Below are 90,983 nucleotides of genomic sequence, written 5' to 3' on the forward strand. Positions count from 1 at the left end.
CCAGGCGGGAACCCAGATGGGAACCCAGATGGGAAGCCAGATGGAAACCCAAGGGCTTTCTGCCCCAAAAAAGCTCCAATCGGCCGATGACGGCAAAAAGCCCGGAAACCCGGCATTCGGAATCCCAACTGGGAACCCACCTGGGAACCCAGAGGGTCTGGTCCATAGAGGAGAAGGATCTGTTCCCCCAGAACTGCGAACGGGGATAGACACCCTCGACCCGGACATGTGGCCCACCGATGACGTTGGCATCCAGTATCGGGAAAAGTGCGAGGAGTCGAATGCGATGACGGTTGAGGCGTTAGTCGCAGTGTCGAAGATGACGCCGGATCGTGCGCGGCGCGTGCTGGTGGCCGCATACCCGGGGAGGCGGTTCTAGTGGCTCCGGGCTGGGAGGAGTTGCCGTTGCCGTGTTCGGTCCCGGATTGTCCAGGGTTCACGAACGCCGCTGGCGTCTATTGCGAACGGTGTGACACGGGGGGCATCGCGGGCTGGTCACGGACGCGGGACGATGCCTGGCTGGCATACGTCGATTGCTACGGTATCCGGCTTATCCCGTTGCCGCAGGGCATGAACTACGACGGCGCACGCGGATTGTTCGCGGGGGCGAAAGCCATTGCGGACGGGGGATCAACATGAAGAACCGACGGCCGTCCCTTGCGTCGCGGGCCGCTCACTCCTTGACACGGGCACCCGAGCGGCGTTGCCCTTGGCTGACCTCGCCGTCAACGGCGCACCGCTCGGCAAATGCAAGGCAGCAACGATGAATCCGAAATCGATGCAGAACGGGCGTCTGACGGCACAAGAAACCCCGAACGGGGTCGGCCCGGCACTGACAGACCAGCCCGGGACAAAGCGGGCCGCAGAACGCGACGGGACATCCGGAGCGTTCCGTACCCGCCGGGCGCACCGGGCACGCACCCACCGATGGTCCCCGGCCGAGGACATCGACCACGGCGACCGCTAGAGAACCAAACCGCAACACCAACGAAAGGAGCGCAGGACAAATGAAGACCAAGCATGTGATCGAGGACCTAATCGAGTTGACCCGTATGGCGGGCGGCCCGGTAGCCGACCCGATCATGTTCGAGGCACGTTTGCCCCAGAGCTTGCCCGAGGCCCAGGCGTACGTCACCGTCGCCTGCGCCATCATTCAGTTCCTCACATCCGGGCCGAACCAAGACGCTGTTCTCCGCGCGATCGTGGAACAGGCAAACGGGATCACCACGACCATCCCCGACGCCCCGCCCGACGACGGGCAGTTCCCGGAACGCTAAGGCACACATCGGCACGGCCACCGGTTTTTTAAGGTGGCACCCGGGCCTAATGACCGCGCCCTCTACGGAAATTTCCGTCCGGGGGAATCAGGAGCAAACTACGCGTTTGGAGGTTACGCGATGGCACCTATAGAGCCGGACAAGCCGGTGATCATCGTACGGACGCACGGGCCGTCCGGTTATCGGCAGGGTTGCCGGTGTGCGGTGTGTGTGGACGGCGAACGGGCGCGGCACGGGCGGGGCGCCCCGCCGTCGCCGGTCCCGGAGCCGGGATCGAAGAAGGGACCGGTGGGGACGATGCTGCGGCAGACCCGGAAGCTGATCCGGTCCATGGATCTGCCTGGCACCCCGGCGGTAGAACTGCTCAAGTCCCAGGCGGTTGAGGGGGCGCGGGCGTTGGACGCGGCGCTCGCTGCCGGGCGGCCGCTGTCTGCGGCCCTCCGGATGCATGGGGAGGCGGTGAAGGCGTTGAAGGCTTCGGAGGTGCCGCCACCGCCGCCGGAGCCGGAAGACCCGGTCGGGCCGGTCGCGGACGCGGACGACATGGACCTCTGGTTGGCGGCGATCCACGGGCCGTCTGTGACGTGCCAGCCGGGCTTCCCGGCGGTCCGGCCGGGGAGGTGTGACCGGTGCGACGCGGCGCCGATGGCGCGGGCCATGTACGGGCGCCGCCACCCGGAGCGGCCGGGGCACGAGTTTGGTATGAGCCGGGAGGAATGCGCTTGCGCGCGGTGTGCCGCCGAGTTGGCAATCGTGCGGGAGTCGATGGGCAAGATCTGAAACCGGTTCATTGCTTAGGTGTTTCCGCCGACGTACGTTTGAGCGAGCGAGCACCACAGACCGCGAAGGGCCGGGCGAAACCCACCTGACGCGAAGGAGTGGGCGAGCGTGAGCGGCCGGGCGAAACCCACCGCCGAATGCAGTAGGGACGGGGAAACCTCCGCCGCCGGGCCGTGAAGAGCACCCGGCAATATAGCGTCACTGGGCGCGGCGTCGAGGCGTGTACCGACCAGCACCCCAATCAGATTCCGCACGGGCGGTTTAGGCGCCGTGCGGCTATTCCAAAGAGAGGCCGTGGACATCATGGCAAGCGAGATGAAGAAGATGCTCTGGGAGGAGCTGGACAACAACCGGGCGGCGTATTCGCGAATCCTGGACCGGGCCGAGGCCGAGAAGCGGGAACACCTCACGGACGAGGAGACGCGGGAGCTCGACGAATTGCGGGACGTGGCGAAGGTCATCGAGGCGCAGATGCGGAAGGCCGACAAGTTCGAGGAGGAGTCGGCGGCGGCGGAGGCGGCGATGGGCCGGCTTCATCGCGGCGCCGGGGCCGATGCCCGTGGCGGCGACTTCGTGTATGAGGCGACGGGGGAGCGGGCGGCGCTCCGTGCGGGTGAGTCGTTCCGGTCCCACCCGATGGTTTCCGGGCACCGGGAGCCGAATGAGGACCACGCGGTCAGCCAGTACGGGAATCTGGGAAACATGGTCCGGGCGCTGACGACCTCGGGTGGCGCGGCCGTCGTGCCGACCATCTGGTCCGCGCAGCTGATCGATCTGGCCCGGAACAAGTCGGCGGTCATGCAGGCCGGGGCCTCCGTCATTCCGATGGACGCGGGCGTGGTGAAGATCGGGCGCCTGGCAGGCGATCCTACGGCGGCGTTCCGCGCCGAAGGTTCCGCGATCACCCCGTCCGATCCGACGTTCGACAACGTGACGCTGACGGCGACAACCCAAAGCGTCCTGGTCATTGGATCGATGGAATGGTTCCAGGACGCGAACAACGCTGATCAGATCGTGAAGGACGCGATCAGCAAGGCAATGGCCCAGCGGCTCGACCTCGCGGCCCTGTACGGCGGCATCACTACCGGCGCCGGTTCAATCAACCTGCCCACCCCGCCGAACCCGCGCGGCGTCCTTGCGGCGCTGAACGCGGTCCTGCCCGCCAACGTGCTAGGCGCCGCCGCGAACGGCACCACGCAAACGGCGGCCACCTACTTCGGGGAAGTCCTGGACACCATCTACAAGGTTCGGTACGGCAATGAGGAACCTACCGGGCTGATCTGGAACGCGAAGCTGAGCCGCCAGTACGCGGGCGCGAACGACACCACGGGGCAGCCGTTGCGGCTCCCGGCCGACGTTGAGGCGTTGCCTCGTTTGATGAGCAACCAGGTTCCGTCCTACACCCAGGGCACGATGACCGGCCGGGCCACGGATCTTTTCGCGGGCGACTGGTCCCAGCTCCTGATTGGCCAGCGGCTTCCGATCACCATTCAGGTGTTGACCGAGAAGTACGCGGACACGGGCCAGATCGGCATCGTCGCGCACTGGCGCGGCGACGTTCAGCCGGCCCGTCCGGCGGCGTTCGCGGTCTACCGCGCGATCCAGGGGGCCGTGTGATGAGCCGGGGGAGCGAGGAACTAGAGGGCATGGGAATGGACCGGGACGAGGCCGAGTCGGTCGCGGTCCGCGAGTACGGGTCGGGTCTGACGACGGGCGGCGGCGCCGACCGCATCTCTGCCGGGTTCCTCCACACGGTCCACCCGGACACCGGAAACGACGTTGTCTTCGTGCCGGGCGAGGCCCTGCCGGATTGGGCCGTCGCGGTGCAGACCGAGCAGGTTGCCGCGCGCATGCGCCCACGCGCGGCAACCGAACAGCAAGAGGCCGCCAAGGGGCGGAAGTCCATCAAGTCCGCCGAAGCCGGGGCGCCCTCGTAAGAGGCATGGCGTAAACGTCACCGCCTCCCGGCTTTTCCCTGACGGACGGCGGATCGATGGTAGCGACGCTTTTCCACTTCTTTCTCGCCGCCACCAGCGCCACGAAAGGAAGTCCCACACCGCTCGTTTGAAGTGGCGTGGGACTTCCTCCGTCCGGAGCTAACTAAGGTCAAGCCCACCGACGCGGCTATGCAGCGCGACTCAATTACCCGCTCGGGGTCGGAACGATCAGGAGGGCTGGCCAGTTTGGGCAAGCGCATCAAGCCGTTCGTAGACTCGCATTTGAGAGGGCACCGCGACATCTTCGGTCCATGCGTGCTCGGGCTCATCTCTCACCAACAGCCGCGAGCCGTCCCGCGCAAAAAACCGGAGATCGCCATTAAACACGTAGGTGTCCTGAACATTCATGCCGAGGTCTCGAACCCAGAAACTGAAGTTAAACAGCCACGATCGAACGTCGTTTATCTCTTCCTCTGTCGCGAGCTCCGCCTGCGGCGACCAGCGCCGTTCCCAAATGAACTTTTCAGTCTCGTGGGGTGCCACAATAATCTCTCGTCCTTGGGGGTGGTTCTCAAGCTCCCCGGAGGCAAGATCAATGATACTCAGCCGAGCGATTTGATCCGAGACATTCCTGAAACTAATTGCTAGTCTCTGCCGGAAGTGAATTTCCCGTTGTTCCTCCTCGCTATAGCTTTCGCTTAGGGTGGCATACGCATAGGCGCCCGAGGGCATCAATTTGTAAACGGTCAGGGGAGACATCCGACTCAGCTTGGCGGTCGCTAAAATGACGGGAGCGAGCCGGTCCAATTTAGCCTCGGCGAAGTTCCTGTAAGCTTCGTCCGCTTCTTGTCGTTGCCTTGCAGCCACACTCTGGGCAAGCAGAGCTTCACCATGTGCGAGGTCCAGGGAAGTTCTGCCAATGGCCACTTGCTCGTCCGAAGCCTCAGCTTGCTTCTTGGTCCACTTTGCGGCTTGGCCTGCAAAGTATCCGGCGGTGATCGCTGCTAGAAGAGTCAGAACCGACGTAACCGCCACTATCCAGTTGGGAACTCCCTGCCACCAAATGTCTGTCATTTTTTGACCGTACTTTATGCGTATACCAGTGCCCGTGCGGGACACGCGGGGCCATCCCCATCTCCGGCCACCCAGTAATCGGACGTAGTTGCCACAAATCACAGGGGTTATGCCGGTAGATTTTGACCCATGATTGATCTTGATGCGCTGGCGGCGTACCTGCAGGGGTTCTGGCTTTGGCTGATAGACAGCAGTCCCGCCTTGGGTGTCCTGGTGGCCGCTGGCTCCGCGATTATTGCGCTCCGCGCAATCCTCCAAGCAGCCAAGGATAGCGACCATCGCACCCGGCCCGTAGTAGCTGCCGAATTTCAGTTGAGCCGCGAGAGCGACAGCAGCATGGATCTGGTTATCCGGAACTACGGATTGTCCATGGCTAGGGATCTGAGCGTCACGTTTGACCGACCGGTCACCAGCACTTCCGGCGACGGCGAAGACAAAGGCGGGGGCATTGCGATCAGGAATCGCTACGAGGGCCGTACCTTCTCAGTGTTGAGTCCCGGGCAAGAGTTTAGGAACACATGGTGGTTGGGGACGTCCCGCGCCGGTCACGACAGACTCGTCAACCATCACGATACTCCCGACGAGGTGATCGTCACCGTTGCCTATTCAGACCTCAAAGGCAAGCGGTACAGCGATCCATTCACCCTTCACGTGGACTCTTTTCTTTTTGCTTCTTCAGCGGTTTCCAGCACGTCCGTTAGGGGGCGTCTTGGGCAAATAAGCAGTGCGCTTCTGGGTGTGAAGGACAATAGCAAGCGCATGGCGGATCTTGCCGCCGAACACCTGAGGGAGGACCGCCATCCGTCGTTTCCCACCGGCGAGACAATAACGAATGGACCGGCCACCATGACGAGTGCAAGCATTCCACAGATTCCGATCTTCGCAGACACGAAGCCGAACCTGCCCAGAAGGAGCGACAAGGAGCTAGATAAGTGAGTCGAAAACCACCGACAGAAATGGACCGACTCATTCTTTTCGTGGAGTTAGCCGACCATTATCTCAAGGCGTGTGATGAATTGCCGCTCGAGACCGGTGTGAGTATCTCCATGTCCGAAGAGGTTCCTCTGGCTTTGGAGTTGCGCCTGATGCTACTGCGCAAGTTCGTTGAACAGGATCGTGACGGCGACGGTAACGTACACCTTCGCCGCGTTGCTTCCGCCTTCGGGGAATGCTTCGTCGGGAGCTCCCCGGTTTACCAGGAAAATTTGACCCTGTACGCCGCCGAAGTGGGCAGAGTGCTAGAGGGGAAAACCGGCATGGTGGCCAATGGCGTCCAAGATGAAAAGTATGGCATCTTCTACGACGCCTTATACGGCCGGCTGATGCACGCCGACTGGGGCCGCAATAGTGCAAATTTGGGCCGTGCTGGGTTCATCATGAGAGCGGCACTAACGGACATATACCTGCACCTGGACGGGCTCGTTCGTGAGGCTCACTTCTCGATAACTTCAGCTCTGGAGCAGGGGCAGTTGCGGCCGAGGCGCTAACGTCTCAGTCAGCGGCCTGAAAACAGCGCCAACCTTTGGAGTTCGCCCGTCCGTCGGGATGATCTTCTCATCCGGCGGCGGAACACACCGGGAGACGGTCTCGGTAGGAAATCAGTGATTGGCTGGACTCCCGCACATTGTGAGGAGCCCGCTGTACGCGGCATAGAAATTGTTCCACTCGGAGTCCGGTAGCTTCCCGTTGGGCGAGTCGATGGTGGCTTGGTCGCTTCTGACCATGCCCTTGAAAGCGTCGCCCAGCCGCCCGTCGATTCGCGTGCTGAAATCTCGGTAGTAGTTGATGGTGTACTTAGCCGTCACCAACTCGTTGTCTTTGGGGCTGTTGAAGACCATTTCTCGCCAGGCTTTGCACGCCTGACTGGTAGTCATGGGTTCGGGGACACACGACACTAACGTCCCAGCAAGGGCCGTCGAGCTAATGAGTGCCGCCAAAAACCGTTTCATATTGCCAACCGTTCCGCTTTTTGCCCCGATCCTACCTGCAGGCCCTCGTAATGGTGCAGAGGCAGCAGTAGGCGGCCTCCGAGAGCAACGTATTTCCCGCAAACGTGCAGAAACGGTAGTGCTGCACGAGCGGGGTGCCGCTAGTCTTCGGCGTGCTGCCGCTGACGGTGGTGTTCGCCGTCTTCCCGGGCCTGGCGGCCGTCAGCCTGGGGCTTTGAGCCGGGCGCAGTGATCAAAGTAGAGACAAAGGGGTAGCTATGAAGACGATGGGTATTCGCACGCTGTTGTTGGTCCGCCTGGCGGGCGTGCTGTTGTGGCGCCCCGGCGCCGCCGGGACGCCTGGCCGGCCGCACCCTGCCAGAGCGCGGAGCGTGGACCCGCGCGAGCGAGGGGACGTGCCCGGCTGGGTGATGATCACCCTGATGTCTGCCGTGCTCGTCGCCGCGCTGCTGGCGCTCGCCGGCCCGGCGCTGGAGGGGCTCTTCAACCAGGCGATGCAAAAAGTCGGGCAGTAGGCGGTGGAGGCAGGTGGCCAACGCGGCTCGGCGGTGGTGGACTTCGTCCTGGTCGGGGCCCTGCTCACGCTGTTCTTCCTCGCGATCGTGCAGCTTGCCCTCGTGCTCCACGTCCGGAACACGCTGATCGACGCCGCCGCCTCGGGGGCCCGGTACGGCACCCTGGCCGACCGCACAGCGGTCGACGCACGGGACCGCACCACCGAGCTGATCGGCGTCGCCCTCACCCCGGAGTTTGCCCGGGATGTCAGCACCGCGGAGACCAGTTACGCCGGCATCCGCACCCTGGAGGTGACCATCCGGGCCCCGCTGCCCGTGATCGGCCTGATCGGCCCCCGCGAGCTGCTGGAGGTGAAGGGCCATGCCGCCATCCAGCCCTGACGGCGGCGACCCCGAGCGGGGGAGCGCCGTCATCGAATTCACCTTCCTCTGCCTCCTGCTGATGGTGCCGGTGGTCTACTTCATCATCACAGTGGGCCAGCTCCAGGGCGGCTCCTTCGCCGTGGTGGGCGCCGCGGACCAGGCGGCGAAGGTCTTTGTCGCCCAGCCCGACGCGGCGAGCGGCCGGGCCGCCGCCGAGCAGGCCGTGCAGTTGGCGCTCGCCGACTATGGCCACCCGGCCGAAAATGCCAGCCTGGAAACCAGCTGCGACCCGGCCGGCTGCACGGCACCCGGGTCCGCGGTCACCGTCACCGTCCGCCTCACCGTGCGGCTGCCCTTCGTGCCGTTCAGCGATGTGCTCAAGCTCGACGCCGGGCAGCTGAGCGCCTCGGCAACCCAGCTCGTCGGGCGGTTCCGGTGACCCCGCCGCCGGCCCGGGTCAGCGGGGACCTCCGCCGCGGCGAGGACGGCCAGCTGATGGTGCTGATCATCGGTTACGTGCTGCTGGCCCTGCTCGTCACCTCCGCGGTCGCGGGGGCCTCCAGCGTCTATATCGAACACAAGAAACTGCTGTCCCTCGCGGATGGGGCGTCCGTGGCCGCCGCGGACAGCTTCACCCTGGGCCAGCTGGAAAGCTCCACCGGCAGCCCCACCGCTGTCCTCAGCGCCGCCAGGGTCCGCAGCACCGCCGCCGACTACCTGAACCGTACCGGAGCCTTCGGCCGGTTCAGCGGCCTCGAAGTCGGCCCGGCCACAGGCAGCCCGGACGGGTCCACCGCCGTCGTGGTCCTCAGCGCCGCCGTGCACCCGCCGATCGTCAACTTCCTGGTCCCGGACGGGGTCCGGATCGAGGCGACGTCGACGGCGCGATCCCGGCTGACGCGCTGACGCGCAACCGGGGTAGGCTTGAAAAACCATGGCAAACATTGATTTTCCCGCAGAAATCCGCGCGCTCCGCGCCACCTACGCCTCCATCGAGAACGTTTCGAATGTCGAGGCGCTGAAGGAAGACATCGCTGAACTGAGCGAGCGCGCCGGCGAACCGAACCTCTGGGACGACCCCGCGGCCGCGCAGGTCATCACCTCCAAGCTCTCGCACAAACAGTCGGAACTGGAACGGCTGAACAAACTGGCCGCCCGGATCGATGACCTGGAAGTCCTCGTGGAACTCGGCCAGGACGAAGACGACGCCGACTCGATGGGCGAGGCTGCCGCGGAACTGGAATCCATCCGCAAGGCGTTGAAGGAGCTTGAGGTCGTTACGCTGCTCTCCGGCGAGTTCGACGAGCGCGAAGCGGTGGTTACCATCCGCGCGGGCGCCGGCGGCGTGGACGCGGCGGACTTCGCCGAGATGTTGCTGCGCATGTACCTGCGCTGGGCCGAACGCCACGGTTACCCGACCACCATCATGGACACCTCCTACGCCGAAGAGGCCGGCCTGAAGTCCGCCACCTTCGAGGTCAAGGCCCCCTACGCCTTCGGCACGCTCAGCGTCGAGGCCGGCACGCACCGGCTGGTCCGGATCAGCCCTTTCGACAACCAGGGCCGCCGCCAGACCTCGTTCGCCGCCGTCGAGGTCATCCCGCTGATCGAGCAGACCGACTCCGTTGAGATCCCGGACAACGAAATCCGCGTCGACGTCTTCCGCTCCTCCGGCCCGGGCGGGCAGTCGGTCAACACCACCGACTCCGCCGTGCGCCTGACCCACCTGCCCACCGGAACGGTGGTGTCGATGCAGAACGAAAAGTCCCAGCTGCAGAACCGCGCCGCCGCCATGCGCGTGCTGCAGTCCCGCCTGCTGTTGCTCAAGAAAGAGCAGGAGGATGCCGAAAAGAAGGCGTTCGCCGGCGACGTCAAAGCGTCCTGGGGCGACCAGATGCGCTCTTACGTGCTCAACCCGTACCAGATGGTCAAGGACCTCCGCACCGAACACGAGGTGGGCAACACCTCGGCCGTGTTCGACGGCGAGATCGACGACTTCATCGATGCGGGCATCCGCTGGCGGACCGACAACCGCAACGCCGAGAAGTAGCCCGCACAGCGCAGCCAAAATCCCGCGACACACCCCCGCGTTCCGGCCCCGGCGCCGTTACCCGTGCGTATAGTCGAGGGGCCGGTGCCCTACTTCCCCCAAAAGAAAGCCCGCGCCCCGGCAGCAGAACTGGTCTGAAAAACGCCCGGCTCCTGCAGGGTACTTAGGGCCATGATCCGTTTCGAAAATGTCACCAAGGTCTACGACCAGAAGGCGCGACCGGCGCTGGATTCGATCAACCTTGAGATTGACCGCGGCGAATTCGCCTTCCTGGTGGGAGCCTCCGGCTCCGGCAAGTCGACCTTCCTGCGCCTCGTGCTCAAGGAGGACCGCGCCTCCTCGGGCGCCGTCTACGTTGCCGGCCAGAACGTCGCCAAGATTTCCAGCTGGCGGGTGCCGCGGCTGCGCCGGGGGATCGGCGTCGTGTTCCAGGACTTCCGCCTGCTGCCGCAGAAAACCGTGTTCGCCAACGTCGCCTTCGCCATGCAGGTCATCGGCCGGAGCCGCAGCGTCATCCGCGAGACCGTCCCCGAAGTCCTCAAGACCGTGGGCCTGGAAGGCAAGGAGAACCGGCTGCCGCACGAGCTCTCCGGCGGCGAGCAGCAGCGCGTGGCGATCGCCCGCGCCGTCGTCAACCGTCCCGGCATCCTGCTTGCCGACGAGCCCACCGGCAACCTGGACCCCACCACCTCGATGGGCATCATGGGTGTCCTCGACAAGATCAACCAGAACGGCACCACCGTGGTGATGGCCACGCACGACGACGACATCGTCAACGAGATGCGCAAGCGCGTGGTGGAACTGCGCAACGGCGTGGTGATCCGTGACGAGGCCCGGGCCCTGTACACCTCGATGGTGCCGGTGGTCGGCTCGTCCCGCCGGCTGCGGGACGCGAGCGGGGAGGACCGGCTGTGAGGCTCGCCTTCGTCCTCGCCGAGATCGGCAGCGGCCTGCGCCGCAACTTGTCCATGGTGGTCTCGGTCATCCTGGTCACTTTCGTTTCCCTGACCTTCGTGGGCGCGGCCGGCATGCTGCAACTGCAGATCAACCAGATGAAGGGCTACTGGTACGACAAGGTCCAGGTCGCCGTCTTCCTCTGCAGCGACGGTTCGACGGCGCCCGGCTGCGCCACCGGCCCGGCGACCCCGGAGCAGCAGGACACCCTGCGCAAGCTGCTGCAGTCCCCGTCCGTGGCCCAGTACGTCAACGACTTCCAGTACGAATCCAAAGACGACGCCTACCGGCACTTCAAGGAGCAGTTCTCCAACTCGCCGATCGTGGACTCGGTCACCCCTGACCAGCTCCCCGCCTCCTTCCGGATCAACCTGAAGGACCCGGAAAAGTACCAGGTGATCAGCGAAAACTTCTCCTCCCAGCCGGGGGTGGAGTCGGTCATCGACCAGCGCCAGCTGCTCGAGCGGCTCTTCTCCGCGATGAACGCCGCCTCCCTCGTGGCGGTCAGCGTGGCCGGGGTGATGATCGTCTGTGCCATCCTGCTGATCGCAACCACCATCCGGCTCTCCGCGTTCAGCCGCCGCAGGGAAACCGGGATCATGCGGCTGGTGGGCGCGTCCAAGACCGTGATCCAGCTGCCCTTCATCCTGGAGGGCGTGATCGCGGCCGTGATCGGCGCCGCCCTCGCGTCCGGCACACTCTGGGCGGTGGCCCACTTCTTCCTGGGCGAGTTCCTGTCCAAGCAGTATCCGGACACGGCATTCATCTCCCCGGCCCAGACCCTGATCCTGGCTCCGGCCCTGATCGGCCTGGGCGTCCTGCTTGCCGGGATATCATCACTCCTGACCCTCCGCCGCTACTTGAAGGTTTAGCCTTGCGCAACGAAGAGGAATGCTCATGACACCGATGGCCCGACGCACCGCCCCGGCCCGCCTCGCTGTCCGCCGCAGCCGCCTGATCAGTGCGGCGGTAGTGCTGGTCCTGGCCGCCAACCTCGGCGCCTCGACCCCGGTGGCCTTCGCCGACACCCTTGAGGACCAGCAGGCTGCCCTCAACGCCGAGGCCGCGCGCGTCCAGCAGTCGCTCGAATTCGTGGATGCACGGATCGCCAAGGCCGCCGGCGACCTGGTGGTCTACCAGGGCCAGCTACCGGGCGCCCAGCAGTCGCTGCTCGAGGCCCAGGGCCGGGTGGCCGGTGCCGTCAAGGAGGTGGAGGCCCTCGCCGCGCGCGTGGACCTCGCCCAGCAGAACAAAGCCAAGATCACCCAGCAGCTCGAGAACGACAAGCAGAAGATCGCCGACACCAGGAAACTGATCGGGCAGATCGCCACGCAGGCCTACAAGTCCGGGGGTGTGCCGTCCAACCTCTCTCTCTTCTTCGGCTCGAACAAAAGCGGAAGCCTGACCGACACCATCGACCTGGCGGACCAGGCGCTGCGCAGCCAGAACTCCGCGATGGACAAGCTCACCCAGCAGAACGCCACCAACGTGAACTCGCAGGCCCGGCTGCAGGCCGTCGAAGCCGAGATCAAGGACCTCAAGGCCAAGGCCGACGCCGCGCTGGCCCGCGAGAAGGCGGCCCGCGACGAGGCCGAAGCCAAAAAGGCCGAGGTGGACAAGCTGATCGCGGACACCACGCGCCTCAACGGCGAACTGCAGGCGGCCAAGCCAGGCATCCAGAGCCAGCTCGCCCAAGTCAAGGCCCAGCAGGACGCCGTCGCAGCCGAAATCGTCGAACGCGACCGGAAGCTGCGCGAGGCGTGGGAAGCCGAGCAGCGGCGCATCGCGGAGGCGGCCGCCGCGGCCGCCCGTGCGCAGGGGCAGGCCACCCAGCCGTACGTTCCCGCGCCCCCCGGCCCGCTGTCCGCTTTCGGCCTCCGCAGCCCGTTCAACGGCGTCCCGATCACCTCGGGCTTCGGCTGGCGCGCGACGCCGCCGGGCACCATCGACTTCTACGGCCAGGGCGGCTACATGCACACCGGGATCGACTTCGGTGCCGCCTGCGGAACCCCGGTCTTCGCGCCGGCGGCGGGCACCGTCTACTCGGCGGGCTGGGGGAACGACGGCGGCGGCAACCACGTGAAGATCTCCCACGGCGTTGTGCAGGGCAACTCGCTGACCACGATCTTCTACCACAACACCTCCGTGGTGGTCTCCTCGGGCCAGCAGGTCAGCCAGGGGCAGCTGATCGCCTACTCCGGAACCACCGGCAACTCCACCGGCTGCCACTCGCACTTCGAGACCTGGGTCAACGGCCGGGCCGTTGACCCGATGGGCCTGCTCTAAACTGGAAGTGACCCGTTCCATCGACTGAGGAGTTTGACCGTGCCTAAAGAAAGTGGCCGGAAGGTAGTGGCCACCAACCGCAAGGCCCGGCACGACTACCACATTATGGACACCTATGAGGCCGGCATCGCGCTCATGGGCACCGAAGTGAAGTCCCTGCGCGAGGGCCACGCCTCCATGGTGGACGGGTTCTGCACCTTCTACAACGACGAGCTGTGGATGGAGGGCATCCACATCCCCGAATACCACCAGGGGAGCTGGACCAACCATGCCGCCCGCCGGCGTCGGAAGCTGCTCCTGCACCGCGACGAGCTGACCAAAATCTCGCACAAAATCCGCGAATCGGGCTTCACAATCGTGCCGCTGCAGCTGTACTTTGTGGACGGCCGGGCGAAGGTGGAGATCGGCGTCGCGCGCGGTAAGAAGGAATACGACAAGCGCCAGACGCTGCGCGAGCAGCAGGACAAGCGCGAGGCCCTGCGCGTGATGCGGGAGCGGAACCGGGCCTGACGCCCTGGTCCGGCCAGCGGAGCGGCCGGGAATGAAACCGGCGGACGTTGCGTTATGATGGGTAGTCCGGGAAGGATCCGCAGGGATCGCAACCGGATTGAAGAAGATAGTTTGATAACAAAATACGGGGATGATCGGTTTCGACGATGTTAGTCGCGACAGGTGAAGCGGGCCGAGGATGCAGAATTATCTCGTAAACGCTGTCTGCAAACCAATAAGTGCCGAATCAAAACGCACTGACTTCGCTCTCGCTGCCTAAGCAGTAAGACAGTCCGTCAGCCCGAGGTTGCTATTGCCCCGGATCCTGGCGTCATTTAGATAGCCACTGCTGTTTACCTCCGTCATCGGGGTGAACGGGACTCTTTGATGACTGGGCCCGGATCAGCCAGCTGTTTGCAGCATGGCTGGGGCCGAGAAAATCCGACGCAAACTGCGCCCGGAGAAGCCCTGACAACACGACATCGGACGGGGGTTCAATTCCCCCCATCTCCACAGCAGGAGCTCCGGCAACGGAGCTCCACCCCGTAGCAAAAGGCCGGAAGCATCAGCTTCCGGCCTTTTTGTTGTGCTGGACGGCATCGTCCGTAGTCGCGGGACGGCCGCGGTCAGCGCTTCTTGATGTGCGCCACCGGGTCGGTGTGCTCGTCCACGATGTGCTTGGCCTTCTTCTCGGCCCGTTTTTCCTTGATGGTTTTGACCGGCTTTTTGGTGAGGTGCCGGTGCGGCGACTTGTCAGGCATTTTGCGCGCTCCCTAAAAGGTGGGGGCCCGGGATGAGCCCGTGCTTTTAAGGCTACGCCTCGGGTACGGCGACGTCCACGATGCCGATGAACCGGCTCCCGACGCCTTCGTACTCGCTGCGGACCAGGCCGGCCTCGAGCGGGGGCAGTTCGTAGGGCGCGTGATCTGCGCAGCAGACGTAGCTGAAGTCCGGCCACCACTTCTTTGGCCGGGCCGTTTCGGCGAACCCGCAGACGGCGCAGGTCAGCTGGACCCAGACGGGCCGCTTGCCGGTCCGGTTGGCACGGGACTGGAGCAGCCACGCCGGCGGGCTGTCCAGCAGTTCGCCGAGTTCGGCCTCGGACAGCCGGGACGGGATGCCGTGACGGTTGGCCATTTCCAGCGGAATATCAAGGGCCTGGGCAGCTTCACGTCTCGTAACCATCATGCAATTTTACCGGATCCGGGGGCTCCGGCCGTCTCCGGGCAGCCGGTGCTAGGCTCATGGCAAACCCGGTGTCCGCTCTAAGGCGGACAGTGAGGAAGGCAGCAGCCATGTCCGGCACCCCCGCCGCAGCCACGTCCGGCGTCGAGAAGCGCGTGCTGTACGTGGCAATCGTCGCGTCCTTTATCGCCTTTCTGGACGGCTCGGTGGTCAACCTTGCCCTGCCGGCCATCGGGCGCGAGCTTGGCGGCGGTCTGGTGGTCCAGCAGTGGGTTGTCGATGCCTACCTGCTGACCCTGGGCGCGCTGATCCTGGTGGCCGGGTCCCTCTCGGACCAGTTCGGCCGGGTACGGGTCCTGCAGTGGGGCCTCGCGGGTTTCACCGCCACCTCGGTGCTGTGCGGCCTGGCCTGGAGCGGGGAGTCGCTCATTGTGGCCCGCGGCCTGCAGGGTGTCGCCGGAGCCCTGCTGGTGCCCAGTTCGCTGGCCCTGATCGTGACCGTGTTCAGCGGCCCGGCGCAGTCCGCGGCGATCGGCAAGTGGTCCGCCTGGACGTCCGGCGCCATCGTCGCCGCCCCGCTGCTCGGGGGCATCTCCGTGGACGTGTTCACCTGGCGGCTGATCTTCTTCCTCAACATCGTTCCCGCGGTGGCGGTCTGGCCGGCGCTCCGCCGCCTGCGCGAACTGGACCTGGGCCGTCCGCCCGGCAGCACCATCGACGTCAGGGGGACCGTGCTGGCGGTGATCGGCCTCGGCGGCATCGTGTACGCCTTCATCGAACGCGGCAGCCTCGGCTGGGGCGCCCCGCAGGTCTGGCTGCCGCTGGTCGTCGGCCTCGCCGGCCTCGCCGGGTTCCTGCTGCACGAACGGAGCACCCCGGCGCCGATGATGCCGCTGCGGCTCTTCGCCATCCGCAACTTCGGCTGGGGCAACATCGCCACCACGGTGATCTACGGTGCGCTGAACCTGGGCTTCTTCGTCCTGGGGCTCTTCCTGCAGCAGGTCGCCGGGCTTGGTGCCACCGCCGCCGGGTTCGCCCTGCTGCCCTCCACCCTGATCCTGCTCCTGCTCTCCGCCCGGGTCGGGGCGCTGTCCGGCCGTTTCGGCCCGCGCTGGTTCATGACGGCGGGGCCGCTGTTGTGTGCTGCGGGCTTTGTGATGCTGCTGGGCGTCGGCCTGCCGCTGGACTATTTTGGCCAGGTCTTCCCGGGGATGGTGGTGTTCGGGATCGGCCTGGCAGTGACCGTGGCGCCGCTGACCGCGGCGATCCTGGGCGCGGTGGATCCGGAGGAGGCCGGGATCGGCTCGGCCGTGAACAACGCCGTCGCCCGCATCGCGGGCCTGGTCACCATCGCGTTCGCCGGCTTGATCACGGGGCCGGTGATCACGACGTCGGGCCTGCACGGCACGGCGATGGTCACCGCCGGTCTCTTCATCGCCGGCGCCGCGGCGTCCGCCGTCGGGATCCGGAACCCGCCACGGGAAACCGTGGACAGCGCCGGCGCCGACCCGGCCTAAGCGGCGAGGACGACGCCGAGGGCGGCAGCGGCGAGCCCGGCGGCCAGGTTGGTGCCCACGTTGAGCACTGCCGCCCGGTACCGGGCCTCGCTGACCAGCCGGATCGTGGCGGTGGTCCAGGAGCTGAACGTGGTCAGGCCGCCGGCCAGGCCGCTGGCGAGGGCTGCCTGCCACTCGGGGCCGAGGCCCAGCCGCGGCGTCACGCCGAGGGAGAGCCCGATGATGAATGATCCGGCGACGTTTACCGTCAGGGTCGCCCAGGGCCAGTGTGGATGCGGGCCGGGCCGGTGGGCAAACCAGGAGTCGACGGCGAACCTCAGCAGGGTCCCGGCCACCCCGAAGGCCCCGACGAGCAGTGCGGCGGTCACTGTGCCCCGCCGCTCAGGTCCGCCAGCGCCTTGCCGGATTTCCAGCCGGCCGCGGCCGCACCCAGTCCGAGGACCAACGACAGCGCGAGGTAGGCCAGCCACACGGCGTGGAAGCCGCCGCGGATCAGCTGGTCCACGGCGAGGGCAAGCGCCGAGAAAGTCGTGAAGGAACCGAGCAGGCCCGGGCCGAGGCCAGCCCTGAGCCAGAACGCCGTCCGGGGCCGTGCGATCCAGAGGGTGGTCAGGGCGGCGAGGACGAAGCTCCCGGCGACGTTGATCGCCAGGGTGGTCCAGGGCACGGCGCCGGCCGTCTCGGGGAAGGCCAGGCCAGCGCCGTAGCGCAGCTCGGTGCCGATCAGGCCGCCGACCGCAACTGCCGCCCACGCCCGCCAGCCGGGGAGCGCGGCGGCGGCGACCGGCCGTTCCCCGGGAAGCGCCCTCACGCAGCGCCCATTCAGCGTCCCGCCATGCTGCAACCGGCGTGGGCCGCGTCGCTGTGCACCCAGAGCGCCGCAGCCACCTCGTCGGCGAGGTCGATTTCGCGGGCCTCGCCACGCCCGCCGATCCTGACCACGAGGGGGCCGCCGAAGGGCTTCCGGCCGCGAACCTCCACCTCGGCGTCAAGATCGATTTGTTCGGCGGCGAGGTAGCGCAGCAGCTCGGGGTTCTCGTCGCTGATCCGGGTAATGCGACCGGTGTGGCCGTCGTCGAGCTCGCTCATCCGGTGCGCCGGCGGCATCAGGACCGAGCCGTCCGAGGCCGGAATCGGATCCCCGTGCGGATCCCGGACCGGGTTCCCCAGTTTGGCCGCCATCCGCTCGATGAAGGTGTCCGAGACGGCATGTTCCAGGAGTTCAGCCTCATCGTGCACCTCGTCCCAGCGGTAGCCGAGCTCCTGGACGAGGAAAGTCTCGATCAGCCGGTGCCTGCGGACCATCGAGAGGGCCAGGCGGACGCCGTCCCCGGTCAGGGTGACGGCACTGTAGGGCTTGTGGTCCACCAGGCCCTGGTCCTTGAGTTTGCGGACCATCTCGGAAACCGAGGAATTGGCGACGCCGAGGCGCTGGGCCAGCTGCGTGGAGGTGATGGGTTTGTCCTGCCACTCCGTAAAGGAGTAGATGACCTTGACGTAATCCTCGATCGAGGAGGAGGGCGGACTGGTCTTCACAGCCCCAAGCCTACCGTCCGGCGGCGCCGCTGAAGGTGAGCCACAGCAGCACCAGGTTCAGCACCACCACCAGGACCACACTGACGATGGCGGCCACGCGCAGCGCCATCCCGTCCGCGAACTGTCCCATCAGGGTCTTGCTGCTGGTCAGCACAACGAGCGGGACCAGGACGAACGGGATCCCGAAGCTGAGCACCACCTGGCTCAGCACCAGGCCCCAGGTGGGGTCAAAGCCCACACTCAGCAGCACAACAGCCGGGATCAGGGTCAGCACCCGGCGTGTCATCAACGGGATCCGGATCTTGAGTAGTCCCTGCATGATGGACCCGCCGGCGTAGCAGCCAACGGAGGTGGAGGCCAGGCCGGAGGCGAGCAGTCCGATGGCGAAGACCACCCCGACCACGGGTCCGAGGTTGGCGGTGATGGCGGCGTGCGCGCCCTCGATGGTGTCCGTTCCCTCCTCGCCGCCGAGGGTCGAGGCGGCCAGCAGCAGCATGCCGATATTGACGATGCCGGCGACGGCCAGCGCCGCGACGACGTCCCACCGGGTGGCCTTGACCAGCCGCGCGACGGCGTGGGGCGGGACGTGGAGGTGCGGGTTGGGGCGGTGCCGGTCGCGGGAGAGCGCCGAGTGCACATAGATGGCGTGCGGCATCACGGTGGCGCCGAGCATGCTGGCGGCCAACAGCACGGTGTCGGGACCCTGGAAGCGGGGCACCAGCCCGGCCACCACACCGCCGGCGTCAGGCGGGCTAATGACGAGGCCGGCCAGGAATCCCACGGTGATGATGCCGAGGAGAAAGATGATCACGAATTCAAAGGGCCGCTGCTGGTTGCGGCTCTGCACGGCGAGCAGGGCCATCGAAATGACGCCGACAATCACCGCGCCGAGGGGGAGCGGGAGGCCAAAGAGCAGGTACAGGGCGATGGCCCCGCCCACCACTTCGGCGAGGTCGGTGGCGGCCGCCACGATTTCGGCCTGGACCCAGAAAGCGCGGCGCCAGAGCGGCCGGAGCCGTTCGCCCAGGACTTCCGGCAGGCTCTTGCCCGTGACGATGCCAAGCTTGGCGGATTGGTACTGCACCAGCACCGCCATAACGTTGGCGACGACGAGGACCCAGACCAGGAGGTAGCCGTACTGCGCGCCGGCAGTGAGGTTGGCGGCCACGTTCCCGGGATCGACATAGGCGATGGCCGCCACGAAGGCCGGTCCCAGCAGCCCGAGCAGGGCGCGGCGCCCGCCCCGGCCCTTGCCGGCGGGCGGCGGACCCCCGGCCTGGGGTTTGGGTCCGGTGACGTCCAGCACTGCGTTCTCCCTTGAAGTTCTTGGTGCCTGCACTTAAAAGTTAGGCACACCGAAATCATAGGCGGGGCGGGCGTGCGGTGCAATGCGGCGTCAGGCCTTGGTGGCGCGCCAGCTTTGGGTCAGATACGGGAGCGGCAGGACCTCGCTGTCGGTGTGCCCGAGGTGTTCGTGGAGGTACCAGTCGAGGTTGCCGAGCACCTTGGCCCGCGTAGCATCGCCGGCCCGCAGGTAGTAGCTGCGGGACTTGGCCAGTTCCATGATGTCCTGCGTGCCCACAGGATCTTCCCAGCGGGTGAGGTGGCTCTCCAGGCCGGTGAATTCAGGCCCCAGCGGCGGTGTGAAGTGGGGCTTGTGGACGTCTCCGGCGTGCATGATCCGGGAGAGCCGATGCACCCAGGGCACCGAGGTGTCCAGCTGGTTCCAGATCAGCCCCAGCACCCCGTGCGGGCGCAGGATCCGTGCCACCTCGGTGCTGGCCAGCAGCGGATCGCACCAGTGCCAGGCCTGCGCCACCGTGACCAGGTCGAAGGCCTCCGGTGCCAGGGACGTGTGTTCGGCGGTCCCCTCGACGGCGGCCACGCCCGGCAGGGCCCGGCGCAGCTGTTCGAGCATGTCCGGGGACGGATCCACGGCCACGGTCCGCAGCCCCCGTTCGACCAGCAGCGCGGTGAACTTTCCGGTGCCGGCGCCAAGGTCCGCCGCGTCGCGGGCTCCGGCGGGGATCAGCCAGTCGGCGGAGTCCGCCGGGTAACCGGGCCGGACCCGGTCATAGTGCTCGCCGCCGTCCTGGAAGCTCTCCCCGAGCTCCCGCCGGCGGTCATGCTGCAGTTTGGGTCCCCCGTGCAGGTTGGGGCCGCCGCGTGCCACGTGCGATCTCCTTCGGCAGCTTTTGGTGCGTACCTACAGAATTTACCGCACGGGGCCGCGGCGGGCCGCCCGGCTGGCCCTCGATGACGACCCGGACGCTAGTCCAGGGTGCAGGGGGCGGCGCCGGCGGTGCCCGGCGTGTTGGGCGCCCAGTGCGGATAGCTGCGGGTGTCGTTGGCCGGGACCCAGCGGCCGGCGTCCACAACGTAGTCCCAGCCCAGGCCGTTGCGCCGCAGCGCCTCGAGTCCGGCCAGCAGCCGCTGCGCGTCGTCGAGCCGGGAGCCGAGGCCGAAGCTGGCGCGGAGGGAGCCGGCGGGCAGGCCGAGGCGCTTGAGCAGCGGGTGCGCGCAGAACCGGCCGTCGCGCAGGCCGATGCCGTGCTCGGCGGACAGGTACGCGGCGACCAGGCCGGCGTCGTAGCCCTCAACCGAGAAGTTCACGACGCCGATCGTGCCCGGGTTCCCCGCGTGGCCGGTGTCCTCGAAGATGTGGTGGACGCTCACGCCGTCGATCCGCTCAAGTCCCTCGACGAGGAAGGACCGGATGGCGTCCTCGTGGGCATGCCACTGCTGCTCGTCGAGGGCGGCAATGACTTCGGTGGCGCGGGCCAGCGCGGCGGCGCCCAGGACGTTGGGGGAGCCGCCCTCGTGGCGGGCCGGTCCGGTGGTCCAGCTGACGGCGTCGAGCCGGGCGTCCCGCACGGCGCCGCCCCCGGCGAGGTGGGGTGTGCCGGCGTCGAGCCAGTCCGGGCGGCCGACCAGCACGCCGGCACCGAACGGGGCGTAGAGCTTGTGCCCGGAGAAGGCGAGGTAGTCGACGTCGTCCGCGGTGATGTCGATGCGGCGGTGCGGGGCCAGTTGGGCGGCGTCGACGGCGATCCGGGCCCCGTATTCGTGCGCCAGCGCGGCGAGTTCACGGATCGGCAGGATTTCTCCGGTGACGTTGGAGGCGCCGGTGACGGCGAGCAGGCTCACGCCGCCGTGGGCAAGTTCCTCCCGCAGCCGCGCCAGCGTGCCGGCCAGGGTGCCTGCGGCGACGACGCTGCGGTGCGGGACGTTCTGCCAGGGCAGCAGGTTGGCGTGGTGCTCGATGTCGAGGTACAGCACCTCGCCGGTGTGCCGGCCCCCGGCGACGGGCAGGCAGCCGGCCAGCAGGTTCAGCGAGTCGGTCGTGTTCCGGGTGAAGATCACCGAGTCGTCCGGGCGGCCGCCGACGAAGCCGCGGACGATGTTCCGGGCGTTCTCGTACACCGAGGTGCTGAGCTGGGAGGCGTAGCCGGCGCCGCGGTGGACGCTGGCGTAGTACGGCAGGATCTCGTTCAGGTAGGCGGAAACCACGGACAGTGCCGGGGCGGAGGCGCCGTAGTCCAGGTTGGCGTAGCGGACATGGCCGCCCTGGATCAGCGGGGCCTGGATTTCGGCGCCGGAGACCGCGGACAGCGGGCGGCTGGCGGCGTCGAACCGGGCATCGGGGTGCGCCGGTGCGCCGGCGGAGGGGTGGCTGGGGATGGTGGCAGTCGTCATGGGACCTCGCTCGGAAAGGACCCCGCTCACAGGGGATCCGCGCTTGCCGGGTCCGCTCCGGACCGGCCAGGTCGTCACCCGGGGCACCCCGCCGCGAATGGAGGGTTGCCGGCCAGCAAACCGGGGTTTCGCGCTGGCACTCGTGACCTGCTTCGAGCCTAGGACATGGCACTCCGCACGGAAAAGGAAGGCCGGAATATGAAGCCCAGTGTTACGGCCGGCCTGGAGCGGGACCGCCTAGAGCAGGTCGTCGAGGTCCGGGTTGAGGCGCTTGAGGACTTCCGAGTGCAGGATCGAGTTGGTGGCCAGGGCGTTGCCGCCGAAGGGGCCGTCCTCACCCTCGAGGGAGGTGAAGCGGCCGCCGGCTTCGGTGACAATCGGGACCAGTGCGGCCATGTCGTAGAGGTTGAGTTCCGGCTCGCAGGCGATGTCGACGGCGCCCTCGGCCACGAGGCAGTAGGACCAGAAGTCGCCGTAGGCGCGGGTGCGCCAGACTTCCTCGGTGAGCCCGAGGAACTCGTCCAGGTTGCCGCGCTGCTTCCAGCCGCCCAGGGAAGAGTACGACAGCGAAGCGTCCGAGAGCTGGGAAACGTTGGAGACCTTCAGCCGGGTGGCCGCGGCCAGCGACCGGCCCATGTAGGCCCCGGCGCCCTTGGCCGCCCACCAGCGCTTGCCCAGGGCGGGGGCACTGACGACGCCGACCACGGGTTCGCCCTCGTCGACGAGGGCGATCAGGGTGGCCCAGACGGGGACGCCGCGGACGAAGTTCTTGGTGCCATCGATCGGGTCGATGATCCAGCGGCGCGAGCCGTGGCCGGAGCTGCCGAATTCCTCGCCGAGGACAGCGTCGCGCGGGCGGGAGCGGGACAGCTGCCCGCGGATGGATTCCTCGGCGGCCTTGTCGGCGTCGGTGACGGGGGTCAGGTCCGGCTTCGTCTCGATCCGAAGGTCGAGCGCCTTGAAGCGGCTCATGGTCTGGGAATCTACGGAATCTGCCAGTACATGGGCAAGGCGCAGGTCATCGTTGTAGCTCGAAGCGGGTTGGCTCATGGTTCCAAGCTACCGTCTAAACCCGCCGCTGACCGGGAGGCGACCGCTAGGAGACGCTGCCGAGTTCCTTGGTTTCCTGCGCCTCAAGACGGGGGTCCGTGCCGAGCAGCCGGCGCAGCGACGCGAGCCGGGCCGGGCCGGACGGGCCTGCGTGGCCGCCCTGCACCCAGGCGTCCACCCCGCAGTTCACGGCGGCGGCGTCGTGTTTGCAGCCGCGGTCGCAGTCCTCGGTACCGGGGGCCAGGTCCGGGAAGGACCGCAGGATCCGGTCCGGGTCCACGTGGGCCAGGCCGAAGGACCGGATCCCGGGGGTGTCGATGATCCAGCTGCCGGCGGGCGCGTCGTTGACCTTCAGCGCCAGCGCGGAGGACGAGGTGTGGCGGCCGCGCCCGGTGACGGCGTTCACCCCGCCGGTGGCGCGCTCCGCCCCGGTCAGGGCGTTGACCATGGTGGATTTTCCGACGCCGGAATGGCCGAGCATCACGGTGACTCTGCCGTCGAGGTGGGCCCGCAGCTCGGAGACGGCGGCCTTGTCCAGCCGGGCGGAGAGCCCGTCATCGGACCGGGCGTCGATGCCGGAGGCTGCCGAATCCGCGGTCTTGGAGATGATCACCGGGAAGTCGAGGTGCTGGTAGTTGGCGAGGAGCTCGGCGGGATCCTTGACGTCGGCCTTGGTGACGAGCAGGAGCGGCTCGATGCCGGCGTCGTACGCGGCCACGAGCGCGCGGTCGATGAACCCGGTGCGCGGTTCCGGGTTGGCGGCGGCCACCACGACGACGAGCTGGTCGGCGTTGGCGACGACGGCGCGTTCGATCGGGTCGGTGTCGTCCGCGCTGCGGCGCAGCAGCGTACGGCGGTCCTGGATCCTGACCAGCCGGGCCAGGGTGTCGGGTTCGCCGCTGACGTTGCCGACCAGGGAGACGAAGTCGCCGGCTACCACGGGGTTGCGGCGCAGTTCCCGGGCCCGCGCCGCGATGATCTTGCGTTCGTCCGCGGTGCCTTCGCCGACGACGGCGGTGTACCGCCCGCGGTCAACGGTGATGATCCGCCCGGTGACGGCGTCGTCGTGGCTGGGCCGGTCCTTGGTGCGGGGCCGGGTGCCCTTTTTGTTGGGGCGGATCCGGACGTCAGACTCGTCCCAGGAGTCAGTGCTGCGTGCCACCGGCGGCGTCCTTCTCTGTGGTTCCCTGCGCCAGCATGTCTTCCCAGAGCTGCGGGAAGTCGGGCATGGTCTTGGCCGTGGTGCCGATGTCCTCGACCTCGACGCCGGGCACGGCCAGGCCCAGGATGGCGCCCGCGGTGGCCATCCGGTGGTCCGCGTAGCTGTGCACCACGCCGCCATGCAGGGCGGCGGGGCGGATGATGAGGCCGTCGGCGGTCTCTTCGGCGTCGCCGCCGAGCCGGGTGATTTCGGCGACGAGGGCAGCGAGCCGGTCCGTTTCGTGGCCGCGGAGGTGGGCGATGCCGCTCAGCCGGGACGGGCCGGTGGCCAGGGCGCAGAGCGCCGCCACGGTGGGCGCGAGCTCGCTCGTCTCGTCGAAGTCGCCGCCCTTGATCTCCGGGCCGCCGCTGACGTTCAGGGTGCCGCCGTCCAGCGTCACGGTCGCGCCCATGGCGGTCAGGATGCCGCGCCAGAGGTCACCGACCTGGGTGGTTTCCGCGGGCCAGTTCGGGATCCGCACGGTTCCGCGGGTGGCCAGTGCGGCCGCCAGGAACGGCCCGGCATTGGAGAGGTCCTGCTCGATCCGCTGGTCAAAGGCGCGGATCGGGCCGGGGGCGACCACCCAGTGGTTCGGCACCGAGTCATCGACCGCCACGCCCACGCCGCGCAGCACGGCCACGGTCATGTTGATGTGGTCCAGGCTCGGTACGGGCTTACCGGCGTGTTCGAGATGGAGGCCCTCGGTGAAGCGGGCGCCGGCCAGCAGCAGGGCGGAGACGAACTGGGACGATTCGCTGGCGTCGATGATGAGGTGGCCGCCGCGTACTTGGCCGGTTCCGCGGACGGTGAAGGGCAATGACGCCGCCGGACCGCCGTCGGGCGCGTTGACTGCCACGCCCAAAGCGGCCAGGGCCTCGATGATGGTGCCCATCGGGCGCTTGCGGGCGTGCGGGTCGCCGTCGAAACGCGATTCGCCGTGCCGCAGGGCTGCCAGCGGCGGCACAAAGCGCATGACCGTTCCGGCCAGGCCGCAGTCAATTGCGGCGTCTGTTGCCACGGCGCCGCCGGCGATCGGGCTGATCTCCAGATCCGGGCCGAAGGCGCCGTCGCCGGGCACCTCGGTGATGGTGGCCCCGAGTTGCCGCAGGGCCTCGACCATCAGGGCGGAGTCCCGCGAGTGCAACGGGGCCCGCAGCCGGGAGGGGCCGTCTGCGAGGGCGGCCAGGACCAGGTACCGGTTGGTCAGGGACTTGGAGCCCGGCACGGTGACGGTGGCGTCAACGGGGCGCCCCGCAAAGGGCGCACGCCAGTGCGGACCGCCGCCGGCCGGAAGGGATGAGGCTGCCGCGGTGGGGGTGGTGCCAGTCATTGACGCTCTAGGCTCCGACGGCGTGGTCGACGGCCTTACGGACAGCCTTATCGGCCTTCTTCAGCTTTTTGCCGGTGGTCTTCCGGGCGTCCGCGGCGAGATGGGCGGTGGTCTTCCGCGCGTCGGCGGCGAGGTGCTCGGCGCGCCAGGCCAGGCTCGGCTTGCCGGCGGTGTCCACGGAGGCGAGCAGCACTCCGCCGGTCAGTGTGACGTTCTTCAGCAGCTGCTTGCGCCGGGCGTCGCGGGCCTCCTTGGAGGAGATGTCCGCACTGCGCCATTCCACGTACGCGTTGAGCGCCGAGATGGCGGCCAGTACGGTCGCGGCGAGGCGGGCGGACTTGCCGAGGGCGAAGAGGACGCCGGCGCCCACCTGGGTGCCGCCGATCACGCGGGCCAGGACCTTTTCATTTGTCTGGAACGGCAGCGACTCGGCCGCGCGGCGCAGCAGGGGGGAGAGCTGCGTCGCAGTGTCATCCGCATTCCGTAGCTTGTCCATGCCTGCGAGCACGAAACTGGAGGCGAGCATGGGCCGGGCAAGAAAGCGGACAAAGGACATGAATTTCCTCCTGGATGGACGAACCGCGGACGCTGTGCGGGAGAACCGGTTCTAGTCTTGCACTTTTGCGGAATATTTGCCCGTTGTGCGGGGTTGTGCAAAGAGTCTAGAGGCGAGTCGAGGAAGGCGGAATTTTGGTCCTGGTAAAGGAATCCGGGCTGCTGGAAGCAGCCGACGCTGACCCTTGGGCGCTGGCCCTGGCAGGGGCTATCAGCACGCCCCGGAAGGTGACAGTAGACTTGAACGCAATGAGCACCATGGATCCGGCCGTTGCGGCCATGCACGAGGTTGCCGGAAACGACGACGCCCAGCCCGCCAAAACTTCTCCCGCCGAACCTTCCGCGGATGGGGCAACTGCCGCCCGTGCGGCAGCGGAGTCCGCAGCCGCTGAAGCCGCCGCCGTGGAAACCGTCGCGGCGGACGGCAGCGGCCAGCCGCTGGACACCGCGGCCGAGACCGACGACGAGCGGCGCGTCCGCTTCGAGCGCGATGCCATGCAGTACGTGGACCAGCTGTATTCCGCGGCCATGCGGATGGCGCGGAATCCGGCGGACGCCGAAGACCTGGTCCAGGAGGCCTACACCAAGGCGTTCTCGGCCTTCCACCAGTACAAGCCGGGGACAAACCTCAAAGCGTGGCTGTACCGGATCCTCACCAACACCTATATCAACCTTTACCGCAAGCGCCAGCGCGAACCGCTGCAGTCCAACTCGGACACCATCGAGGACTGGCAGCTGGCACGGGCCGAGTCGCATACCTCCACCGGGCTGCGTTCGGCCGAGGCGGAGGCACTGGACCATCTGCCGGATTCCGACGTCAAGCGGGCCCTGCAGGCGATCCCGGAAGAGTTCCGGCTGGCCGTCTACTTCGCCGACGTCGAGGGGTTCGCGTACAAGGAAATTTCAGACATTATGAACACCCCGATCGGAACCGTAATGTCCCGGCTGCACCGCGGCCGGCGCATGCTGCGGGACATGCTGGCCGACTACGCGGCCGAGCGGGGATTCAGGGCCGCGGGCGATCCCGCCGCGGCGGCCGAAAGCAAGAATCAGGAGAACGGGAAATGAGCGACTGCCAGGGACTGGGCGACTGCGACGACACCAGGATGCAGCGCATCTACGAGTACCTCGACGGTGCCCTGACACACGAGGACATCGCCGAGATCAAGGAGCACCTGGACGAGTGCCCGGAGTGCCACGAGCAGTACGACCTTGAATGCGTCATCCGGGTCATGGTGAAGCGCTCCTGCACCGAGGCCGCGCCGGAGAACCTCAAGAACTCCATCCTGGACCGGATCCACTCGATCCGCCCGGTTGAGGCCGACGCCGGGGCCTGAGCGCCGCCGCCGCGCCGAAACAGCGAACACCCAGCACAGCGAAAGACCCCGGGAACCGTGAGGTTTCCGGGGTCTTTTGCTTAAAGCTTCAAATCCAAGCCGTGGCTTAGGTGTTGGGGCGCTTACCGTGGTTCGCGCCGCCACGCTTACGGTCACGACGTTTACGTGCACGCTTGCTCATAGCTGGCCTCCTTAATCTTGGTACTCAAAAGAGCTGCCCTCAAGTCTCCCACATCAGCGGACCCGCCGCGAACCGAAAGCCGGCCCGGCGGGGCCTCAGCCGTCCAGCGAGTTCCTGATCGAGATCCGGGCCTGGTCCAGGACCGTCTTGACCGTTTCGAGCGTGACCGGAGTGACGGGGCTGGCGCCGGCGTGCCGGCGCAGCTCCACCCGGATGTCGTCCCGGAAGGACTGCACCAGCATCTCGGCTTCCCGCAGCCGGCGGTCGCCTTCCTTGGAGTACCGGGCCGCCGCGGGGGAGGCGCCGCTGCGGGCCGTGGAGCGGGCGGCCTCGGCCGTGGCGGCCAGGTCGGCGCGGAGCCCCTGCATGTTGACCCGGATGTCCTGGCGCAGCTGGTCCGCCAGCCGCCGGACCGAGGCGGAGATGTCGTTTTCGACCCCGGCCAGTTCCTCGCGGCGCCGGTTGAGCTCCACGAGTCCTGCCGGGGTGATGCTGTAGTTGGTCCGCCGGCCCTCCGTGTGGGTGGCCACCAGCCCTTCCTCCTCCAGCTTGGCCAGCCGCGGATAGATTGTTCCGGCGCTGGGGGAGTAGGTCCCGCCGAAGCGCTCGCTCAGTGCCTTGATGAGCTCGTAGCCGTGCTTGGGTCCGGGCTCCAGCAGGGCCAGCAGGTACAGCCGCAGGGCGCCGTGGGCAAAGACCGGCGGCATTACAGCCCCGCTTCGGTGTCCGTGCCGGGCCCGCGGTGGAAGATCGAGGTCTTCCCTGATACTGAGTTGGTCCGGACCAGCATGAGCTTGGCGTCCGGGCCGGCGATGGTCTGGACGGACCCGCCGGGTTGGGCGTACTTCAGCTCGTCGATCACCACCGCGCCGCTGGCCGACTTGGCGATGATGTCTACGCCGACGTCGTGCGGCAGCCGGATGGTGACGTCGCCGGAGACCGAGTTGGCGCCGAAGTCCTGGGTGAAGCCGTGCAGGTCGAAGCTCAGGTCGCCGCTGACGGTGTTGGCGCGGATGTTGCTGAATTCGCCGGAGGCGGTGACCTCCCCGGAGACGCTCTTGGCGGTCAGGACGCCGTGGTGGTTGCGGGCAATCACCTCGCCGCTGACGGTGCTGACGGCCAGCTCGCCGGCGGTGCCGTCGGCCAGGACCGAGCCGGAGACGGTGTTCAGCCGGGTGTGGCCGGTGAGGCCGGAGACCATGCCGTCGCCGCTGACGGTGCCGGCCTCCACGTCCACGCCGGCGGGCAGGGCGATGCTGATGACCACACTGTTGCTGGAGTTGTTGTTGACCGTGCCCATGAGGTTCTTGAACCAGCCTTGCGGGCCGTGCAGCTGGTGCCGCACTTCGAGGCGGCCCTCGGTCAGGCTGACCGCGAGCGGATCGCCGTCGACCTCGGAGACCTCGATCCGGGCCACGGACTCATCGTGCGTGACGATGTCGAAGCGGCCGCGGACAATGCCGAGCTTGAGCGAGCGGACGCCGTCGACGTCGATGGTCTGGGGACCGGTAACGGTCCAGGAGTTCTGTTCCATGCTTCCTCCGGATGCGGACGGGTGCGATCAGGCGAGCCTCTTTGCTTGCGATATATCGCGACTATGGAAACACGATATATCGCACCTCGGGAGCGGTCAAGATATATCGCGAAAGAACTTTTCCCGCGCCCGGCGGGACCGGGAGGGCTACTCCGGGGCGTCCATGCCCAGCCACTGGAACCAGCCGCGGTGCAGGACCAGCCAGGCCATCAGCCCGTAGCCGGCCTGGCCCGGCGTCCCGCCGTTGGCTGCGAGGTCCTGGCGCCACTGCTCGTGGTTCAGCAGCGGGGAGAAGGTGTCCACGTAGAGATGCTTGCGGCGGGTGGTGACGTCGGCGAAGGCGGTGTTGAGCTCGCCGAGCCGGCGGTTCTGCGCCGGATCCAGCGTCGGCGGCGGCCCGACGACGAACACCTCGATCTTGTTCTGCGACGCGGAATCGAGGATGTTGGCGAGGTTGAGCCGGCTGCGGGCGGTGGAAAGCCCGAATTCGATGTCGCGGCCGGACAGTCCGATCACGAGGCGGTTCTCGTGCTGTGGGCCGAAGCGCCGGCCGGCCTCCTCGAGCCAGCGCTCGGCGAGGCCCTCGGTGCCTTCCTGCGGGCAGGGCAGGGAGTAGCTTTCCAGGCTCAGGCCGTCCTGCGGCGTGCGGGCCAGCACCCGTCCCAGCCAGCCGAGGGCCCGGGGGTCGCCCAGGCCGGCCAGCAGCTCATCTCCAACGGCCGCGATCCGCAGCTTCCGATCTTCCACGACTACCTCTTCATTCCCAATGCCGGATCCGGTCCGTGTGCCGGCGGTGCCCGGTGCGCCCGATGGATGCGTTAAACGAAGCTGCCCGGCCGGAGTCGTGGTGGTCCACTTCCGGCCGGGCAGCCTGGCCCTACTTACGTGCGAAAGCCTGCTTGAGCAGGGTATCCTGTTCGGCTGCGTGGCGCTTCATCGACCCGGCCGCGGTGGAGGCCGAGGCGGGGCGGGAGACGAGGCGCAAGCGGCGGTCCAGCGCCTCCGGCAGGTTCAGCCCGATGAACGGCCACGGGCCCTGGTTGGCAGGCTCGTCCTGCGCCCAGACCACGTCGGCGTTCGGGTACTTGGCCAGCTCGGCGGCAATCTCCTCGGCGGGCAGCGGGTAAAGCTGCTCGACGCGGACGATCGCCGTCGTGGTGTCGCCGGTCTTCTGGCGGGTGGACAGCAGGTCGTAGTACAGCCGGCCGGAGACCAGCAGTACGCGTTCGACGGCGTCGGCCTGCAACTGCTCGTGCTCCGGGATGACCGGGCGGAAGGTCCCGGTGGTGAAGTCCTCCACCGAGGACGCGGCGGCCTTGAGGCGCAGCAGCTGCTTCGGGGTGAAGATGATCAGCGGCTTGCGCGGCCGGCTGTACGCCTGGCGGCGGAGCAGGTGGAAGTGCGAGGCCGGCGTCGTGGGGTTGGCCACGATCATGTTTTCCTCGGCGCACAGCTGCAGGAAGCGCTCGATGCGTGCCGAGGAGTGGTCCGGGCCCTGGCCCTCGTAGCCGTGCGGCAGCATCAGCACCAGCGAGGAACGCTGGCCCCACTTCTGCTCGGCGGAGGAGATGAACTCGTCAATGATGGTCTGTGCGCCGTTGACGAAGTCGCCGAACTGCGCCTCCCAAAGCACCAGGGCATCGGGACGCTCCACCGAGTAGCCGTATTCGAAGCCCATGGCCGCGTATTCGGAGAGCAGCGAGTCGTAGATCCACAGCTTGGCCTGGTCCTCGGAGAGGTTGCCCAGCGGCATCCACTCGTCGCCGTTGGCGCGGTCGTGGAACACGGCGTGGCGCTGCACGAAGGTGCCGCGGCGCGAGTCCTGGCCGGCGAGCCGGACCGGGACGCCCTCCATGGTGAGCGAGCCAAAGGCCGCGAGTTCGCCGAAGCCCCAGTCGATGCCGCCTTCGCGGGACATCAGTTCACGCTTCTCCAGCAGCTGCTTGAGCTTGGCGTGGACCGTGAAGCCGTCGGGGAACTCGACGTGCGCCTTGCCGATCCGGGCCAGCATCTCGGCGGAAATCGCGGTGGATTCCGGGGCGCTGACGCCCGAGTCGGACTGCTGGGCGGACGGCCGCTCGAGATCGGACACCGCGGCGGAATCGGCGGTGACGATCGGGATCGGCGAGGTCTGCGCGGCGTGGGTCTCGGCGAAGACGCGCTCGAGGCGTTCCTGGTAGTCGCGGAGCAGCTGCTCGGCTTCTTCCTCGGTGATGTCCCCGCGGCCGATCAGCGACTCGGTGTAGAGCTTGCGGACCGACCGCTTGGCCTCGATCAGGTTGTACATCAGCGGCTGCGTCATCGAGGGGTCGTCGCCCTCGTTGTGGCCGCGGCGGCGGTAGCAGACCATGTCGATGACAACGTCCTTGTGGAACCGCTGGCGGAACTCGTAGGCGAGCTGGCCGATGCGGACCACGGCCTCCGGGTCATCGCCGTTGACGTGGAACACCGGCGCCTGGATCATCTTGGCGACGTCCGTGGAGTAGGTGGAGGAACGCGAGGACGACGGCGCCGTGGTGAAGCCGACCTGGTTGTTGACGACGACGTGGATGGTGCCGCCGGTGCGGTAGCCGCGCAGCTGCGAGAGGTTCAGGGTTTCCGCCACAACGCCCTGGCCGGCGAAGGCCGCGTCGCCGTGGACCATGATCGGGAGCACGGGGAAGGACTCGCCCTGGTCGAGGCGGTCCTGCTTGGCGCGGACGATGCCCTCGAGCACGGAGTCCACGGCCTCGAGGTGCGAGGGGTTGGCGGCGAGGTAGACCTTGGTCTCCTTGCCGTTGTCGGAGGTGAAGGTGCCCTCGGTGCCGAGGTGGTACTTCACGTCGCCGGAACCCTGGACGGAGCGCGGATCCTGGGTGCCCTCGAATTCGCGGAAGACCTGCGCGTAGGTCTTGCCGGCGATGTTGGTGAGCACGTTGAGCCGGCCGCGGTGGGCCATGCCGATGGCCACCTCGTCGAGTCCGTCGTCGGCCGCGTCGGAGATGATGGCGTCCAGCAGCGGGATCAGCGACTCGCCGCCCTCGAGCGAAAAGCGCTTCTGGCCGACGAACTTCGTCTGCAGGAAGGTTTCGAAGGCCTCGGCAGCGTTGAGCTTGGAGACGATCCGGAGCTGCTCGTCGCGGCTCGGCTTGGAGTAGGGGTGCTCCAGCTGGTCCTGGAACCACTTGCGCTCGGCCGGGTCCTGGATGTGCATGTATTCGATGCCGGTGGTGCGGCAGTAGGCATCACGCAGGACGCCGAGGATGTCGCGGAACTTCAGCATCGGCTTGCCGCCGAAGCCGCCGGTGGGCCATTCGCGGTCCAGGTCCCACAGCGTCAGGCCATAGGTCAGGACGTCCAGGTCCGGGTGCTTGCGCTGGACGTACTCCAGCGGATCGGTGTCCGCCATGAGGTGGCCGCGGACGCGGTAGGAGTGGATCAGCTGCTGGATCCGGGCGACCTTGTTGATCTCGTCCGCCGGGTCCACCTGCAGGTCCGGGCTCCAGCGCACGGGCTCGTACGGGATGCGCAGGGACTCGAAGATCTCGTCGTAGAAGTTCTGCGCGCCGAGCAGGAGCTGGTGCACAAGCTTGAGGAACTCGCCGCTGCCGGCACCCTGGATGACGCGGTGGTCATAGGTGGAGGTCAGCGTGAGGACCTTGCTGATGGCGTTGTGCGCGATGATCTTCTCGCTGGCGCCCTGGAACTCGGCCGGGTAGTCGAGTGCGCCGACGCCGATGATGGCGGCCTGGCCCTTGGACAGGCGGGGGACCGAGTGCACGGTGCCGATGCCGCCGGGGTTGGTCAGCGAGACTGTGGTGCCGGAGTGGTCGTCGGCGGTCAGCTTGCCGTTGCGGGCGCGCTTGATCAGGTCCTCGTAGGTGTGCCAGAACTCGGAGAAGTTGAGGGTCTCCGCCTTCTTGATGTTCGGGACCATCAGCAGGCGGGTGCCGTCCGGCTTGGGCATGTCGATGGCGATGCCGAAGTTCACGTGGGCGGGCTGGACGGCGACGGGCTTGCCGTCGACCTCGTCGTAGTACACGTTCATCGAGGGGAACTGGGCCAGTGCCCGGATGACGGCGTAGCCGATCAGGTGCGTGAAGGAGACCTTGCCGCCGCGGGCGCGGGCCAGGTTGGAGTTGATGACCACGCGGTTGTCGATCAGCAGCTTGGCCGGAATGGCCCGGACGCTCGTCGCGGTGGGCACCTCCAGGCTGGTCACCATGTTGGCGGCAATGGCCTTCGCCGGTCCGCGCAGCACGGAGACGACGTCTTCCTCCGGGGCGGTGGGGGCCTTGATGTTCTTGGGCAGCTGGGCCGGGATGGGCGCGGTGCCGGCGCCGGTGTCGGCGGACCTGGCGCCGTCGCGGGCAACGGTGGCCGGGGCCTTTTGGGCGGCGGCGGGGGCGGCGGGAGCCGCAGCGGTAGCGGCCGGGGCGGCCGGAGCGGGTGCTGCCGGTGCGGCAGCAGCGGGCGCAGCTGCCTTTGCGGCGGCCGGGGCTACGACCGGAATCTCACGGGTGGACGGGTTCGCGACGGCCGTTGCCGAGGCGCCGTTGGTCGAAGAACCGTCACTGGCATCGAAGGATTTGAAGAGCGGCCACCACTTGGCATCCACCGTGTTCTTATCCTGCTGGTACCGCTCGTACAGTTCGTCAACGAGCCACTCGTTTCCGCCAAATTCCTCGGGTAGACGGTGGCTTGGCTGCTCTGGCACTTGAAATACGCCTCTTCCATGAGTTTGATTCCCGCTGGTTTCCACGGTGCCGCAGCACGTCAATCGAACCAGTTCTCCGCGTCCAGTGAACCCAGACCCATGCCAGTCTAGTGACGATTCCGGCCAAACCGCCAATAAGGGTGACTCAAATCATCCGGCAGCCGTGAAGCTGTCCGGCCGGCCCCGCCGGAGCCGCTGCCGGGCCGCAACCGGGCTCGCCTAGAATCACAACAGAGAACCCCTTTTCAGCGAGGAGCAAACGTGCGTTTCCTGAGTGAGCCGACCACCGACCTGACCTATTCCGACCTGTTCCTGGTGCCGTCCCGCTCGGACGTCACCTCGCGGCTCGATGTGGACCTGGCGGCGGACGACGGCACCGGCTCCACCATCCCGCTGGTCGTGGCGAACATGACGGCGGTGACCGGGAAGCGGATGGCCGAGACGATGGCGCGCCGCGGCGGCCTGGCCGTGCTGCCCCAGGACGTGCCGCTGGACGTGCTCCGGAGCGTGACCGCCTGGGTCAAGGCACGCCACGCCGTGTTCGAAACGCCGGTAAGCCTGCGCGCCTCGAACACCGTGATCGACGCCCTCCACCTGATGGGCAAGCGGCCGCACGGGGCGGCGGTGGTGGTCGACGACGCCGGCGCCGTTGCCGGTGTGGTCCGGGCCGCCGACTTCGAGGGCCAGGACCGCTTCGCGTCGCTGGGCTCCGTGATGCGCCACCAGCCACTGGTGCTGGATGCCGCGGAGTTCGACGACGCCGCCGGCCCCGGTGCTGCCGCGCCGGCCCTGCGCCGGGCGTTTGACGCCATGGATGCCGCCGGAACCGACTTCGTTCCGGTGCAGCAGGACGGGGCCCTGGCCGGCGTCCTGACGCGCAAGGGTGCCCTGCGTTCCACCCTGTTCCGGCCGTCCCTGGACGGCGACGGCGCGCTCAAGGTGGCCGCCGCCGTCGGGATCAACGGCGACGTCGCCGGCCGCGCCGCCGAACTGCTCGCCGCCGGCGTCAATGTACTGGTGCTGGACACCGCCCACGGCCACCAGCAGAAGATGTTCGATGCCCTGGCCGCGGTCCGGAGCCTGGACCCGGGCGTCCCGGTGGTGGCAGGCAACGTCGTCACCGCAGAGGCCACGCGGGAGCTGATCCAGGCGGGCGCGGACATTGTTAAGGTCGGCGTCGGGCCCGGCGCCATGTGCACCACCCGGATGATGACGGCCGTGGGCCGGCCCCAGTTCTCCGCGGTGCTGGAATGTTCGGCGGCTGCGCGCGCGGCCGGCGGCCGGGTCTGGGCCGACGGCGGGGTCCGGTACCCCCGCGATGTGGCGCTGGCGCTCGCCGCCGGCGCAAGCCAGGTCATGATCGGCTCCTGGTTCGCCGGGACGCATGAGAGCCCGGGGGACCTGCAGCTCGACGCTGGCGGCCGCCAGTACAAGGAGAGCTTCGGGATGGCCTCGGCGCGGGCCGTGCAGAACCGCATCCAGCGCGAGGGCGCGTTCGAAAAGGACCGCAAAGCCCTCTTCGAAGAGGGTATCTCCACCTCCCGGATGTACCTCGACGCGGCCCGCCCGGGCGTGGAGGATCTGCTGGACATGATCACCGCGGGACTGCGCAGCTCCATGAGCTACGCCGGCGCGGCCGACCTGGCCGCGTTCCGGGAGCGCGCCGTGGCCGGCATCCAGTCCGCGGCCGGCTACGAGGAGGGGCGCCCGGTCCCGCAGAGCTGGTGACCCGCAGGCTGTAGACTGAAATTCTTATGGACAGTAAATCTAGGTGCCGGCCTGGGGGCTGTCAGCGCGGAACGGAATCCGTTCCCGCCCAGTCCACCCGCAGAGCCGGCAAACCCCGTTCACGTGCCCATCATTCCGCTGCGCGACACCGGACTGTGTCCGGACGCAGCGCCTTACCGGAAACCGGGTCGGCCGCAGCCGACCATCCTCCGCCGGGACGTTTCCCCCGGCCCTCACTCCGGCCCTTCGAAGCGGGCCGCTAAATGGAGTGGCTACTTCTCGGAGCGGGAGTGCTCCTTATCCTCGGCACCGGCTTCTTCGTCGCCGTCGAATTCTCCTTGGTCGCGCTCGACCAGGCCACCGTGCAGCGGGCCGTCGACAACGGCGACACCGGCGCCGCCCCGCTGCTCAAATGCCTCAAATCCCTCTCCACCCAGCTCTCCAGCTGCCAGCTCGGGATCACCCTGACCACGCTGCTCACCGGCTACGTGATGGAACCGTCGGTGGGGAAGCTGCTGGAAGGCCCGCTGACCGCCCTCGGCCTGCCGGAAGCGGGCGCCACGTCGGTCTCGCTGGTGCTCGCGATGGTGCTGGCCACGCTGCTGTCCATGCTGATCGGCGAACTGGTCCCGAAGAACATGGCCATCGCGCTCTCGTTCCAGGTCGGCAAGGCCCTGGCCCGGCCCCAGCTGGTGTTCACGGCGAACTTCAAGCCGGCCATCGTGGTGCTCAACGGCTTCTCCAACAAGGTCCTGAACGTCTTTGGCCTCGAAGCCAAGGAGGAGATTTCCGGTGCCCGCACCCCGGCGGAGCTTGCCTCGCTGGTGCGCCGCTCGGCCGCGATGGGAACCCTGGACGAACGGACCGCCAACTTCATCTCCCGGACCCTGAAGTTCTCAGGACGGACGGCGGCGGACGTGATGACCCCCCGGATCCGGGTGGAAACCATCGACAGCCACCAGCCGGTCTCGGACATCGTGGAGGCCGCCAAACGCACCGGCTACTCACGCTTCCCCGTGATCGGTGAATCCTCGGACGACATCCGCGGCGTGGTCCACATTAAGAAGGCCATCGCGGTCCCGGTGGACCGCCGGGCCAACCTGGAAGCCGGCGCCATTATGACCGAGGTGCTGCGTGTGCCCGAAACCATCCACCTGGACGGCCTGCTCGCCGAACTGCGCGAAGGGAACCTGCAGCTCGCGGTGGTGCTCGACGAATACGGCGGAACCGCCGGGATCGCCACGCTGGAGGACCTCGTGGAGGAAATCGTCGGGGAAGTGGCCGACGAACACGACAAGGTCCGCCCCGGCTTGCTGCAGAGCGCCTCGGGGGACTGGTACTTCCCGGGCCTGCTGCGCCCGGACGAACTCTCCGAACAGATTCCGGGCCTGACCGTGCCGGACGAGGCGACCTACGAAACCGTCGGCGGCTACGTGATGAGCCAGCTCGGCCGGATCGCGGCCGTGGGCGACACGGTCGACGTCGGCGGCGGAAAACTGAGCGTGACCCGGATGGACGGGCGCCGGATCGACCGTATTTGTTTCAAGCCGGCTCCGCCCGAGCCCGAGCGGCACACCGGGCGCAACGGGCGCATTGACGCTGCCGGAAAGGCCGGTGCCTCATGAGCGACTGGCTGGGAATCCTGTGGCTCGCGGTGCTGCTGCTGGGCAATGCCTTCTTCGTTGGGGCCGAATTCGCCGTGATGTCCGCCCGGCGCAGCCAGATTGAGCCTCTCGCCGAGTCCGGGTCCAAACGGGCCCAGACCACGCTGCGGGCGATGGAAAACGTCTCGCTCATGTTGGCCTGCGCCCAGCTGGGCATCACGGTCTGCTCCCTGCTGATCCTGCAGGTGGCAGAGCCGGCCATCCACCACCTGATGGCGGTCCCGCTGGGGGCGGTCGGCGTGCCGACCGAGATGGCCGACGTCGTGGCGTTCGCGATTGCCCTGCTAGCGGTCACGTTCCTGCATGTGACCTTCGGCGAGATGGTGCCGAAGAACATTTCGGTGTCGGTCGCGGACAAGGCGGCCCTGCTGCTCGCGCCGCCGCTGATGTTCATTGCCCGCGCGGTCCGGCCCGTCATCGTGGCCCTGAACTGGTCGGCGAACCACATCCTGAAACTGATGCGGATCGAACCGAAGGACGAGGTCACCTCCTCCTTCACGCTTGAGGAAGTCCAGTCGATCGTGCAGGAGTCGACCCGCCACGGCCTCGTGGACGACGACGCCGGCCTGATCACCGGTGCGCTGGAGTTCTCCGAGCACACGGCTTCCCAGGTCATGGTGCCGCTGGAGAAGCTCGTAATGCTCAAGGCCGCCACGACGCCGGAAGAGTTCGAGAAATCGGTGAGCCGGACCGGGTTCTCCCGGTTCCCGATGCTCGACGACGACGGCATGCTCTCCGGCTACCTCCACATCAAGGACGTGCTCTCGATCCCGGAAGCCGGCTACCAGCACCCGATTGCCGAAAGTCGCATCCGTTCGCTGGCCAACCTGGCCATGGACGATGAGATTGAAAAGGCGATGTCGGTCATGCAGCGCACGGGCTCGCACCTTGCCCGGGTGATCGGCCCGGACGGGCACACCCAGGGCGTGCTGTTCCTCGAGGACGTCATCGAGGAACTGGTCGGCGAGATCCGGGACGCCACCCAGGCCACCGGTTACCGCCGGCTCGGGCAGGAATAGGGGAGCCGGCAACACGGGTCTGACCCTAAATAGGAATGATTCCCATTTAGGGTTAGACTCGTTGTATTGCTAATGCTTCTCAATAACAGATCCGAGGTATCCCCGTGCGCCGTTCCGCCGCCGCAGTTGTCCTAGCCGGCCTCAGCAGCCTTCTGCTGACCGCATGCGGCCCGACGTCGGGCGGCGACCGGCCCGGTGCCGGCGACGGTGTGGTGGAGGTGGTCGCCTCCACGAGTGTGTACGGCGACATTGTCCGCAGCGTCGGCGGCGAAAAAGTCCGGGTGACTTCGATCATCAACCGGACCAGCCAGGATCCGCACTCCTACGAGGCCACCACGCAGGACAAGCTCGCCGTCTCCAAAGCCGAACTGGTCGTGGAGAACGGCGGGGGCTATGACGACTTCCTGCACAAGCTGGCCGAGGACAGCGGGCTGCAGGACAAGAACCTGCTCAACGCCGTGGACGCCTCCGGGCTGGCCTCCGCTGAAGCCTCCTCCAGCCCGGCCTCGCACGACGCCGACGGCCACAGCCATGCCCCCGCGGGATTCAACGAACACGTCTGGTACAGCACGGCCGGGATGAGCAAGGTGGCGGACGCGCTGGCCGAGAAACTGGCCGCGCTGGAGCCATCCTCCGCAGCCGACTTCCGGAACAACGCCACGGCCCTGAAGCAGAAACTCGCTGGCCTGGACACCCGCCTCGCGGACCTCAAGGCCACCTCGGCACACGGCGGGGTCGCCGTCACGGAGCCCGTCCCGCTCTACCTGCTGGAAGCAGCGGGCCTGGAGAACCGGACGCCCCCTGAATTCAGCGCCGCCATTGAGTCCGGCTCGGACGTTCCGCCCGCCGTGCTGCGCTCCGCCGTCGACGTCGTGAAGTCCGGCGGGATCCGCCTGCTGGCCTACAACCCGCAGACGGAAGGCCCGCAGACGCTGGCGCTCAAGGACGCGGCCGTGGCCGCGGGCGTTCCGGTAGTGGACTTCGGCGAGACCCTGCCGGAGGGCAAAGGATACCTGCAGTGGATGTCCGACAATGTGGACGAGCTGGCCAAGGCCCTCGGCCGGGCCTAGCCGGGCCTAAGATAGTCGCAACGGCGTGGCCCTCCGGCCTGCGCAGAAATCGAGGAAAACCCAGTTGACACCCGTAGTAAGCCTGCGCGGAGCCTCCCTGAAGTTCGGCACGAGGACCCTGTGGGAGAACCTGGACCTGGACATCAATCCGGGGGAATTCTTCGCCGTCCTCGGCCCGAACGGCAGCGGCAAGACCACTTTCCTCAAGGTCCTGCTGGGGCTGCAGGAACTGACTTCCGGCACCGCCGTCCTGGCCGGAGCGCCGATTGCCCGGGGCAACCCGCGGATCGGCTACATCCCGCAGCAGGAATCCCTTGACCCGGACACGCCCCTGCGTGCCCGGGACCTCGTCGGCCTCGGGGTGGACGGCCACCGCTGGGGGATCCGGCTCGGCGGGGCGAAGGTGAACCGCAAGATCGACGGGCTTCTCGAACAGGTTGGCGCCCTCGACTACGCAAAGGTCCCGGTGGGCCAGCTCTCCGGCGGCGAGCAGCAGCGGCTTCGAGTGGCGCAGGCCCTCGCGACGGACCCCAGCGTCCTGCTCTGCGACGAGCCGCTCCTCTCGCTCGACCTGCAGCACCAGCAGGCGGTCAGCGCGCTGATCAACGAGCAGTGCCACGAGCAGAAGAGTGCCGTGGTGTTTGTGACGCACGAGATCAACCCGATCATGGACTACGTGGACCGTGTCCTCTACCTCGCCGGCGGCCGTTTCAAGGTGGGCACCCCCGGGGAAGTCATGACCACCGAGGTGCTCTCCAAGCTTTACGGCAGCCGTGTGGAAGTGATCCACGCCAACGGCCGGATGATCGTGGCAGGCATTCCGGACGGCGCCACCCACCACCACGAGGACGCCCACGCGATCGCAGGGGAGGTCGGCTAGATGGACCTGGACAGCCTGCTGCACTCAATTTTCAACTTCGAGAACTACGGCGAACTGCTCGTGCTGGTGCAGAACTCCATCTGGGCCGGCGCGGTGCTCGGTCTGCTCGGCGGCCTGGTGGGCACCTTCGTGATGAAGCGCGATCTGGCCTTCGCGGTGCACGGCATCTCCGAGCTCTCCTTCGCCGGGGCCGCCTTTGCCCTGCTGGTCGGTGCCGACGTGGTGCTCGGCTCCCTCGCCGGATCCGTGGTGGCGGCGCTGCTGCTGGGCCTGATGGGTGTCCGGGCCCGCGACAAGAACTCGACCATCGGCGTGCTGATGCCCTTCGGCCTGGGCCTGGGCATCCTCTTCCTCTCGCTCTATGAAGGCCGGGCGGCGAACAAGTTCGGCCTGCTGACCGGCCAGATCGTGTCCGTCGGCACGGTGCAGCTGCAGGTGCTCGCCGGCGCCGCCGTCGTCGTGATGCTGGCGCTGGTGGCCATCTGGCGGCCGCTGACTTTCGCGAGCGTGGACCCCGCCGTCGCCGCCGCGCGCGGCGTCCCGGTCCGGGCCCTGGCGCTCGGGTTCATGCTGCTGCTGGGCGTGAGCGTTGCCCTGTCCATCCAGATTGTGGGCGCCCTGCTCGTGCTGGCGCTGCTGATCACCCCGGCCGCCGCGGCCCTGCGGGTGACTTCATCGCCGCGGCTGGTGGTGCTCCTGAGCATCGTCTTTGCCGTGACGGCGACGGTGGGCGGCATCCTGCTGGCCCTCGGGGGAAGACTTCCCATCAGCCCGTACGTGACGACGCTGTCCTTTGTGATCTACGTGGTGTGCCGCGTGATCGGCGGCATCCGGGCGAAGCGCGGTCTGAACGGCCGGGTGGTTCGGCCCGTCCCGGTGCCGGCTTAGTTTCCGCCGCCGGGTGCGGAGCCTGGTGGCCGGCCGTGGCCGCGCCGCGCGTTAGCTGCCGGCGCGCAGGGCGGTGCACTCGGGGCACAACCCGAAGATCTCCACCGTGTGCTCCACCGCGGTGAAGCCGTGCTCGCTGGCGATCCGCGCGGCCCAGGCTTCGACGGCGGGCGCCTCGACCTCGACGGCCTTGCCGCAGTTGCGGCAGAGCAAGTGGTGGTGGTGGCCGGTGACGGCGCACCGACGGTAGACCACCTCGCCGTCGGCGTTCCGCAGCACGTCCACGAGGCCGTCGTCGGCGAGGGACTGCAGGATTCGGTAGGAGGTGGCGAGGGAGACCGAGGTGCCGCGCTCCTGCAGGATGCGGTGCAGTTCCTGGGTGCTGACGAAGTCGTCCAGTTCGTCCAGGGCTGCGCTGACGGCCAGCCGCTGCTTCGTGACGCGCTGTTCTTTGCCCGGTTCCTTGCCGGCGGGCTGTTCCTTGGCTCCGGCCACGGCTGGTGCTTCGGCCGGTGCCTGGCTGCCGCCGGTGGTGGCGCGCTGGGACATGGGGAAACTCGCTTCGCTGTGGGTCATGCTGCGGGTAAGAGCAGGGTCCCAGATTACCAGCCGGGCACCGTGGACACCGCTTCGGAGGGCACCATAGGCTGGCCGGATGAAGCTGACGAAATTCACCCATGCCTGTGTCCGGATCGAAAAGGAAGGGCGGGTGCTGGTGCTGGATCCGGGAACCTTCTCCGAAACGGACCAGGCCCTCGACGGCGCGGCCGCCGTGCTGATCACCCATGAACACGCGGACCACATCGACGTCGACGCTGTCTCGGGTGCATTGTTGGCCAGCCCGGAACTGCAGCTGTTCGCGCCCGCCGGCGTGGCCGCGGAGCTCAAAGGCAAGGCGCCCGAGGCAGCCGGGCGGATCCACACGGTGGGAGCCGGGGAGTCCTTCGAGGCGGCCGGCTTCGCCGTTCGGAGTTTTGGCGGTCAGCACGCCCTCATCCATCCGCAGATCCCGGTGGTCGCGAACATCGGCTATCTGGTGGACGCCAACGTCTACCACCCGGGGGATTCCTTCGCCATCCCGGACGGCATCGAGGTACAGACCCTGCTGGTGCCGATCCACGCGCCGTGGAACAAGGTGGGCGAGGTCGTGGACTTCGTCATCGGCGTCCGCGCGCCGCGGGCTTTCCCGATCCACGATGCCCTGCTGAACGACGCCGGACGCGGTCTGATCGAGGGACACGTGACCAGGATCGGCGCCCGGTACGGCACCGAATACCGCCACCTCGCCAGCGGCGAATCCGTGGAGCTTTAGCCCGCCGGCCAGGTTCCGCTAGCGAAAAATTCCCGGATGGTGGCCTCGTGGGGTGCCGGGTCCATGCCCTGGGTCTGCAGCCACCCGGCGCTGTAATAGTTGCCGGTGTAGCGGTCGCCGGCGTCGCACATCAGCGAAACGACGCTCCCGCGGCTGCCTTCGGCGATCATATGGGCGATGAGCTGCCACACGCCCCAGAGGTTGGTGCCGGTGGACGGGCCGGCGTGCAGGCCCGCGTGTTCGCGCAGGTGGCGCATGGCGGCCACGGAGGCGGCATCCGGCACCTGGATCATGTGGTCGATGACGGCGGGCACAAAGCTCGGCTCCAGCCGCGGCCGTCCGATGCCCTCGATTCGGGAGGGCATGCCGGCGGCGTCCGAGGCCGCGTCGCCGTCGCGGTCGGCCAGCCAGCCGGGAAAGAACGCGGAATTCTCGGGATCGACGACGGCGAGGCGGGTGTCGTGCCGCTGGTAGCGCAGGTAGCGGCCGATCGTGGCGCTGGTTCCGCCGGTGCCGGCTCCCACGACGATCCAGCGGGGGACCGGGTGCTCCTCGAGTGCCAGCTGGCCGAAGATCGACTCGGCGATGTTGTTGTTCCCCCGCCAGTCCGTGGCGCGCTCGGCGTAGGTGAACTGGTCCATGTAGTGGCCGCCGGTGCGGCGGGCCAGGTCCTCGGCGGCCGCGTACACCTCGGAGGCGTGGTCCACTAGGTGGCAGGAGCCGCCGAACTGTTCGATCAGCGCGATCTTTTCGCGACTCGTGGTCCGGGTCATCACCGCGATGAACGGCAGCCCGAGCAGCTGGGCGAAATAAGCCTCGGAGACGGCCGTGCTGCCGCTGGAGGCCTCGACGATGGTGGTGTCTTCGCGGATCCAGCCGTTGACCAGCCCGAACAGGAACAGTGAGCGGGCCAGACGGTGCTTGAGGCTGCCCGTGCGGTGGGTTGATTCGTCCTTGAGATACAGCTGGACGCCCCAGTGCTCGGGCAGCGGCACCGAGTAGAGGTGCGTGTCGGCGGATCTGTTGTTCTCGGCATTGATCCGGCGGATGGCTTCGTCGGCCCAAACCCGGTCCTGCTGGCGCACTCTTGTCACCGCACCAGCCTACCCGCGGCGCCCGCTGCCGATCGCCCGGGCGGCTCACGGTTAGAGTGGGCGGATGGACACCCTTATGACTGTGGGCGAGCTCAAGGGCCGGCTGGACTCCGGCGCGCGGACGGTGCTGCTGGACGTCCGCTGGGCGCTCGGCGACCCGCACGGCCGGGAACATTATCTTCAAGCGCATCTCCCCGGCGCGGTCTTTGTGGACCTCGCCATCGAGCTGGCCGGCCCCGCCGATCTGAGCCGGGGCCGCCACCCTTTGCCGCCGCTGGACCAGTTTCAGCAGTCCGCGCGCTCCTGGGGCATCCGGGACGGTGACGTGGTGGTGGCTTACGACGACACCGGGAACCTTGCCGCTGCCAGGGTTTGGTGGATGCTGCGCAACGCAGGCTTCCCCTCCGTGTGCCTGCTCGACGGCGGCCTGGCCGCCTGGCGCGCGAAGGGGCTCGACGTCGAGAGCGGTGAACCCGGCGTGGAGGCCGGCGACGTCGTGCTGTCCGACGGCGCCATGCCGGTGATCGACGCTGCGGAGGCGGACGGCTGGTCGCGCGAGGGTCTGCTGCTCGATGCCCGTGCCGGTGAGCGGTACCGGGGCGAGATCGAACCCGTGGACCCCCGTGCCGGACACATTCCCGGCGCCGTGAGTGCGCCCACCACCGCGAACCTGGCGGCGGACGGCCGCTTCCTGCCATCTGCCGCGCTGCGCGAACGCTTTGCCGCGTTGGGCGTGCACGCCGGAGAGCCCATCGCCGTGTACTGCGGCTCCGGAGTGACCGCGGCCCACGAGATCGCGGCGCTGGAAATCGCCGGCTTTTCCGCAGCCCTGTATCCGGGATCATTCTCGGAGTGGTCCAACAACCCGTCGAACAGCGTAGTCACCGGCGCTACTCCCGACGGCGACTAGCTCCTGCTGCGCGGCAGAACGGCGCAGGCTACGCCGCCGGCTGCACTACCGGGTGGGAACGCACCACTGCTTTCGTCCGGTGCGTGCGCTTTGCCTTGTGCCTGAGTTTCCTTGTCCTGAGCGGCCTTGGAGGTTCAGCGGTGTCGCCGTCGTCCCTGGTTCGGCGAGGCCGCTGGGTGGCAGGCGTTCCCGGCAGCGGTGGTGCGGTGGAGTGGTAGCTGTGGCCGGTCGGCGTCGTGAGTTGGAGTGTGTGGCGGGGTCCCGGCATTGTCTGGGCGCTCCAGCCGGGGGTTTCTTTGGTGTGGTTGCAGGCTTCGCAGAGTCCGGCGCCGTTGCTGAGGTTGGTGGTGCCGCCGTTGTGCCAGGGGATGATGTGGTCCAGGTGGCGGATGGGGGCGTCGCAGTACGGGGTGCGGCAGGTGTGGTCGCGGGCCTGGATTAAGCGGCGGAGTCCGGGCGGGAAGAGACGGGCGCGGGAGTCCATGGCGACGAGGTCGCCGGTGGCTGGGGCGGTGTAGAGCCTGCGGAGCCAGATCCGCATTGCGTGGTCCTCGTCCTGGGTCTGCTCCAAATCCGGGACGGCCAGTGTGCGGGCCCATCCGGCGGGGACGATGCCGTAGCCGGGGAGCCGGGCGGGTTCGCTGTCGCCTTGGAAGAGGGTGTGGTCGGTCATGACAAGGTGGATTTCGATGCCGCTGATTCCGCCGGCCTTGCCGGTGGTGCGTTCGACGAGTGTGTCGGCCATCAGTTGGCCGCGGGTGCGGGGGTCGCCGTCGGAGCGGGCGGCATCGGCCTGCCGGGTCAGGGCGGCGTGGACGGCGACCCCTGCCGCGACGGGGAGCAGGGCGGTGAGGTAGCACATGGTGTCCGGGGCCGGGCGGAGACTGACGTGGCGTTCGGCCTCGGCGTGTGCGGCACGTTGCGTGACGGAGCGTGGGTCGCGCCGGTAGGCGGCCGCCTTCGCCGCGGCGACGATGGCCCGGTCGCCCGCCCCGCTGAAAGTCCCGGTGTCGGGGGAGAGTTCCTCGTCCACGGCGGCGCGGTCGGCGGCGGACAGGCACGCGGTTTCCCGTACCAGCAGGGTGGCGCGCCATTCGTTCAGCTGGCCGGTTTCGAGGGCGGCGAGGGTGTGCGGCATTTCGGTGACGAGGGCCTTGGCCAGGCCGAGGAGCCGGCTGCCCTTGGCGGGGGATTCGCGCCGGGCGAGGGCGATCTGCGCGCCCACACCGGCTCCGAGCTGCTCGGCGGGCAAACCGGCGTCGGCTTGTGCGCGGCGCTGGAGCAAATCGAACGCGACGGATAGACGGGCCTGGCGGGCGGCCAAGGCAGACTTCTGGTCCTCCAGCTTGCGTATTTCGTCGATGAGGCCCGCTGCAGTGGCCCGAGCGGGCCCCGCGGCCAGGATCCGGGCGAGGTCTGTGACCGTCACGCCGCCAATAGGTGGCGGGTCTGCCAGAACCTTGTGGAGCTCCTCTTTGCCTTCCATAGACTCCAGTTTTCCAGCTACCTCTGACAGAAAAGGCTCCCATGGAAGTGACGCCGGACCCGGTTGCAGAAATCTTTTTGAGCCCGGTCGTTACACTTTCGGTGATGCCGGACATTAACGGGGTATGAGCTTGCAAGCAGTCCGGAGGGAACCCGGGAAATTGGAACGGGAAAAGCGCTTTTTGGCGGCGCACGCAGCCGGCCATGACCGTATCTACCGCTACTTTCGACGAAGAACAGCGGACGCCGCCACCGCAGAGGACCTGTGTTCCGACGTTTTCAGGATCGCGTGGGAAAGGCTCGCCGGCAGCGGCGAATTGTCTGTCATGGTTCTTTTTGGCGTAGCCAAGAATGTCCTGCGGAACCACGAGCGCTCTGCCTCCCGGTCCGCAAACCTCCTTGGCGCGCTCCAGGCTGAACGGCGGGACGAAGCCCTCAACCACGATTCCCCGGTTCGGGATGCCCTGGACCGGCTCAGTCCGGACGACCGGGAAGTCCTGCTCTTGAGCTACTGGGACGGCTTCACGTCCAAGGAGATTTCCGACCTGCTCAACACCAGTGCCACGGCGGTCAGGATGCGCCTGCACAGGGCACGCAAGGCCCTGAGCCACATCATTCACGCACAGCCACCGGCAGAAGGTGCAGAACTATGAACACAAAGACAAGCGCTGACAAGGTTCGACGTCGGTTGGCTTCCGTTGATCCGGCAGCACACGTCACCGAGGATGAATTGAACCGGAGCCGTGAGCGCTCCCTGGCCGCCATGCAGGTCGAAGCGCCTCAAGAGGGCGAAGCGGCCCCGTACCCCGCGGTGACAGATCTCTCCGCCCGGCGTTCGAGCCCTGCGCGCTGGCTAACGTCGGCCGCCGCCGCTGCGGTGGTCGCAGCGCTGATCGCGGGAGACGTCGTCGGCCTTGCCGGCTGGCGCGGCGGAGCCACCGCGCAGGCCGCCGAGGTCCTCAACAACGCCGCACAGATGACGATCAAAACGACTGATCCGGTGGTGGGGCCGGGCCAGTACCTGCGGATCAAGAGCACCAACGTCTGGGGCACGAATACCTACGAGCAGGACGGATCCCAGTACCGGTGGCTGGATACGGAAAAATCGGACCTGTACATTCCCGCTGACCGCTCTGCTGAATGGGTGTGGCAACGAGGGGGACGCGTGCCTACGACCTTCTTCGATGCCGAATCCAAGGACTTCGCTCTCAAACAGAACATACAGCCGTCGCCGGAGCTACTGCGCGCGCGCAATGGAGCCTTCTACGGAAGCCCGGGCGGGTGGATGTCCACGGACCTGGCCAGGTTGCCCCGCGATCCCTACCGGCTGCTGAATAGCATCTACAAACAGACCCTGGGGCACGGACAGTCCGTCGACGGTGAAGCGCTGGTGTTTATCGCGGACCTCTTGAGGACCGGCGTCGTCCCTGCCGACCTGCGGGCCGCCCTCTACAAGGCCGCGGCCATGATTCCTGGGGTGACAGTCACCGAAGGGCAAGCCAACTTGGACGGCCGCAAGGGTGTCGCCATCGGACGCCTCGAGGATGGGCCCGCCAAATCACGGCAGGAGATCATCATTGACCCCCAGACCGGACTGATGATCGGAGAACGGTCGGTTCTTACCCAGGCCCAGGAGGGCTTTCCTGCGGGAACCGCATCGACCTGGACCGCCATCGAAACGTCCGTCAGCAATACGGCGCCCTAGCCAGGGCCAGCCGCAGAAGGCGTGGCCTGGACTAGTGGCCCGGCTCTAGCGCGAGCTTCAGCCCGAAACCAACCAGGACCGTTCCCGTGATCCTGTCGATCACCCGGATACTCCGGGCACTCTTGAGCCACTTGGAGGCGAAACCGGTTGCGAAGATCAGCAACGCGAACCAGAGCATGGAGAGGACACAGTGGACGCCGGCCAGCAACATACCCATCAACAAGGGAGCGGACCCGGACGGAATGAACTGGGGGATGGTGGCGATGTAGAACACCCCGACTTTGGGGTTCAGTAGATTGGTGCCCGCGCCCGTGAGCCAACCCCTCCAGAGCTGGCCCCCCTCGACCGCAGGCTCGGACGTTGCGGTGGCCGCCGCCGTCCCCTCACCTTTGCGCCAGCTCTTCCAAAACAACGAAAGGCCCAGCCACACCATGTAGGCCGCGCCGGCGAGCGTCAGGAGGCGGTACGCGACCTCGGAGGCCGCCAGCAGGGCCGAAACCCCCACCGCCGCCGCCATGCCCCACACCATGGCGCCCGTACCGATGCCCAGGGCGGTGGCAAAAGCGAAGCTTCGGGACCGGGAAATCGAGGAGCGCAGCACCAGCGCGGTGTCGATGCCGGGCACCAGGGTCAGCAGTCCGGCGACAACGGCGAATGAGAGTACGGCCTGATAGACGGTCACGATCCTAGGATAGAGCGGCGCACGGCAAGTTCTCGCGAAGTCGTCCGCGCGGGCCCGGCGCCGTGGCAGTCCGCGCGGCCCAAAGTGGCACGGAAACCGCTCCCGGGGGTAGCGTCAAACCATGACTCCCGGACGCCCCGTACCGCCGCCCCTCGCCAAGCCGCTTCCCGACCTGAACGACAGCAACGACGCCGACGCCGGCAACGGATCCACCCTCGCCGCCGCCTACGGTGCCACGTCCAGCGTCAGCGGCCTGGTGCCGCTGACGGTGGCCCGGCGTGCGCCCAAGGAGGACGACGTCGAGATCGCCGTCGAGTTCTGCGGACTCTGCCACTCGGACGTGCACGCCACCCGAGGGGAATGGGGCACCCAGCACTACCCCCTCGTCCCGGGGCACGAAATCGTGGGCCGCGTCAGCCGGGTCGGCTCCGCTGTCGACGACTTCGCCGTCGGTGAGCGCGTCGGCGTCGGCTGCCTGGTTGACTCCTGCCGCGAATGCGACAGCTGCCTCGACGGCCTCGAGCAGTACTGCGAAAACGGCATGACCGGAACCTACGGTGCCAAGGACCGGCGCAACGGCGATGCCATTACCCAGGGCGGCTACTCCACGTCGATCGTGGTGGACCGCAACTACGTGCTGCGGGTCCCGGAGGGCATGGACCCGGCCGCGGCGGCTCCGCTGCTCTGCGCCGGCATCACCACCTATTCGCCGCTGAACCACTTCGAGGTCGAGGAGGGCGACGCCGTCGGCGTCGTCGGACTCGGCGGCCTCGGCCATATGGCCGTCAAGATCGCCAAGGCGATGGGCGCGGAGGTGACCGTCTTCACGACGTCGGAGGCGAAGTTTGCGGCGGCCCGCGAGCTGGGCGCCGACCACGTGGTCCTGTCCACGGACCCGGCCGCCATGGAGGCCGCGGACCGCAGCCTCGACGTCATCATCGACACCGTCGCCGCGCCCCACGACCTCAACCCCTACTTCAAGACCCTCCGCGTCGACGGGGCGCTTTTCCAGCTGGGCCTGCCCTCCGAGGCGATGCCGCCGGTCAATCCCGGCGCGCTCATCCGGCGCCGGATCGCGTACGCGGGCTCGCTGATCGGCGGCATCGCCGAGACCCAGGAGATGCTGGACTTCTGCGCCGAACACGGTGTGCTGTCCGAGATCGAGCTGGTCCGCGCGGACCAGCTCAACGAGGCCTACGACCGCATGGTGGCAGGCGACGTGAAGTACCGGTTTGTCCTGGACGCCAGCACCCTGGGGTCCCCGGCGGAAAAGGCGGATGCATGAGCACCCTGTTCACCAAGATCATCAACGGCGAGATCCCGGGCCGTTTCGTCTGGCGCGAGGATGACGTCGTCGCGTTCCTGACCGTGGGCCCGCTGGCCGACGGGCACACTCTCGTGGTGCCCGCCCAGGAAGTGGACCGCTGGACCGATGCCCCGCCCGAAGTCCTGGCCCGGGTGATGGAGGTGGCCCGCAAGATCGGCGCCGTCCAGGTGGACGTGTTCGACGCCGCCCGGGCCGGCCTGATCGTCGCCGGCTACGAGATCAACCACCTGCACGTGCACGTGTGGCCATCCAACTCGATGGCGGACTTCGACTTCGGCTCCGTGGACCAGCACCCGGACCCCGCGCGGCTGGACGCCAACGCCGAGAAGCTGCGCGAGGGCCTGCGCAAAGCCGGCCACGCGGAGCACGTCCCGGAGGTGTAGGCGGAAACTACGCCGGCGCCAGCGCCTTGTTCAGCACGGTGCGGATCCGCTTCTCGGAGACCGAATAGGCGGTCCCGAGCTCGACGGCGAAGAGGCTCACCCGCAGCTCCTCGATCATCCAGCGGACCTGGGTTAACTCGGTCCCCACCCGGCGCCCGGGCAGCAGCGCGGAAACGGCGTCGTCATAGTCGTCCTCGAGGGCCTGGACCACCGCCATGTGCTGCGCATCCCGCTGGACGTTCCCGGGGAGCTTCTCGAGGCGCTTTTCGATGGCCGCGAGGTACCGCGGCAGCTGGCTGAGCTGGGCGTAGCCCGTCCGTGCCACGAACCCGGGATAGATGAGTTGCTCCAGCTGGGCCTTGACGTCATTGAGGGCGCTGATCAGGGCCAGGCTCGTGGTGCCCTTGAGCTGCTTCTCGATCCGCCGGGTGCTGGCGAGGATGCGTTCGACGACGGCGGTCACCGTAAAGACCGTGTCGATCAGCTCGGCCCGGACCTGCTCGTAGAGGGCCTTGAAGGAGGGTTCGTCCCACGGCAGGTCGGCCGGGGTGAGCTTGTCGATCGCGGCCAAGGCGCAGTCCGCGATCAGCGCCGACACCGAGCCGTGCGGGTTCTGGCTGAAGGTCAGCTTTTCGGTGTTGTTCAGGTGCTCCAGGACGTAGCGGTCCGGCGGCGGCACTTTCAGGGCGAGCAGCCGGATAACCCCGCCGCGCATGGCCTGCTCCTGCTCGGAGGTGGTCTGGAACAGCCGTAGCGCTACGGAGGTGCTTTCGTCGACCAGGGCGGGGTAGCCGGTGACGGTGTGGCCCTTGACGGTGCCCTGGACTTGGCGCTGCACGGTGCCGAAGGTCCAGTCCTTGAGGCCGGACAGCTCGGTGAAACCGGGCGCTGCCGTCGCCGCCGGCGCAGCGGCGGCGGGTGTTTTCCCGTTCGCCCGGCCGGCGGCCGTGCCGCCGGACTTCGGCGCCGTCGTACACGGGGTGGCGCCGAGGGACTCGGCGATGGCGCGGCGGGTGGCCGGGGCAAGCCTTTCCTGCAGCGCCGCGAGGTCCTTGCCCTCGTCGAGGACTTTGCCGCGGGGATCGACCACACGGAAACTGACGCGCAGGTGCGACGGGACGGCGTCCCAGTTCCAGGACCCCGGTGGGATGACCTGGCCGCGGATCCGGCGCAGCACGAGTTCCAGCGAGGGCTCCAGCTCGTCCGTGGCGGGATCGAAATCGGCCTCCAGCGCCGCCACGGCCTGTCGGGCGACGTCGGGTGCGGGAACGAAATTCTTGCGGACCTGCTTCGGCAGCGACTTGATCAGGGCGGTCACCAGTTCCACCCGCTGGCCCGGGATCAGCCAGCGGAACGCGGCGTCGTCGAGCTGGTTCAGGAACAGGACCGGGACCTCGGCGGTGACGCCGTCGGAAGGATTCGGCGGAGAGCCGGGGGCGACCGGGTGGAACTCGTAGCTCAGCGGCAGTTCGAAGCCCTTGTGCTGCCAGGTCTTCGGGTACGCGGAATCGTCAAGTGCGTCGGCGTCCTCGCTGATCAGCAGCGCCTGGTCAAAGTCCAGCAGGGTGGGGTCCTGCTGGCGCGCATCCTTCCACCACTTGTCGAAGTGGCGTTCGGAGACCACGTCCTTGCCGATCCGGGCGTCGTAGAACTCGAACAGGGTTTCGTCGTCGACCAGGATGTCGCGGCGCCGCATCCGGGCCTCGAGCTCCTCGACCTCCTGGAGCAGGGCGCGGTTGCGGTGGAAGAACTTGTGGTGGGTCTGCCAGTCGCCCTCCACCAGCGCGTGCCGGATGAACAGCTCCCGGCAGAGTTCCGGGTCCACCTTGCCGTAATTGATCCGGCGGCTCGGAATAATGGGCACGCCGTAGAGCGTGACCTTCTCATGCGCCATCACCGAGCCCATCTTCTTGGACCAGTGCGGTTCGCTGTAGCTGCGCTTGACCAGGTCCGGTGCCACCTGCTCGGCCCAGAGCGGATCGAACTTCGCCGCGACGCGCGCCCAGAGCCGGCTGGTTTCGACCAGCTCGGCGGCCATCACGAAGGTGGGGGACTTCTTGAACAGGGCCGAGCCGGGGAAGATCGCGAAGCGGCTGCCGCGGGCACCGGCGTACTCGCGCTTGCGTTCGTCCAGGATGCCGATGTGGCTCAGCAGCCCGGAAAGCAGGCTGATGTGGATGCCGTCGTGGTGGCCCACCGGATCCGTGAGCCTTTTGTTGTCCAGGCTGATGCCCAGCGGCCGGGCGAGCTGGCGCAGCTGGGCGAAGAGGTCCTGCCACTCCCGGACGCGCAGGTAGTTGATGAACTCATTGCGGCAGAGCCGGCGGAACGCCGTCGAGGAGAGCTCCTGCTGCTTCTCCTGCAGGTAGTTCCAGAGGTTCAGGTAGCCGGTGAAGTCCGAGTTCTCGTCCCGGAAGCGGGCGTGTTTCTCCGCGGCAAGCTGCTGCTTGTCCGTTGGGCGCTCGCGCGGGTCCTGAATCGTGAGGGCCGCCGCCAGGATCATCACCTCACGGACGCAGCCGCGTTTGCCCGATTCGACGATCATCCGGCCGAGCCTCGGGTCCACCGGCAGCTGGGCCAGCTGCTGCCCGACGGCGGTAAGCCCGCCGCCGCGGCCGCCGGCTGCGCCGGCCGCGCTGAGGGCACCGAGTTCGCGCAGCAGCGTGACGCCGTCGTTGATGGCGCGGGAGTCCGGCGGTTCAACGAACGGGAAGTTCTCCACGTCCTTCGGCCCGCGGGCGACGCCCATGGCGGTCATCTGCAGGATGACGGCGGCGAGGTTGGTGCGCAGGATCTCCGGGTCGGTGAACAGCGGCCGGGACTCGAAGTCCTCCTCCGAGTACAGCCTGATCGCGATGCCGTCGGACACACGCCCACAGCGGCCGGAGCGCTGGTTGGCCGAGGCCTGGGAGACCCGCTCGATCGGCAGGCGCTGGACCTTGGTCCGGTGCGAGTAGCGCGAGATGCGGGCGGTGCCGGTGTCGATGACGTACTTGATGCCTGGGACGGTGAGCGAGGTTTCGGCGACGTTGGTGGCCAGCACGATCCGGCGTTTGCTGCCGGGGTGGAAGACCTTGTGCTGTTCCTGCAGGCTGAGCCGGGCGAAGAGCGGCAGGACCTCGGTGCCGGCCAGCCGCCGGTTCGTCTGGATCCGCGCGTTGAGCGCCTCGGCGGCGTCGCGGATCTCGCGCTCGCCGGAGAAGAAGATCAGGATGTCGCCGGGGGCCTCGAGGGCGAGTTCGTCGACGGCGTCGCAGACCGCGTCCAGCGGGTCGCGGTCCTCTTCGAGTTCGTCGTCGGAAGAGTCGGCTGCATCGTCACCGGCGGCGGGGCCGCCGGCCGGCGCCGAGAGCGGGCGGTAGCGGATCTCCACCGGGTAGGTGCGGCCGGAGACCTCGACGATCGGGGACGGGGCTTCCTCGCTGCCGAAGTGCTTGGCGAAACGCTCCGGGTCGATGGTGGCCGAGGTTATGATGATCTTCAGGTCCGGGCGCGCAGGGAGGATGCGTTTGAGGTAGCCGAGGATGAAGTCGATGTTGAGGCTGCGTTCGTGCGCCTCGTCGATGATGATCGCGTTGTATTTGCGCAGCAGCTTGTCGCGCTGGATCTCGGCCAGCAGGATGCCGTCGGTCATCAGCTTGACCTTGGTGGAGCGGCTGACCTCGCCGGTGAAGCGGACCTGGAAACCGACTTCCTGGCCGATCTCGACGCCGAGTTCCTCGGCGATACGCTCGGCGACCGTGCGGGCGGCGAGCCGGCGTGGCTGGGTGTGGCCGATCAGGCCGTTCTCGCCCAGGCCAAGCTCCAGGCACATTTTGGGGATCTGGGTGGTCTTACCGGAGCCGGTCTCGCCGGCGATGATGGTCACCTGGTTCGCGGCGATGGCGGCCATCAGGTCCTCGCGGCGCTCGGAGACCGGCAGCTCGGCGGGGTAGGAGATATGCAGTGTCATGGCTGCACACAGTCTACTGGCCCGGCTTGCTGTCCCGGCGCCGGCGGCGCCGGACATAGGGTTGCCCGGTCCCTGGGCGGGGCCGGGCAGCGGGTGCAGGGATAGGTTTAGAAGAACCGCAGCGTGTAGCTGGTGCTGGGGAGGTCGTGGGCCATCCAGTAGTCCTCCGAGCGGACGGGCGGGTTGTGGCCAAGGCCGTCTTTCCGGAGGGCCCGGAGGGTGGCGGCGACGGCGGCGAGGATCAGGACGATGAGGGCGATTCCGATGAGTTCCATACCTCCATAGTTCTCCGGAGCACAGGGTAAAAAAAGTGGCAGAAATGCCCAAAAAGCTCAAATTTCTGCCACACTGGATTCATGATCAATTCAGTGGCGATGATCGTGGTTCCGCACTTCTCGATCTTCGAGTTCGGAACCGCGTTTGAAGTGTTCGGCGTCGACCGCTCAGACCGGGGCGCCGGTGTGCCCGCCTTCGATTTCCGGGTCTGCACGCCGGTGCCGGGGGACATTCCGATGAAATCCGGGCTGTCGATGCACGTGGGGCTCGGGCTGGAGGCGGCCGCGGATGCCGACCTCGTCATCATGACCCCGTACGGCCGGGACGAGGACGTTCCCGAATCCGTCCTCGAGGCACTGCGGGCGGCGCATGCCCGGGGAGCCTGGGTTATGTCGATCTGTTCCGGGGCCTTCGCGCTGGCACGGGCCGGGTTGCTCGACGGCCGCCGCTGCACCACACACTGGCACTACTCCCAGGAGCTGGCCAGCCGCTATCCGGCCGCGCTCGTGGACGAGAACGTGCTCTACGTCGAGGACGACCAGATCATCACGAGCGCCGGGACCGCCGCCGGCATCGACGCCTGCCTGCACCTGGTCCGGGTGGAGCTGGGTGCGAACGTGGCGGCCAGTATCGCCCGGGACATGGTGGTGCCGCCGCACCGCGACGGCGGCCAGGCCCAGTTCATCGACCGGCCGATGCCGCGGTGCGGTTCGCAGCCGATGGAAGAGCTGCTCCGGTGGATGGTCGCGAACCTGGAGGACGACCACTCGGTCAACGAGCTGGCCGCCCGCGTGCACATGTCGCCGCGGACCTTTGCCCGCCGGTTCCGGGCCGAAACCGGCGCAACCCCGGCAGCCTGGCTCAATTCGCAGCGGGTGCTGCGCGCGCAGGAGCTGCTGGAGACGACCGACCTCAACATCGACGAGATCGCCCGGGAGGCCGGGTTCGGCCACTCGGTCCTGCTGCGCCACCACTTTGCCAAGGTGCTGGACACCAGCCCGCAGTCCTACCGGCGGACGTTCCGCGGGCACCTCGCAGCCGTCTAACCTCGCAGCCGTCTAACCTGGCTGGCCGTCCCGCCCGGGCGCCTCCGCGGCGGCGCGGGCGCACTCGACGAGGGTCCGCCACGGACCCGTCAGCTCGCGCTCCGGCAGGACCGCCCGGCGCTGGCCGGCCCGGATGCTGTACATAAACCGGTCAGGCTGGCCGGCGGATCCGCTGGCCGCTCCGACGGCGTCCCAGGGGCACGCTTCGATGAGCGGTTGCCACCGGTCGGTGTCCTCCGGCGGCTGGGGACTGACGGTCCACGTCCGCTTCATTCCGGCTACGCCGCCGCTGCGCTGGACAGTTATCTTCATCGGACTCGGATCTCGATTGGACTCGGATCTGCTGGAACTCGGCTAGCGCTTCGCTCCCTGGAGCTTTACCTTCACAGTTTCCCATGCCTGCACAACGGCGTCATGCTCCGGGGAACCGGTGCCGTAGAGCTCCGTGGCGGACGCCGCGGTGGCCTTGGCGAAGGCACTGAAAGTTGCGGACGCGGGCAGCGTCCCGCCCGTCAGGGTGTCGTACCAGATGCGTCCGGGGGCCTCCCACGCGTTGCCGCCCAGCGTGGTCGCGACCAGGCAGAAGGCCCGGTTGGGGATGCCCGAATTCAGGTGCACTCCGCCGTTGTCGGCACTGGTGTGCACATAGCCGTCCATCGAGTCCGGCTGCGGGTCTTTGCCCAGCACGTCGTCGTCGTACGCCGTTCCCGGAGCCTTCATGGAGCGCAGCGCCGTGCCCTGCACCTGGTCCGTGAAGAGCCCCTCGCCGATCAGCCAGCTGGCCTGCGCCGCGGACTGCTGCCTCACGTACTGTTCCACGAGGGCGCCGAAAACGTCCGAGAGGGATTCGTTGAGGGCGCCGGCCTGGTTACGGTAGGCAAGCCCGGCGGAGTGCTGGGTGACACCGTGGGCCAGCTCGTGGCCGATCACGCTGAGGGAGGCGGTGAAGCGGGTGAAGACCTGGCCGTCGCCGTCGCCGAACACCATCTGTTTCCCGTCCCAGAACGCGTTGTCGTAGAGATGACCGAAGTGCACCGTGGCGTCCAGCGGCAGGCCGTTGCCGTCGATCGAGTTCCGGCCGAACGCCTCCGCATAGAGCCGGTGCGTGTGGCCCAGGCCGTCGTAGGCCTCATCCGCGGCCGGATCGCCGGTGGCTGGTTCGCCTTCCTTGCGCACCAGCACACCGGGCAGGTCCTCGGAGGCTTTCGCGTCGTACACGGTGCGCTGGGGCGGCCCCGGCGTAAGCTGCCGCAACCCCGGCGGCGCGGCGGGCGCCGGAGCCGCACGGGACGCCTGGAAACTCTTGACGTGCTGCAGCGCTTCCTTCGCGGCGCGGGCCGCCATTTGCAGCCGCGGCTCGTGGTGTTGCGCTGCCAGCCGGCGCAACAGGTAGGGCGGGATGATGGAGCAGTACATGTGAGACCCCTTTGCTTCTGCCGATGCCAACAGACTACGAGGGGGCGCCGACATTTGGCAGAGGCCGGCTGGAGCGGGCACGCTGAGCCCGCCGGTTGGATACGGTAGGCCAATGGCGCAAACGGAGAAGCGGAAAAAGCCCGGCTCGACCCTGCTGACGGTGATCATCGCGTTCGCGGCGAATTTCCTCGTGGCCGCGGCAAAAACGGTGGCTGCGCTCCTGACCGGATCGGCCTCGATGACGGCCGAAGCGGCCCACTCCTGGGCGGACACCGGAAACCAGGTGTTCCTGTTCTTCGCCGAACGCAGGTCCGCCCGGCCGCGGGACAAGAGCCACCCCATGGGCTACGGCCGGGAAGCGTACGTGTGGTCGATGTTTGCGGCGTTCGGCCTCTTCACCGCCGGCGCCGTGGTCTCGATCATGCACGGCATCCAGCAGCTCATCACACCGGAGCCCGCCGCCGATTTCGCGGTGGCCTACGTGGTCCTGGGCGCCGCTTTCGTCTTCGAGGGAATCTCCTTCACCCAGGCGTTCCGCCAGACCCGGAAGGCGGCGCACCAGCTGGACCGGCATACCCTGGAACAGGTCCTGATCAGCTCCGATCCCACCCTGCGCGCCGTGTTCGCGGAGGACGCCGCGGCCCTGATCGGCCTGGTCGTGGCGTTTGCCGGGGTCTTCCTGCACCAGGTCACCGGTTCGCCGCTGCCGGACGCGGTGGGCTCGATCGTCGTCGGCGTGCTGCTGGCCGTCGTCGCCGTTGTGCTGATCGACCGCAACCGACGCTTCCTGGTGGGCCAGGGCGTCACCCCGGACATCGAACGCTCCATGGCGCGCCGGGTCCTCGAGCACCGGGAGATTGCCCGGCTCACATACCTGCACCTGGAGTTCGTCGGACCGCGCAAGCTCTACCTCGTCGCTGCCGTCGATCTGCAGGGCGACCACCCCGAACACGAAGTGGCAGTGGCGCTGCGCCGGATTGAACGCGAACTCGAGGACCACGCGACGGTCGAGGAAGCCGTACTGACCCTTGCCACCCCGGACGAAGCGGGGCTGGACTTCGACGCTGACCGGAGCCACGCCGGCTCCTGAGGGCAAACGCAAAAACCCCGCCGTGTCGTTAAAACGGCGGGGTTTTTCGATGGTGCCCTCGATAGGATTCGAACCTACGACCTTCTGCTCCGGAGGCAGACGCTCTATCCCCTGAGCTACGAGGGCAATCAGGGATCCTGCCGTTACCGGCGGGACGTCCTAGAGCTTAGCAGGAAGGTGGGCTCCAAAGGAAAACCGCCCACGGCCGAAGATGAAGGCCGGAAAATTCCGCGGGACTGCGGGCCCCCGGTAGGCTGGAACCGTGACCCCAGAAGAACTCTCCCTCGCCATATCCGCCTGCCTGAAGGACGCCGTCGCCGCCGGTGAAATCGCCCTTGCCGCCGCCGACGTACCGGACGCGGTGCGCGTGGAGCGGCCCAAGAACAGGGAGCACGGCGACTGGGCCACCAACATCGCCCTCCAGCTCGCGAAGCCGGCCGGGACCAACCCGCGCCAGCTCGCCGGACTGCTCAGTGAGCGGCTGGCGGCCATCGAGGGAGTCTCCGCCGTCGACATCGCAGGACCGGGCTTCCTGAACATCACCGTCGACGCGGCGGCCGCCGGCGCGCTCGCCAAGGCCATCGTCGAGGCGGGCTCCGCCTACGGGACCAACACCGCGCTCGCAGGCCGCACGGTCAACATGGAGTTCGTCTCGGCCAACCCCACCGGCCCCCTGCACATCGGCCACACCCGCTGGGCTGCCCTCGGCGACTCGATCGCGCGCGTGCTCCGGGCCTCCGGCGCGGACGTCACGGCGGAGTACTACATCAACGACGCCGGCTCGCAGATGGACGTCTTCGCGCACTCGGTGCTGTCCCGGCTGCACGGCCGCGGCGTCCCGGAGGGCGGCTACCCGGGCGAATACATCGCCGACCTCGGCCACGAGGTGCTGACCCAGCACCCGGACATCCGCGAACTCACCGACGTCGCGGCGCTGCCGGTGATCCGAGGGGCGGCCTACAAGGCCCAGCTAAAGGACATCCAGCAGACGCTCGCGGAGTTCGGCGTCGAGTTCGACGTCTACTTCTCCGAGCAAGAACTGCACGACGCCGGCGCTATCGCGGACGCCGTCGCCCGGCTCCGGGAACAGGGCCACGTGTACGACGACGGCGGCGCGGTCTGGCTGCGCACCACCGACTTCGGCGACGACAAGGACCGCGTGATGATCCGCGCGAACGGCGAACCGACCTACTTCGCCGCCGACGCGGCCTACTACCTGTCCAAGAAGGACCGCGGCTTCACCGAGAAGATTTACCTGCTCGGCGCCGACCACCACGGCTACATCAACCGGCTCAAGGCGATCGCGGCCGCCGCAGGGGACGACCCGGAGGCCAACATCGAGGTCTTGATCGGCCAGCTCGTCTCCGTCAACGGCGCCAAGCTCTCCAAGCGGGCCGGCAACATCATCGAGCTCAAGGACCTGATCTCCTGGCTGGGCAAGGACGCCGTCCGGTACTCCCTGGCCCGCTTCCCGGCCGACTCGCCGCTGACCCTCGACCCGGAACTGCTCAAGAAGCACAGCAACGAGAACCCGGTGTTCTACGTCCAGTACGCGCATGCCCGCTCCCGCGGCGCCGCGCGCAACGCCGTGGCCGCCGGGGTGGAGCGCCGGGTGGACGGCCAGGACAGCTTCGACGCCGCGCTGCTGGACCACGCGACCGAAAACGAGCTGCTCTCGCACTTGGGCAGCTACCCCTCGATTGTGGCCAAGGCCGCCGAGCTGCGCGAGCCGCACCGCGTCGCCCGCCACCTGGAGGTCATTGCCGGCGCCTACCACCGCTGGTACGACGCCTGCCGTGTCGCCCCGCTGGGCGAGGAAGCCATCACCGACCTGAACCGCACCCGGCTCTGGCTCAACGACGCCACCAGCCAGGTGCTGGCCAACGGACTGGAACTGCTGGGCGTTTCGGCGCCGGAACGGATGTGACCGCCATGACCGCGAACCCCAACGACTCCTCGACGGCTTCCCCGCTCGCCCCGGACTGGCTGGCCGTGCCGGCGGACCTCAACGCGCTGCACCCGCCGATGTGGGCCGCCGGCGTGGAACGCAACGACGGCGGCGAGCTCGCCATCGACGGCATCCCGGTCAGCGAACTGCAGCGGCAGTTCGGCACCCCGCTGTTCGTGATGAGCGAGACCGACTTCCGCGCCCGCGCCCGGGCCTTCCAGGATGCCTTCAACGAGGCGTTCGCGGACATCTGCGGGGGAGTGGACGTCTACTACGCCGGCAAATCGTTCCTGTGCACCGCCGTCGTCCGCTGGGTGGAGGAGGAAGGCCTCCGGCTGGACACCGCGTCCGGCGGGGAGCTGGCCGTCGCCGCCGCCGCCGGGATTCCCGGTGCCGCCGTGGCGCTGCACGGAAACAACAAGTCCGACGGCGAGATCCACCGCGCCCTGGACATGGGGCTGGGCCGGATCGTGGTGGACAGCCTCGCCGAGCTGGAGCGGGTGGCCGCAATTGCCGCCAACCGCGGCGAAACGGCGAAGGTCATGCTGCGGCTGACCCCCGGCGTGCACGCGCACACCCACGAATTCATCGCCACCGCGCACGAGGACCAGAAGTTCGGCCTCTCGATGGCCGGCGACTCGACCGAGCAGGCCGGGCTGTCCGCCGCCGAGGAGGCCGTGGCCGCCGCCGCCGCGCACGAGAGCATCGAACTGCTGGGCCTGCACTGCCACATCGGCTCGCAGATCTTCGAACCCGACGGCTTCGCGCTCGCAGCGGAGAAGCTGCTCGACTTCCTCGCAGCGATGCAGGCCAAGTACTCCATCGTGCTGCCTGAACTGGACCTGGGCGGCGGCTACGGCATCGCCTACACCCCGGTGGACACCCCCCGCCCGCCCGCGGAAATCGCGCAGGCGATGGCCGCCGTCGTCCGGGACAAGGTGGCCGAACTGGGCATCACCGCGCCGCGGATCTCGATCGAACCGGGCCGCGCGATCGTGGGCACCAGCACCTTCACGCTCTACGAGGTGGGCACCTTGAAGACCGTCCGGGTCGATGCCCCGGCCGAAAACGCGGCGGAAAACGTTACGTACCCCCGGCGGTATGTGTCGGTGGACGGCGGCATGAGCGACAACGCCCGCCCGGTGCTGTACGACGCGGATTATTCCGCGATTCTGGCCTCCCGCGCGTCCGGCGCCGCCCCGCAGCTGTCCCGAGTGGTGGGCAAACATTGCGAGAGCGGCGACATAGTTGTTAGAGATGTATATCTGCCCGAGGACGTGGCAGCCGGTGATCTGCTCGCTGTACCGGGGACCGGCGCCTACTGCTGGGCCCTCTCAAGCAACTACAACTATCTGGCCCGGCCGGGCGTTGTCGCGGTACGCGATGGATCAGTCCGGCTCATTGTCCGCGGCGAAACCGAACAAGATCTGCTGAACCGCGACATGGGAGTCTGAATGACGGAAATGCGAACCCTGAAAGTGGCCTTGCTGGGCTGTGGCAACGTTGGGGCCCAGGTTGCGCGGATTCTCATTGACGACGCCGGGATGCTGGCCTCGCGGGCCGGTGCCCGCCTGGAACTGGCCGGCATCGCCGTGCGCGACGTCGACGCCCCCCGCGACGTCGACCTGCCGCGTGAGCTGTTCACCACCGACGCCGACGCCCTGGTTAGGGACGCGGACCTGGTGATCGAACTGATGGGCGGGATCGAACCGGCCCGCACCCTGATCGTGGCCGCCATGCGCAATGGCGCCTGCGTCATCACCGGCAATAAGGCGCTCGTGGCCAAGGACGGCCCGACGCTGCACGAGGAAGCGGACAAGGCCGGTGTGCAGCTGTCCTACGAGGCCGCCGTCGCCGGCGCGATCCCCATCCTGCGGCCCATCCGGGACAGCCTCTCCGGTGATCGGATCACCCGGGTGCTTGGCATCGTCAACGGCACCACCAACTTCATCCTGGACCAGATGGACACCACCGGCGCGCAGTTCGCCGACGCCCTGGCCGAGGCCCAGCGGCTCGGCTACGCGGAAGCCGACCCGACCGCCGACGTCGAGGGCCACGACGCCGCCTCCAAGGCCGCGATCCTCGCCTCGCTGTCGTTCCACACCCGCTTCGCCCTCGAAGACGTCTACTGCGAGGGGATCAGCTCCGTCACCGCAGCGGACATCGCCGCGGCCAAGGACGCCGGCTTTGTCATCAAGCTGCTGGCGATCGCGGAGAAGCTGGGGGCCGAAGGCACAAAGACAGGCACAAAAACAGACGCCGGGGTCTCCGTGCGCGTGCATCCAACGCTGCTGCCGCGCGAACACCCGCTGGCCGCGGTCCATGGGGCGTTCAACGCCGTTTTCATCGAGGCGGAAAACGCCGGCGAACTGATGTTCTACGGCCAGGGGGCCGGCGGGAAGCCGACGGCGTCGGCCGTGATGGGCGACCTCGTCTCCGCCGCCCGCAGCCTTGTCCTGGACGGCCCCGGCCGCGCCGAAACCACCACCGGCCAGGTCCCCGCGGCGCCCATCAGCGCGGCGGTCACCAGCTACTACATCGGCCTCGACGTCGCGGACCAGCCCGGCGTCCTGGCCCGGATCGCGCAGCTCTTCGCCGAACACGGCGTGTCCATCGAAACCATGCGGCAGACCATCCACCGCGACTCGGACTCCCAGACGGAGTCTGCGGAGCTAAGGATCGTCACGCACCGCGCGAGCGAAGCCGCACTGGCAGCAACCGTCCAGGCCGTGAAGGGCCTGGACGTCATCAACACCGTCACATCCGTACTGCGGGTAGAAGGGGTCTAAGTGGCTCACCAATGGCGCGGGGTCATCCGCGAATACGCTGAACGCCTGCCGGTCACCGAGGCCACCAAGGTCATCACCCTGGGCGAGGGCGGCACCCCGCTCGTGCACGCGCAGAAGCTCTCCGAGCTCACCGGCTGCACCGTCTACCTCAAGGTCGAGGGCATGAACCCGACCGGATCCTTCAAGGACCGCGGGATGACCATGGCCATGACGGCCGCCGTCGCCTCCGGCGCCAAGGCCGTGGTGTGCGCCTCCACCGGCAACACCTCCGCCTCGGCGGCGGCCTACGCCACCTCGGCCGGGCTGCAGTGCGCCGTGCTGGTGCCCGAGGGCAAGATCTCGATGGGCAAGCTCAGCCAGGCGATTGCACACGGGGCCACCCTGCTGCAGGTGGACGGCAACTTCGACGACTGCCTCGACATTGCGCGCAAGCTGGGGGAGTCCTACCCGGTGTTCCTGGTCAACTCGGTCAACCCGGCCCGGATCGAGGGCCAGAAGACCGGCGCGTTCGAGGTTGTTGACGCCCTCGGTGACGCCCCGGACATCCACGTCCTTCCGGTTGGCAACGCCGGCAACATCAGCGCGTACTGGAAGGGCTACAAGGAATACGCTGCGCCCTACGAATCCGCCACGGCCGGGACCCTGGCCGCCGTCGCAACGAAGACCCCGGTGATGTGGGGCTTTCAGGCCGCCGGGGCCGCCCCGTTCGTCGCCGGCCACCCGATCACCGAGCCGGACACCATCGCCACCGCCATCCGGATCGGCAACCCCGCCTCCTGGGACACCGCGGTTGCCGCCCGTGACGAATCCGGCGGCGTGATCGAGGCCGTTACCGACGAGGAAATCCTCGCCGCGCACCGCTGGCTCTCCGCCCGCGAAGGTGTGTTCGTCGAACCCGGCTCCGCCGCCGGGGTCGCCGGGCTGATCAAGAAGCACGGCGCGGGCGAGGTGCCGTCCGGCAAGACCATCGTCATCACGGTCACCGGCCACGGGCTCAAGGACCCGCAGTGGGCCCTGCGCACCGAGGACGGCACTGAGGTGCAGCCGGTCAAGGTCGCCAACGACGTCGTCACGGTGGCCGCCGAACTGGGACTGGAAGAAAAATAGCCGTGGAAACCACCCTCACCGTCCCGGCCGAATCGCCCGCCGAAACGCCGGCGGTTCCGGCGGGGCAGGCGGTCACCGTCCGGGTTCCGGCCACCAGCGCCAACCTGGGCCCTGGCTACGACAGCCTCGGGCTGGCGCTCTCGCTGCACGACACGCTGACGGTGGAGACCCTCGCCAGCGGCGAACTGGAGTTCGAGCTCAGCGGCGAGGGCGCGGACACGCTGCCCCGCGACGCGAGCCACCTGGTGGCCAGGGCCCTCACCGAGGCGCTGCACCTGCTGGGCTACCGCCACGAGGGACTGCGGATCACGGCGGACAACGTCAACCCGCACGGCCGCGGACTCGGGTCCTCGGCGGCCGCCGTGGTGGCCGCCGCCACCGCCGCGAACGCCCTGGTTCCCGCGGAGTCCCGGCGCGGCAAGGACTGGATCCTGCAGTTCACCTCAAAGCTTGAGGGCCACCCGGACAACGTGGCACCGGCCATTTTCGGCGGCCTGGCGCTGTCCTGGCAGGACAGTGACCAGTACAGCAGCACCTGCGCCACCGTCGACCCCGCAATCATTCCGGTGGTCGCCGTTCCGGACTTTGAGCTCTCCACCGAGGCCGCCCGGGCGCTGCTGCCGGCCTCCGTGGGGCACCACGCCGCGGCCATGAACTCGGGACGCGCTGCCCTGCTGATCCACGCGCTGACGCAGAAGCCCGAATTCCTGCTGCCCGGCACCGAGGACTACCTGCACCAGAGCTACCGCGCCCAGGCCATGCGGCCCAGCGCCGAACTGATTTCCGCGTTGCGGCGCGCCGGCCACGCCGCCGTCGTCTCCGGCGCGGGACCCACCGTGCTGGTCCTGGCCGCCGGCGAAAAGGAAGCGGCCGACGTCGTCGAGGCCATCGGCACTTTCACCGCCGCCAACACGCCGGAGGTTGCCTGGCGTGTGATGAAGCTGGCTGTGGACACTGAAGGTGCTAAAGTGGAAGTGCACCGGCGGTAATCACGCAAGCTTTTTCTAAGACCGCGATGTTGGCCAAGTTGCCTCTCTCATCTTTCACTGCGCAATATTTTCCGGTGCCACCTGCTTTCGGTCTGACGCAGGAACCTGCAGAATTCCTCTGTTCCCCCTGAAATGTCAGCCGGCCGTTCCATAATTCCGGAGCGTGACCTGGTGTAGCAGTATCCGGCCCTGCCGGCCGAAATCCAACCGGCAAGGCCGAAATCCCGGCTGCAGATCTGAACTGCAGCCCAGATCAAATCACCGCGTCCAGCTCCTAGCCTGGACGCCGTCGAGGGGGAAGGATCCTTCGTGACCGAAACCACTGAGCTGTCTTCAGCTGTGGAAACATCATCTTCTGCTGCCGCATCGGCAGCACCCGCCAAGAGCAGCGGCCTCGCAGGCCTCAAGCTCGCCCAGCTCCAGGCCCTGGCCAGCCAGCTGGGAATCTCCGGGGGCTCCCGGATGCGCAAGGGCGATCTGGTGACCGCCATTTCCGCCCACCGTGCCGGTACCCCCGTCAGCAAGGCACCCGCCCGCGCCGCCGAAAAGGCGAGCGACAACGGCACCGTGGCGCACGCATCGGCTCCGGCCGTCGTGCCGGCAGCCGCCGCGACCGAGGCACCGGCCCAGGAAAACCCGCGTGCCCGGACCCGTGGCCGGAGCCGCCGCGCGGGCAGCGACGGCGTCGTCACCACCCCCGCCGCCGAAGCACCCGCCGCGCCGGTCGAGGCACCGTCCGCCCCCGCCGAAGCGGCTCCGGCCGAGCAGGGCGCCGAGTCCAGCGACCGCACCCGCCAGCCGCGGACCCGCAACCGCCGCCGCGGCGAGGCCGCAGGCCAGACCGAAGCCCCCGCCGAGGCCCCGGCCGAGCAGGGATCCGGCGAACAGCGCCAGGAGCGCCAGCCCGAACAGCGCCAGTCCGAGCAGGGCAGCGATGCGGGCCAGCGTCGCGAGAACACCCGCGGCCGGGACAACAGCCGCGACAACACCTCCGGCAACCGCGACAACACCCGCGACAACGATGATTCCGACGGCGGCAGCCGCCGCAACCGCCGCAACCGCCGGGACCGCAACGACCGCAATGACCGCTCCGGTGGCCAGGACAACCGCGACAACAGCTCGCGCAACGACCGCTTCCGCGACCGCAACGAACGCCGCCGCGGCCGCTCCCAAGGTCCCGACGTCGACGACGTCGAGGTCACCGAGGACGACGTCCTGCTGCCGGTCGCCGGCATCCTGGACGTGCTGGAGAACTACGCGTTCATCCGCACCTCCGGCTACCTGCCGGGCCCGAACGACGTCTACGTCTCCCTCGCCCAGGTCAAGAAGTACAACCTGCGCAAGGGCGACGCCGTCGTCGGCGCCATCCGCGCACCGCGTGAGGGCGAGTCCCAGCAGAGCAACCAGCAGCAGTCCGCGCGCCAGAAGTTCAACGCGCTGGTGCGCGTCACCTCGGTCAACGGCAAGACCCCCGAGGAGCTCAAGGACCGCGTCGAGTTCGCGAAGCTCGTCCCGCTGTACCCCTCCGAGCGACTGCGCCTCGAGACGGACCCCAAGAAGATCGGCCCCCGCGTCATCGACCTGGTGGCCCCGATCGGCAAGGGCCAGCGCGGCCTGATCGTTTCCCCGCCGAAGGCCGGCAAGACGCTCATCCTGCAGTCCATCGCCAACGCGATCACCACGAACAATCCTGAGGTCCACCTCATGATGGTGCTCGTTGACGAACGTCCCGAAGAGGTCACGGACATGCAGCGCACAGTGAAGGGCGAGGTCATTGCCTCCACCTTCGACCGTCCCGCCGACGACCACACCACCGTGGCCGAGCTTTCCATCGAACGCGCCAAGCGCCTCGTGGAAATGGGCATGGACGTTGTGGTGCTCCTGGACTCGATGACCCGCCTGGGCCGTGCCTACAACCTGGCGGCTCCGGCCTCCGGCCGCATCCTGTCCGGCGGCGTCGACTCCGCTGCGCTGTACCCGCCGAAGCGCTTCTTCGGAGCAGCCCGCAACATCGAAAACGGCGGCTCGCTGACCATCCTGGCCACCGCGCTCGTCGAGACCGGCTCCAAGATGGACGAGGTCATCTTCGAAGAGTTCAAGGGCACCGGCAACATGGAACTGCGACTGTCCCGCCAGCTCGCGGACAAGCGCATCTTCCCGGCCGTGGACGTCAACGCGTCCGGTACCCGCCGCGAGGAGAACCTGCTTTCCCCCGAGGAAGTCAAGATCATGTGGAAGCTGCGCCGCGTCCTCTCCGGACTCGAAACGCAGCAGAGCCTTGAGCTGCTGACCAACAAGATCCGGGAGACCCAGAGCAACGTCGAGTTCCTCATGCAGGTGCAGAAGACGACGCTTGGTGCGAAGTCCGATAACGACAAGTAGCTGAGCAGGGGGTGGGGCCGTCGCGTATGTTCGCGGGCCCCACCCTTTGTCGTTCGATTTTTGCCGCCCCCGCCCCTACGCTGGGAGGCTTGCGATCTTCGATCGCCAGCCTCCCAGCTCCGGCAGGCCCGATGCCACTCCCGGGGCGGCAAAAAATCGAACGCCATGCTCTCGTCTCACCTATCGCCGCCGCATAACTAGACTTGGTATCAAGTCGAAAGAGGTTTTGAAATGTTTGAGTCCGTACAGGGCCTGTTGGATGAGCATGACTCCATTCAGGCGCAGTTGGGGGATCCTGCTGTTTATGCTGACCAGAAGCTGGCCCGGAAGCTGGGGCGGCGTTCGGCGCAGTTGAACGGCATTGTGGAGGCCTACCACCGCTGGGAGGGCATCCGCGACGACCTGGCGGCGGCCAAGGAAATGGCCGGCGAGGATCCCGAGTTCGCGGCCGAGGTGCCCGAGCTCGAGGCTGCCCTGGAGACGGCGGCGGCTAAGCTGCGCCGGCTGCTGATCCCGCGCGACCCGGACGATGCCCGCAACGTGATCCTCGAGGTCAAGGGCGGCGAGGGCGGCGACGAGGCGGCCCTGTTCGCCGGCGACCTGCTGCGCATGTACACCCGGTACGCGGAATCCCGTGGCTGGAAGACCGAACTCATCTCGGCCACCGAATCGGACCTGGGCGGTTACAAGGACGTCCAGATGGCCGTCAAGGGCACCTCCAACGACCCCGCCGAGGGTGTCTACGCGCGGCTCAAGTTCGAAGGCGGCGTGCACCGCGTCCAGCGCGTTCCCGTCACCGAGTCGCAGGGCCGCATCCACACCTCGGCCGCCGGCGTGCTGGTGTTGCCCGAGGTGGACGAGCCCGAGGAACTCGAGATCAACCAGAACGACCTCAAGATCGACGTTTACCGTTCTTCCGGCCCCGGCGGCCAGTCGGTCAACACCACCGACTCGGCCGTGCGCATCACCCACCTTCCCACCGGGATCGTCGTCGCGATGCAGAACGAGAAGTCCCAGCTGCAGAACCGCGAAGCCGGCATGCGTGTGCTGCGCGCCCGCATCCTGGCCCACCAGCAGGAGCAGATCGACGCCGAGAACTCGGCCCAGCGCAAGTCGCAGATCCGCACCATGGACCGCTCGGAGCGCATCCGCACCTATAACTACCCGGAAAACCGGATCGCTGACCACCGCACCGGCTACAAGGCGTACAACCTGGACCAGGTCATGAACGGCGACCTTGAGCCGGTCATCCAGTCCGCCATCGAGATGGACGAACAGGCCCGCCTCGACGCCATCGGCGACTAACGCGGGCCCTGCGCCCCGATGACACCTGAGCCTGATGATTCCTGATTCCGCTCCCAGCCTCGCGGACGCCGTCCGCGAGGCCACGGCCGTACTCGCCGCCGCCGGCGTGCCCAGCCCGAAGGTGGACGCCGAACTGCTCGCCGGACACCTGCTGGGCGTGGGTCCGGGCCGGCTCCGTGCCATGGTGCTCGGCGACACGCCGGCGCCGGCCGGCTATGCCGAACTGGTGGCCGAGCGCGCTCAGCGGATCCCGCTGCAGCACATCACCGGCGTGGCGCACTTCCGCTACCTGGAACTCGCGGTCGGCCCCGGGGTGTTCATCCCGCGGCCCGAAACGGAGTCCGTGGTCCAGCTGGTGATCGACTGGCTCAAGGACCGGGCGGGATCGGCGCACCCCAAGGTGGTGGACCTGGGCACCGGCTCCGGCGCGATTGCCGGCTCGATCGCGCACGAGGTGCCCGGCGCCGAGGTCCACGCCGTGGAGTTCAGCGAGTTCGCGCACGCCTGGGCGGCGAAGAACCTCCTGCCGCTGGGCGTCCGCCTGGTGCGCGGCGACCTGCGGGACGCGTTGCCCGAACACAACGGAACGTTCGACGTCGTCGTGTCCAATCCGCCGTACATCCCCGCCGAAGCGGTTCCCAACGAGCCCGAAGTGGCGCTGCACGACCCGCCCGAGGCGCTTTACGGCGGGGGAGCGGACGGCATGGAACTTCCCGCGGCGGCCGCCGCGTCCGCGGCCAGGCTGCTGGTCCCCGGCGGTTACTTTGTGATGGAACACGCCGAGGTCCAGGCCGGCTGGATTTCCGCGATGCTGGAGCGCTCAGGTCTCTGGTCCGGTGTGACAACCCATCTTGACCTCAACGGCCGGGAACGCGCCACCAGCGCCGTCCGCAAACCGGCCCCCACCCGCAGTGATGAAAGGATGTCCCAGTGACGACCAGCTACGATTGCGCCGATGCGGACCAGCGAGCCGCAGGACTTGAACACGCCCAGCGGGCCATCCGGGAAAACAAGTGCGTGGTGCTGCCCACCGACACGGTGTACGGAATTGCCGCGGATGCCTTCTCCCCGCTGGCTGTGACGCTGCTGCTCGCCGCCAAGGGCCGCGGCCGGAGCATGCCGCCGCCGGTGCTCATCCCGCGGCTGAACGCCCTGGACGGCCTCGCCACCGACGTCCCGGCCGAGGCGCGCCAACTGGCCGAGGCATTCTGGCCCGGCGGGCTGACCCTGATCCTGCACGCCCAGCCCTCGCTGGACTGGGACCTGGGCGAGACCAAGGGCACCGTGGCCCTGCGGCTCCCGGCCGACGACGTCGCCCAGGACCTGCTCACCCTCACCGGGCCGCTGGCGGTGTCCTCCGCCAACCGGACAGGCCAAGCCGCCGCCCAGAGCGCGGCCGACGCCGAGGCGCAGCTGGCGGAATCGGTGGAGGTGTACCTGGAGGGCGGCCACCGGCCGGTCGAGGGCGACGGCGCCGAACCCTCCACCATTATTGACGCGACGGCCCTGCCGTTGCGCGTGGTCCGCCAGGGTGCCATCAGCCTGGAGCGCCTGCGCGAAGTCGTGCCGGGCGTCCTGGGCGCCGGCGAAGAGCCGCCTGCCGAAGCCCCCGCCGAGACGCCCGCCGAGACTCCGGCCGAAGCGCCGGCTGGGGCGCCTGCCGATCCTGCCGAGGCCGGCCTGCCCGCCGACTCGGCCCCCGACCATTCCGCGAGGAACTGACATGCAGCCCAAAGTCGCCGTCGCGGCCGTAACCTTTGACCGTCACGAGGAACTTGCCCTGCTGCTGAAGGGCCTGGCGGATCAGACCGCCCCGATCCACTCGATCGCTCTCGTGGACTCCGGCACCGTGCCGGCCACCGGCGTCGTCGAGGCCCAGGGGGCGGCGAACATCAACTACCTGCGCTCCGAGGCGAACCTCGGCGGCGCCGGCGGCTTTGCCTACGCGATCATGGCCGCGATGGCCAGCGGCGCCGAGTGGATCTGGATGATGGACGACGACGGCCATCCCGAGGACGCCAGCTGCCTCGCCGAGCTGCTCAAGACCGCCGAGGAACACCGGCTCGACATCGTGAGCCCGCTGGTCGCCGCCACCGCCGACCCCAACCGGCTCTCCTTCAACTTCCGGATCAACGGGCTGCTGACCAACGACCGCTCGCGGCTGGCCCCGATGGGCTACCTCCCGGACATGGTTCACTTCTTCAACGGCGCCCTGATCCGCACCGAGGTCTTCTACAAGATCGGCATCCCCGACGTGAAGTTCTTCATCCGCGGGGACGAAGTCGACTTCCTCTCGCGGGTGAAAAAGGCCGGCCTGAAGTACGGCACGCTGGCCACCGTGGCGGTGCAGCACCCCGCCACCTGGACCGAGATGAAGCCCATCTTCGGCGGCTTCATCACCCCCGTCATCCCGGAGGGCGAGTTCAAGCGCTACTGCTACTTCCGCAACCGGGGCTTCCTCACCCGCAAGTACCGTAACCTGCGCTGGTTCGGCGCGGACATCATCGGCTTCCCGTACTACTTCCTCAAAACCGGGGACTTCAAGGGCCTCGCGCACTGGTTCCGCGCCTACTCCACCGGGTTCCGCGGCAAGGGCTTCGGCTCGCCCGCGCAACTGATGTCCAGCAACAGCTAGGCCGCCGTGGAGAACCTGTACGCCGTCGTCGTCACCTACAACCGGGCCGACTACCTGCGCAACCTGCTCGATTCCTTCGCCCGCCTCGGCACCGGTCCGGCGCGGATCATCGTGGTGGACAACGCCAGCAGCGACCACACGGCCGACGTCGTCGCCGCGGCGCTGGCGGGCGGGCTGCCGATCGACTACGCGCGATTGGACGAGAATATCGGCGGCGCCGGCGGGTTCTCCCGCGGCGTCGAGCTTGCGCTCGGCCGCGGCGCGGACTGGCTGTGGCTGATGGACGACGACGTCGAGGTGCTCCCCGGCGCGGTGGAGGCGCTGGCGAGGTTCACGCCGGACTACTCCTGCCTGATCGGCCGCCGCTACGACGCCGACGGCAAACCCTTCTTCTGGCAGCACCATTTTGTCGAGGCACTCGGGGTCTTCCTGCCGGTGTCCCGCGACGTGTTCGCGCACTCCGAGGTGTTCCGCACCAACGTCGGAAACTTCGAAGGCATGCTGATCAAGGCCTCGGTGGCGCGCAGCATCGGGCTGCCGGACCCGCGATTCTTCATCACCTGGGATGACCTGATCTACGGCTGGCTCGCCGCGCAACAGACTCCGGTGGTCTACGTCAACGCCTTCGTGATCAAAAAGGTCCGGGCGCAGCGCCAGGTGGACCTCGGCCTGCGCCACCTCAACGATTCCTCCGACCTGAGCCGCCGCTATGTGATGCGCAACCGCGGCCACGTCGCGCAGTACCTCCGGGCCCACGGCAGGTTCAACCGGCTCGGCTTCGGGGCCGGGACGGCGCTGACCTTCCTAAAGGAAATCGCCCGCCTCGTGCTCGTCGAACGGACGCTGAAGGGGACCGGGGCGCTCTGGGGCGGCTGGCGGGAATCCCGCGCCATCCTCGCCGACCGCGCCTGGAAACCCATGCCGCCGCTGCCCGCGGAGCCGGGCAGCTGACGCGAAAGAGATTAGTATCGTTTTAGGCCCCGACGCCGTCCGACAGTTGCGGCGGGGTATTTTTTGAAACAGGCGCCTGGCCGCCGTGGTAGTGGAAGTCGGTTGCAATCTCTGTTGACTACGAAATCTGAAGCGCGCGAAACAGCCGCACAACGGGACGAGAAGCCCGCCCTCTGGATCTGGATCCAGCTGTTCCTCGACTCCATGTCGTGGATCGTGGCGATCGTCCTCGCCCTGCTGCTGCGCTACGAGATGGGCATCCGCGCGGAGCAATTCGCCGGCGCCTTCGTCATTGCCGCCATCGCCGTCGTCGCCCAGATACTGGCCGGCTATGCCCTTGCCCTGTACCGGGGACGCTATCCCTTCGGCAGCTTCCAGGAGGCCAGGGCCCTCGTCTTCGTCACCGTGATTGTGGCCGCCTCGATCACCGTGAGCCTGCTAGTGCTGTACGAGGCCATCAACATCGGCCGCAGCGTGGGCCTGATCGCCTTCCCCTTCGCCTGCCTCTTTATGGGCGCGGCCCGCTACGCGAAACGGCTCTACGTCGAGGGCAAAACGCGGCCCGGCGACGAGGCGCAGAACACCCTGATCTACGGCGCGGGATTCCTCGGCAACTCGCTGCTGACCCGGATGCTGCAGGACTCGGATTCCCCGTACTTCCCGGTGGGCCTGATCGACGACGATCCGGCGAAGAAGCACCTGCGCCTCTCCGGAGTCCAGGTCCTCGGCCGGGGCGATGACCTCCCGGCGATCATCCGCCGGACCCGCGCGAGGGTGCTGGTGCTGGCCTTCGCCAACGTCGAGGCGCCGGTGGTACGCCGCATCTCCGACGCCGTCGCGGGCCTGAACATCCGCGTGCTGGTGCTGCCCCCGCTGCGGGACATGCTCGGCGGCGGGGCACCGGACGGCTTCTCCGACTTCCGCGACGTGGCGGTCGAGGACCTGATCGGCCGCCGGCCCGTCGACATCAAGGTCGACGAAATCGCCGGCTACATCAAGGACAAACGCGTGCTCGTGACCGGCGCCGGCGGCTCGATTGGCTCGGAGCTCTGCCGCCAGATCGTGCAGTTCTCCCCGGCGGAACTGATCATGCTCGACCACGACGAGACCGGCTTGCAGCACACCCAGATCTCCATCACCGGCCGGGGCCTGCTGGCCGGCCGCGATACCGTGCTGGCCAACATCCGCGACGGCGAGGCGCTCCAGGACATCTTCGAGGACCGGCGACCCGAAGTGGTGTTCCACGCGGCCGCGCTCAAGCATGCGCCGCTGCTCCAGCAGTACCCGGTCGAGGCCTGGAAGACCAACGTCTGCGGCACCCTGAACGTCCTGCGCGCCGCCCAGCGGGCCGGCGTCTCGCACTTCGTGAACATCTCCACCGACAAGGCCGCCAATCCCACCACCGCCCTGGGCCACTCCAAGCGGGTCGCGGAAAAGCTGACGGCCTGGATGGCCGGCCAGACCGGCGGCAAGTTCGTCTCGGTCCGCTTCGGCAACGTGATGGGCAGCCGCGGCTCGATGCTGCCCCTCTTCACCGAACAGATCCGGGTGGGCGGCCCCGTCACGGTCACCGATCCCGACGTCACCCGTTTCTTTATGACAATCCCGGAGGCCTGCCAGCTGGTGATCCAGGCCGGCGCAATCGGCGCGGGCGGCGACGTGATGATCCTGGACATGGGCGAGCCGGTGCGGATCCTGGACGTCGCCCAGCGCATGATCGCCATGTCCGGCAAGAAGGTCGAGATCATCTACACCGGACTGCGGCCGGGGGAGAAGCTGCATGAGGAGCTGGTCGGCACCGGCGAGCTGGACCAGCGGCCCCTGCACCCGAAGATTTCCCACACCAAGGCATCGCAGCAGGACCCGGACAAGCTTGACCTCAATGTCTGGCTGGCCCGCTGCGAAGCGGAGCAGGGTGCCAGCATCGCTGACATCCCCGACGACGAGGCCGACGAAGCGGGCGAGATCCGGGTGGCCTCGTGNTGGCTGGCCCGCTGCGAAGCGGAGCAGGGTGCCAGCATCGCTGACATCCCCGACGACGAGGCCGACGAAGCGGGCGAGATCCGGGTGGCCTCGTGATGCCGCTGGCCGTGGCGGCCGGGATCACGCTGCTGGCCAGCCTGCTGCTGCCCTTTGCGGTGAAGCCGTGGCTGGTCCGGATGGGCGTGGTGGACGTGCCCTCCGCCCGGTCCTCCCACCACAAGGCAACGATCCGCGGGATGGGTGTTGCCACAGCCCTGGCCACCGCCACGGGTTACCTGGCCGCAGTCATGCTCGGCGTCGTCACGGTGGACCGCTCGGTGTTCGCCGTGGTGCTGGCGATCATCGCCGCATGTTCGGCCGTGGGCTGGATCGAGGACCTGCGGGGACTGTCCATCCGGGGCCGCGCCGCCGCGCAGCTCGGCATCGGGGCCGCCGGCTCCGCGGCGCTGATCGCGCTGACCGGCCAGTCCTTCTGGTGGCTTCCGCTGGCCGCCGTCGCGATAGCGGCCTACGTCAACATTGCCAACTTCATGGACGGCATCAACGGGATCTCCGGCCTGCACGGGGTCACCGCCGGCAGCGCCTACGCGGTGGCCGGCCTGCTCGCCGACCAGCCCTGGCTGACCGCCGGCGGCGCGGTGCTCTCCATGTCCTTCCTCGGCTTCCTGCCGTGGAACCTTAGCCGCGGAGCGGTCTTCCTCGGCGACGTCGGCAGCTACCTGCTGGGCGCCTCGATCGCCGCCCTTGCCGTGGCCGGATTCCTCTCCGGCGTCTACGTCGAGTACCTGCTCACGCCGATCCTGGTCTACGCCGCGGACACAGGCTACACCCTGCTGCGCCGGATCAAGGCGGGGGAACGCTGGTACGCGTCCCACCGCGAGCACGTCTACCAGCGGCTCAACGACGTCGGATTCACGCACCTGCAATCGGCCGCCCTGGTCACCGTGTGCACCGCGGCCGTGATCGTGCTCGGATTCATCGCCGCCACCGCGCCGCTGCCCGCCGTCGCCCTCTGTGTGGCCGGCAGCCTGCTGATCCTGGTCCTGTATCTGGCGTCCCCGGACCTGATCCGCCGGTTCCGGCGCCGTTCCAAGGTCACCCGCCTCCCGGTGGCCTAGCCGTGTTCTATCTCGTGTAGAATTCAGGGGCGGCTTGTCGCCGCCCCCGCCCTTACCACCACCGACGATTGGGATCCCATGAGCTCCAACGCCGAGTCCGGACGTACGTCCGGCAGCGGACCCGTTGGCGCTTCCGGCCCCACCCCGTCGCTGTGGCTGCGGCTGCTGGCCATCAGCGCGGCGGCCGCCGGGGGAGCCCTCCTGGTCACCGCAGCCCTCGCCTTCGTCTTCAACGGCGGCTTCGGCGCCCTGTCGAGCCTCTTCGGCGGCGCGCTGGTGATGGCCTTCTTCGCGATCAGCCTGGCGATCGGCCACTTCGTCGGCCGCAACAACCCCTCCGGTGCGATCGGATTGTTCGTCGCCACCTACTTCGTGAAGGTCGTGGGCTTCGCGGTGGTGCTGTTTGTCATTGGCGCCCCCGGCTGGCTGCACGAACGCTGGTTCCTGATCGGCGCCGTCGTCAGCGTTGTCGCCTGGCAGGCAGCCGAAGTCATCGGCTTCCGCAAGGCCCGGCTGCAGATCTACAACGACCCCGACTCCACGGAAGGCGGCACCCATGCCTAGCCGCAACGAGCGCGAGAAGAACACCCCCAAAACGCCCCGCAGCACGGGCGGCGCCCCCGGCGTGTCGCAGGACGGCAACGACGGCGGATACAACGCCGGGATCGCCGTCTTCAGCTACATTGTTGGCGGAATCATCGTCTGGAGTTTGATAGGGTGGGGTCTGGATAATCTGTGGGGAACCCGCTGGATTGTGCTCGCAGGCGCCCTGCTTGGAGCTGCGGGAGGGTTCTATCTTTCTCATATGCACGGCCTCACCAGCCACCGAAATCCGGCCGGTGGAGACGGCGCTGCAGGTGGCCCGTCCAAGGACGCGGAACAGTAATGCCAAAAAATTTCAGAGGGGGAATGGCTGACAGGAATGTCGCCGCTCCCCGCCCAACGCCCAATGATGGACACTGCAGAGAGGAAACGCGTTGATCGCGCTTGCGCTCCCGGCCCAAGATTCAGGAGAGTTCACTCCTCCTGGAATTGAACAAATGCACCTGCCGGCTATCCTGCCTTGGGGTGCGGCCGAAGGATTCTCCAAGCAGATGCTGCTGGTGATCCTCTCGGTCGTCATTATCGCCACATTCTTTGTGCTGGCTGCGCGTAAGCAGCAGCTCGTTCCCGGCAAGCTGCAGTTCGCAGGCGAGGCCGCCTACGGCTTCGTCCGCAACGGCATCGCCAAGGACATCATCGGCGGCAAAGACTTCATCAAGTACGTTCCGCTGCTGTTCAGCCTGTTCTTCTTCATCCTGGTGAACAACATTTACGGCGCGATCCCCGTGATCCAGCTCCCGAGCTTCTCGCACGTCGGCGGCGCCTACGTCCTCGCCGCGATCGTGTACGTCACCTGGATCGCGATCGGCATCAAGAAGAACGGCCTGAAGTACTTCAAGCTGGCCACCGTGCCGAGCGGCGTGCCGGTCTACATCCTCCCGATCGTCATCCCGATCGAGATCATCTCCAACTTCCTGGTCCGGCCCGTGACGCACAGCCTCCGTCTGTTCGCCACCATGCTGGCCGGTCACCTGATCGTGATGATCGCCGGTTCCGGCATCGAGTTCCTGGTCATGCAGGAGAATGTCCTGCTCAAGGGCGCCTCGGTCCTGGTCCTGGCCGGTTCGCTGGCGATGTACATGCTGGAGGCGCTGATCATGGCGCTGCAGGCGTACGTCTTCACGCTGCTGACCGCGATCTACATCGAAGGCGCACTGCACGCCGACAGCCACTAAGGCTCCCACAAACTTCCCCCCAGGGGGATGAAGCAACCCAAACAACCTGCCACACGGGTGGCATCTTGAAAGGAAGAAAAATGGAAGGCTCCATCAACGGCTCCCTCAACCTCATCGGCTACGGCCTCTCCGCCATCGGCGGTGGTATCGGTGTGGGTCTCGTGTTCGCTGCTTACATCAACGGCGTCGCACGTCAGCCGGAAGCTCAGCGCGTGCTGCAGCCGATCGCATTCCTCGGCCTTGCGCTGACTGAAGCCCTCGCCATCCTCGGCCTGGTCTTCGCATTCGTTCTCAAGTAAACCTTCAGAACCCAGCGAACATCCAGAACCGAGTAGATAAGGACGGGTGAAATATGAAGCAGCTGATCATCTCAGCCGCCACCGAGGGGGCAACCAACCCCCTCGTTCCCAACCCTTGGGAAATGTTTGTCGTCTTTGCAGGCTTTGCTGTCCTCCTGTTCATCGTGACGAAGTACGTAGTCCCGATGTTCGAGAAGAACTTCGCAGAGCGTGCCGAGGCGATTGAAGGCGGCATTGCCAAAGCCGAAAAGGCGCAGGCAGAAGCTTCTGCAGCACTCGAAGAGTACAAGCAGCAGCTCACGGACGCCCGCACCGAGGCCAACCGCATCCGCGAGGAAGCCCGTGCCGAAGGCGCCCAGATCCTGGCGGATCTGAAGGAGAAGGCAGCTGCCGAGTCTGCCCGCATCACCGCCCAGGCACACGCGCAGATCGAATCCGAGCGCCAGGCGGCCGTCGTGTCGCTCCGCGCAGAGGTCGGCACGCTGGCCACCACGCTGGCCGGCCGCATCGTTGGCGAAGCACTCACCGACGATGCACGTTCAGCCCGCGTGGTTGACCGCTTCCTGGCAGATCTGGAGAACCAGAACGCAGGTGCAGCTAAGTAATGGCAGGTGTATCGAGCGAATCGCTGACCGCGGCACTCGTCGCGTTGGAGGCCAAGCTTCCCAACGCCTCGCTGCAGTTGGCTAAGGAACTCTTCGGAATCCTGGGAACGGTGGACAGCTCGGCTGGCTTGCGCCGTGCCCTGACCGACCCGTCCCGCAGCGGTGACGAAAAGTCGGCGCTGGTCAAGCAGCTCTTCGGCGGAAAAGTCTCCGCCGATGCTGTGGAGATCGCGAGCAGGCTGGCCGGCTCACGCTGGGCGTCGGCGCGTGACATCGGCGATGCACTCGAGACTCTTGCCGCTTCGGTGGTAATTGCCGTTGCTGAAAACAAGTCGGCAGTCTCTGCCTCGGGCATCACCGGACTGGAAGCGCTGGAGAACGATCTGTTCGCCTTCAACCAGGCCGTCGATGCCAGCCACGAGGTTCAGCGTTCCCTGTCCGAGCCGCAGGCGAGCCAGGCAGCCAAGGTTGCTCTCGCCGAGAAGCTCGTGCCCAGTGCAAGCGAGGAGGCGAAGGTCCTTATTGGACAGGCAGTCTCGCAGCCGCGCGGGCTCAAGGCCACCAAGCTCGTCAGCCGTTTCGCCGAGCTTGCCGCCAAGCGCCAGCAGCGCTGGATCGCCACGGTCAGCGTCACCCGTCCGCTGACGGAGGCCCAGGCCAGCCGTCTGCAGGCAGGGCTCAATGCCCTGTACGGCCGCGAGCTCAAGATCAACATGAACGTTGACCCGGCACTGATCGGTGGCATCCGGATCCAGATTGGCGACGAAGTGGTTGACGCTTCGGTCCTCGCCCGCCTGGGCCAGCTCCACCGCCAGCTTGCTGGTTAGCCGGACAAGCACAACTTACCGACAAGAAACCCCGGTCATCGTGAGCAACGATGATCACGAAAACAGGAGAGCAGGGACTGCAGATGGCCGAATTGACCATCAACGCCGACGACGTCCGTAATGCGTTGAACGAGTTCGCGGCGTCCTACGAACCCGGAAACGCAGAGCGCGTAGAGGTTGGCCGTGTAACAACCGCAGGTGACGGCATCGCCCGTGTTGAGGGCCTTCCCTCGGTCATGGCGAACGAGTTGCTTCGTTTCGAAGACGGCACGCTGGGCCTGGCCCAGAACCTCGACGTCCGCGAGATCGGCGTGATCGTGCTCGGTGACTTCACCGGCATCGAAGAGGGCCAGGAAGTCCACCGCACCGGACAGGTTCTGTCCGTCCCGGTCGGCGACGCCTTCCTCGGCCGCGTGGTTGACCCGCTGGGCCAGCCGATCGACGACCTCGGCGAGATCAAGGCCGAGACCACCCGTGCGCTGGAACTCCAGGCGCCCGGCGTGACCCAGCGTAAGTCGGTCCACGAGCCGATGCAGACCGGACTCAAGGCTATTGACGCCATGATCCCGATCGGCCGCGGCCAGCGTCAGCTGATCATCGGCGACCGCCAGACCGGCAAGTCCGCCATCGCCATCGACACGATCATCAACCAGAAGGCCAACTGGGCTTCGGGCGACGTGAAGAAGCAGGTCCGCTGCATCTACGTGGCAATCGGCCAGAAGGCCTCGACGATCGCCGCCGTGCGCCAGACCCTCGAGGACAACGGCGCGCTGGAATACACGACCATCGTGGCTTCCCCCGCCTCCGACCCCGCAGGCTTCAAGTACCTGGCACCGTACGCCGGCTCGGCCATCGGCCAGCACTGGATGTACGGTGGCAAGCACGTCCTCATCGTCTTCGATGACCTCTCCAAGCAGGCCGAAGCCTACCGCGCCGTGTCGCTGCTGCTCCGCCGCCCGCCGGGACGCGAAGCCTACCCTGGCGACGTCTTCTACTTGCACTCCCGCCTGCTGGAGCGTTGTGCAAAGCTCTCCGACGAACTCGGTGCTGGCTCCATGACCGGCCTGCCGCTGATCGAGACCAAGGCGAACGACGTGTCCGCCTACATCCCGACCAACGTCATCTCGATCACCGACGGCCAGATCTTCCTGCAGTCGGACCTCTTCAACGCCAACCAGCGTCCCGCCGTCGACGTCGGCGTGTCCGTCTCCCGTGTTGGTGGCGCCGCACAGGTCAAGTCCATGAAGAAGGTCTCCGGTACCTTGAAGCTGGAACTGGCCCAGTACCGGGACATGCAGGCATTCGCCATGTTCGCCTCGGACCTCGACGCCGCATCGCGCCAGCAGCTGACCCGCGGCGCACGCCTGATGGAACTGCTCAAGCAGGGCCAGTACTCGCCGTTCCCGGTCGAGGACCAGGTTGTCTCCATCTGGGCCGGCACCAACGGTTACCTCGACGACGTTCCGGTTGAAGACATCAACCGCTTCGAGACCGAGTTCCTGGAGCACCTCAAGCACAAGTCCTCCATCCTGACCACGCTGGCGCAGACCAACGTTATGGACGATGACACCGCTGAAGCGCTGAAGACCGCGATCGTGGACTTCAAGAAGGGCTTCTTCGGCGAGGGCGACAGCTACCTGGTCGGTGCGGGGCACGAGGAGTACGCCCCGATCGACGAGGACCAGGTCGACCAGGAAAAAATCGTCAAGCAGAAGCGCTAGTTTCGCTGGCAGGGACTGCCGGAACCCCCGCGGGTTCCGGCAGTCCCGGCCACCGGGATCTTAGGAAAGGATAAGTATGGGAGCCCAGATTCGGGTCTACCGCCAGAAGATCAGCTCGACGACGTCGATGCGCAAGATCTTCAAGGCGATGGAACTGATCGCTACCTCGCGCATCGGCAAGGCCCGCGCACGCGTAGCGGCTTCACTGCCTTACGCAAACGCGATTACGCGCGCCGTTTCTGCTGTCGCAACTCAGAGCGAAATCGACCACCCGCTGGTTACCGAGCCGGAGCAGATCCGCCGCGCCGCCGTCCTGGTCATCACCTCCGACCGCGGCCTCGCAGGGTCCTACTCGGCGACGGTGCTCAAGCAGGCGGAAGGCCTCACCGAGCTGCTCCACGAAGAGGGCAAGGAAGTCAAGACGTACGTCATGGGCCGCAAGGCACAGGCTTACTTCGAGTTCCGCAACCGCCCCTACGAGCGGGTGTGGACCGGCAACACCGACGCACCGCTGTTCGAGACGGCGCGGGAGGTCGGCGAAGCACTGCTGGCTGACTTCGCCACGGCCTATGAAGAGGGCGGTGTCGACGAGATCCACGTTGTCTATACCCGCTTCAAGTCCATGGTGACCCAGGAGCCGACGGTTATCCGCCTGCTCCCGCTCGAGGTCGTCGAAGAGCAGGCTGCCTCCGAGTCGGAGCTCCTGCCGCTCTACGAATTCGAGCCGGAAACGGAGCAGGTACTCGATGCCCTGCTGCCGCGCTACATCGAGTCACGCATCTTCGCCGCCATGTTGCAGGCAGCAGCTTCCGAGCTCGCCGCCCGCCAGCGTGCGATGAAGTCCGCCGGCGACAACGCCACGGAACTCATCAAGAAGTACACGCGTCTGCGCAACACTGCCCGCCAGGCTGAAATTACGCAGGAGCTTTCCGAAATCGTGGCAGGCGCCGAGGCGTTGAACGCGTCCTAGCCTGCCCGCTACGGACCCAGCTGTACCTGCACCAAAGAACAAACTTAACCGCCCACGCCATCTACTGAGTGAAGTGAGAGAGATGACTGCCACTGCTACCGAACACGTAGCCGCAACGTCCGGTGCCACCGGCCGTATTGCCCGTGTTATTGGCCCGGTTGTCGACGTCGAATTCCCGGCTGACGCAATCCCCTCGATTTACAACGCACTCACCACGGAGATTACTCTCAACGGTGAGACCAAGACCATCACCTTCGAAGTTGCGCTGCACCTCGGCGACAACCTCATCCGCGCCATCTCGCTGCAGGCGACTGACGGCCTGGTCCGCGGCACCAACGTGGTTGACACCGGTGCCCCGATCTCCGTCCCCGTCGGCGACGGCGTCAAGGGCCACATCTTCAACGTACTGGGCCAGCCCCTCGACGTGACCGAGTCCGAGCTGCAGATCAGCGAACGCTGGCCGATCCACCGCAAGGCTCCCGCGTTCGCGACCCTCGAAGGCTCCACCGAGATGCTGGAGACCGGCATCAAGGTGATCGACCTGCTCACCCCGTACATCAAGGGTGGCAAGATCGGCCTGTTCGGCGGCGCCGGCGTCGGCAAGACCGTGCTGATCCAGGAAATGATCACCCGTGTTGCCCGCAACTTCGGCGGCACCTCGGTGTTCGCCGGTGTCGGCGAGCGTACCCGTGAAGGCAACGACCTCTGGGTCGAAATGGAAGAGGCCGGCGTCCTCAAGGACACCGCTCTTGTCTTCGGCCAGATGGATGAGCCGCCGGGAACGCGTCTGCGCGTTGCCCTGTCCGCCCTGACCATGGCGGAGTACTTCCGCGATGTGCAGAACCAGGACGTGCTGCTCTTCATCGACAACATCTTCCGCTTCACCCAGGCAGGCTCCGAGGTTTCCACCCTCCTCGGCCGCATGCCGTCGGCCGTGGGCTACCAGCCCAACCTGGCTGACGAGATGGGCCTCCTCCAGGAGCGCATCACGTCCACCAAGGGCCACTCCATCACCTCGATGCAGGCCATCTACGTTCCCGCAGATGACTACACCGACCCGGCCCCGGCCACGACCTTCGCACACCTCGACGCGACCACGGAGCTTTCCCGTGAAATCGCCTCCCGTGGTCTGTACCCGGCCGTTGACCCGCTGACGTCGACCTCCCGCATCCTGGATCCGCAGTACATCGGACACGACCACTACAACACGGCCGTCCGCGTCAAGCAGATCCTGCAGAAGAACAAGGAACTCCAGGACATCATCGCCATCCTCGGTGTCGATGAACTCTCCGAGGAAGACAAGATCGTCGTGTCGCGTGCACGCCGTATCCAGCAGTTCCTGTCGCAGAACACCTACACGGCCAAGCAGTTCACCGGCGTCGAAGGCTCCACCGTGTCCATCAAGGACACCGTGGAAGGCTTCACCGCGATCTGCGACGGCGACCTCGACCACATCGCAGAGCAGGCGTTCTTCAACGTCGGCGGCCTGGACGACGTCGAGCGCCAGTGGGCCAAGATCCAGGAACAGACCAAGTAATATGGCTGAGCTTGAGGTTGAGATTGTCGCAGCGGACCACTTTGTGTGGTCCGGAGCGGCCAAGATGGTCAAGGCCCGCACCAGCGATGGTGAAATCGGAATCCTGCCCGGCCACTCGCCCCTGCTGGCGATTCTGGCCGAAGGTGAACTGGCGATCGAGCCGGTTTCCGGTGACCGCATTGCCGTAGTTGTCGACGGAGGGTTCTTCTCCGTCGACAACAACCGGGTCGTCATTGTCGCTGACAACGCCCAAATGGGTGACGCGGCTACTGCGGGGATCCGCTAGCCCTACCTTGATGAACGTTACTGGTTTTCCGTTCATCGTCCTGGCAACCGTTTTCGCGTTGCTGGTCTTTGCACTGTGCCTTTCCGGGGTGCGCCGCTTCAACCTGCGGCGCGCCCTGGGCACGGTGGACGCCTCCATCTGCATGGCTGGAAACAGCTGGCGGATGGGGGTTTGTCGTTATCAGGACAACGACCTTGAGTGGTTCCGGCTGGCCTCGCTCAGCGTGCGCCCGAAGCACACCTTCCGCCGCAGTTCGCTCGAACTCGTCGGCCGCCGCGAACCCACCGAATCCGAACTGGTCAAGGTGCAGCCCGGGTCCGTGATCGTCGAACTGCGCTACGAGGGCCAGGACATCCTGCTGGCCATGCGGTTCGACGCCTACACCGGCCTGTCCTCCTGGCTCGAGGCCGGACCGGTCATCGGCGTCGGCACCTGGCGCTAGCCCCGGTGGACTTCATCGAGGACATCCGGCTCGTCGACGGGCCGGTGCTATGGATCGCCTGGGTGGCCGGGATTGCCGGCCTGGCCTATCTGCTGTGGCGCAGCGGACGACGCCATACCATCAGCGCCTCCGCCGTTGTCATCACCGCGGCGCTGATGCTCTCGGCAGGCCTCGTGGCCGGCTTTCACTTGCTGCTGATCTATGTCCTGTCAGTTTTCCCCGAGGAACTTCCATGGGAGACCCTCGTCTGGAGCGTTCCGGCCGTCGCGGCGTTGCTGCTCTGGCTGCTCCGGCTGCACGGCATCTGGGGCCGGCGGCCCTTCCTCGCCAGCATTCCGCGACCCACCCGGCCGGTTGTGCACCGACTGCGCTCGACTGCGCTGGCGGTTGGCGCACTGCTGGGAGTCATCGCGCTCTCCGCGGTCCAGATCAACATTTACTTCGGGCTGAACCAGACCGTGAGTGACCTCGCAGGCACTGCGGTGGCCCGGATCCAGCCGCTCGAGGCGAAACTCACCCGCGCCGGCGGCGGCCCGGAAGCCGCCGACCTGGCCGGGTGGAAGGCTCCAGGACCGCTGCCTGAGGGGACCATGCGCCGCGCCGCCATCCCCGGCACGAGCTCCGGATTCCAGAGCCGGGAGGCCTACATTTACCTGCCGCCGGCGTACCAGAGTTCGCCCCGTCCCGCCCTGCCCGTCCTGGTCCTGTTCTCCGGCCAGCCAGGCGGTCCGGCAGACTGGCTTGCCGGCGGCGCCCTGCGGAGCAGGCTGGACCGCTTCGCCTCGGTCCACGGCGGCGTGGCACCGGTGGTGGTCGTCGTCGACCCGAACGGAACCCCGGCCGGCAACTCCCTGTGCATGGACAGCCGGATTGCAAAAGCGGACACGTTCCTCTCCCGCGACGTGCCGGACTGGATCAACAAGACGCTCGACGTCGATCCGGACCCGCGCCAGTGGGCGGTCGGGGGCTTCTCCTTCGGCGCCACCTGCGCAATGCAGATGGTGACGCGGCACCCCGACGTCTACAGCGCCGCCCTGGCGTTCTCAAGCGAGAAGGAACCCGCCCTCGCCAAGGAGCGGGACAAGACGATCCAGGGCTCCTTCGGTGGCGACGTTGCCGCCTTCGAACGGCAGACCCCGCTGCACGTGATGAAGGAGCGCCGCTTCAACGGCAACGGCATTTACTTTGCGGCCGGCGAACGGGACCCGGAATTCGTCGGCTACATGGATCTGCTCTCCGCGGCGGCACGATCCGCCGGCTTCACCGTGGAGGCCCATCGGATTCCCAACGCTGGGCACTCCTGGGAAGCCGCGTCCAAGGGCATGCCGGGGGGCCTGGAGTTCCTCGCCGGCCGCTGGGGGATCAAGCCATGACGGGCCTGCGCAGCATCTGGCACCACTTCCGCCAGGTTCCCTTCACCCTGTCCGTGCTCGCGGCCTTCCTGACCACCGGGGCGGCCACGGGCAGCTTCCTGGAAGGCCCGCCGGAGTCCCTGCTCGACTTCGCCTCGGTCAGCGCCCAGGGCCTCCAGGCCGGCCGCTGGTGGACCATGTTCACCTCGCCATTCTTCGCGACCAATCCCTTGGCCTACCTGGCCGCGTCCCTGATGATCCTCGGCCTGCTGGGGATTGCGGAGCGCCAGCTGGGCGCGCTCCGCACCGCCGTGTTCTTCTTCGCCGGGCAGTTTGCGGCGGTGACGCTCTTCCTGCTTCTGACCCAGCTCGCCCGCTACGCCGGGGACGGCTGGCTCGGGCTGATGGTGGACGCCGGGCTGATCGGGCCATACGCGGCCATCCTGGCGGTCACCCTGGCGGCCTGCGGGCTGCTGCCAACCCTCTGGCAGCGCCGGCTGCGGACGGCCGTGGTCTCGACGGCCCTGCTGCTGGTCCTCTACGTGGGCCATCCGGAAACCGTGGTGGGTCTGGCGGGCGCGCTGGCTGGCCTGATGGCGGGCTGGTGGCTGCAGGGGGACAAGGGCACGCTGCACCGCCACCGCTCCACCGGCCGCGAGACGCGCAACCTGCTGGCCCTGACGGTGGCGATTTTCGCCGTCGGGCCCATCCTGACCGCGGCCGTGCGCACCCCCACCGGACCGCTCGCGCTGCTGCGCGACGTCGTGCTCAACCCGCTGCCCACCCTGAACCAGCTGGAGCAGAACTGCGGCGGCACCGTCGACGTCAACTGCCTTGAAGCCGGACGGGCAGGCTTCGCCGGGCCGCTGGGGCTGGCGCTGGCCGTGGTCCCCGTGGTGCTGCTGCTGATCTGCGCCGACGGCATGCGGCACGGGCGCCGGCTGGCCCTGCGCATCGCCGTCCTGGTCCAGCTGGGGGTCACCGCGCTGTCCACGGTCTACCTGGCGCTGTTCGCCAGGATCCCGCACTACCCCAACCGGCCGCACACGGCGGTGATGGGTTCCGGATTCGTCCATGTGCTGCCGCTGGTTGCCGTGCCGCTGGCCCTGGTGCTGCTGCTTTTTGCCTACCGGCGCCTGTTCCGGGTGGAAACCACACGGCGCGCCCGACGGATCCTCGCCGTCGCGGTCGGCGGGACCTTCGTGGTGCTCGCAGGCGGCTACACCGTGGCCTGGCTTGCCGCCGGCGGCCTGGAGCGCGGCGGCTGGCTGGGCCTCGCCGCCGAGCTCGCCCGGCAGTACCTGCCGTTGCCCATCCCCGGCACCTACAACCGTGTCTTCCAGGACCGCGACGCCGTCGAGGCGTTCCTGTTCGCCTTCTCGGGGATTGTGTTCTGGGTGGTGGCGCTGGCCGGGGTTTGGCTCGTGCTGCTGCGCCGGCACCACGGCACTGATGCCGGAACCGGGGACCGGGAGGTGGCGCGCCGGCTGATCGTCCAGGGCGGCGAATCGCTGTCCTGGATGGCGCTGTGGGAACCGAACAAGTACTGGTTCAGCGAAGGCCGGCGCGGGGCGGTGGCCTACCAGCAGCACGGCAACGTGGCGCTGACCCTGGGCGGCCCGCTCGGTCCGGCGGAGAACCGCGAGGACACGGCGGCGCAGTTCCTGGCGTACTGCGCCGAGCACGCCCTCATCCCGTGCTTCTATTCCTGCACCGACGAGCTCTGGCCTATGCTCCAGGCGCGGGGCTACCGCCGTCTCGCCGTCGCGCAGGAGACCCGGCTGGGCCTGCGGGAGCTCACCTTCAAGGGCAAGGAGTGGCAGAACGTGCGGACCGCGCTGAACCGCGCCACCAAGACCGGCGTCGAGGCTGTCTGGGGCCGCTACAGCGAGTTTTCGCCTTCGCTGCGCGCCCAGTTGAGTGAGGTCTCGGAAGAGTGGGCCGCGCAGAAGTCCGTCCCGGAAATGGGGTTCACCCTGGGCGGCCTGGACGAACTCGAAGACGACGAGGTACTGTGCTGCCTCGCCGTGGACGCCGAGGGCCGTGTGCACGGCGTCACCAGCTGGCTGCCGGTGTACGACGCCGGCACCCTGGTCAGCTGGACCCTGGACTTCATGCGCCGGCGCGGGGATGCCTTTCCCGGGGTGATGGAGTTCCTGATCGCTTCCGCCGTGTTGGAACTGCGCGATTCGGTGGAGTTCATCTCGCTCTCGGGTTCGCCGCTGGCCCGCGACGAGGCCAGGGACGAGGCCCGGGGCGAGAGCGGGGACGGACCGAAGGCGGGGGAGGGTCTGGCCGGAATCCTTGACGTGGTGGGCCGGGCGCTGGAACCGGTGTACGGATTCCGCTCGCTGGCCACGTTCAAATCGCGGTTCAAACCGGAATACCGCACCCTCTATCTGTACTACCAGGATCCGCTGCAGCTGCCGGCGATGGGGCGGGCGTTGAGCCGCGCCTATCTGCCGGACCTTTCGGTGCGGCAGAGCGCGCGCCTGCTCCGGACGCTGGTGCGCTAAAGAAATTTCCGCAGCGCTTTACCAGGCCGGAATATGCATTCCGGCCGGTGCAATTCGGGTCCGCGCGCGGCGCCACCCGGACGGGCTCAAGAATTCCGCAGCGGACAATAAAAGAATGACCCCCGGCGATTTCGCCGGGGATCATTCTTTAGCGGGCCGCCCTGGGGCGGGCCCGCCGGGGGAGACTAGACCAGCGTGACGCCGGTAGCCTGGGGGCCCTTGGCGCCCTGGCCGATCTCGAACTGAACGCGCTGGTTCTCGTCGAGGGTCTTGAAGCCGCCGGTCTGGATCTCGGAGTAGTGAACGAAGACATCGCCGTCGGAGTCATCCGGGGTGATGAAGCCGAAGCCCTTTTCAGCGTTGAACCACTTGACGGTTCCCTGTGCCATTTAATTCTCCTCATGGTGGATCTTGAAGAAATCCGGCGCACTTTGCACCGGACTTGGTCACTCTGCGAGAAGAACCTTGGCTTCCGCCCGGATTACCCGGGCCTGGGCGGCAGGAGCTTCGCGCTCGCAACATGTCTTGCGAGCATGAAAAACACCTACACAAAGACTCCTATAAGAATTTCATGCCCCTCCCGTCAGGTCAACGGGCCCGGCGCATTATTGAGCGAAATTTTATCTAAAGACTGCATGAACGCCGCCGCCGGGGTGGAATGGTGGTGCATTGGTGGGGTGCAATGGTGCGGCGAACCGGCAGGAACCGGACATTAGGAATGCGGCGCCAGCCATTCCCCGCCGCGCATTACGCGGTAAAGGTCCAGGCGGGAATTGACGACGACGGCGTCGGCGCGCAGCCCCGGCCGGAGCGAGCCGAGCTCGCCGGACAGGCCGAGGACGGCGGCCGGGACCGCGGTGGCGGAGCGGACGGCGTCGGGCAGCGGCACGCCGGCGGCCACGGTGCGCCGCACGACCTCGAGCAGTGTGGCGGTGCCGCCGGCGAGGGCCCCGCCGGCATCGAGGCGGGCGACGCCGTCCGCGACCGTGACCGCGGAGCCGCCCAGGGTGTAGCCGCCGTCGGGCAGCCCGGCCGCCGCCATGGAGTCGGTCACGAGCGCAATGTTGGCCGCCCCGGCCAGCTGGAACACCGTGGCCACGACGGCCGGAGCCAGGTGCGTGCCGTCGGCGACCAGTTCCAGGACCGCCCGGCCGGCCGCCGCGCTGCGCAGGCACGCCGCGACGGGTCCGGGTGCCCGGTGGTGCAGGGGCGGCATGGCGTTGAAGAGGTGGGTGACGGTGGGCCGCCGGCCGGGGGACCCCTGCAGGGCCTCGGCAGCCAGTTGCAGCGCGGCGGCGGCCGTGGCGTCGTCGCAGTCGGTGTGCCCGAGCGAGGGGACTACTCCCTGCCCGGCGAGCAGCCGGACCAGGCCGTCCGCGCCAGCAAGTTCCGGGGCGAAGGTCATAACGGCAAGCGTGCCGCGGGCGGCGCCGAGCAGCTCGGCCAGGAGATCCGGATGGGGGTCACGCAGGAAGGCGGGGTCCTGGGCGCCGCACCGGGCCGCCGAGAGGAACGGGCCCTCCAGGTGGATACCGGCCAGCAGCCCCTCCCCGGCCAACCGGGCGTGCACGGCAATCGCGCGCAGCAGTGACTCCGGCGCGGCGGTGACCAGGCTCGCCAGCAGCGTCGTGGTGCCGGAGCGGTGCAGGAAATCGATCGCCCGCCTCGCCGCGGCCTCGCCGCCACTGGGAAAGTCGCCGCCCAACGCGCCGTGGCAGTGCAGGTCCACCAGGCCTGGCACGATCAGAGCGCCGGACGGAAGGGGCACCGCGGGGGCGTCGGCGAAGTCGGCGGCCCCGGGGAACCCGGCCGCCGCGCCGGCGTAGGCGATCCGGCCGCCGTCGACGGCCACGACCGCGTCCTCCTGCAGGGCCCCGTCGCTGACGACCGTGCCAAACAGGAGCTGCCGGCCGGCCGGTGCGGGGTTCATGGTCAGAGTCTAGGGGGCGTCCGGTGCCAGGCCTTGGAAAAACCAGGCCCTAAAATAGCCTGGACTCGCTGTCGTCGACGCCGCGCATGGCGTCGTAGTCCAGCGTGACGCAGTCGATGCCGCGGTCGTTCGCCAGCACCTTGGCCTGCGGCTTGATCTGCTGGGCGGCAAAGATCCCGCGCACGGGCGCCAGCAGGGGATCGCGGTTAAGGAGCTCCAGGTAGCGGGTGAGCTGCTCGACGCCGTCGATGTCCCCGCGCCGCTTGAGTTCGATGGCGACGGTGCCGCCGCTGGCGTCGCGGGCCAGGATGTCCACCGGGCCGATCGCGGTGAAGTACTCGCGGCGGATCAGCGAGAAGCCGGCCCCGAGGGTCTCGATCTGCTCGGCCAGCAGCCGCTGCAGGTCCGCCTCGACCCCGTCCTTGATCAGTCCGGGGTCCTGGCCCAGCTCGTGGGAGGTGTCGTGAAGCTGCTCGTGGATGTTGATGATCAGCCGGTCGTCCGTCTTCGCGGACTGCACGGTCCACTGCTCGATAACCCCGACTTCGACGTCGACCTCGTCCGGGGTGGAGACGCTCAGGCGCGCCGGCGGGCTCATCCAGTTGAGCGGCTTGTAGGATCCGCCGTCAGAGTGGACCAGGACCGAGCCGTCGGCCTTGACCAGTAGCAGCCGGGTGGCGAGCGGGAGATGGGCTTTGAGCCGGCCGACATAATCAACGGAGCAACGGGCTATGACTAAACGCACCCGGTCAACACTACCGCCTGCGGGGACAACGGGCACCCGGGCTGGGGCAGAATGGAACCATGCCCCGTTCCAACCGACCCCGCCGAGCCGCCTCGGGGAAGACCCCCGCCGGACGGGCGGCGGCCGGCAAGCACGCCGCCGGTCCCGCGCCGGAACTGGACCTGGAACGCGCCCGCACCGGGATCGCGCGGCGGGAGAGCGCCCCCGACGGGGAATGGATGGTCCGCTCGATCTCCGCCAGCCGGGCCGGGAAGACCTACATCTGCCCGGGCTGCTTCACGGCCGTGACGCCGGGGACCGCGCACCTCGTGGTCTGGTCCGAGGACCACATCTTCGGTGCGGCCGCGGGCCTCGCCGAGCGGCGGCACTGGCACTCCAACTGCTGGACCTCGCGCAGCTACCGTTACCGCTGATCCGCTCCGCTGACCCGCTCAGTGGGCCATGGCCGCCGGGCGGTTTCGCTAAGCTGGGGGCATGACTTTCGACCCGGCGTCCTACGTGTTCAGCCAGCCCTCCGCGCCCACCGCCATCCGTGCCTCAACCGTGCTCCCGGCCCGCCGGGAGAACGTGGAACTGCGCACCGGGGACGGCCACCGGCTGGTCGGCGAGCTGGCGGTTCCGGAGTCAGGCGAGATCAAGGCCACCCTGATCACCCTGCACCCGCTGCCGACCCACGGCGGCTTTATGGACTCCCACGTCTACCGCAAGGCCTCCTACCGGCTGCCCGCGCTCGCCGGGATTGCAGTGCTCCGGTTCAACACCCGCGGAACCTCCTCGCCGCGGGGGACCAGCCAGGGCAGCTTCGAGGAAGGCATCGGCGAGCGGCTCGACGTCGAGGCGGCGGTCCGCTTCGCCGTCGAGCGCGGACTGCCCAACCGCTGGCTGGTCGGCTGGTCCTTCGGCACCGAGCTGGCCCTGATGTACGGCGCCACAGAGCCGGTGGCCGCGGAGATCGAGGGCGCCATCCTGCTCTCGCCGCCGCTGCACCGGGCCACGGACGTCCACCTCAAGGAATGGGCCGCCGCCGGCAAGCCGCTGAAGGTCCTGGTCCCCGAACACGACGACTACCTCCAGCCCGCGGCCGCCGCGGAACGCTTCGCCCTCGTGCCGCAGGCCGACGTCGTGGGCGTTGACGGCGCCAAGCACCTCTGGGTGGGCGAGAAGTACGCCGGCCGGGTGCTCAACGAGATCGTGGCCGAGGTGCTGCCGGGCGGGGCGGCCGCGGCGCTGCCCGAGGAATGGGACGGCCCGGTCGCCACCGCGCACGCCTGACGCCGGGAAAACGCTGCACAAACGGACAGCCGCTGTGTGGATCCCCTCTCTGTCAGCCTGTTGTGAGACAGATTGTC

Annotated in this window: 92 protein-coding genes, 1 tRNA gene, 1 other RNA gene and 1 riboswitch (1 of these 95 only partly in view); of the genes, 63 read left to right on the forward strand and 31 right to left on the reverse strand. The window is 67.7% G+C overall.

All coding sequences use genetic code 11. From position 1 onward, the window contains the following. From ABLI39_RS03925 to ABLI39_RS03945, 5 genes are all read left to right on the forward strand, one after another. Window positions 1-379, forward strand: partial view of a hypothetical protein gene (locus ABLI39_RS03925; protein ID WP_349412114.1) — the 3' portion only. 374 nt of this gene lie to the left of the window's left edge; 379 of the gene's 753 nt are visible here — the last part of the coding sequence; its start codon lies off the left edge, out of view; its stop codon occupies window positions 377-379. 628 nt (window positions 380-1,007) lie between these two features. Continuing rightward, window positions 1,008-1,277, forward strand: coding sequence for a hypothetical protein (locus ABLI39_RS03930; RefSeq protein ID WP_349412115.1), 270 nt, complete (start codon window positions 1,008-1,010; stop codon window positions 1,275-1,277). 288 nt (window positions 1,278-1,565) lie between these two features. After that, a complete protein-coding gene (locus ABLI39_RS03935; RefSeq protein ID WP_349412116.1) occupies window positions 1,566-2,057 on the forward strand; it encodes a hypothetical protein in 492 nt (163 codons plus the stop codon). Window positions 2,058-2,360: 303 nt separating this feature from the next. Beyond that, on the forward strand, window positions 2,361-3,674 hold the full coding sequence (locus tag ABLI39_RS03940; RefSeq protein ID WP_349412208.1) for a phage major capsid protein: 1,314 nt from the start codon (window positions 2,361-2,363) through the stop codon (window positions 3,672-3,674). 29 nt (window positions 3,675-3,703) lie between these two features. Next, window positions 3,704-3,994 (forward strand): hypothetical protein, encoded by a 291-nt coding sequence (locus ABLI39_RS03945; RefSeq protein WP_349412117.1) that lies wholly within the window; start codon window positions 3,704-3,706, stop codon window positions 3,992-3,994. A gap of 228 nt (window positions 3,995-4,222) precedes the next feature. Here ABLI39_RS03945 and ABLI39_RS03950 read toward each other — a convergent pair whose 3' ends face one another. Beyond that, window positions 4,223-5,068: a hypothetical protein gene (locus ABLI39_RS03950; protein ID WP_349412118.1), complete on the reverse strand. Its 846-nt coding sequence runs from the start codon at window positions 5,066-5,068 to the stop codon at window positions 4,223-4,225. A gap of 129 nt (window positions 5,069-5,197) precedes the next feature. Between ABLI39_RS03950 and ABLI39_RS03955 the strand changes: the two genes are divergently transcribed. Then, window positions 5,198-6,004 carry a DUF8453 domain-containing protein gene (locus tag ABLI39_RS03955; RefSeq protein ID WP_349412119.1) on the forward strand — a complete coding sequence of 269 codons (807 nt, stop codon included), beginning with the start codon at window positions 5,198-5,200 and terminating at the stop codon, window positions 6,002-6,004. Further along, window positions 6,001-6,555: a hypothetical protein gene (locus tag ABLI39_RS03960; RefSeq protein WP_349412120.1), complete on the forward strand. Its 555-nt coding sequence runs from the start codon at window positions 6,001-6,003 to the stop codon at window positions 6,553-6,555. The genes ABLI39_RS03955 and ABLI39_RS03960 overlap by 4 nt, the downstream gene beginning before the upstream one ends. Before the next feature lie 111 nt (window positions 6,556-6,666). On the opposite strand, the gene ABLI39_RS03965 is transcribed toward ABLI39_RS03960, so the two are convergent. Continuing rightward, window positions 6,667-6,906, reverse strand: coding sequence for a hypothetical protein (locus ABLI39_RS03965; RefSeq protein WP_349412121.1), 240 nt, complete (start codon window positions 6,904-6,906; stop codon window positions 6,667-6,669). Window positions 6,907-7,274: 368 nt separating this feature from the next. Between ABLI39_RS03965 and ABLI39_RS03970 the strand changes: the two genes are divergently transcribed. The 10 genes from ABLI39_RS03970 to ssrA all read left to right on the forward strand — a co-directional run bounded on the left by ABLI39_RS03970 (window position 7,275) and on the right by ssrA (window position 14,190). Then, on the forward strand, window positions 7,275-7,532 hold the full coding sequence (locus ABLI39_RS03970) for a hypothetical protein (protein ID WP_349412122.1): 258 nt from the start codon (window positions 7,275-7,277) through the stop codon (window positions 7,530-7,532). A gap of 3 nt (window positions 7,533-7,535) precedes the next feature. Continuing rightward, complete coding sequence (locus tag ABLI39_RS03975; RefSeq protein WP_349412123.1) at window positions 7,536-7,913, forward strand: TadE family protein; 378 nt, start codon at window positions 7,536-7,538, stop codon at window positions 7,911-7,913. Then, window positions 7,894-8,334 (forward strand): hypothetical protein, encoded by a 441-nt coding sequence (locus ABLI39_RS03980; protein ID WP_349412124.1) that lies wholly within the window; start codon window positions 7,894-7,896, stop codon window positions 8,332-8,334. Before ABLI39_RS03975 ends, ABLI39_RS03980 begins: the two co-directional genes overlap by 20 nt. Further along, a complete protein-coding gene (locus ABLI39_RS03985) occupies window positions 8,331-8,801 on the forward strand; it encodes a pilus assembly protein TadG-related protein (RefSeq protein ID WP_497899868.1) in 471 nt (156 codons plus the stop codon). The genes ABLI39_RS03980 and ABLI39_RS03985 overlap by 4 nt, the downstream gene beginning before the upstream one ends. Window positions 8,802-8,829: 28 nt before the next feature. Next, window positions 8,830-9,945 carry a peptide chain release factor 2 gene (gene prfB, locus ABLI39_RS03990; RefSeq protein ID WP_349412125.1) on the forward strand — a complete coding sequence of 372 codons (1,116 nt, stop codon included), beginning with the start codon at window positions 8,830-8,832 and terminating at the stop codon, window positions 9,943-9,945. Between the two features lie 171 nt (window positions 9,946-10,116). Continuing rightward, window positions 10,117-10,860: a cell division ATP-binding protein FtsE gene (ftsE, locus tag ABLI39_RS03995; protein WP_349412127.1), complete on the forward strand. Its 744-nt coding sequence runs from the start codon at window positions 10,117-10,119 to the stop codon at window positions 10,858-10,860. Continuing rightward, complete coding sequence (ftsX, locus tag ABLI39_RS04000) at window positions 10,857-11,771, forward strand: permease-like cell division protein FtsX (RefSeq protein ID WP_349412128.1); 915 nt, start codon at window positions 10,857-10,859, stop codon at window positions 11,769-11,771. Before ftsE ends, ftsX begins: the two co-directional genes overlap by 4 nt. A 25-nt stretch (window positions 11,772-11,796) precedes the next feature. After that, on the forward strand, window positions 11,797-13,185 hold the full coding sequence (locus ABLI39_RS04005; protein ID WP_349412129.1) for a peptidoglycan DD-metalloendopeptidase family protein: 1,389 nt from the start codon (window positions 11,797-11,799) through the stop codon (window positions 13,183-13,185). 39 nt (window positions 13,186-13,224) lie between these two features. Next, window positions 13,225-13,695, forward strand: coding sequence for an SsrA-binding protein SmpB (gene smpB, locus ABLI39_RS04010; RefSeq protein ID WP_138768848.1), 471 nt, complete (start codon window positions 13,225-13,227; stop codon window positions 13,693-13,695). Between the two features lie 126 nt (window positions 13,696-13,821). Then, window positions 13,822-14,190: a transfer-messenger RNA gene (gene ssrA / locus ABLI39_RS04015) on the forward strand. Between the two features lie 110 nt (window positions 14,191-14,300). On the opposite strand, the gene ABLI39_RS04020 is transcribed toward ssrA, so the two are convergent. After that, window positions 14,301-14,435 (reverse strand): hypothetical protein, encoded by a 135-nt coding sequence (locus ABLI39_RS04020; RefSeq protein ID WP_261375082.1) that lies wholly within the window; start codon window positions 14,433-14,435, stop codon window positions 14,301-14,303. Between the two features lie 52 nt (window positions 14,436-14,487). Continuing rightward, window positions 14,488-14,859, reverse strand: coding sequence for a hypothetical protein (locus tag ABLI39_RS04025; protein WP_349412130.1), 372 nt, complete (start codon window positions 14,857-14,859; stop codon window positions 14,488-14,490). Between the two features lie 110 nt (window positions 14,860-14,969). Between ABLI39_RS04025 and ABLI39_RS04030 the strand changes: the two genes are divergently transcribed. Continuing rightward, window positions 14,970-16,376 carry an MFS transporter gene (locus tag ABLI39_RS04030; RefSeq protein ID WP_349412210.1) on the forward strand — a complete coding sequence of 469 codons (1,407 nt, stop codon included), beginning with the start codon at window positions 14,970-14,972 and terminating at the stop codon, window positions 16,374-16,376. Here ABLI39_RS04030 and ABLI39_RS04035 read toward each other — a convergent pair. From ABLI39_RS04035 to ABLI39_RS04080, 10 genes are all read right to left on the reverse strand, one after another. Further along, window positions 16,373-16,744 carry a fluoride efflux transporter FluC gene (locus ABLI39_RS04035; protein WP_349412132.1) on the reverse strand — a complete coding sequence of 124 codons (372 nt, stop codon included), beginning with the start codon at window positions 16,742-16,744 and terminating at the stop codon, window positions 16,373-16,375. The genes ABLI39_RS04030 and ABLI39_RS04035 overlap by 4 nt on opposite strands. Next, window positions 16,741-17,187, reverse strand: coding sequence for a fluoride efflux transporter FluC (locus ABLI39_RS04040; RefSeq protein ID WP_349412134.1), 447 nt, complete (start codon window positions 17,185-17,187; stop codon window positions 16,741-16,743). The genes ABLI39_RS04035 and ABLI39_RS04040 overlap by 4 nt, the downstream gene beginning before the upstream one ends. 11 nt (window positions 17,188-17,198) lie before the next feature. Beyond that, complete coding sequence (locus tag ABLI39_RS04045; protein ID WP_349412135.1) at window positions 17,199-17,912, reverse strand: metal-dependent transcriptional regulator; 714 nt, start codon at window positions 17,910-17,912, stop codon at window positions 17,199-17,201. A gap of 10 nt (window positions 17,913-17,922) precedes the next feature. Further along, a complete protein-coding gene (locus tag ABLI39_RS04050; RefSeq protein WP_349412212.1) occupies window positions 17,923-19,140 on the reverse strand; it encodes an Nramp family divalent metal transporter in 1,218 nt (405 codons plus the stop codon). A 168-nt stretch (window positions 19,141-19,308) separates the two neighbouring features. Beyond that, window positions 19,309-20,085, reverse strand: coding sequence for a class I SAM-dependent methyltransferase (locus ABLI39_RS04055; protein WP_349412136.1), 777 nt, complete (start codon window positions 20,083-20,085; stop codon window positions 19,309-19,311). Between the two features lie 98 nt (window positions 20,086-20,183). Further along, window positions 20,184-21,608 carry an aminotransferase class V-fold PLP-dependent enzyme gene (locus ABLI39_RS04060; protein WP_349412137.1) on the reverse strand — a complete coding sequence of 475 codons (1,425 nt, stop codon included), beginning with the start codon at window positions 21,606-21,608 and terminating at the stop codon, window positions 20,184-20,186. A gap of 34 nt (window positions 21,609-21,642) precedes the next feature. Next, window positions 21,643-21,756: riboswitch (SAM riboswitch) on the reverse strand. 89 nt (window positions 21,757-21,845) lie between these two features. Further along, window positions 21,846-22,658 (reverse strand): histidinol-phosphatase, encoded by an 813-nt coding sequence (hisN, locus tag ABLI39_RS04065; protein ID WP_349412138.1) that lies wholly within the window; start codon window positions 22,656-22,658, stop codon window positions 21,846-21,848. A 46-nt stretch (window positions 22,659-22,704) separates the two neighbouring features. Then, window positions 22,705-23,820: a ribosome small subunit-dependent GTPase A gene (gene rsgA / locus ABLI39_RS04070; RefSeq protein ID WP_349412139.1), complete on the reverse strand. Its 1,116-nt coding sequence runs from the start codon at window positions 23,818-23,820 to the stop codon at window positions 22,705-22,707. Continuing rightward, a complete protein-coding gene (aroA, locus tag ABLI39_RS04075) occupies window positions 23,804-25,189 on the reverse strand; it encodes a 3-phosphoshikimate 1-carboxyvinyltransferase (RefSeq protein ID WP_349412140.1) in 1,386 nt (461 codons plus the stop codon). The genes rsgA and aroA overlap by 17 nt, the downstream gene beginning before the upstream one ends. Window positions 25,190-25,196: 7 nt before the next feature. Then, the gene (locus ABLI39_RS04080) at window positions 25,197-25,745 is read right to left on the reverse strand and encodes a DoxX family protein (RefSeq protein WP_349412141.1); all 549 of its coding nucleotides are present in this window, start codon (window positions 25,743-25,745) and stop codon (window positions 25,197-25,199) included. 248 nt (window positions 25,746-25,993) lie between these two features. On the opposite strand from ABLI39_RS04080, the gene ABLI39_RS04085 reads away from it, so the two are divergent. Then, entirely contained in the window at window positions 25,994-26,812 is an 819-nt protein-coding gene (locus ABLI39_RS04085) for a sigma-70 family RNA polymerase sigma factor (protein ID WP_349412142.1), read from the forward strand. Continuing rightward, window positions 26,809-27,081 carry a mycothiol system anti-sigma-R factor gene (gene rsrA / locus ABLI39_RS04090; RefSeq protein WP_146337138.1) on the forward strand — a complete coding sequence of 91 codons (273 nt, stop codon included), beginning with the start codon at window positions 26,809-26,811 and terminating at the stop codon, window positions 27,079-27,081. The genes ABLI39_RS04085 and rsrA overlap by 4 nt, the downstream gene beginning before the upstream one ends. A 106-nt stretch (window positions 27,082-27,187) precedes the next feature. On the opposite strand, the gene ABLI39_RS17390 is transcribed toward rsrA, so the two are convergent. From ABLI39_RS17390 to ABLI39_RS04110, 5 genes are all read right to left on the reverse strand, one after another. Further along, window positions 27,188-27,262 carry a 50S ribosomal protein bL37 gene (locus tag ABLI39_RS17390; RefSeq protein WP_369299106.1) on the reverse strand — a complete coding sequence of 25 codons (75 nt, stop codon included), beginning with the start codon at window positions 27,260-27,262 and terminating at the stop codon, window positions 27,188-27,190. 95 nt (window positions 27,263-27,357) lie between these two features. Further along, window positions 27,358-27,969 carry a PadR family transcriptional regulator gene (locus tag ABLI39_RS04095; RefSeq protein ID WP_349412143.1) on the reverse strand — a complete coding sequence of 204 codons (612 nt, stop codon included), beginning with the start codon at window positions 27,967-27,969 and terminating at the stop codon, window positions 27,358-27,360. Beyond that, window positions 27,969-28,796, reverse strand: coding sequence for a DUF4097 family beta strand repeat-containing protein (locus tag ABLI39_RS04100; RefSeq protein WP_146337143.1), 828 nt, complete (start codon window positions 28,794-28,796; stop codon window positions 27,969-27,971). Before ABLI39_RS04100 ends, ABLI39_RS04095 begins: the two co-directional genes overlap by 1 nt. A gap of 147 nt (window positions 28,797-28,943) precedes the next feature. Next, window positions 28,944-29,543, reverse strand: coding sequence for a GDSL-type esterase/lipase family protein (locus tag ABLI39_RS04105; protein WP_146337144.1), 600 nt, complete (start codon window positions 29,541-29,543; stop codon window positions 28,944-28,946). A gap of 130 nt (window positions 29,544-29,673) precedes the next feature. Then, a complete protein-coding gene (locus ABLI39_RS04110; protein ID WP_349412144.1) occupies window positions 29,674-33,492 on the reverse strand; it encodes a multifunctional oxoglutarate decarboxylase/oxoglutarate dehydrogenase thiamine pyrophosphate-binding subunit/dihydrolipoyllysine-residue succinyltransferase subunit in 3,819 nt (1,272 codons plus the stop codon). A 261-nt stretch (window positions 33,493-33,753) separates the two neighbouring features. On the opposite strand from ABLI39_RS04110, the gene ABLI39_RS04115 reads away from it, so the two are divergent. From ABLI39_RS04115 to ABLI39_RS04140, 6 genes are all read left to right on the forward strand, one after another. Then, complete coding sequence (locus ABLI39_RS04115; RefSeq protein ID WP_349412145.1) at window positions 33,754-35,220, forward strand: GuaB1 family IMP dehydrogenase-related protein; 1,467 nt, start codon at window positions 33,754-33,756, stop codon at window positions 35,218-35,220. A gap of 263 nt (window positions 35,221-35,483) precedes the next feature. After that, window positions 35,484-36,845 (forward strand): hemolysin family protein, encoded by a 1,362-nt coding sequence (locus ABLI39_RS04120; protein WP_349412146.1) that lies wholly within the window; start codon window positions 35,484-35,486, stop codon window positions 36,843-36,845. Then, complete coding sequence (locus ABLI39_RS04125; RefSeq protein ID WP_349412147.1) at window positions 36,842-37,903, forward strand: hemolysin family protein; 1,062 nt, start codon at window positions 36,842-36,844, stop codon at window positions 37,901-37,903. The genes ABLI39_RS04120 and ABLI39_RS04125 overlap by 4 nt, the downstream gene beginning before the upstream one ends. 104 nt (window positions 37,904-38,007) lie before the next feature. Beyond that, window positions 38,008-38,973, forward strand: coding sequence for a metal ABC transporter solute-binding protein, Zn/Mn family (locus ABLI39_RS04130; RefSeq protein WP_349412148.1), 966 nt, complete (start codon window positions 38,008-38,010; stop codon window positions 38,971-38,973). Between the two features lie 64 nt (window positions 38,974-39,037). Next, window positions 39,038-39,853, forward strand: coding sequence for a metal ABC transporter ATP-binding protein (locus ABLI39_RS04135; RefSeq protein WP_349412149.1), 816 nt, complete (start codon window positions 39,038-39,040; stop codon window positions 39,851-39,853). Beyond that, on the forward strand, window positions 39,854-40,741 hold the full coding sequence (locus ABLI39_RS04140) for a metal ABC transporter permease (protein WP_349412151.1): 888 nt from the start codon (window positions 39,854-39,856) through the stop codon (window positions 40,739-40,741). It begins immediately after the preceding gene. Window positions 40,742-40,792: 51 nt separating this feature from the next. On the opposite strand, the gene ABLI39_RS04145 is transcribed toward ABLI39_RS04140, so the two are convergent. Further along, window positions 40,793-41,317 carry a Fur family transcriptional regulator gene (locus ABLI39_RS04145; protein WP_349412152.1) on the reverse strand — a complete coding sequence of 175 codons (525 nt, stop codon included), beginning with the start codon at window positions 41,315-41,317 and terminating at the stop codon, window positions 40,793-40,795. A 79-nt stretch (window positions 41,318-41,396) separates the two neighbouring features. Between ABLI39_RS04145 and ABLI39_RS04150 the strand changes: the two genes are divergently transcribed. Next, window positions 41,397-42,053, forward strand: a complete 657-nt coding sequence (locus ABLI39_RS04150) for an MBL fold metallo-hydrolase (protein ID WP_349412153.1) — start codon at window positions 41,397-41,399, stop codon at window positions 42,051-42,053. On the opposite strand, the gene ABLI39_RS04155 is transcribed toward ABLI39_RS04150, so the two are convergent. Next, the gene (locus ABLI39_RS04155; RefSeq protein ID WP_349412154.1) at window positions 42,050-43,147 is read right to left on the reverse strand and encodes a PLP-dependent cysteine synthase family protein; all 1,098 of its coding nucleotides are present in this window, start codon (window positions 43,145-43,147) and stop codon (window positions 42,050-42,052) included. The two genes, ABLI39_RS04150 and ABLI39_RS04155, sit on opposite strands and share 4 nt — an antisense overlap. 64 nt (window positions 43,148-43,211) lie before the next feature. On the opposite strand from ABLI39_RS04155, the gene ABLI39_RS04160 reads away from it, so the two are divergent. After that, a complete protein-coding gene (locus ABLI39_RS04160; RefSeq protein ID WP_349412155.1) occupies window positions 43,212-44,057 on the forward strand; it encodes a sulfurtransferase in 846 nt (281 codons plus the stop codon). A gap of 28 nt (window positions 44,058-44,085) precedes the next feature. Here ABLI39_RS04160 and ABLI39_RS04165 read toward each other — a convergent pair whose 3' ends face one another. Further along, window positions 44,086-45,543 carry an HNH endonuclease gene (locus tag ABLI39_RS04165; protein WP_349412156.1) on the reverse strand — a complete coding sequence of 486 codons (1,458 nt, stop codon included), beginning with the start codon at window positions 45,541-45,543 and terminating at the stop codon, window positions 44,086-44,088. Between the two features lie 160 nt (window positions 45,544-45,703). On the opposite strand from ABLI39_RS04165, the gene ABLI39_RS04170 reads away from it, so the two are divergent. Both ABLI39_RS04170 and ABLI39_RS04175 read left to right on the forward strand, forming a co-directional pair. Next, entirely contained in the window at window positions 45,704-46,195 is a 492-nt protein-coding gene (locus ABLI39_RS04170) for an RNA polymerase sigma factor (protein WP_349412157.1), read from the forward strand. Continuing rightward, window positions 46,192-47,247, forward strand: coding sequence for a CU044_5270 family protein (locus ABLI39_RS04175; RefSeq protein ID WP_349412158.1), 1,056 nt, complete (start codon window positions 46,192-46,194; stop codon window positions 47,245-47,247). Before ABLI39_RS04170 ends, ABLI39_RS04175 begins: the two co-directional genes overlap by 4 nt. A 31-nt stretch (window positions 47,248-47,278) precedes the next feature. Here ABLI39_RS04175 and ABLI39_RS04180 read toward each other — a convergent pair whose 3' ends face one another. Continuing rightward, complete coding sequence (locus tag ABLI39_RS04180; RefSeq protein ID WP_349412159.1) at window positions 47,279-47,929, reverse strand: LysE family translocator; 651 nt, start codon at window positions 47,927-47,929, stop codon at window positions 47,279-47,281. A gap of 121 nt (window positions 47,930-48,050) precedes the next feature. On the opposite strand from ABLI39_RS04180, the gene ABLI39_RS04185 reads away from it, so the two are divergent. Together ABLI39_RS04185 and ABLI39_RS04190 are read left to right on the forward strand one after the other, a co-directional pair. Next, window positions 48,051-49,214, forward strand: coding sequence for an NAD(P)-dependent alcohol dehydrogenase (locus tag ABLI39_RS04185; RefSeq protein WP_349412161.1), 1,164 nt, complete (start codon window positions 48,051-48,053; stop codon window positions 49,212-49,214). After that, window positions 49,211-49,639 (forward strand): HIT family protein, encoded by a 429-nt coding sequence (locus ABLI39_RS04190; protein ID WP_349412162.1) that lies wholly within the window; start codon window positions 49,211-49,213, stop codon window positions 49,637-49,639. Before ABLI39_RS04185 ends, ABLI39_RS04190 begins: the two co-directional genes overlap by 4 nt. 7 nt (window positions 49,640-49,646) lie before the next feature. Here ABLI39_RS04190 and hrpA read toward each other — a convergent pair whose 3' ends face one another. Together hrpA and ABLI39_RS04200 are read right to left on the reverse strand one after the other, a co-directional pair. Then, window positions 49,647-53,591 (reverse strand): ATP-dependent RNA helicase HrpA, encoded by a 3,945-nt coding sequence (gene hrpA, locus ABLI39_RS04195; protein WP_349412164.1) that lies wholly within the window; start codon window positions 53,589-53,591, stop codon window positions 49,647-49,649. A 107-nt stretch (window positions 53,592-53,698) separates the two neighbouring features. After that, window positions 53,699-53,866 (reverse strand): hypothetical protein, encoded by a 168-nt coding sequence (locus tag ABLI39_RS04200; RefSeq protein ID WP_349412165.1) that lies wholly within the window; start codon window positions 53,864-53,866, stop codon window positions 53,699-53,701. An 81-nt stretch (window positions 53,867-53,947) separates the two neighbouring features. Between ABLI39_RS04200 and ABLI39_RS04205 the strand changes: the two genes are divergently transcribed. Then, on the forward strand, window positions 53,948-54,913 hold the full coding sequence (locus ABLI39_RS04205; RefSeq protein WP_349412167.1) for a GlxA family transcriptional regulator: 966 nt from the start codon (window positions 53,948-53,950) through the stop codon (window positions 54,911-54,913). Between the two features lie 12 nt (window positions 54,914-54,925). On the opposite strand, the gene ABLI39_RS04210 is transcribed toward ABLI39_RS04205, so the two are convergent. Then, window positions 54,926-55,225, reverse strand: coding sequence for a protealysin inhibitor emfourin (locus ABLI39_RS04210; RefSeq protein ID WP_349412168.1), 300 nt, complete (start codon window positions 55,223-55,225; stop codon window positions 54,926-54,928). A 42-nt stretch (window positions 55,226-55,267) separates the two neighbouring features. After that, the gene (locus tag ABLI39_RS04215; protein ID WP_349412169.1) at window positions 55,268-56,329 is read right to left on the reverse strand and encodes a M4 family metallopeptidase; all 1,062 of its coding nucleotides are present in this window, start codon (window positions 56,327-56,329) and stop codon (window positions 55,268-55,270) included. Window positions 56,330-56,441: 112 nt separating this feature from the next. Between ABLI39_RS04215 and ABLI39_RS04220 the strand changes: the two genes are divergently transcribed. Then, window positions 56,442-57,419 carry a cation diffusion facilitator family transporter gene (locus ABLI39_RS04220; protein ID WP_349412170.1) on the forward strand — a complete coding sequence of 326 codons (978 nt, stop codon included), beginning with the start codon at window positions 56,442-56,444 and terminating at the stop codon, window positions 57,417-57,419. Between the two features lie 50 nt (window positions 57,420-57,469). Here the strand turns inward: ABLI39_RS04220 and ABLI39_RS04225 are convergent. Continuing rightward, window positions 57,470-57,545, reverse strand: a tRNA-Arg gene (locus tag ABLI39_RS04225). Between the two features lie 136 nt (window positions 57,546-57,681). Between ABLI39_RS04225 and argS the strand changes: the two genes are divergently transcribed. The 26 genes from argS (at window position 57,682) to ABLI39_RS04355 (ending at window position 86,959) form a co-directional block, all read left to right on the forward strand. Continuing rightward, window positions 57,682-59,346, forward strand: coding sequence for an arginine--tRNA ligase (gene argS, locus ABLI39_RS04230; RefSeq protein WP_349412171.1), 1,665 nt, complete (start codon window positions 57,682-57,684; stop codon window positions 59,344-59,346). A gap of 5 nt (window positions 59,347-59,351) precedes the next feature. Further along, window positions 59,352-60,821, forward strand: a complete 1,470-nt coding sequence (gene lysA / locus ABLI39_RS04235; protein WP_349412172.1) for a diaminopimelate decarboxylase — start codon at window positions 59,352-59,354, stop codon at window positions 60,819-60,821. Then, on the forward strand, window positions 60,822-62,156 hold the full coding sequence (locus tag ABLI39_RS04240; protein WP_349412173.1) for a homoserine dehydrogenase: 1,335 nt from the start codon (window positions 60,822-60,824) through the stop codon (window positions 62,154-62,156). Beyond that, window positions 62,157-63,263, forward strand: coding sequence for a threonine synthase (thrC, locus tag ABLI39_RS04245; protein WP_349412174.1), 1,107 nt, complete (start codon window positions 62,157-62,159; stop codon window positions 63,261-63,263). Between the two features lie 2 nt (window positions 63,264-63,265). Further along, window positions 63,266-64,252, forward strand: coding sequence for a homoserine kinase (gene thrB, locus ABLI39_RS04250; protein WP_349412175.1), 987 nt, complete (start codon window positions 63,266-63,268; stop codon window positions 64,250-64,252). 309 nt (window positions 64,253-64,561) lie between these two features. Continuing rightward, on the forward strand, window positions 64,562-66,634 hold the full coding sequence (gene rho / locus ABLI39_RS04255) for a transcription termination factor Rho (RefSeq protein WP_349412176.1): 2,073 nt from the start codon (window positions 64,562-64,564) through the stop codon (window positions 66,632-66,634). A 231-nt stretch (window positions 66,635-66,865) separates the two neighbouring features. Beyond that, complete coding sequence (gene prfA, locus ABLI39_RS04260) at window positions 66,866-67,939, forward strand: peptide chain release factor 1 (protein WP_349412177.1); 1,074 nt, start codon at window positions 66,866-66,868, stop codon at window positions 67,937-67,939. A gap of 34 nt (window positions 67,940-67,973) precedes the next feature. After that, window positions 67,974-68,873 carry a peptide chain release factor N(5)-glutamine methyltransferase gene (gene prmC / locus ABLI39_RS04265; RefSeq protein ID WP_349412178.1) on the forward strand — a complete coding sequence of 300 codons (900 nt, stop codon included), beginning with the start codon at window positions 67,974-67,976 and terminating at the stop codon, window positions 68,871-68,873. Further along, complete coding sequence (locus tag ABLI39_RS04270) at window positions 68,870-69,661, forward strand: L-threonylcarbamoyladenylate synthase (RefSeq protein ID WP_349412179.1); 792 nt, start codon at window positions 68,870-68,872, stop codon at window positions 69,659-69,661. The genes prmC and ABLI39_RS04270 overlap by 4 nt, the downstream gene beginning before the upstream one ends. Window position 69,662: 1 nt before the next feature. Continuing rightward, complete coding sequence (locus ABLI39_RS04275) at window positions 69,663-70,574, forward strand: glycosyltransferase (RefSeq protein ID WP_349412180.1); 912 nt, start codon at window positions 69,663-69,665, stop codon at window positions 70,572-70,574. Window positions 70,575-70,580: 6 nt separating this feature from the next. After that, the gene (locus ABLI39_RS04280) at window positions 70,581-71,525 is read left to right on the forward strand and encodes a glycosyltransferase (RefSeq protein WP_349412181.1); all 945 of its coding nucleotides are present in this window, start codon (window positions 70,581-70,583) and stop codon (window positions 71,523-71,525) included. A 114-nt stretch (window positions 71,526-71,639) separates the two neighbouring features. Further along, window positions 71,640-73,604: a polysaccharide biosynthesis protein gene (locus ABLI39_RS04285; RefSeq protein ID WP_349412182.1), complete on the forward strand. Its 1,965-nt coding sequence runs from the start codon at window positions 71,640-71,642 to the stop codon at window positions 73,602-73,604. Next, the gene (locus ABLI39_RS04290; protein ID WP_349412213.1) at window positions 73,604-74,626 is read left to right on the forward strand and encodes an MraY family glycosyltransferase; all 1,023 of its coding nucleotides are present in this window, start codon (window positions 73,604-73,606) and stop codon (window positions 74,624-74,626) included. The genes ABLI39_RS04285 and ABLI39_RS04290 overlap by 1 nt, the downstream gene beginning before the upstream one ends. Before the next feature lie 78 nt (window positions 74,627-74,704). Further along, the gene (locus ABLI39_RS04295) at window positions 74,705-75,190 is read left to right on the forward strand and encodes a Cg1360 family ATP-synthase-associated protein (RefSeq protein ID WP_349412183.1); all 486 of its coding nucleotides are present in this window, start codon (window positions 74,705-74,707) and stop codon (window positions 75,188-75,190) included. After that, the gene (locus tag ABLI39_RS04300; protein WP_349412184.1) at window positions 75,183-75,512 is read left to right on the forward strand and encodes a hypothetical protein; all 330 of its coding nucleotides are present in this window, start codon (window positions 75,183-75,185) and stop codon (window positions 75,510-75,512) included. The genes ABLI39_RS04295 and ABLI39_RS04300 overlap by 8 nt, the downstream gene beginning before the upstream one ends. 91 nt (window positions 75,513-75,603) lie before the next feature. Next, entirely contained in the window at window positions 75,604-76,404 is an 801-nt protein-coding gene (gene atpB / locus ABLI39_RS04305; protein WP_146337178.1) for a F0F1 ATP synthase subunit A, read from the forward strand. Between the two features lie 80 nt (window positions 76,405-76,484). Beyond that, window positions 76,485-76,703 (forward strand): ATP synthase F0 subunit C, encoded by a 219-nt coding sequence (gene atpE, locus ABLI39_RS04310; RefSeq protein WP_003804776.1) that lies wholly within the window; start codon window positions 76,485-76,487, stop codon window positions 76,701-76,703. A 53-nt stretch (window positions 76,704-76,756) separates the two neighbouring features. Next, complete coding sequence (locus tag ABLI39_RS04315; protein WP_349412185.1) at window positions 76,757-77,308, forward strand: F0F1 ATP synthase subunit B; 552 nt, start codon at window positions 76,757-76,759, stop codon at window positions 77,306-77,308. After that, a complete protein-coding gene (locus tag ABLI39_RS04320; RefSeq protein WP_349412186.1) occupies window positions 77,308-78,135 on the forward strand; it encodes a F0F1 ATP synthase subunit delta in 828 nt (275 codons plus the stop codon). The genes ABLI39_RS04315 and ABLI39_RS04320 overlap by 1 nt, the downstream gene beginning before the upstream one ends. An 83-nt stretch (window positions 78,136-78,218) precedes the next feature. After that, a complete protein-coding gene (gene atpA / locus ABLI39_RS04325; protein WP_349412214.1) occupies window positions 78,219-79,856 on the forward strand; it encodes a F0F1 ATP synthase subunit alpha in 1,638 nt (545 codons plus the stop codon). Window positions 79,857-79,932: 76 nt separating this feature from the next. Continuing rightward, window positions 79,933-80,826: a F0F1 ATP synthase subunit gamma gene (locus ABLI39_RS04330; RefSeq protein WP_349412187.1), complete on the forward strand. Its 894-nt coding sequence runs from the start codon at window positions 79,933-79,935 to the stop codon at window positions 80,824-80,826. An 82-nt stretch (window positions 80,827-80,908) separates the two neighbouring features. After that, on the forward strand, window positions 80,909-82,363 hold the full coding sequence (gene atpD / locus ABLI39_RS04335; RefSeq protein WP_138768903.1) for a F0F1 ATP synthase subunit beta: 1,455 nt from the start codon (window positions 80,909-80,911) through the stop codon (window positions 82,361-82,363). Window position 82,364: 1 nt separating this feature from the next. Then, window positions 82,365-82,649 (forward strand): F0F1 ATP synthase subunit epsilon, encoded by a 285-nt coding sequence (locus tag ABLI39_RS04340; RefSeq protein WP_104172348.1) that lies wholly within the window; start codon window positions 82,365-82,367, stop codon window positions 82,647-82,649. Between the two features lie 10 nt (window positions 82,650-82,659). Next, on the forward strand, window positions 82,660-83,091 hold the full coding sequence (locus ABLI39_RS04345) for a DUF2550 domain-containing protein (protein WP_349412188.1): 432 nt from the start codon (window positions 82,660-82,662) through the stop codon (window positions 83,089-83,091). Between the two features lie 5 nt (window positions 83,092-83,096). Next, window positions 83,097-84,464, forward strand: coding sequence for an alpha/beta hydrolase (locus ABLI39_RS04350; protein ID WP_349412189.1), 1,368 nt, complete (start codon window positions 83,097-83,099; stop codon window positions 84,462-84,464). Then, window positions 84,461-86,959: a phosphatidylglycerol lysyltransferase domain-containing protein gene (locus ABLI39_RS04355; RefSeq protein WP_349412191.1), complete on the forward strand. Its 2,499-nt coding sequence runs from the start codon at window positions 84,461-84,463 to the stop codon at window positions 86,957-86,959. The genes ABLI39_RS04350 and ABLI39_RS04355 overlap by 4 nt, the downstream gene beginning before the upstream one ends. Window positions 86,960-87,144: 185 nt before the next feature. On the opposite strand, the gene ABLI39_RS04360 is transcribed toward ABLI39_RS04355, so the two are convergent. After that, window positions 87,145-87,348, reverse strand: coding sequence for a cold-shock protein (locus tag ABLI39_RS04360; protein WP_011692441.1), 204 nt, complete (start codon window positions 87,346-87,348; stop codon window positions 87,145-87,147). Between the two features lie 12 nt (window positions 87,349-87,360). Between ABLI39_RS04360 and ABLI39_RS04365 the strand changes: the two genes are divergently transcribed. Then, on the forward strand, window positions 87,361-87,675 hold the full coding sequence (locus ABLI39_RS04365; protein WP_349412192.1) for a hypothetical protein: 315 nt from the start codon (window positions 87,361-87,363) through the stop codon (window positions 87,673-87,675). Here the strand turns inward: ABLI39_RS04365 and ABLI39_RS04370 are convergent. Together ABLI39_RS04370 and nucS are read right to left on the reverse strand one after the other, a co-directional pair. Then, entirely contained in the window at window positions 87,672-88,889 is a 1,218-nt protein-coding gene (locus ABLI39_RS04370; RefSeq protein ID WP_349412193.1) for an N-acetylglucosamine-6-phosphate deacetylase, read from the reverse strand. The two genes, ABLI39_RS04365 and ABLI39_RS04370, sit on opposite strands and share 4 nt — an antisense overlap. Window positions 88,890-88,938: 49 nt before the next feature. After that, entirely contained in the window at window positions 88,939-89,634 is a 696-nt protein-coding gene (gene nucS / locus ABLI39_RS04375; protein WP_349412194.1) for an endonuclease NucS, read from the reverse strand. A 59-nt stretch (window positions 89,635-89,693) separates the two neighbouring features. On the opposite strand from nucS, the gene ABLI39_RS04380 reads away from it, so the two are divergent. Together ABLI39_RS04380 and ABLI39_RS04385 are read left to right on the forward strand one after the other, a co-directional pair. Next, a complete protein-coding gene (locus tag ABLI39_RS04380) occupies window positions 89,694-90,047 on the forward strand; it encodes an Rv1322 family protein (RefSeq protein ID WP_349412195.1) in 354 nt (117 codons plus the stop codon). Window positions 90,048-90,108: 61 nt separating this feature from the next. Then, window positions 90,109-90,906, forward strand: a complete 798-nt coding sequence (locus tag ABLI39_RS04385; RefSeq protein WP_349412196.1) for an alpha/beta hydrolase — start codon at window positions 90,109-90,111, stop codon at window positions 90,904-90,906. Window positions 90,907-90,983: the final 77 nt, after the last annotated feature.

Source organism: Pseudarthrobacter sp. B907 (assembly GCF_040137805.1).
Taxonomy (GTDB): domain Bacteria; phylum Actinomycetota; class Actinomycetes; order Actinomycetales; family Micrococcaceae; genus Arthrobacter.

Coding starts and splice junctions, on each gene's coding strand:
- ABLI39_RS03930 (WP_349412115.1), top strand. CDS start 1,008: ATGAAGACCAAGCATGTGATCGAGGACCTAATCGAGTTGACCCGTATG.
- ABLI39_RS03940 (WP_349412208.1), top strand. CDS start 2,361: ATGGCAAGCGAGATGAAGAAGATGCTCTGGGAGGAGCTGGACAACAAC.
- ABLI39_RS03945 (WP_349412117.1), top strand. CDS start 3,704: ATGGGAATGGACCGGGACGAGGCCGAGTCGGTCGCGGTCCGCGAGTAC.
- ABLI39_RS03950 (WP_349412118.1), bottom strand. CDS start 5,068: ATGACAGACATTTGGTGGCAGGGAGTTCCCAACTGGATAGTGGCGGTT.
- ABLI39_RS03955 (WP_349412119.1), top strand. CDS start 5,198: ATGATTGATCTTGATGCGCTGGCGGCGTACCTGCAGGGGTTCTGGCTT.
- ABLI39_RS03965 (WP_349412121.1), bottom strand. CDS start 6,906: ATGGTCTTCAACAGCCCCAAAGACAACGAGTTGGTGACGGCTAAGTAC.
- ABLI39_RS03970 (WP_349412122.1), top strand. CDS start 7,275: ATGAAGACGATGGGTATTCGCACGCTGTTGTTGGTCCGCCTGGCGGGC.
- ABLI39_RS03980 (WP_349412124.1), top strand. CDS start 7,894: ATGCCGCCATCCAGCCCTGACGGCGGCGACCCCGAGCGGGGGAGCGCC.
- prfB (WP_349412125.1), top strand. CDS start 8,830: ATGGCAAACATTGATTTTCCCGCAGAAATCCGCGCGCTCCGCGCCACC.
- ftsE (WP_349412127.1), top strand. CDS start 10,117: ATGATCCGTTTCGAAAATGTCACCAAGGTCTACGACCAGAAGGCGCGA.
- ABLI39_RS04005 (WP_349412129.1), top strand. CDS start 11,797: ATGACACCGATGGCCCGACGCACCGCCCCGGCCCGCCTCGCTGTCCGC.
- ABLI39_RS04020 (WP_261375082.1), bottom strand. CDS start 14,435: ATGCCTGACAAGTCGCCGCACCGGCACCTCACCAAAAAGCCGGTCAAA.
- ABLI39_RS04025 (WP_349412130.1), bottom strand. CDS start 14,859: ATGGTTACGAGACGTGAAGCTGCCCAGGCCCTTGATATTCCGCTGGAA.
- ABLI39_RS04030 (WP_349412210.1), top strand. CDS start 14,970: ATGTCCGGCACCCCCGCCGCAGCCACGTCCGGCGTCGAGAAGCGCGTG.
- ABLI39_RS04060 (WP_349412137.1), bottom strand. CDS start 21,608: ATGACGACTGCCACCATCCCCAGCCACCCCTCCGCCGGCGCACCGGCG.
- hisN (WP_349412138.1), bottom strand. CDS start 22,658: ATGAGCCAACCCGCTTCGAGCTACAACGATGACCTGCGCCTTGCCCAT.
- aroA (WP_349412140.1), bottom strand. CDS start 25,189: ATGACTGGCACCACCCCCACCGCGGCAGCCTCATCCCTTCCGGCCGGC.
- ABLI39_RS04080 (WP_349412141.1), bottom strand. CDS start 25,745: ATGTCCTTTGTCCGCTTTCTTGCCCGGCCCATGCTCGCCTCCAGTTTC.
- ABLI39_RS04085 (WP_349412142.1), top strand. CDS start 25,994: ATGAGCACCATGGATCCGGCCGTTGCGGCCATGCACGAGGTTGCCGGA.
- rsrA (WP_146337138.1), top strand. CDS start 26,809: ATGAGCGACTGCCAGGGACTGGGCGACTGCGACGACACCAGGATGCAG.
- ABLI39_RS04095 (WP_349412143.1), bottom strand. CDS start 27,969: ATGCCGCCGGTCTTTGCCCACGGCGCCCTGCGGCTGTACCTGCTGGCC.
- ABLI39_RS04100 (WP_146337143.1), bottom strand. CDS start 28,796: ATGGAACAGAACTCCTGGACCGTTACCGGTCCCCAGACCATCGACGTC.
- ABLI39_RS04120 (WP_349412146.1), top strand. CDS start 35,484: ATGGAGTGGCTACTTCTCGGAGCGGGAGTGCTCCTTATCCTCGGCACC.
- ABLI39_RS04125 (WP_349412147.1), top strand. CDS start 36,842: ATGAGCGACTGGCTGGGAATCCTGTGGCTCGCGGTGCTGCTGCTGGGC.
- ABLI39_RS04140 (WP_349412151.1), top strand. CDS start 39,854: ATGGACCTGGACAGCCTGCTGCACTCAATTTTCAACTTCGAGAACTAC.
- ABLI39_RS04145 (WP_349412152.1), bottom strand. CDS start 41,317: ATGACCCACAGCGAAGCGAGTTTCCCCATGTCCCAGCGCGCCACCACC.
- ABLI39_RS04150 (WP_349412153.1), top strand. CDS start 41,397: ATGAAGCTGACGAAATTCACCCATGCCTGTGTCCGGATCGAAAAGGAA.
- ABLI39_RS04160 (WP_349412155.1), top strand. CDS start 43,212: ATGGACACCCTTATGACTGTGGGCGAGCTCAAGGGCCGGCTGGACTCC.
- ABLI39_RS04165 (WP_349412156.1), bottom strand. CDS start 45,543: ATGGAAGGCAAAGAGGAGCTCCACAAGGTTCTGGCAGACCCGCCACCT.
- ABLI39_RS04175 (WP_349412158.1), top strand. CDS start 46,192: ATGAACACAAAGACAAGCGCTGACAAGGTTCGACGTCGGTTGGCTTCC.
- ABLI39_RS04185 (WP_349412161.1), top strand. CDS start 48,051: ATGACTCCCGGACGCCCCGTACCGCCGCCCCTCGCCAAGCCGCTTCCC.
- ABLI39_RS04190 (WP_349412162.1), top strand. CDS start 49,211: ATGAGCACCCTGTTCACCAAGATCATCAACGGCGAGATCCCGGGCCGT.
- hrpA (WP_349412164.1), bottom strand. CDS start 53,591: ATGACACTGCATATCTCCTACCCCGCCGAGCTGCCGGTCTCCGAGCGC.
- ABLI39_RS04200 (WP_349412165.1), bottom strand. CDS start 53,866: ATGGAACTCATCGGAATCGCCCTCATCGTCCTGATCCTCGCCGCCGTC.
- ABLI39_RS04205 (WP_349412167.1), top strand. CDS start 53,948: ATGATCAATTCAGTGGCGATGATCGTGGTTCCGCACTTCTCGATCTTC.
- ABLI39_RS04210 (WP_349412168.1), bottom strand. CDS start 55,225: ATGAAGATAACTGTCCAGCGCAGCGGCGGCGTAGCCGGAATGAAGCGG.
- ABLI39_RS04215 (WP_349412169.1), bottom strand. CDS start 56,329: ATGTACTGCTCCATCATCCCGCCCTACCTGTTGCGCCGGCTGGCAGCG.
- ABLI39_RS04220 (WP_349412170.1), top strand. CDS start 56,442: ATGGCGCAAACGGAGAAGCGGAAAAAGCCCGGCTCGACCCTGCTGACG.
- lysA (WP_349412172.1), top strand. CDS start 59,352: ATGACCGCGAACCCCAACGACTCCTCGACGGCTTCCCCGCTCGCCCCG.
- ABLI39_RS04240 (WP_349412173.1), top strand. CDS start 60,822: ATGACGGAAATGCGAACCCTGAAAGTGGCCTTGCTGGGCTGTGGCAAC.
- prfA (WP_349412177.1), top strand. CDS start 66,866: ATGTTTGAGTCCGTACAGGGCCTGTTGGATGAGCATGACTCCATTCAG.
- prmC (WP_349412178.1), top strand. CDS start 67,974: ATGATTCCTGATTCCGCTCCCAGCCTCGCGGACGCCGTCCGCGAGGCC.
- ABLI39_RS04275 (WP_349412180.1), top strand. CDS start 69,663: ATGCAGCCCAAAGTCGCCGTCGCGGCCGTAACCTTTGACCGTCACGAG.
- ABLI39_RS04290 (WP_349412213.1), top strand. CDS start 73,604: ATGCCGCTGGCCGTGGCGGCCGGGATCACGCTGCTGGCCAGCCTGCTG.
- ABLI39_RS04295 (WP_349412183.1), top strand. CDS start 74,705: ATGAGCTCCAACGCCGAGTCCGGACGTACGTCCGGCAGCGGACCCGTT.
- ABLI39_RS04300 (WP_349412184.1), top strand. CDS start 75,183: ATGCCTAGCCGCAACGAGCGCGAGAAGAACACCCCCAAAACGCCCCGC.
- atpE (WP_003804776.1), top strand. CDS start 76,485: ATGGAAGGCTCCATCAACGGCTCCCTCAACCTCATCGGCTACGGCCTC.
- ABLI39_RS04315 (WP_349412185.1), top strand. CDS start 76,757: ATGAAGCAGCTGATCATCTCAGCCGCCACCGAGGGGGCAACCAACCCC.
- ABLI39_RS04320 (WP_349412186.1), top strand. CDS start 77,308: ATGGCAGGTGTATCGAGCGAATCGCTGACCGCGGCACTCGTCGCGTTG.
- atpA (WP_349412214.1), top strand. CDS start 78,219: ATGGCCGAATTGACCATCAACGCCGACGACGTCCGTAATGCGTTGAAC.
- ABLI39_RS04330 (WP_349412187.1), top strand. CDS start 79,933: ATGGGAGCCCAGATTCGGGTCTACCGCCAGAAGATCAGCTCGACGACG.
- atpD (WP_138768903.1), top strand. CDS start 80,909: ATGACTGCCACTGCTACCGAACACGTAGCCGCAACGTCCGGTGCCACC.
- ABLI39_RS04340 (WP_104172348.1), top strand. CDS start 82,365: ATGGCTGAGCTTGAGGTTGAGATTGTCGCAGCGGACCACTTTGTGTGG.
- ABLI39_RS04345 (WP_349412188.1), top strand. CDS start 82,660: ATGAACGTTACTGGTTTTCCGTTCATCGTCCTGGCAACCGTTTTCGCG.
- ABLI39_RS04355 (WP_349412191.1), top strand. CDS start 84,461: ATGACGGGCCTGCGCAGCATCTGGCACCACTTCCGCCAGGTTCCCTTC.
- ABLI39_RS04360 (WP_011692441.1), bottom strand. CDS start 87,348: ATGGCACAGGGAACCGTCAAGTGGTTCAACGCTGAAAAGGGCTTCGGC.
- ABLI39_RS04365 (WP_349412192.1), top strand. CDS start 87,361: ATGGTGGATCTTGAAGAAATCCGGCGCACTTTGCACCGGACTTGGTCA.
- ABLI39_RS04370 (WP_349412193.1), bottom strand. CDS start 88,889: ATGAACCCCGCACCGGCCGGCCGGCAGCTCCTGTTTGGCACGGTCGTC.
- ABLI39_RS04380 (WP_349412195.1), top strand. CDS start 89,694: ATGCCCCGTTCCAACCGACCCCGCCGAGCCGCCTCGGGGAAGACCCCC.
- ABLI39_RS04385 (WP_349412196.1), top strand. CDS start 90,109: ATGACTTTCGACCCGGCGTCCTACGTGTTCAGCCAGCCCTCCGCGCCC.